Here is an 83,534-nt window from a genome sequence, read left to right as displayed (position 1 = left end):
ACCCGACGTAGTACCGGTCCCTGTTTTCACTATATATGATATAAGTCTGGTGCATGTTCTCTCTATAAAACAAAAAAGGCAGCTAAGTTTCCTTAACTGCCTTTTGAGCGGGAAACGAGATTTCCCGAATGCTCGGGACGACCTTCTCGTTGGCCTAAATTATTTCTTATTCTTCATTCCACTCGTTTGAATCTGAATCGATCAACGCTTCAATATAACTTCGACTTTTCTGTTTCTTGATATGCCGTTCCTTTGCTAAGGCTTCTGATTTACTCGCAAAAGTCTCCACATATTTAATCACCCACGGAATCCCCGATTTAGTGGATCGTGACCAGCCGACATTGTGGCGCTCTACTCTTTGGGCGACCCCAACTGAAGTCGACCCGACGTAGTACCGGTCCCTGTTTTCACTATATATGATATAAGTCTGGTGCATGTTCTCTCTATAAAACAAAAAAGGCAGCTAAGTTTCCTTAACTGCCTTTTTGAGCGGGAAACGAGATTCGAACTCGCGACCTTCTCGTTGGCAACGAGATGCTCTACCACTGAGCTATTCCCGCTTATATCAATAAATTTTTCTCTTCTCAGAGAGCACCAAATATAAGAGTGTTAGGAACTACAATTCAACCTTTTTTTAAATCAATGCTGAATTTTTTCGAATATCTGCGATTCAACGGTGATCTGTGTCACCTAAATAGAGATTTGCTTCACTGAATGCAACAAGCGTCCCAGAAATTTCTTTCCATATACTCGTTCCACATGCTGCATATCCGCTATGATGACCAATAACTCTTTGCTGCGGGAAAAAGCTACGTTCAGCAAACGGGGCACACTGAGCCCGTTTTTGGCTTCGTCAAACGGCCGCACGGAATAATGCCGCATGCTCCCATTCTGCCATTCACCGCTCATCACCGTATCAAATATTATGACTGACTTTTCCCTCCCCTGAAAGGTGTGAATAGTGCCCACTTCAATGTCTTTAAATCCGGATTCCCAAAGGTGATTCCGAACTTTATATACGCTGTTTCTGAATGGAACTATAACCCCGATGTTCTCCGGGGCATAATTTCGGGTAAGGCGCTTCAGGCTTTCTTCAATCAGTTTATGGTGAACTTCATTGATTGGCTTGAAGCCTCGTTCTCCGGTTTCCTGTTCCAGATACGGATTGTACTTTGCGGTATCTACCAACGCCACCGAACCGGTTGTATCCGGCAAGGATTTCATCTCTTCTTCAGTTGTATCCGACTTCAGCCGGCCCTCATAAAAAACAGAACTAATCACCCCTGCTAAATCGTCTTTCAGTCTATATTGAACATCGAAAAAGCAGGTGAATTCAGGGTTCTCATCGTGCCAATTAAACAACGCTTCCGTGGTATCTGATTTTGATACATAGGTAAAAATGTCCTGCTCCAGAAACTCACGGGCTTCCCCGTCGTTGGTAATCGCGATGGGTGGAAGCTGCATCGGGTCGCCGGCAATAATCAGGTGATTCTTACTTTTAGCAGCCATCAACAACAGATATGGAATCCCTGCCATCGAACCTTCATCAACAACAACGGCATCGTAGCTGATACCATAAAACAACTCAGAGGTACACACTTTGGCCATCGTGGTTGCCACCAGCTGCTTCTTTTTCAGCTCATAGCGCTCATTCAGGTTCATAAGCCGGTCAATTTTGTCTTCCAGCTCTTCTACTCCCCCGTGTTCATCTATCTTGTTACCAGCCAGCTGACACTCTAAATCCAGTTTTTCCGGAACCTCTTCCCCGTTGCGCATCATGTCGTCAATCTTTTCCTGTAGCGACTGATACTTACTGAGCGTATTACTCAGCTGAACGGCATCGGCTTTTCGACTGTCCAGTTTTGTTTTTACCTGATGTTCAAACAGGATGTCTTCCAGCCGGGGATCATCCAGTGCGGCTTCCCCGAATCGGGTCGTATTTTGTAGACTAAACCCCGGATCAATTTCATAGAGGGCGTCAATCACGCTTAACAACCCTACATCCACTGCCCGGTTAGTGTTAGAGACAAAAAGCACCCGTTTCCCCTCCTTCAATAAATTGGCTATGATGAAGCCCAATGTTGCTGTTTTCCCTGTTCCGGGTGGGCCCCACACATACAGAATATTGTTCTTGAGCGATTTTTCTATAGCTTCTTTTTGAGAAGGGTTGCGAAGGTCATCAAAAACCGGCTCCGGGCTTTCCGTGTTTTCTTTGAAATTCTTTTCCGGTTTTAGGAGCGCTCTAAGCTGAGGGATTTCTTTTGATTTTTCCTGCAGGGTAAACAGGTGCTCCTGCATTTTTTTGAGCACGTAATCATTCTCCCACTCCAGATACACCTCATCAACTTTTGACCCTTTATTTTCGGGGAACTCAAGTCGCACTTTTTTGTCTTTAAATTCTACGGCGTGAACCTTGAATTCTTTCCCATCCATTTTGGCCCGGATTTCTTCAGCGAACTTAAGCCCCTGGTTTTGAGACTCAAACGTATAGATATACTCTCCTGAAATCTTTTCGAGTTCGCCGTTCATCAGCACATCGGTAGATGGGGTTTCCCGAACGGCTTCAATTTCTTTGGCAATGGCTTCCAGAGCCTGTGTAATAACTTTTTTTATCAATGTAATGATGAATGTTAAATGCTAAATGTTGAATTAGTACCACATGTAATTCAACATTTAGCATTTCAAATTTAAAATTTCCTATTGATCCCAGAGTTCAGCCCGAATCATTTCGGAGCTTTTTTCAGACAACAAATATTCGAGCCGCAACCGGCTTCGCTCCGGCACTTTCTGTTCCACCAGCCGGGCACTTTCAGGGGTGTATAAGATAAGGTCTGATTCGCGAACAAAAAGCGGTAAAGATTTTCCATAGATGGTTCCTGCGACAAACGAGCCTTCAAAATGAATCGACCGTTTCAGTTCATCAATAATCTTGGGTATGGTCTCCTCGCTGCCCGTCACCAAGCCGATCGTTGCAATTGCCGCACGGTCAACCATGGAGAGTAAAATATCAGGGTCATAATCATACACAATGGGGATTATGAGCAGGCTTTCCCGGAGACTTCTGAAATTGCTCATCAGGTGAATGGGCACAAATAAAGCATCATATTTTGCCGCACTCTCATATTCATCCACATCAATAACCTGACTTTTAACGCCTACCTGTTTTTTGATTGCGTCCGAAAGCATTTTACCCAGCTCATGGTTCTCTCCCACACTTGCACAGGTTTGAATGCGATCGGGCCATTCCATAAAACCCAGCTGTTCCTGGAAAAGTAATTCTATCTCTGATTCATCCAGTCCATATCCCACAAGCTCCTCTACCAGAGCCTGAATCTTTTCTCCCCCTACTTCCAGCCGTGCAGATTTATCCAGCAGGGTTGTTTGATTTTTTACGGTGAATCCGCGTCCCTGCTCTCCCAGTATCAGCCCTTCTTCTTCAAGTATGTGATAGGCCTTTCTTACGGTATGAAAACTGGCTTCCAGCTGTTGCCCGAGTTCCCGGGTTGAAGGTAGCATTTCTCCCACCTGAAACTGCTTGGTGGCAATCATCAACCGGATACGATCGGCGATATGTTTGGCAGAGGTTTTCAAATTGCAGAATTACACCATGGGGTACGTTCAGGCATAATCCTCCATAATCTCTAAATACGCCTTCACGGTTTTTTCCAACCCCCAATAAACGGATTTACTGATCAGTGCGTGACCAATGCTTACATCATGCAAATGCGGTACCGTTTCCAGTAAATCAGGTAGGTTGTCAAGGTTCAAGCCATGTCCGGCGTTTACTTTCATTCCTAACTCGTTTATCAGCTTGGCACCTTTTCTCAACCTTGTAAGTTCGTGCCTGCGTTTTTGAGGATCCGCATTGGCAAAAGTTCCGGTATGTAATTCGATGGCATCAGCTCCCAGTTCTGCTGCCAATTCAATATCCTCGGGATTGGGATCCAGAAAAAGGCTGATTTCAATGTTCGTTTCTTTCAGCTTTGGGAATACCCGGTTTTTGTAATCATCGAATACCGATTTCATTTTCAATCCGCCTTCGGTAGTCAGCTCTTCCCTTCCTTCCGGCACAAGAGTACATAAATGAGGTGCAATGTCAGTGCAGATATCAATCATTTCATCTGAGGCAGCCATTTCAAAATCCAGGGTGCCGCGAACTGATTCTTTCAACCGGTAAACATCTTCATCCCGAATATGGCGTCGGTCTCCCCTTAAATGAAATACGATGCCCGAAGCGCCTGCTTTTTCACAAACCTCTGCTGCTTCAATAGGGTCGGGATATCCTTCACCCCGCGCATTCCGAAGAGTAGCTACATGATCAATATTGACTAATAGATTCATTGTGTTGTGATTGGTTTTCTGAAAATCAGAATTCGATATTTAAAAGTAAGCATATCCCATTATATTTACAGACGAGAATAAAAATCATCCGGCTATGACAAAGGGTACACTTATTGGTTTGGCTTTATTTCTGTTTGCGGGTTGTGGAACGGTAGAAAGGGGCACTATTCCTTGGGAAGAGAACTCACCAAAAAATCCATCGGCTTCCTCTCCTTCTGACGCTGACGAAAATGACACAAGATCCGGTAAAGAGTCCGGCACCTTTGTTGAATCTTCCATGCCGCCCTCCGTTCAGGAGAAGCAGGAATTTTTAGAGCTCGCCTACAACGACTGGAAAGGAACCCCATATCTGTTAGGAGGTTCAGGCTACGATGGAATCGATTGCTCTGCTTTCATGCAGGTAGTGTTTGAAGATTATTTTGGGATGCAGATACCCCGAACCACCCGCGAGCAATTGCAGGCCGGCAAAGAAGTGAAAAAATCACAGGTTCTAACGGGGGATTTGGTCTTTTTCAAAACCGGGAGAACAACCTATCACGTAGGAGTAATGATTAACCGGGATGAATTTCTGCATGCATCAACAACGAATGGGGTGAAAGTTTCCGGGTTGGATCATCCTTACTGGAGGGAAACTTATATAACTACGAAAAGGATTTTTTAAAAGCCTCTCCTAAAAGATTGCTCTCCGAAACAATAAATCTTTTCTGATTAAACCCACGCCGATGTAATAAATTAACTTTCGTTTACATCATATCAGCTGCGCTATCCCCATTAAATTATTATTATGATTTTTAGACCTGATTTCACATTTTAAATCAGATAAAATTATAAAGCCATAGCCCTCATAAGGTTACAGATCAAGCATGTTAGGAAGGAAAAAGTTTGAACTCTTTTTTGAGCAATATTTCGATGATATTGTTTCCTTCTTATCATATTACACATCGTGCCCAAGAGAGTTGGAAGACTGGACCCAGGAAGTTTTTCTTAAAATCTGGGAAGCCCGGGATAATATCGACCCCGACCACCCGTCGGTAAAGGGATACATCATAAAAACGGCACGAAACCACGCCCTTAAGCAGCTGCGAAATCAGAAGAAATACGACAGCTGGCTTCAGAATCACATCCTTGATTTGACCAAAACCCATCCGCCCAAAGAGCCCGTAATCAATCCTCCCAATTTTGATGACGCCTACCAAACTGCACTCTCCAAAATACCTGAACGTGCTCAACAAGCCTATTTACTCAGCCGAGAGGAAGGGCTGAACTATAAGGAGATTGCCAAGACGATGAATATTTCCCCTAAAACAGTGGAAGGGCAGATCAGTCATGCGCTCAAAATTCTCCGGGAAGAACTGAAAGATTTCCGGTACCTGTAAAAATATTCCCGCCACAACGCGCTCAAGAGGCCCTTTTATTAGAATATAAATTTTAAATAAGGGTAGCCCCTGATTTTTGGATATTAGTAATAAAGGCAACAATTAAATCCTATGAGAAAAGCACCGGAAGATCAGTTATTAGTGAATTACCTTTTGGGGATATGTACTCCAAAAGAGCTTGATTTCGTTGAGCAATGGTTGGCCCAGTCTCCCGGTAATGTTGAGGTTTTAGAGCAGGTTTTAGAAAAACTAAACAAAGCCAGCCATACTCCGATCAATAAAGAGCAATCCAAGAAAAAATTATTTCGGCAAGTTGAATCAGATTTAATAGCTGCCCGTTATTTTTCCAAATCAGCCCCTACTAAAGTAAAAGAACAGCAGGAGACTACTTCTACCAGCTTTCAAAAAACATCTTTGGTTGTTAAGAGTCTTGCGTTGGTTGCTGTGGTATCCATCGCCCTCGTTTTCACATTTCAGATAAGTAAGTCCTCCAATTCCTCCAAAGCATCCCACTTTGCAGAATTACATGAACGGCAGCTATCTTATGGGCAAACCTCCACTTTCCGGTTTAATGACGGCTCGGTAATTACATTGAATGGCGGCAGCACCCTCCGCTACCCTGAACAGTTTAGCCCGCAAACAAGAGAGGTTTACCTGGAAGGAGAAGCCTTTTTTGATATCGCCCCGGACAAAAACCGCCCTTTCATCGTGCATGTGGGAAATACCACAACACGGGTTTTAGGCACGTCTTTTAACATTAAGGCCTACAGTAACGATGAGAAAATTCAAGTCACTGTAATTGAAGGTAAGGTGGGGGTTTCCGGCAAGCCAAATGAAAATGAAGGTAGTGCACCCGAACAACCCATTATTCTTGGGGAAAACCAGTGGGCCACCTATCACCAAAGCGGAGAATTTTTTGAACAAGGTGAAGGAAATATCTGGGAACAGATTGCCTGGAAAGACCAGGTTTTGATTTTTAATGATAAGCCTTTTTCTGAAGTAGCTAAAATGCTGGAGAGGTGGTACGGAGTAGATATAATTTTACAAGGCGAACAGCTTCAGGATGCTAAGCTCAAAGGAGAACATAAGAATATGAGCCTTGAACGAGTATTACAGTCTATTCAATTTATTTTAGGAATAGAATACACCATTGAAGAGCAGGTTGTGACGATACAAGCTGCCGAGTAGGATTTATACAAAAAAAGGCCCGAATTAATCACTCATGTTCGCGCATCGGATTAAAACGGACCTCTAATTTTAACAGGCATCTTATGCCCATTAACATTGGTAATCTATGAAAATAATAACCTTCAGAACAATCCTTTATATGTCTTTCTGTACTATTTGGGGATTTATATTCAGTTTCATAACCGCAACAGCATTGATGGCCGGAACAACTTCGGCTCAAAGTGTTAGTGAAGTAGATGTAACCGTTGAATTTGAGCGGGCAACGATTCAGCAAGTTTTTAAAGAAATAGAGCAGCAAACAGCTTTTAAATTTCTTTATGAAACGACTGTAATTGAGTCGAGCAACAAACGCATAACCGTTCCGAGAATGACGGCAACGGTAGAAGAAGTTCTAATGACTGTAACCAGGCAAACAGGATTACGGTTTCGGCAAACCGACAACACCCTGGCTGTACAGTTGCCTGAGGAGGAACGGTCAGCTGACCAAAGCCCCTTACCGGAAACCATCTCGGGTACGGTAACAGATGCAGAAACCAATGAACCTTTGCCGGGTGTAAACATCCGGGTTAAGGGAACAACCATTGGTACTTCCACCGGCCCCAATGGGAATTATGAGCTCGATGCCCCTTCCCTGCAAGACACCCTTCTTTTTTCATTTGTAGGATATGAAACGCAGGAAGTACCCATTAATGGAAATACACAAATCGATGTGACACTGGTGGTGGTTCCTTTAAGTCAGGATCTATTAGTAACTGCACTTGGCATTAACCGCTCCGAACGTTCTATAGGTTATGCCACCCAGCAGGTGAATGGAGAAGACCTGACCTACTCCAATGAGAATAATGTTATCGGATCTCTTGCAGGTAAAATAGCTGGTGTGCAGGTAACGGGATCATCCGGAGCCAGCCTTGGCGGAACGCAGTCAATTAAAATACGCGGAGTGAACTCAATAAATGGTGAAGGACAGCCACTTATCGTAATTGACGGCACGCCTATTTCGAACGCCAATTTTGCCGGAAGTGCCGGTGAAGATTATGGTAACATTGCTCAGGATATCAACCCGGACGACATACAGTCCGTGAATGTGTTAAAAGGCCCGGCTGCCTCTTCTTTGTATGGAATCAGAGGGCAGTATGGAGTCATCATGATTACAACCAATAAGGGTAATGAAGCCGGAGGTATTGAGGTTCAGATCAACTCAAACCTTTCTTTCCAGCAAGCCGGCAACTTTATGCGTTACCAGAACAAGTATGGTGGCGGCTCGTCTCAAACATGGAGAACATTGCCTAATGGCGACAAGTATGTTCAGGTTAATGTGGATGAGAGCTGGGGACCAAAAATGGATGGGACTCTGGTTCGTGAATATTTCAGTTTCTATCCACAGGATCCGCAATACGGACAGCTTACCCCTTTCGATGCTCACCCCAATAACATTCAAAACTTTTTTGAAACCGGTTATACCGCCGACAATGGCGTTACCATTTCCGGTGGAGAAGAGCGCACAAATTTCAGGCTCAGCTTCAACGATACCAAGATCACCGGTGTCTATCCCAATACGTATTTAAACAGAAATAACCTGGGGTTAAGCGCCAATATTGAGGCCAGCGACAAATGGGATTTTTCTGCAAATATCAACTACGCTACCAACGAAGCCCGCCGGCCTCCACAGGGCTCTCAGTTTGGGTCTCGGTACTTCCGGCAATGGTTTCAAAGAAACCTTGATATGGGAAGGCTGAAAGATTACAGATATCCCGATGGAACGGTTATGCACTGGAATATGAGATCTCCAAGTTCTTCGACCGGAGAAATCACCAATAAATCCCCTTTATACTGGGCCAATCCATACTTCGAAGCTTATGAAAATACAAGCACCGATAGCCGCGACCGGGTATTTGGTAATGTAGGCGCTCACTTTGAAGCCATGCCCAATCTCGTTGTAAGTGCTAACATCCGGGGAGATATTTATATCCAGAATATTGAAGGAAAAACCGATTTTGGTGGCACTTCTACCCCCGGATATTCGGTTGGTAAGTACGAAAACAAGGAGATGAATTACGAGTTATCGGCTCAGTACCAAAAAAGCTGGGCAAATGTATCCCTGGATGCCACGCTTGGAACCAACTTATACGATCGTAATTACTCTTACATCTCCCAATCAACAGTGGGTGGACTTACGTCACCGGGTTATTTTAACATCAACGCTTCGGTTGATCGACCGAATGTGTTTAATTACCTGGAGCAAAAGAAAATTGTAAGTGCCTACGGCTTGGTTTCGCTCGGCTTCTCAGATACCTATTTCCTTGATTTAAGTCTGAGATCCGACAAATCTTCAACCCTTCCTAAAGACAACAATTCATACCTGTACCCTTCCGTCTCAGGTAGTTTTGTATTTAGTGAGTTATTAGACCTGGAGGCACTTTCATTTGGAAAACTCCGTGCCAGCTTTGCACAAGCCGGTTCCGATTTAAGTCCTTATCTGACAACCCCCGTCTATAATGTGGGCAGTGTTTATGATGGACAGAATACCTTGGATGTACCGTCTAATATTAATAATCCGGACATAAAACCGTCGTTCTCTACATCGTACGAGGCAGGTTTCGACATCCGGTTCTTTGATCGTGTAGGAATGAACTTTACCTATTACCTGCAACAGAACAAGAACCAAATTATCCCACTTAACATATCTGGAACAACCGGGTATGGATCGGCTATTATCAACGCCGGACTTATCGAGAATAAAGGGATTGAGGTCAGCTTAAACGGTACTCCCATTCAGCAAAGAGATTTTGTCTGGAATTCCACCTTTAACCTGAGCCGCAATACCAATGAAGTTGTGAAATTACACCCCGACATCGATTTATATAATCATGGTTCCACGGTGTACTCTTCAACAGCCAGTTACCTGAATTCCTATGAAGGCAAAACCTACGGAAGCCTGGTTGGGCGTGCCTACCAGCGTGATTCTGAAACGGGAATGATCCTTCTTGATGATGATAACCTCCCACTCTGGACAGATGCTACCCACAATTTTGGGTCTGTACTGCCTGATTTTACCGGTGGGTTTCAGAATTTATTCTTCTACAAAAACTTTAGTCTGTCCACTATGATCAGTTTCCAGGTAGGCGGACAATTTTTCAGCCGGTCAGAAATGCTTGCAACCCGAACAGGTTTACACAGCCAGACTGCAGCTAAAAACGATAAAGGAAACAACGTGCGTGATCCCGTCAGTGAAGGTGGCGGCGTGAAAGTACAAGGTATCTCTGCTTCAACAGGACAGGAAGTTACAGCCTATGTAGATGCCCACGACTACTTCGACCTTATTGGTGATGAAGTATATGAGGACTGGGTAATTGACGCTTCCTACATCAAGCTAAGCGAGGTTAAACTCGGTTATTCATTTGGGGACAAGGTTATGTCCAGAATCCCTGTGAAATCGATTAATGTAGCCGTGTTTGCAAATAACCCGCTTATGATTTGGCAAAAAGCACCTCAGGGTCTCGATCCTTCAGAGTTGTCATCAGGCAGCCAGGACATTACCTGGTACGAATCCGGACAGTTAAATACCGTCCGTTCTTATGGCTTGAATGTAAAACTAACCTTTTAAATCAGAGAACCATGAAAAAATTATTCATACCTATTACACTGATTGCATTTGCGATTTTCAGCAGTTGCGATCTCGTCGAATTCAACAACATAAATAATAATCCAAACCAGCCCAGTGATGCGGCAGCACCTCAGCTTATAGCAAACGCAATGCTCTCGCTGCCGGGTTTGAGTTCATCACCCAACGCGCAATACATGGCCCAGTATTTGGCCGAAACGCAATATGTGGACGCATCTTTATATCCTGAAGGCGGAACCAGCTTTTACGGATGGTACCAAGGGCCACTGGTTAACCTTAAAACCGCAGAAGAGGTAGCTACCACCGAAAACCAAAAAGCCGTTGCCAGAATCCTGAAAGCTTACATTTTCTGGAACGTAACTGACCGCTGGGGAGATATTCCCTATTCTGAGGCCTTGCAGGGTACCGAAGAATTCACCCCCGTTTATGACACTCAGGAATCCATCTATGAAGATCTGTTTGCTGAACTTAAAGCAGCAGCCGATCAAATTGATGAATCCGGAAGCCTGAGCAATGACATCATTTACGAAGGTGATATGGGGAAATGGGTGAAATTCAGCAATTCCCTGCGCTTGCTGATGGCCCTGCGGCTATCAGAGGTTAACGCATCATTAGCAGAAACTGAATTTAATGATGCGTTGAATGATGGTGTTTTCACCTCCAATGAGGACAACTTTCTGTTTCAGCATTTAGCTGATGCGAATAATCAAAACTACTGGTATGGACAGATTGTAGATCCTCCGATCCGGGAGTGGTGGGCTTTAACAGTTAGCCTTGTTGATTTAATGAATCCTTATAATGACCCCCGCCTGCCTGTTTACGGTAATGAAGTGAGAAATGGAGGCGGATATGCAGGGCTTCAGTTTGGAGAAGAAGATAGCATTGGAACTGAAGACTTTTCTCTGTTAGGCTCTGACATTTATGCTCAGGATGCACCCGTTTACTTGGTAACCTATGCGGAAGTTCTATTTGCACGCGCAGAGGCTGCAGCCTTAAACTGGACTACCGAAGACCCCGCAACCAACTATAACGATGCCATCGAAAACTCAATCGCCCAATGGACCGGAGATGCCAGCCAGGCCACAGCCTATTTGGCTCAACCCGATATTACCTTTGATCCGGGCAACGCTGTTGAACAAATTTCAACCCAGCGGTACATTCATTTGTTTATGCATGGATATCAGGCCTGGGCTGAATGGCGTCGAACCGGTTACCCGGACAACCTGGTGCAACCAAATGGTAACGCCGTCCCCTTAAGGCAGAGTTACACCTCTGATGAAGCCCTCAACAACACCGAGAATTATGAAGAGGCTATCCAGCGTCAGTTTGGTGGAGAGAATTCTATCTATGGCAGGCTATGGTGGGATCAAGATTAATGCAAAATTCGTCAACAAAATCTATGAAATACTTAGTACATCCATTAAAACTGGCTTTGGTTTTAATTCTGTTGTTGGGAGCTTGTAGCGGGCCCCGGCAACAGACCCTCCGGGGATTAATAGACCAGGTGGAAAATTCATTTGTTCCTGATTCAAGAGTGGATCAATTTAATGTGCAGGCTTCAGGAGCAAGTCCCTTTCTCCTGACCGGAGAAACGACAAATGCTGAAGCTAAGCAAGCACTGCTCGATTCCCTTGCAAAAGCTAACATCTCCTATATAGACAGCATTAAAGTATTGCCTTCTGCTGAATTGGGGGATAAAATTTATGGCATAGTCAATAATTCTGTGTCTAATATAAGATCCGAACCGAGACATTCAGCTCAGCTTGCTACGCAGGCTTTACTGGGAATGCCCCTTCAGGTTCTGAAAAAAGATGGCGGATGGTATTACGTTCGCACACCGGAAGATTATTTATCCTGGATAGACAGTGGCGGTATGCATAGAATGAATAAGTCCGAGTATCTTGAATGGAAATCAGCTGAAAAGCTCATTTACGTGGATACCTATGGATTTGCTTACTCCTCCCCCTCTAAAAGTTCGGAGAAAATAAGTGACCTGGCTGCCGGAAACATTCTGAAGCTGGAAAGTTCAAATGGAAGTTATTATCGAATTTCATACCCCGATGGACGTGAGGGCTTTATCCCGAAAAGTGAAGCCACTCCATTCTCTGAGTGGACCGAAGATCTGGAAGCTACCCGAGAGTCGTTAGTTCAAACTGCCAGAAGTATGATGGGCATCCCGTATCTGTGGGGAGGAACCTCCACTAAAGGCGTGGATTGTAGTGGTTTTACTAAAACTATATACCTCATGAATGGCATGATTATTCCACGAGACGCCTCTCAGCAGGTACACGCAGGAGTGAAAGTAGACGAAGAGAAAAACTGGGACCAACTGCAGCCAGGCGATTTATTGTTTTTTGGCAGCCCTGCTACCGAAAACAGAAGCCGCAGAGTAGTACATGTTGGGATGTGGATTGGCGACAATCAGTTTATACATTCCTCAAGGCAGGTGCGAATCAGCAGTGTGGATTCTACCGCCTCCAACTATGATGCCTACAATACCGGCCGATACCTCGAATCCCGCCGATATCTTGGAAATATGGAAGGAAACATCATCCGGACCAAAGCCATGTATGATGAAATAAACCTGCCATAGTTAGCGGGAAGTAAATATATGCTTCATCATCCGCTTGTAGTCGTCGGTTAGTTCAACATCGCGACGTTTCATCATGGCCTGCATCACTTCGATTGCCTTTTCAAACCGATAAATAGCAGGCCCCCTTGGACCAAGCCAGGTAAATGAGTCAATTACTTTTGGGGAAAGTTCATCAATAAACACATTTGAACTTACCCCACAAATGGTCCCCGTATTAAGCATAGTATTAATGGCTGTTTTGGAATGATCAGCCATCACCGTTCCAAGAAACTGCCGGCCCGTTTGGATAAGATCCTTCGTAATCCAGTCGGTTACATCGATGTTTTTATAGTCGTTCTTAAGATTTGAGGTAATGGTATTAGCTCCGAGGTTCACCCATTGCCCGAATATGGAATTCCCGGCAAATCCATCATGGGCTTTGTTTGAGTAAGAATGAAAAATACATCCGGCGACTTCTCCTCCCACTTTGCAGACCGGACCAATAGTGGTTCCATCATAAATTCGCGCTGCCATTTTTACCGTTGCTCCTTCACCAACTACAACGGGTCCTCTGAGAATACTGCCGGCTTCTATAGTAGCGCCATCACGAATGACTACCGGCCCTTTTTCAGCTATAAAAATACATCCCGGTTCTATATGGACATCTTTTCCTATAAATGTATTTTTGGGATGATAAACGGATTCAGGAACCTCCTCTTTCTCTTCTGAAATTGACTTCAACCCCAAAAGCTGAATGTCTTTTTCAATTTCATAAGAATTCAGCGAGAGTAAATCCCACAAATGCTCGAGGTGAATAACTTCTTTTACCTCAATAGTATCCAAGCCAGCGTCGTTAAAGCTGTTTTCACTAAACATTTTCGCCGAGGACTTAGCATCCACCTTAGCAGCAACCGTTACTCCTTTGAACACCAGTTTTTGTCCTTCTTGAAGAGCCTTCAACGCACCGAGGAAACTTTGGGAGGGCAACATTCTTGAGTTGAGCCAGAGTACCTCCTCATTCCCTTCTACCTTTCCTCTTTCAAAAACGCCATTCAAATAATCCGGCAATAACCGACTAAACTCACTGTTTTCGAGCGACTTAATCCATTTCTTCCGAATTGTAAGTATGCCCACCCTCAGGTCATCCATTGGCCGTGTTAAGGTGAGTGGCTGGAACCTTTTAACCTGATCATCATTAAAAAAACAAATCCCCATATATAAAAGCAGTGTTTATTGGTAAGAAATTATAATCGTCATTCTTTAAACTTCGCATTATATTTAAGGATTAAATAAGCCAAAAAAAATTTTTAATAGTTAAAACTGTATGTGTGGAATTGTAGGGTACATTGGCGATCAACAAGCCAGCAAAATTATTATCGACGGGCTCAAGAGACTCGAATACAGGGGATATGACTCTGCCGGATTAGCCATCATAAACGGAGAGCTGAAGATCAAAAAAGGGAAAGGGAAAGTTGCTTCTCTTGAGAAAATGATCACCTCATCGGAGAATGGAACCGTAGGAATTGGCCATACCCGGTGGGCTACCCATGGCGAACCTAATGATATCAATTCACACCCTCATACCGGGCAAAACGGCAAGCTGGCTCTTGTTCATAACGGCATCATCGAGAATTATAACACCCTGAAAAAGAAATTAAGCGATCAGGGATACACCTTTTATTCGGAAACTGATACCGAAGTACTTACCAAGTTGATCGAAAGCTTTCTCGAAAAAGATGCTTCGGATCTGAAGAAGGCTGTTCAATTAGCACTACATCAGGTGAATGGTACGTATGGAATCGCCCTTGTTCATTCAGATTTCCCGGATCAAATAGTAGTGGCACGTAAGGGCTCCCCACTCTTACTTGGTGTTGGGGAAGGTGAAATGTTAATCGCGTCCGATGCATCCGCCGTAGCTGCTTATACCGATAAGGTTATTTACCTGGATGACGGTGAAATCGCAGTCATCAGGAAGGATGACTACACAGTAGAATCCGCCGACCAGATAGAGCTTTCCAAGGAAATTCACGAACTCGCTTTAAGTCTTGAAGAAATTGAGAAAGGCGGGTATGACCATTTCATGCTCAAGGAAATTTTTGAGCAACCCAAAGCACTTTCCGATTGCCTGAGAGGTAGAATTAATGCTGAAGAAGGTACAGTCACCCTCGGCGGCATCGAAGGAATTATGGATCAGCTGGTAAACGCCAGAAGAATTATTATTGCAGCTTGTGGTACCAGCTGGCATTCTGGATTAGTGGGCGAGTATTTGTTTGAATATCTGGCCAAAGTTCCGGTGGAAGTAGAATATGCTTCCGAGTTTCGATACAAAGAACAGCTTATTGGGGAAGGCGATGTAATGATCGTAATTTCCCAAAGTGGTGAAACTGCCGATACTCTTGCCGCACTGCGGGAGGCAAAATCACGAGGGGCATTGGTTCTGGGTGTGGTTAATGTTGTTGGATCTACCATAGCCAGGGAAACCGATGCCGGCGTGTATATTCATGCAGGACCTGAGATTGGGGTTGCATCCACTAAGGCATTCACTGCACAGGTTACAGTTCTCACCATGATGGCAATTAAACTGGGACTGTATAAAAAGACCATTAACAAAAAAGAAGCTAAAAAACTGATTGGCGAGTTAGCACAGATCCCCGCCAAAATAGAAGAGATTTTAGAATCTACCGATGAGATCAAGGAAATTTCGAATCTCTTTTCATATGCTCCCAATTTCTTGTACTTAGGTCGTTCTTACAGCTTCCCTGTTGCCCTTGAAGGTGCATTAAAGCTCAAGGAGATCTCATACATTCACGCTGAAGGATACCCGGCTGCCGAAATGAAGCACGGCCCCATTGCGCTGATTGATGAAATGATGCCGGTGGTGGTGATCGCTGCAACCCAACACACCAACGACAAAATGATCAGCAACATTGAGGAAGTGAGAGCGCGAAAGGGAAGAATAATTGCTATCACAAATCCCGGAAATGAAGAAGTAGAAAAACTTGCCGAGTTTAAATCCATAGTTCCTGAAACCATGGATGTGCTTTCTCCATTATTGACGGTGATCCCTCTTCAGTTGCTTTCTTACTACATCGCCGTTAATCGTGGGTGTAATGTAGATCAGCCCAGAAATCTGGCCAAAAGTGTAACTGTTGAGTAAAGCACTGGTCTTGTGGATAACTCAATCGTTGAATTATCCACATACAAAAAATCACATAATTTGCAGCCTGAAATAAATATTTCTTAAAAATTTTTATTTAAGCAGCTGTGGATAACTTGACTTTTACCGTATAATTGCTTTCAATCCATTTCCTCTTTGGTTAGTAATTATTCTAAAATGAGAAACTGGAAGGCTTTTATATTTAAAATCGTGGTGCTTGTGCTGGTGGGCATTGTAATATTTACAGGCTGATCCACCTTTACATTTATTCTCTTCTTCACTTTATAAGGCATGGATATTCTGTGTTTCCAGGAACCTCTTCCAGAAAAATATTACCCATATTTGAATACTTTATTTATAAAAAGTTACCTACATTTGTTTCATAAAGTTTAAAGGACTATTGGTTTATGGGGAAAATTGATCTGAGTTATTTGGAGAATATTACCGGGGGCGACAACGAGGTGATGGTGGAAATGATAGACCTCATGTTATCAGAGACTCCCAAACATATTGATAAGATCAAGAAAGCACACCAAGAAGAACACTGGAAGGAATTGGGGGCTGAATCGCACAAATTGAAACCTATGTTTTTGTATGTAGGTCTTACCGCTTTAAACGAAATAGCCCAGGATTTAGAAAAGTTTGGTAAAGAGACAATCAACCTTAAATCAATTCCGGGTTTAATCGATCAACTTGAGCAAGGATATCTGGAAGTTGTAGATGATCTTAAAAATAAAAAGCAAGAGCTAAGCTAATACCATCTGCAGGTGGTCGATCTCATCTACCACATATACTTCTCCTTCTGCCTTAAAGCCAAAGCCATTATAGTATTTTTCTAAAGCTGCCTGAGCTTCAATCCGAATCGGTTTTTTGTCGCATAGCTCAATTCCCTTTTTGATAAGCCTTTCGCCTAAACCAGTACCTCTGAACTCCGGGTCAACGACTATCCGACCCATATTAGCTTCATTTTTATACTTTACTCCATAGGGAAAAATCCGCAGGTAAGCCGCCAGCTTTTCTTCATCGTAGATCAACAGGTGTTCTGCTTTGGCATCAGCTCCATCAATATCCTCATAGAAACATTGCTGCTCTATGATAAATACGTTTTGCCTGAGCCTGAAAATATCCTGCAGCTGAACGGAGCTGAGTTCTTCAAATGATTTATGTATCGTTTCCATCCAATCAATTTTTAGTTAAATGTAACCATTTTGCAGTCGGGTTCGTACAGAAAGGCCACTTTTAACAAAATTCCACCATTATGATTTGGGCCTGGTTATTAAACAGTATTTCCATCTATGCCACTGCAAGCTTACTTAAAGGAGTCGAAATTAAGAATTTTTGGAGTGCTGTTTTTGTAGCCGCTCTGCTCGCGATTATAAATGTATTTGTGAAACCGATTCTATTAATCCTGAGCTTACCAATTACTATTCTCACATTCGGCCTCTTTGTGTGGGTGATTAACGCCGGCCTTATTATGCTGGTGGATGCCATGGTAGAAGGATTCAAAGTTAAAAGCTTTGGCTGGGCGCTGGCTTTCGGGCTGGTGATGTCTATTATCAGCTGGGCTTTGTTTAAGCTCTTTGGATAGACCAAATCCTACCAACAACCTGATATAAAAAAGGCTGCCTACTGGCAGCCTTTTCTTGTGTACTGTATTTAAACGTTCATCAAATATTGTCGCACACAGCCTGAGTGAATGTCGAAGTAGTACCTTCACCTCCAATATCCGGCGTGCAATACACCTTCTTCTCTACAAGTGTTTTATAAACTGCTTTTCGAATGTTTTCAGCAATCTGCTTTTGATCAATATGCTCCAGCATCATTAATGAAGAAAACAAAAGCGCCATTGGGTTGGCCACGTTCTTCCCAACAATATCGGGAGCGGAACCGTGAACAGCTTCAAACATCGCAGCATCATCACCGATATTAGCAGCTCCGGTAACTCCAAGTCCACCCACCAGTCCCGATGCCAGGTCAGATAGAATATCTCCAAACAGATTGGTGGTAACTACCACATCAAACTGCTGGGGACGAAGAACCATTTGCATGGCCATGTTATCAACAATCAGATCCTGAAACTCGATGTCTTTATATTCTTTAGCAATCTTTCTGCCAACCTCAAGGAATAGACCCGTTGTCAGTTTTAAAATATTAGCTTTGTGAACCAGCGTCACTTTCTTTCGCTCATTCTTAACGGCATACTCAAAAGCCGCACGGATAATTTTCTCACTGGCTTCTTCTGTTACAACCGCAATAGCTTCAGCATGCTTTTTGTTATCTGCTTCTTCTATCCATTCCTCTTTGCCGATATATAAACCCTGAGTGTTTTCCCGGAAGAGCACCATATCCACTCCCCGGAATGGGCTGTCGATACTTGGCAGTGTACGAGCCGGCCGGATGTTGCTATACAAATTGAATTTTTGCCGAAGTGCCACATTCACCGACCTGAATCCTGATCCAACGGGCGTAGTCAGGGGTCCTTTCAGTGATATCCGATGCTCATCCAGAGCTTCGATAGTTTCTTCAGGAAGGGGATTTCCGGTTTCTTCGTAGGCTTTCAGTCCTGCCGAGCACTCAATCCAATTGATCTCAGCTCCTGCTTCTTTCAGAATAGTAGTTACGGAATTAGTGATCTCCGCCCCGATTCCATCACCGGGGATTAGCACAACATTTTTCATTTATTGATCGGTCTTTATCTTGAAATTTTTCGAACCATAAATATACCGATATATACTCCCAAATGTGAGTCCTGCTTATTTTTTGGAATGAAAGACGTTCGCTTCAGCTTTTACTAATCAAAAAGGATATGAAGAGATCTCTTATTTGGTTTAGAAATGATCTTCGTTTGCACGATAACGAAGCATTGGCTAAAGCTTCACAAGCCGAGGAAATTTTACCCGTATATATTTTCGATCCCCGGCATTTTGAGACGACCTCCTTTGGCTTTTCAAAAACCGGTGCGCATCGGGCAAGGTTTTTACTGGAATCGCTGGAGAATCTTAAATCGAATCTCCAAAAACATTCCCTTGATTTAATTTTCATAATGGGCAAGCCTGAAGAGATTTTACCACAGCTAGTAAAAGAACATAGGGTTGATCTGGCTTTTACCCACAAAGAAATTACCCGAGAGGAAATTGATGTTGAAGAAGGCATCAAAAATGAAATTGGCGATAAACTGAATTTTGTTTGGGGAAGCACGCTGTTTCATATTAATGATATCCCTTTCTCAAAAAATGAAATCCCGGATGTATTCACTCAATTCCGAAAGAAAACGGAAAACCAATCGGAAGTAAGAAAAGAACTCGAATTTCGCAGTGAAGTAAAGCAGATTCCGGGTGTTGACTCAGCCCCGTTACCTTCGCTAAAGGATTTAGGTCTTAAAGCCATCCCAGAGGATGACCGGGCCGTATTGGATTTCAAAGGTGGTGAGGATGAAGCTCTAAAACGACTGCAAGAATATTTCTGGGAAAAGGACCAGTTGAAGAACTATAAATACACCCGAAACGGCCTTTTGGGAACTGATTATTCCTCAAAGTTCTCCCCCTGGCTTGCTAACGGATGCCTTTCACCCCGCAGAATTTATGGGCAGGTAAAGAAATATGAGGACGAGCGTACAAGCAATGTTTCCACCTACTGGATGATATTTGAATTGATCTGGAGAGATTACTTTCGGTTTTCGGCCTGGAAATACGGCGATAAACTGTTTTGGCAATCAGGGATTCAGTCCAAAGAAAGAACGTGGAGAACCGATCGTAAAGATTTTAAAAAATGGGCTGAAGGTAACACCGGAATTCCTTTTATTGATGCTAACATGCGTGAATTGAACGCTACCGGCTACATGAGTAACCGTGGCCGGCAGAATGTAGCGAGTTTCCTTGCCCAGAATCTGAATATAGATTGGAGGATGGGAGCCGAGTATTTCGAATCGCTGTTATTGGATTACGATCCGTGCAGCAATTATGGAAATTGGGCTTACAACTCAACGGTAGGTCACGACCCGAGGAACCGATATTTCAACATTATCAATCAGGCTGAGAAATACGATAAAAAAGGTGATTACATACGGCACTGGATACCGGAGCTTGAAAAAGTCCCTAAAGAATTTATTCATGAGCCGCATAAAATGAATCCCGAACAACAAACGTTACATTCCGTAGAGATTGGAGATTCATATCCAAAGCCGATGATAAACCTTGAGGAAAGTTATGAAGAAATCAAAGCAAGAGAATAGAAGTCGTATCCTTCCGATGAAGAGAAATCGAGGTCAGGATGATTCCGTATCACCGACAGAGGTGACTAAGAACTTATTTACCGATGTATGGAAAGATCATGTTGACGAAGTACGAACAATGGCAGGAGAGCTGCAAAGTGAAAAGCTGGCAAGCATCACCCGAAAAGCAAAAGCCGTTGTTCTGAATCAAACTAAAAAGTCCGCCCGATTATCCCTTGTCAAAAGCGATGACTAAGATGAGAAAGAAATCGGACTTACCTGAGAAGATTTGTCCGGTTTGTAACCGCCCTTTTAAATGGCGAAAGAAATGGGAAGATGACTGGGAGAATGTAAAATACTGCAGCGAGCGCTGTCGCAGAAATAAAAATTAAAGTCGATCCCACACCCATTCGGGTACCAATTTGGCAACCCAGGCCAACAGCTGCCAGCGCTTGGTTACATATACATAATTTTTCTTCTTTTCTATACCGGTCACCATTTGGCTTACAGCTTTTTCTACCGGTGCCACCCAAAACATCCCCTTCGCCCGCTCTGTCATCTCCGTCCACACGTAGCCGGGACGAATTTCCGTGATCGTTATTTCGGCATTCATCCGCTTCGCTTTTTGCCGGTACCCTTTCATATAATTTGAAATGAAATGCTTGGAAGCGGTATAGGCAGCTGCCCGGTGATGAGCCAGTAAGGCTGCCATTGATGACATCCCCACAATATGACCGCTTTCCCGATTTCTGAAATAATCCATTGCAAAATGGCAACCGTGGGCAAAGGCCAAGGCATTTACCTCAATCAGTTTTGATTCTGCTTCCCAGGGCGGCAGCATCTGAATGCGCCCGATGCCTGCATTCAAAATCATGACATCCATTCCGCCCATTTCATCGATGAGGCTATTATATACCTCTTCCGCTTTTTCGTGATCGGTTACGTCCAGGGTTCTGATGAATGCGAGGTCTCCGATTTCATCTTTGAGCTCTTGCAGCCGCTCCGTTCGCCTTCCCATTAAGCCGACCTTATGCCCTTTTGAAGTTAGTTGAAGGGCCAGTTCTTTGCCGATTCCGGAAGTAGCGCCGGTAATTAGGATATTCATTCTATGAGCATTAAGTCTTCTGACAGGTAATTAGTTAGCGGACTCTTAGCGAGTGCATCATAAGTATAAAGAAAATCGACAAACTGTGATAATACCCGAAACCTCGATTTCAAAATTACTTCGTCCAGTTTAGCAATGCCTTCCTGTAAATCCAGGATGGTGAGGGGATCAAAATCTTCGCTATTGGCCAGGTTGTTTTGCATGGCTTTCAAATTCAGCTCATCCACCTTTTTAAGCATAAGCCGGTGCTGGGCAATTAAATTCTTTAAGTGCTGGTACTCCCTGATTTTATTGATTGAGTCGCGATGCTGCTCAAATTCGAGCTCTCCTTCCAGTTCTAACTCATCCAGCTTTCTTTCCGCAATTTGTGGCTTGTTATCTTTAAAAATCGGAAGCGTAACCCCTACCGAGAACCCATAATTGGATTTTCGGTTAGTGAACGGAAAATACTCGAGCTGAGCATACCCGATGTCAAAATCTGCTTTCTCCACCCTGCCCTCCTGCCGGGCAACTTCCGCCTGTTGGGATATCAGATCCAGCTCTACCGATGGGTTTGATTGAGTTGCGATATCTCCGGCAAGCTCTTCAATGGTTTCTACCTTTATAAGTGAAAAATTGATCCAATTTAAGTCACCGGTATCAAGAATAAGTTCTATTTCGACCTGTATCCGGTTTAACTCAACCAATGATTCTTCAAGCTTATCAATGGCCTCCACCTGATCCAGTTTTGCTTCGGAATAATCCTTTCCATCAAAAAGTTCACTTTGCAGGTTCTCTTCCATGATGTTGGCTTTGCGGGAAATAATATCCAAGCTTTCCTCTATCATTGCAGCCAACTCCCGGTTATGGAAATATTCTAAAGCCAACTCATAACGCATCATTAAATTCTCTTTGTATTCCCGCCTTTTCTGAAGCTCTAACTCTTTTCGGGTGGCGTTAAAAAACGCATTATTCCGTCGGATTCTCCATGGATTCCCCGGTCTCACTCGTAATGCATACTGCAGGTCTTCGTACGTTTGTTCGTCGTTTCCCATACGCAGTTCAACTTCTTCCAGGATGGGATAACGATAATTGCGGGGCTTTAGAAATGCCCTTTGAGCGTCAAAATGAGATGTATTTCGGTCTTCAAATGCGGTGAGCAGAAAATCCGATACGGTATGCTGTGCTGTTGCTTTGAACGGGTTGGATAACACAAGAAAGATTAATACGGTAGGAAAGAGGAAAGCAGTTCTCATCTTATGATAATTTTCTCTCCAACAGGCAGGTCGTTTTTCTCCGGGATTTCAATAAAAACTTCCAGGCCAAACGTTTGAATGGTGGTTGTTTTCTGAAGGACTTCGGGCAATAAAACTACCGAACCAAAACCGATAATAGATCCTGTAGTTTGCAGTTCGGGGTGCTCCATTGAGCGCACCGTTACCGTTTGCCCCAATTGCTGGCTGCGATCTTTTTTGCCAACCAGATACCCTACCACAGAAGTAGGATTAACCGGGTTAATCGAGATCAGTGATGTAAATTCCTGAACCTGTTCGTTGGGTTTTATATATACACTCTCAATAACTCCGGGAAAAGTAGCATACTTATTCAGGTTGCGATCTTCCTGCATCTTCCAGTTTAATTCCTGCCGGGCCAGTTCAATTTTAGCCTCCAGCTGAGACTGATCAAAAGTATGATCCTGCTCCAAATCGGCAATACGGATGTTTACTGCCTCCAACTCGAGTTCGCCTTTCTGGCGAATGGACTTAATTTGAAGCTGAAGAGTTCCTAACGAATCATCCTCAGCATTAGAAGTTCTGTTAGCTAAAATGGAATCCGTCAGCGACCGGTTTAATTGGATGCGACGCTGCAATAATTCAACTTCATTTTCAATTTCATTGCGGATTATCCTTTTCTGAGACTCCAAAAGCTCCAGTTCTGATTCCAGTAGCTTTTGTTGCTCTATCTTCTGCGATTCATAAATCTCCAGCTCTTTTCTAAGCTTTTGTATTTCCAGGTTAAGCTGTGGACTCTCTAACTCCACCAGAATCTCGCCCGGCTCTACCGTTTGCCCCGGAACCACATGCACATTTTTAACAACCGCCGGCTTCTCAATGTTGATATTATAAATTTTGGAATACGTGACCCCAACAAACGATTTACTTCCTTTAAAGTATTGAGAATTTACCGCAAAAAGTCCGGCAAAGAGGAGTGCTATAAACAGGTAAAAGGAATTTATTTTTTTGAGCATCATTCCTCCACGTTAATTGTTTTCCTGGAAATCTTTAAAAGTAATACGGACCCGCAGCGTATGTTCAATGGCCCTCATTTCTTCCAAAAACTTTCGGTTGTCACCTTCGTGCATAAACTCAATCTGGTACTCATAGTCGTACCGGCCGTTATTTCTGGCGGTGATTTCAACATCGTCGTAATCGGTGCAGTATTTATCTAGAATAGCCAGCACCTGATCATGGCCCTTTCCGTCCTGAAGGCGAAAAGTAAGCGTTCCCCGTATTCCATCCTTAGTGCTAAACGGACTTAAATGAAGCACCAGTGCCATGGTGCAAAAAAGGATGGTTCCCACAAAAGCGATAGTGTAACCAAAAACCCCGATGGCCAAACCCACACTTAGAGAAGCAAAAATAAACAGGATATTGCGGACGTCCTGAATCCGGGTTCGGAAACGAATCATAGCCAATGCACCAAAAGCTCCTAAACCCCGAGCCAAGCTGTCTCCAATGGCCATCATCACCATAGCAGCAACAATGGAACCCAGCGCCAGTCCCTGGAAAAAATTCTTTGGGTATTGGTGACCTGAAAACGTCACCTTATGGGTAATCGCAATCAAGGAAGAAAGAGCAAAAGCCCAAACCAATGAATAGAATACATTCAGTAAGGTTGGGTAATCATAAACCGGCTGGTCCGGGAATAATTCGAACATAGTATAATTTACTGTCTCTGAATGCTCAGAGGCTGATCAAAATTTTTATGGATCAATTATACCGTTCTTATCGGCCCCGAAAAAATGAAATTAAATTAACCTTCAGGCTTTCTGGAAAGCAGGAGTTTTGGTTTTCGCATATTCAAAGGCTCCAAACATTACACCAGAGTAAAACAAGTCACCGATTACGGTGTAATGGAAAAATGGGATGCCGGCTGTGTAGCTCATCAACAAGCCTTCAATACCCTGTGGATACATGGGATTACCTAACCAAGCTCCAAAATTGGTAACCAGGAAAAAGATAACAGAAGCACTTAAACTTCCGGCAATAACCGTTGTCGTGTTCACCTTCTTCAGAATAAAAATACCGGCAACTACGATTAGGGCTATGGCGCCGTACATCCAGTAAAACCCGGGCGTGAAGAGCGTGAAACCGCCATAAAAGTTTGCATACAACAGGTTGTTAACCAGCAGATCACTGATAAACATAGCAAAAAGGGGCACCAGAAAAGAAAATTTCTTATCCGTGAAATAGGCTGCCCCAAAAATAGACATAGCTCCTATAGGAGCGAAGTTATAAGGATGCGGGATAATACGTGAGAGTGCCGCAATTATTATAAAGCCGGATAAAACTATAAAACGTTTCTTATTCATTGATCTGATTGATGCTTGGTATGAACCCCTAAAATAAAAAAAGCATCGCCTCAAATGAAACGATGCTTTCGAAATATCCGGTATTTCTTAATTTATTTTGTGGAACCGTTGCCTTTTTTGCTGTTTAGCTCAAGGTTAAGGTCAACAGTTACTTCATCACCGATTACCGCATCAGAAGCCCAGTCGCCGGTTCCTACAGTATAGTCGGTTCGGTCAACGGTTGTAGAGGCTGTGATACCTGCCACAATAGTATTTTCTTTCATCGGATTGTCTTTCATACCCAGTAATGTAAATGGCAGTGCAATTTCTTTGGATACATCTTTAATCGTGAGCGTACCGTTTGCTACAAACTTGTTGTCTCCGGTTTTCTCAATGTTGGAGCTTTTAAAAGTGATGTATGGCCATTTTTCAGCGTTGAAAAAATCCGCTGTTTTCAGGTGACCGTCTCTTCTCTCGTTGTCTGTATCAATGCTGTTCACCATAATTTTAACATCGATCATGCTTTCTTCAAGATTATTAGGATCGAAGTTAACAGTAGCTTCGTAGTTATTGAATTCACCATTTACCGGTGTAAAGAAGTGAGTTACTTCAAAATTTACTGCACTGTGGGCTTTATCAATCGTCCAGCTAGTGGCGGCATATTTTGTTAAAGCTAAAGATGAAAGTGCGAAAATAGTTAATGCTAATACGGATGTTATTTTATTTAATGTTCTCATGGTTGTGTAATAATGATTGATTTTAGATTTATGCTAATGCCTCAACACAGCCAATCGGGAAATAATTTCCTTTAATGTTAAATCATTATTAAGCCTCAATCCCTTTTATAAAAGAAATAGCCGGTTTTACACCCCCGGCTAATGTTAGAAGGTGTAAAAACATGGAGAACGGAGAACATTTATTTCGGCCAATGGTTTGCATTAGTAGAATAGTTACCGTTAGTTATTCATTAATAATTCAATACTTAAACAAAATACCTTTTATGAAAAAATTAGTGCGTTATTCATTTGTTATAATTTTGGGTGCAGTTCTTAGCACAGCTACTGCTTTCGCTCAACAACAGCAAATGCCGCCTCAACCTGAACCTTTAAGCCCTGAAGAAGTTACTGATGAGCAACTCGAAATGGTTGTTAATGTATCTGAAGCTGTTCAAGGTTTGCAGAAAGAGGCTGACATGCAGATGAGAGAAGTTATTGCAGAAGAAGAGATGGAGTATAGCCGTTTTCAACAGATTATGATGGCTCAGCAAAATCCACAAATGGCCGGACAGGTAAATGTAACTGAAGATGAAAAGCAAACCCTTCAGAAAGTACAGCCTGAACTACAGGAAATAACTATGAAAGTTCAACAGGGTTATATGACTGCTATTCAGGACGAAGGACTTTCTCCTCAGAAATTTCAGCAGATTGCACAAGCTATTCAGGCACACCCTGAGGTGGCAAAACGATTTGAAGAGATTAAGAGTGAATCGGCTCAGCAAAGTGGGTCCAATGACGGAAGTGATGGTTAATCCTTACCTCTGTTAACATTGATTTCAAAACCCGGTGCATTTGCATCGGGTTTTTTTATTTACTGATCCATTTTGATCCTTTCACCGTAAAACGCCATGGCAGTTCGGCATCTTCCCCGGCGTAATCCACTCCTATTCTGGGACTCGCCTCTATCTCCTTTTCCGCGAATTTAATCCCACGATCTTCAATCCAGATTATATCTCCAAGAAGATCACTCTGATTATTCGAAGTAGTAATTCCCATTGCCTGGGACAACTTGCCCGGACCATTCGTAATAACTGGCTGTAGTTTATCCCTCCCTCTTCTCTGAACCATAATGTCCTCACCTTCAATAGGTTGAATAGCCCGAATCAGGATAGCATCAGCCAGACCTTCCCTATTCGTTACAACATTAAACAGGTGATGAATTCCATAGCATAAATACACGTAAGCATAGCCCGGAGGACCATAAATGGTTTCTGTGCGAGCCGTTCGAACATCCGGATAAGCATGGCAGGCCCGATCTGTTCGTCCGTTATAAGCCTCGGTCTCTACAATAATTCCGGCCGTTTGTACCCCATCAAAATTCGTGCAAATCACCTTCCCGATTAATTCCTTGCTGATTTGCACCACCTCATCTCGTTCATAAAAAGACCGCGATAGTTTTGAAGGCATCAGGAAATAGCTGTGTATGGATTTTCTTCAATGGCGGGGCGGTTTCCTAAAAACACATCCTTGTAGGCCCTCGCCATAATTGCGCTGATCACAAACAAGAGAGCTGTATAGAACGTCCAAACGCCCAACAGAATAAGAATGGTGTATCCCTGATAAAAGTACCGGTATGTTGAAAAGGCATATTCCAGGTAGGCACTTAAGCCGAATTTTGCGATCTCGAACAGCAAGGTATAGGTTAAAGCTGCCATCAGGGCTACTTTTGGCTTAATCTTGCGCTCGCTCACAAACCGGAACACCACATACAAGATCATAAAGGCAAGAATAATGGGCAGTACGATATTCAGGAAGTCATAAATCCAGGGAAGCTCAATAACCATATCGGTAAAGGGAATTTGGATTCGGCTGAGGTTAAAAAGAGAGATCGTGGAAATGGCGAGGCTGAAAAACAGGAATACAGTTCCAATCAAACTGAAGCCAAAGAAATTATAAACCACATCCATAATGGGGTGCTTGCGCTCTTTAATGTCGAAGGTATCGAAGAGAACGTGCTTCAGGCTGTGCAGCAATCCTTGGGTAAAAAACATCAACACGATGATACCAATGATCCCAAAAATCTGGCGGGCTCCCACCAACGGACGAAGCAGCGACTCTATCGTCACCGCTCCCTGAAATACATCGTTATTCTGTGTTTCGTAGGTGAAGCTGGGGAAAAACTCCCGGCCGTATCGTACAATTTCGTTAAAGGCCTCATCCACCGAGAGTACATACCCGATAATAGAAATCAGGATTAAGACGAATGGTATTGCACAAATAAATAAATTGAAGGTGATGGCTGAAGCATTAAAAAAGATATCTTTTTTGCCTGCCAGCTTTAAAACCCGTTTCCAAAATTCTTTGTGTTTCTCCAAAAGATGTATACAATTTGATGAAGGGTAAAATTCGCAGGATGCTGAGTTAATTCCAAACAAACATTTCACACATAGTTTTTCAGGTAATACATTGGTAAGTTCCACACCTTAATTCAGCAATCTATCAGCATAAAAACAGGTATTTCGAGCGCATGAGTGCTAAGAAAAAGCAGACTCCGCTGATGCGGCAGTATTTTAAGATTAAAGATGAACATCCCGGTACTATTCTACTATTTCGGGTTGGAGATTTTTATGAGACTTTTGCTGATGATGCCCAGCTTGTTAGTAAAGAATTGGGGATTACGCTCACCAAGCGAAATAATGGCGGAGATCAAACTCCCCTTGCCGGCTTTCCCTACCATGCCCTGGACAATTACCTGCCCAAACTGGTTAAAAAGGGGTATAAAGTAGCGGTTTGTGATCAAACCGAAGATCCCGAAGAAGCCAAGAAAGCCGGGCGTAAAATTGTAGAACGGGAAGTAACCGAGATTACCACACCCGGCGTTACCATGTCGGAAAAGCTGCTGGATCACAAACGAAATAATTATATCGCCTCCCTCCATTGGGATGGCTCAACAGTCGGGGTTGCCTTCTCTGATATATCTACCGGGGAGTTTGCCCTCAGTCATGTAGATGAAAAGAACCTGGACAGCCTGCTTGCCGCCATCCAGCCATCAGAAATTCTGGTTCAGCAAAAAAAGAAGAACAAGCTGGACGAAAAGCTCACCCACCATAACATAAGTTATATCGAGGATTGGGTATATGATGGGGATTACGGATATAACCTGCTCACCGAACATTTTGAGACCCACTCCCTTAAAGGTTTTGGTGTTGAGAACCTGAAAGTGGCTCATGTTGCCGCCGGCTCTCTGATGCATTACATGCAGGAAACGCAGAAAGCTTATTTACGTCACTTGCGCCGGCTGTACGCTTATGAAAGCAGTGAATTTATGAGCCTGGATGCCGCCACCAAACGGAACCTGGAATTGACCGCAAGTATTCAGGAAGGTGGAACGGACGGTACGTTAATTTCCATACTTGATGACACCTGCACAGCTATGGGCGGGCGTTTGCTGCGCCGCTGGATTATGCGTCCGTTAAAAAGACTGAAGCCCGTTCAGCAGCGACTGGATGCGGTCGAAAAGCTCTACAAGAATACCGACATCCGGCAAACACTACGTGAAGAGCTGGAGCAGGTTGGCGATATGGAACGCCTTATCTCCCGGATTGCGGTTGGCCGTACTAACGCACGCGATGTCGTTCAACTGAAACTTTCGCTGGCTCAAATTCCGAGATTGAAATCCCAGTTTTCAGGTATTGATGATCCGTTGCTCGAGAATATTTCGAGCCGGCTTAAATTGCTGATTGAAGTTCAGGAACGAATTAATACTGCCCTTAAAGACGATCCTCCGGCTAGTGTGCGAGACGGTGGCATGATTGAAGACGGGTTTAATGATGAGCTGGATGAACTTCGTGATATCGCCAAGAACGGAAAGAAATATATAGCCAAGATTAAAGACGACCTGGCGAAAGAGCATAATATTCCCTCCCTTAAAATCGGCTATAACAAAGTGTTTGGCTACTACATTGAAGTAACCAACACGCATAAAGACAAAGTGCCGGAAAGTTTTATCCGAAAGCAGACGCTGGTGAATTCCGAGCGCTACATCACCCCGGAACTGAAAGAGGTTGAGGAGAAAGTACTATCGGCTGAGGAACGCAGCAAAACCCTGGAGTATGAATTGTTTGAAGAACTGAGGCTGTATGTAGCCGAGTTTGCCGATGACGTTCAGCAGGTTTCTCACGCCATTGCAGAGCTGGATTGCCTTCAGGGTTTTGCCGAAATCGCCTTCCGGAATAATTATGCCAAACCGGAAGTGGGTGATCATGAAGAAATTGACATCAAAAAAGGTCGGCACCCGGTAGTTGAAAAGTCGCTGCCTATGGGCGAGCCGTTTATACCCAACGACATTAAGCTGGATAATGACGAACAGCAGATTCTGATTATTACCGGGCCCAATATGGCCGGTAAAAGTATCATTCTGCGCCAAACCGGACTCATTGTGTTGCTGGCCCAGGTGGGGAGTTTTGTTCCTGCCAAAGAAGCCAAGATCGGCCTGGTAGATAAAATCTTTACCCGCGTAGGTGCTTCGGATAACCTGGCTGCAGGGGAAAGTACGTTCCTGGTTGAGATGAACGAAGCAGCCAACATTCTCAACAATGCCACTCCACGGTCGTTGATTTTATTGGATGAAGTGGGTCGCGGAACTTCTACTTTTGACGGATTGAGTATTGCCTGGTCGCTGGCTGAGTATTTACATAACCACGCCCCTGTGGCTGCAAAAACCCTCTTCGCGACCCATTACCATGAGCTGAATGAACTGGAGCAGATGTATGAGCGAACCAAAAATTTCAACGTTCAGGTAAAAGAGCATGACGGCAAAGTAGTGTTTCTGCGGAAGCTCATCCCGGGCGGGGCCGATCACAGTTATGGAATTCAGGTAGCCGACATGGCCGGACTCCCACAGGTTGTAATTGAACGGGCCAAAGAGATCCTGAAGAACCTGGAAAGTCACAGCCTCGACATCACCAACAAAAACGGGACTATTGAGAATGAGGCTTCATCGAAAAAAGAAGCGACCAAGAATCTCTCTGAGAAAGTAGAAAAACAGCCCGAAACCTCTCAGATGACGATGTTCCAAACACACGTAGATCCCCGAATTGAAACCGTGCTGAATAAACTGGAAGCCACAGATCCGAACCGAATGACACCCATTGAAGCGCTAATGCTGATTACCGAATTAAAACGCCTGGTTGATTAAGAATGTGTCACCGTATTAAAGTGTTTACGTGTATAACTCTAAACACACACTTTAACACGTTAGCACGTCAACACATTAATACGTAAAAAAATGGAAGACAAACCACACAAATCCGGATATGTAGCTATTATCGGGAAGCCGAATGCCGGTAAATCTACCCTGATGAATTATATTCTGGGCGCCAAGATTTCCATCACTACCCACAAGGCGCAGACGACGCGCCATCAGATTGTGGGAATATTTTCGGATGAGGATACACAGATCGTTTTTCTGGATACTCCCGGTGTTATTTCACCAAGGTATGAGCTTCAAAAAGCGATGATGAAAACCGTGGAGCGTGCCCGCAGTGATGCCGATGTGATCCTCTTCATCCATGACCCGATGGATAAACACCCCACAGATGATGTAATTGAACTTATAAAGTCCATCAACAAACCGGTATTCCTGGTTGTTAATAAAATGGATGCCGCAAATGATGAAAAAGCGCGCAAATCGGCCGAACAAATTCAAGAGAAACTGAAGATTCGCTCCACACATTATATCTCAGCTACTGCCGGATCCGGCGTGCAAGAATTGATGGAAGATATTCGTGGATGTTTATTGCCCGGACCTCCCTTCTATCCCAAAGAAGACCTAAGCGAGCATCCGGTCCGTTTCTTTGTTTCAGAGCTGATTCGTGAACAGATTTTCCTTCAATTTCACCAGGAAATCCCGTATTCCTGTACGGTAGAAGTAGTTTCTTATGATGCCGATGTGGACATTGACCGCATCCATGCCGACATCATCGTGAACCAGAAATCCCAAAAAGGCATGCTGATTGGAAAAGGCGGAACAGCCATCAAAGAACTGGGTATTGAAGCCCGGAAATCGGTTGAAGAATTCATTGGCAAACAGGTGTACCTGGAGCTTCATGTGAAAGTCAGGGAAAAGTGGAGAGAAAAAGAAGGCTGGGTTCGTAATTTGGGGTATTAATGGAACGCAGATGACGCAGATACGACAGATTCCCAAATGACTTCATGTATTTTCACATTGCGATTTTGATGTAAAGTCTTCTCATTTCAGAAATTTTATAACGATCTTAAATTGATTACACGCATACATTTAAGATCAGTGAACATCTGTTCAATCCGTGTCGTTTGTGTTCCCTCAAAAAAATTATTTGCGCCTTCCGAATTCTACTCTTAACATTGGTGCAATGAAATTTTTCCGACAAAATATTATCAGCTCTTGTGCAACGATGTGTTGCATGTGTATGTGCATGGCGCAGACATAAGGGCTGAGATATACGTAAATAATTTACACAAGCCCTTTTGAATGCAACTCAGAAGGGCTTTTTTGTTGGATTATATTTTAATCGTTCTTTTACAACAGTTGCATTCTCATTAAGAAAGGTGGAGGGATCAGGTCCTTTGAAGCCTTGGCAACCGTCCCGACAATTTATTTGTCAGGAAAAGGTGCTACGTCCTGTCTGTCACATAAAATTTATGTGATGGAAAAGATGAGTTCGAACAGATATTGGTTTTGACATAAAGCCTCTTTCGGATTCATCTCTGAAAGAGGCTTTTTTCGTTTTAAGGAGCCTCATCAGAGAGATGCAAAATCTTAAAAGCTAAATAAATCAACAAATAACACACTCACTTATAACCAATATATCATGAGCAACAACAAGGAAAAACGCGACTATAAATTTGAAACCCTGCAGCTGCATGCAGGTCAGGAACCGGATCCCGCAACAGGATCGAGAGCGGTGCCGATTTATCAAACCACTTCGTACAACTTTGATAATACCGAGCACGCTGCCAACCTATTTGCCCTCCGTGAATTCGGCAATATCTATACCCGGATTATGAACCCGACCAATGATGTTTTTGAAAACCGGGTGGCTGCCCTCGAAGGTGGAGTGGCAGCATTGGCAACAGCCTCGGGACAGGCTGCCCAGTTTTTGGCTATTTCCAATCTGGCCCAGGCCGGCGATAACATCGTTTCAACTCAATACCTGTATGGCGGAACCTATAACCAGTTCAAAGTAGCCCTGCCCCGGTTAGGGATCGATGTACGCTTTGCGGAAGAAGATACCATCGAAGCATATGCCAAACATATCGATGAAAACACCAAAGCCATTTACGTGGAGTCCATCGGAAACCCGCGCGGTAACGTGGCCGACTTTGAAGGACTTTCGGCATTGGCCAAAGAAAACAACATCCCGCTTGTGGTAGATAATACATTCGGCGCCGGCGGTGCACTTGTTCAGCCTCTTAAACACGGAGCCAATGTCGTAACCGCATCAGCTACCAAGTGGATTGGCGGACACGGGACGTCTATCGGTGGGGTGATTGTAGATGGTGGTAATTTCAACTGGGGCAATGGAAAATTTCCCGCATTCAGTGAACCCTCTCCTTCCTATCACGGACTTAATTTCTGGGAAGTATTCGGTGAAGACGGCCCTTTCGGCAACATCGCTTTTGCCATTCGTGCCCGGGTTGAAGGGCTGCGTGATTTCGGTCCGGCTCAGTCTCCATTTAACAGTTTTCTGCTGTTGCAGGGGCTGGAAACGCTGTCTTTACGGGTTGAAAGGCACAATGAAAATGCTCTGAAATTGGCCCACTGGCTGAAAGATCATGACGCCATTGAGTGGATCAGCTTTACCGGCTTGTCCGAGCATGATTATCACGAGCGCGCCAAAAAATATCTGAAAGAAGGTCACTTTGGGTCGGTATTCACCTTTGGCGTGAAAGGCGGATATGATGCCGCGCGAGAATTCATCGAAAACGTACAGCTGTCCAGTCACCTTGCCAATGTGGGAGATGCCAAAACCCTGGTTATCCATCCTGCCTCAACCACTCACCAGCAGCTTACAGAAACTGAGCAGCAGTCGAGCGGTGTGAAAGGCGACCTGATTCGGGTGTCCGTTGGAATCGAACATATCGATGATATCATCGAAGACTTCGAGAAAGCATTCGCAAAAATTAAAGTACCCGTGTAACCCCGATTAGTACTCCTTTGCAGGCTCGGTGGAAATCCGGGCCTGTTTTTAAAAACTGAATTAAAAAAAATCCTTTTTAGAAACCCCAAGGGGATGCGCAAAACTGAAGAAATATGAACAAAGACATCAAAATTACAACCCTGAACAAAAGCTGGACGACTGAATCCGGCTATAGTTTTAGTCAGGTAGATATTGCCTGGAAAAGTTGGGGAACTCTCAATGAGAACAGAGATAATGTAATCCTGATTTGTCATGCCCTGACCGGTCATGCCGCCGCCGATGAATGGTTCAATGGGTTGTTCGACAAAGGGGGCATTCTCAATCCTGAAAAGCATTTCATTCTGTGCATTAATATACCGGGTAGCTGCTATGGTTCTACCGGCCCTGCTTCCATCAACCCAGAAACCGGAAAGCCCTGGCAGGCAGACTTCCCCGACATCACCATTCGGGATATCGTCGCTTTCCAACAGCTATTGCTGGATCACTGGGATATTCAGGGCATTGAATTAGTGATTGGCGGATCTTTAGGAGGAATGACGGCGCTCGAGTTTGCGATCATGGATGACCGGATTAAATCGGCTGCTTTGTTTGCAATGGGAAAAGCTCACTCGCCCTGGGCCATCGGTATTAGCCAGGCGCAGCGAATGGCTATTTATGCTGATGAGCGCTGGAATAACGGTTTCTATGACCCCAAAAATCCACCGACCAAAGGGCTCACCGCTGCCCGCGCCATGGCGATGCTCACCTATCGCACCCCGGAGAATTACGCCCAGAAATTTGGTCGAGAAGTTCACCCTGAAAAAGAAATATACCAGGTTGAATCGTATCTCAATTACCAGGGAGAAAAGCTGGCAGGCCGGTTTGATGCAAACTCTTACATCACCCTGACAAAAGCGATGGATTCCCACGATGTATCCAGAGGCCGGGGGAGTTTTGAAGAAGTGCTGGGAGGTGTGCATCAACCAGTATTAGTTGTAGGCTTTGAAAGTGACAAATTGTATCCACTCAGCGAACAACAAGAACTGGCAAAACTGATCCCCAACAGCCGGCTTGCTGAGCTGCAATCTCCCTTTGGTCACGATGCTTTTTTGATCGAATTTGATCAATTGAACACTCAATTACACTCATTTTATCACTCACTCACCGAAGTAAAACCATGACACTCACACTTAAGAAAACAACTACCGACACTCATCAAGAGCTTTCTCTACAAAGAAAGAATATAAACCTTTTCATTGCCGGGATAGGCGCAGTGGGAGGTACCCTAACTAAACTCATCCGGCAGTTGGATCACTCACTTTATGAGCTGAATGTGATCGGCGTTTGCAACAGCAAATTCACCCAATGGAACCCGGATATGGAGCAGGTAATCAGTAAAAGCCGGCTGACCGATGGCGAGCCTACTGACTGGAACAGCATCCCCGATAAACTGGTAAACAGAAGCGAAGGCAACCTGATTTTTATCGATGCCACCGGAAGCGAAGTCGTTGCCCAACAATTTCAATACCTGTTGGACAACGGCGTACATATCGCCACGCCCAGCAAGCGAGCTAATTCATTTAGTCAGGATTATTTTGATGGGCTGATCAATGCGAACAATTCAGGCCGGGCACAATACCGGTATGAAACAGCGGTAGGTGCCGGACTTCCTGTAATCAGCACCCTCAAAACCTTGTTAAACAGTGGAGATGAAATCACAAAAATCACCGGAGTGGCTTCCGGAACCATGACTTACCTGTTCACCCAATTACAAAACGCTGTTCCATTCAGTGAAGCGGTTAAAAAGGCTAAGGATGGCGGTTATTCGGAACCGGACCCAAGAGATGACCTTTCCGGCGAAGATGTGGCCCGTAAATTCCTGATCCTTGCGCGAACCAGTGGCTATAAATTTGAACGGAATCAAATTCAGGTGGATACACTCGTTCCGGAAAAGCTGATTTCACTGTCTACGGAAGAATTTCTGCAACAATTACCCGAATATGATGGCCATTGGAAAAGTCGTAATGCACAGGCTATGGTCAACAACCGGAAGCTAAGATATGTGGGCACGTTTACACCGGATGGCATCAGCGTTGGCATTGAAGAGGTAAAGGGCGACTCTCCCCTTGGCGGATTGCAAGGAACAGATAACCTCATTCAGATTTACACCAAACGATATAGCACCTCTCCCATTATTGTGCAGGGACCGGGAGCCGGACGAGAAGTAACCGCAGCCGGTGTATTAGGGGATATTATTGATATTGCGGAGGTTTTGTAATCATGAGCTGAAGTACTCGTCGGTCTTCCAATTTTCGGGATTCCGCTTTATATAGTTTGAGATTGTTTCAAATGATTTCCTATCTCTAATTATGTGATCGTAATATTTGGGTTGCCATTTAAAACCCGCATCAATTTTTCTGGCACCTTTAGTGACTCCAATTTTGAACCCCCGGATAATTGAAGGCAGGTTCCTGGATTGAGGTCCGAATTTGTTTAGTGATTTTTGACGGCTCCGGGTCTTATAGACTCGGTTTTGTGTATCCACGTTATTTCGGCTATCATTTTCTTTATTAATAATAATGATTCCATGAACATGATTGGGCATAATGACAAATTCACCCAATTTTACGAATGGAAAATGTTCTGGTATTGTCCGCCAACAAGATTCGGCAATTTTACCTATTTCTGATAATTGCAGAATGTTTTGATTTGAACGTAGATGCACAAGATTTTGTGTCTCTACGTTATGGACAATGTCACCGAAATAGTTCAATCGATTATGCGTGCAAATGGTTACAAAATAGACCCCGTTCCAACCATAATCCCATGATTTTAACCTTACAGTTTCTGTCCGATACCTACCCCGTCTTTTACTCATCTTCTCTTTCCCCTTTTTGCAAATCTGTCATTTTGAAACGACATTCCTTTAAAATAGAAAAATATTAATCAGCTGAAATCCTGATGAGATCGATACCTTATATATTGTTCATTTTATTATTCACTTTTAATAGCGGCTTCTCACAGGATCGTCAACGCCCCCGCGACCTTGGGATTAAACCGGGTATTTTAACTCCGGGTCCGTTGAATGCCATAACCGATGTGGAAGGCGTTCAGGTTGGGCATAAAACGATCATTGAGGGTGAAAACATCCGAACCGGGGTAACCATGATTTTGCCCCATGATGGAGGTCTGTTCAAAAGCCGGGTTCCGGCAGCTGTTTATGTTGGCAATGGCTTCGGAAAAGCATTAGGCTTTACACAAATCAGGGAACTGGGCGAAATTGAAACTCCCATCGGGCTTACTAATACGCTTAGTATTCATACAGTAGCAAACGGTATAACAGATTACATTTTACGTCAGCCAGGGAATGAAAATGTACGTTCAGTAAACCCGGTGGTTGGAGAAACCAATGATGGATGGCTGAATGATATCCGCGGGCGGCATGTGACTATGCAGGATGTTTTTGAAGCCATTAAAAATGCCCGGTCAGGTTCGGTTGAAGAAGGAAGTGTAGGTGCCGGAACCGGAACTTCGGCATTGGGATTTAAAGGCGGAATCGGAACCTCATCCCGTCAGCTGCCTGCCAAGGTTGGTGGATATACGGTTGGGGTATTGGTTCAGTCAAATTTTGGCGGAGTGTTAACCATAGATGGTGCACCGGTTGGGGAAGAGCTTGAGAATCATTATCTGTCCAGCGAAGTGCCATATGATGTGGATGGTTCTGTAATGATTATCGTCGCTACTGATGCCCCTCTGCTTTCCAGAAACCTGGAGCGGCTGGCTAAGCGAGCATTTCTTGGAATATCCCGGGTGGGTGGCTTTGCCTCTAATGGAAGTGGAGATTATGTGATTGCTTTTTCAACCCATGAAGATGTACGTATTGAAGGGGCAACCTCCGGCTCAACCCAAACCTATACGGAACTTAAAAACTCGGCTACCACCCCTCTTTTTCTTGCAGCTGTAGAAGCAACCGAAGAAGCCATCCTGAATTCCCTGTTTATGGCTACCACGGTAACCGGAGACCTCGGCCACACCCAACAGGCTCTTCCCATACCGGAGGTATTGGAGATCATGGAAAAGTATAACCTGCTGGAACCGTAGCATACGTTCTGATGTATTGATAGGTGATCATTGTTTTAGGCAATGTCTTAAAGTACATTCTACCTTTTACTCTTATAAACATTTTGAAATGCCCAGCTTTCTCAAGAAAAATATAATCGCCTGTGTTGTCCTGCCTGCGGTTCTGTTATTTGTGGCATTTCCCTTTGTATCTGTTATCGGGCAGTCTTCAAAATCCATCACAATACAGGGACGGGTTTTAGATAAAGAGAATGGCTCGCCGCTGGTTTCCGCTCATGTTTACATTTCACAAACCAAAGTAGGCACGGCCACCGATCGTAATGGAGAGTTTAGCTTCACCACAAAGATGAGTGGTGAAAAAACCCTGGTTGTTAGTTTTTTGGGATTTAAAACCAATGCTAAATTGATTGACCTTGATGAAGAGAATACGTCGCTGACTTTTGTTTTTGAGATGGAGCCCAATCAATTTGATCTGGACCAGGTGAATGTATCAACCTCAAATAAAGAGTGGCTGAATAACTTCGGGAAGTTCAGAAGATATTTTATCGGTGATGATGCCCTGGCTCAGCAAACATCCATTGAGAATCCGTGGAGCATAAGTTTTGAAACAGATAAAAATGATAATCTGGTGGCCACTGCCTCCCAGCCTTTGATTGTCAAAAACGATGCTCTTGGATACGAAATTGAAATTGACCTGGTGAATTTCACCTTGTTTAAAAATGAAGATGCCAGTGCTTACACTTACTATTCCAGTTTTACAGAAATGCCGCCGGAAAAAAATTCGGACATCAATAGCTGGAATACCAATCGGGAACGAGCATACAGAGGCTCCTTCGAGCATTTCCTGATTAGTTTGTATAACGACAACCTGCGAGTCAATGATTTTGAGGTGGTGTACCTGGGCAGTTTTGATCCGTTTACCATTAATGAGTTTATAAAAACCACCCCCGAGGAAAACATCACAAATGAGCAGGGTGTAAAAGTGTATCGTCTTGAAGACCCCGTTGACGTTTTATACGGAGATAAAAATAACAACTTTCATCAGAGAGAACGCTCCCGGATTACTCCCCTCACAGAGGTAGGTGTATTTATAGTTACTGAAGATGGGAAACTGAAAAACCCAAAGTCATTACGACTCGATGGAGTTTGGGCTTCGCACCTGATAGCTAATCTTTTACCTATAGAGTATTATAAGAATTAGGTTTTCTCGGCTGTTTATTCCTTTATATATACTCGATTGAAAGGCCGCTCTTAAATAGTCTTCCACACTCTCCCACAACCCAAAAATTACCCCTCATTTTCCGCACTGAATAATCTTCAATCCGGTATAGAAGGCATTCACCCTATATATATACAAGATATGTTTGGCTTTTAAAAAAGTTGCTTCAATAGGCAAAAAACCCACACCGGCATTGATTTAACTTTCTGAGGGAAAGCTCTTGACACAAAGTGGTACTTTAGGGTACATTGTGGGGTGAAGTGGGAGATAGTGGGGACTGCTCTCCTTTTGATCTAATTTAAGCAATCTAAAACACGCAGGGATATCGTGCCAAGTTTTAAAGGACAATACGAGCATAGTATAGATGCCAAAGGCCGCGTAGCCTTCCCTGCCAAGTTACGCAAATCTTTAAGCCCCGCCGCACAAGAACGCTTCACTATTGTACGCGGACAGGAACCCTGTCTTTATTTATATCCCGAAGACGAGTGGTCGAATGTTGAAGAGAAACTGTCGCGCATAAATAACTTCACAAAAAAAGGCCGCCTGGCTAAACGAAACTTCCTGCGCTACGCGGAAGATGTGTCCCTTGATAAGCAAAACCGGATAGCCCTGCCCTCTGACCTCACTGAATACGCAAAGATTAATGGAAAAGCCGTATTCCTCGGAATGGGCGAGTATATAGAGGTATGGGATCCTGAGAAATTGGCCGAGGTTGATGAAGCGCTGGACGACGATGCGTTCGAAGAGATTTTTGAACAAGTGATGGGAGATGAACCGGAAACCGATGGTGCTTGAGATGACGACATACCACCAACATATCCCGGTTTTGCTCGATGAATCGGTAGAAGGACTTATCACCGACAAGGATGGCCTGTATATAGATGGTACACTTGGCGGAGGTGGCCATTCCAAAGAAATTTTAAAACACCTTGGTGAAAACGGACGGCTATACGGCATCGATCAGGACGATGAGGCGCTTGAAGCTGCTTCATCCAATATTGGCGATGACCCCCGTTTTACCCCCATAAAAGGTAATTTTGGCTACCTGTCCACCCTTCTACCTCCCCAAACCCACGGACAGGTAGCCGGAATCCTTTTGGATTTAGGAGTTTCAACCCACCAGATTAAAGAAGCAGAACGGGGATTCAGCTTTCAGGAAGACGGACCGCTTGATATGAGAATGGGAAATCTTTCCGGTGTATCTGCTTACCAGGTGGTTAATGAATATGAATACGAAAAGCTGCGCGATGTCATCTTCCACTATGGAGAAGAAAAGCAGAGCCGGCAAATTGCCCGGGCCATCATCGAAAAACGCCCAATCGAAACTACCGGCGAACTTCGTGATGTAGTTTCATCCGTTGTAAACAAACGATTTGAAGTGAAATCACTGGCGCGGGTATTTCAGGGTATTCGCATTGAGGTTAACCGCGAGCTTGATATGCTTAAGCGAGTAATGGAAGAATCACTGGAAGTTCTGAAGCCCGGCGGACGTATTGTAGCTATTTCGTACCACTCTCTCGAAGACCGTATCGTAAAACGTTTTTTCAAAGCCGGTAACTTCGAAGGTAAAGTGGAAAAAGACTTTTATGGAAACCCGATATCCCCCATAAAGCCTGTAAACAAGCAGGTTATTACCCCCAAAAAAGAAGAGGTTTCCGTAAACCCGGCCTCCCGAAGCGCTAAACTTCGGATAGCCGAGAAGATAGAAGGAGGCGACTCATGATCGTGCAATCCCCACTTAAAAAGCATGACATTCGTCCCAACCTTCGCAAAGTATCTCTGCCCGACAATAAATCTTCCTCCCCAAAACAAAGTCGGACAAAGCATACTGCAAAAGCGAACTCCAAAATTGGCCTCCCCAAGGTCAAACCCTGGAAGGTGATTGTAGGAAGTATCATCATCGGGGCACTGGGTTTGCTCTATCTTACCCATGTATTCTCAACCCAGCGGCTGTTAGATGAAGTTCAGACGCTGGAGGCGGAATACAATCGGGCACGGGCTCAGTACGATGAGCTCAAACTTCGCTACGACCGAATGATCGGTCCGGCCGAGATATACCGAAAAGCCGAAGAACAGGGTTTCGTAAACGGCGGTCCGGCAGATAAAGTCATCATCATAAAAAAGGATTAGTACTGATGGATGAACGCACTGCCATATTAAGCCGAATGTTTATCGTTCTAGGGTTGATACTCCTCATCCCCTGCGCCTTGGGTTTCCAGCTCATTCGCATTAATTATGTGGAAGGAGAAGAATTGCGCGAACTCTGGAGCAAGCAAGCCGTGGATCAGATCCCGATACCTGCCCAGCGCGGCAACATCTATGATGCCAATGGCACCCTGCTGGCAACCAATGCCGTGGACTACAAACTGGCTTTTGACCCTAAAGTAACGGTAAACGGGAAAGCCGGCGTACCCAAAGAGCAGGTTGAGCAGCTGATCACCAAACTATCCGCTTTAACCAAAAAGAGTGACTCTTTTTATAGAACAAAAATAAATTCAGCACCTGCCCGCTCCCGCTACATCGTTCTTGAAACCAACTTGTCGGTATTAGCCAAAGATCAGATCAAAGCTCTGGATATTGATGGCGTTATCCTGGAAGAAAACTACCGGCGTAAATATACCTTCGGAACGCTTGCGGCCCACACCTTAGGGTTTGTAAACCATGAAACCAACGGGCGAATTGGACTGGAGGCCTATTATAATGAGGAATTAAAAGGAGAAGATGGTGTCCGCCAGGTACGCCGCGATCCGTTCAACCGAATTTTCGAATATGTAGGGGCACCCAAAAAACTTCCCCGCAACGGATACTCATTACATACCACCATCGATGCCTACCTGCAGGCCATCCTCGAAGATGAGCTAAAGGCCGGCGTGGATAAGCATCTTGCCAATTACGGGACGGGCATCATCCTGGACCCTAAAACCGGAGCCATTAAAGCCCTGGCAAATTATCCCACTTTCGATCCCAACTATCCCGGGAGTAACAATGAAGAAAACCGCCGGAACTTCGCTATTTCTGACATGATCGAGCCCGGTTCTACCTTCAAACTGGTTACAGCCATTGCTGCTGTAGAACAAGGTGTGGTTGATTTTAATGAAGTTTTTGAGACACCCGATGACGGTGAAGTTGTAATCCATGACCTTGTACTAAGAGATCATGATCCGCTGGGCGACCTTACCTTTAAAGAGGTTATCCAGAAATCATCCAACGTAGCAACGGCAGAAATTGCCATGCGGATGGACAAGGAAGTCTTTTACCAGTATGCCCGAAATATGGGTTTTGGCTCCAGCACCAACATCGACCTGATTGGTGAAGTGGAGGGAAGGCTTGCAAAACCTTACGAATGGAGTTTGGTAACGCTGCCCTGGATGTCGCACGGATATGAAATCCAAACCACTCCGCTGCAAATCGCACAGGCTTATGCGGCTTTTGCGAACAACGGAAAGATGATGCGGCCTTACCTGGTGGAGCGAATTGAGGACAAAAACGGGGACGTTGTTTCTGAACACGAACCGGTAGAAATCCGCCGAATCGCCAAAAAATCTACTTTAGACAAACTGTATCCCATTTTTGAAAGTGTAGTTGCTGATGCCGGAACGGGTGACCTCGCCCAGGTGAACGGGCTGAGAATAGCCGGAAAAACCGGAACCGCCAAGAAAGTGGTTAACGGCCGGTACACCAATAATTATCGGGGCTCATTCGTAGGCTTCTTCCCGGTTGAAGATCCCCAATATGTATGCCTGATTCTTTTGGATGAACCCCGAACAAGTGGTTATGGAGGGTTTACCGCCGCACCGATTTTTCAAAATGTGGCTAAGCGAATTGCGGGACTGGATAACAACATTCAGCAGAATATGAAAGTTGGTGAAGAGCAGAATCCGGATTTTGTGCAGGTTCCGTATTTGAAAGGACTTAAAAAGAAACAAGCTATTGAATTACTCGCCGGGTTGAACATTCCTTATGAAGTAAATGGTAAAGCCGGCTATATCACGAAGCAAACTCCTGAAGCAGGCACTCAAATAAACATTGGACAAGAAATTTCTTTAACGCTTTCGGAAACTTATGCGCCTTCTGACAGTGCAAAAGTGAAAGACGGATATGCTGAGATTCCTGACCTGATTGGCATGAACATGCGTCAGGCCACCAACCTGCTTACCGAGCGTGGACTCGAAACCGAGATTATTGGTTCAGGAACCGTATTTGCGCAGTATCCCAAAAAAGGGGAACACCTTCGGAAAGGATATAGCGTAACGATTCGCGGTAAAGCGAAATCACTGGAATTACTCACTCAAACTGAAAAGCGATAATTGACGATAGATAAACTCATAGAAATTTGTAACCCGCTGCACGTCACAAACAAAGATTTTGATGGTGAGATAACTACGTTCGCCATCGATTCTCGTGAGGTGAAGGAAGGTACTGTCTTTATCGCCATTCGCGGCACACAGGTTGACGGGCACATGTTTTTAGAAGATGCCATCGGTCGTGGTGCCAAAGTTATTATCTGTGAGGAATCCTACTATACTGAAGCTGATGTATGTGTGATTGAAGTTGAAAACACACAGAAACTGGCCGGACCTATTGCCCAGGCTTTTGCGGGGAACCCGGCAGAACAGCTCAAAGTGATTGGCATTACCGGAACCAACGGTAAGACCACTACCGCAACCCTGGTGTACCAGGTTTTACGCGCCTGTGGTGAGAAAGCCTCGCTCCTTGGAACGGTAAGTAAACGAATTTTAGAAGAAGTACTCGACAGCAAGCTTACCACTTCCGACCCTATTGAACTTGCCAATGACATGAAAACAATGGTAGAAGCCGGTTCTGATTACCTGGTTATGGAAGTTTCATCTCATGCTTTAGATCAGGACCGGGTGGCCGGAATTGATTTTGATGTTGCTGCTTTCACGAATCTCAGCCAGGATCATCTTGACTATCATGAAAACCTGGATCAATACGCAAAGGCCAAAAAGATTTTATTCGACAATCTCCCCGAATCCTCAACCGCTGTAATAAACGCTGATGATGTGCAGGGTGAGTTTATGCTGAAGGATTGCAAAGCCGGGAAATCATTGCTCAGCTTTGATAATGAATCGGCGCATATCCTGAAGAATTCTTCTGATGGAATTACCATCGTCGTGAATGAGGAAAAAATTGAGAGTCCTCTTATAGGAACCTTTAACGCCTATAATGTAGGTGAAGCATTTCTTATTTGCCGGGCACTGGGTCTGGAAGCCAAAGATATTACAGCCGCATTAAGTAATGCCAAAGGGGCGCCCGGACGCATGGAACCGGTTACTGTTGAAGGGGATAACCTCCCTAAAGTAATTGTGGATTATGCACACACCCCGAACGCCCTTGAAAACGTTTGCTCTACCCTTTCTTCTGTGAAAGAAGCTAATCAAACACTTACCGTTATTTTTGGTGCCGGTGGAGATCGTGACTCAAGCAAGCGACCGAAAATGGCCAAAGCAGCAGCTGAGTTTGCTGACAAAATTATTGTAACCAGTGACAATCCCCGTACAGAAAATCCTGATTTAATTATCGCAGATATACTGGACGGATTTGAAGTGCTTGATAACGTGAAAAGCATTACCGATCGAAAACAAGCGATTCAACAAGCGATTGCAGATGCAAACGGAAATGAAATCATCCTGATTGCCGGTAAAGGCCATGAGGATTATCAGGAAGTAGATGGCAAGCGCCATCACTTTGACGACCGGGAAATTGCCCGCGAATCTTTAACCCAAAAAGCCGGGGGAGGAGACTGATGCTGCACGAACTTTTCACCTGGCTTGATGCTACTTATGACGTTCCCGGTACCGGAGCCGTCGCTTTCATTTCTACCCGAACAGCGCTGGCTGCCGTTACTTCCTTGCTGATCAGCCTTTTTGTTGGTAAGAAAATCATTCACTGGCTGAGTAAACTTCAGCTGCGGGAAGTGATTCGGGACGACATTGGATTAGACAGCCACCTCGCCAAAGGCGAAACACCAACCATGGGCGGTGTGATTATTATCCTGGCAATCGTTATCCCTGCTCTTTTGTGGATGAAGATGGAAAGCATCTACAGCTGGCTTATTGTATTCGTAGTTCTGGCCTTGGGAATCGTTGGCTTTATTGATGATTACATCAAAGTGGTGAAAAAGGATAAAAGCGGACTCGCCGGATGGTTTAAAATTGCCGGTCAGGTAATTGTTGGTCTGGTTGTGGGTGCCGTACTGTACTTCCATCCTGATTTTGAGACCTTTAATTCCCTTTCAACGGTTCCTTTTCTAAAGAATGTAAACATTGATTACGCCTATTTCGGTGAGACTTTAGGCTGGATGATTTATCTCGGAGTGGCTGTTTTTGTGATTACAGCCGTGAGCAACGCAACCAACTTAACGGATGGTTTAGACGGACTTGCTGCCGGAACATCCGCTATTTGTGGGATTGTATTCGCCATTTTTGCCTACGTGTCCGGCCGGGTTGACTTCTCCGGATTCCTCGACATTATGTACCTGCCGGGAGCCGGTGAGCTCACCATTTTTGCGGCTTCACTGATTGGGGCCTGTATCGGTTTTCTGTGGTATAACACGAATCCCGCCTCGGTTTTTATGGGAGATACCGGTTCACTCGCACTGGGCGGCGCATTTGGAGCCGTGGCTTTGATGCTGCATAAAGAACTTCTGCTCCCCTTCATTTGTGGAATCTTTTTTATTGAAACGCTTTCGGTGATCATTCAAACTACATGGTTCAAATACACCAAAAGAAAGTATGGTGAAGGCCGGCGTGTCTTCCTAATGACGCCCATCCACCATCATTATGAAAAGAAAGGGTGGCCTGAACAGAAAATCGTAGTCCGATTCTGGATCATCACTGTTTTATTGGGAATTCTAAGCCTGTTAACGCTCAAAATCCGATGAGAGAAGTTAAAGACCAACATATCGTTGTGATTGGTGCTGCCCGAAGTGGTATGGCAGCTGCTCTCCTCCTTCATAAAAAGGGAGCGGATATTTTTGTGTCTGATTACGGGGCTATCTCTGAAGATGCGAAGAAGAAGTTGGAGTCGGCGGGAATTCCTTTTGAAGAAAACGGACACACGGACAAAGCAAAGCAAGGTGATTTTGCCGTTGTAAGTCCGGGCGTGCCTACTGAAGCTCCAATTGTTCAGTATTACCTGAATGATGGCAAGGACGTGTTTTCTGAAATTGAAGTTGCCGGGTGGTTCACTGATCAAAACATCATTGCCGTAACCGGAAGTAATGGAAAAACGACAGTTGCTAACTGGCTTGATCATGTATGGAAGACCGCCAAGCGGAAACACGCCCTCGCCGGAAACATCGGTTTGGCCTTTTCAGATGAAATTGACAGGAATAAAGGTGATTTCCTTCTGGAAGTGAGCAGCTTTCAGCTCGATCATATTAAAGATTTTAAACCGGCGGTGAGCTTGATTCTAAACATCACCCCTGATCACCTGAACCGCTACCAGCACAGCCTTGAGGCCTATGCTGCTGCAAAATTCAGAATTACAGAAAATCAGACGGGGGATGACCGGTTCATCTTCAATTACGATGACCCCATCATCCAAAAACATGTTGAACAGCTAAAGCAAAAACAATCGGCTCCACAATTATGGGCGTTCTCCAACAAACGGGAAGTACCTGAAGGAGCCTTTGTTCGCGACAATCAAATCATCTTCAAATTCAACAACAAAGAAGAATCCCTTATGTCAGTAGAAGAAATAGGACTACGTGGCAAGCACAATTTAAGTAATGGACTTGCCACCGCATTGGCAGCTCGTGCGGCTGAAATTAAAAATGAGGCGATACGCGAGAGCCTGAAAAGCTTCACCGGTGTGGAGCATCGCCTGGAACTGGCCCGCGAAGTTGATGGCGTGAAGTATATAAATGATAGTAAAGCGACTAATGTAAATGCGGTTTGGTTTGCATTAGACAGTTTTCACGTTCCGGTTACACTGATTTTAGGCGGTCGCGACAAAGGAAATGACTATAGCGAGCTGGAAGCTCAAATCCGCGAAAAGGTTCACACCATCATTGCAATTGGGGAATCCAAAGACCGGGTTGAGGAACAGCTTGGGAAAGTAGCTCCCAACTTTGTTCGGGTTGAAACCATGGGCGGTGCTGTAAGGGCTGCAAAGAAAGTAGCCAAACGGGGTGAAGTCGTGCTTTTAAGTCCGGCCTGCGCCTCTTTTGATATGTTTGACAGCTACGAACACCGCGGTAAAATTTTCAAAGAAGAAGTAAACAAATTGTGAATGGATGCAAAGTAACTCTGTCACTGAAGAACTTTGTCACTTAAATCAAATATGATATACACGAGTCCACATAGCAATATTTCCAACATCATCGGCACTTCTGCTGAGGATATCGATACGCGCAAGCAAGGCAGCGATCGGTACCTGTTGATGTCGGTTGTGATCCTGATGACGTTCGGGATGCTGGCGGTGTATTCGTCTATCGCATTTTTTGCGGAAACCAAATCTACCACGGCCGGAACATTGATTGTTGGCCACCTGGTGAAGCTTGGGATCGCATTCTTTGTAATGCTGATTGCCTCAAAGATGAATTATCACACCATTGCCAAATTCAGCCGGGTCGGTATGGTTATAAGTTTACTTCTTTTACTGGCTGTGCTTGCATTTGGAACCGAACAGTTTGGCGCCAAGCGCTGGCTAAATGTAGGCGGATTTTCTTTCCAGCCATCGATGGTTGCCACCGTGGCCCTGATGATTCACGTTTGTGTGCTGCTAAGTGAGAAGCAGGAATACATCAAGGATTTCAAAAAGACCTTCCTCCCCATCATGTTTTGGGTGATTCTGACCTGCGGGCTTATTGGTATCGAAGATTTCAGTAGTGCAGCCATCCTGATGGGAATTTGCCTGGTCATTATGTTTGTAGGCAGAGTAAGCGTAATTCAACTGGGCTCCCTGGTTGCCATTGGGATTTTGGGTGGAGCCTTACTGCTTGGCCAATCCACAAACCGACAGGATAGAATTGAACAGTACCTGAACCAGATTAAAGAGATTCCAAGCGAGCACATCATACAAGGTAGCGGATACCAGGCACAACAGGCTCATATCGCCATTGCCAAAGGTGAACTTATGGGCGTTGGTATTGGGAAAAGCTCACAACGCGACTTCCTCCCTGCCCCATACAACGATTTTATTTTTGCGATTATCGCCGAGGAATATGGACTGATCGGTGCGATGTCACTCATTTTCATTTTCACACTGATTTTATTCCGGGGCATCGTATTTATCGCCCGGAATGCGGAAGACCATCTGGGATCATTATTGGCTGTGGCCTGTACGCTGACTATCGTTTTTTATGGATTCGTAAACGCCGGGGTAGCAAGTGGCATCCTTCCGGTAACGGGACTTCCCATGCCTTTTGTAAGCTATGGCGGAACCAGCATGCTTTTTGCCGGCCTGATGGTAGGAATCCTCCTCAATATCTCGAAACATAACCGGGACCGGAGGACCTTATTCTATGGATAAGAATCCCCGCATTTTATTGGCAGCCGGCGGAACAGGCGGACATGTATATCCGGCTATTGCTATTGCAGATGCCCTGAAGAAAGAGCAAGCTGAAACGGAAATCCTGTTTGTGGGAACCAGGGACCATATGGAATGGCAGGCTGTTCCCAAAGCAGGGTACGATATCAGAAATGTATGGATCAGTGGTTTCCACCGCCGGTTCACCCTGAAAAATTTACTATTCCCGGTGAAGCTGATGACCAGCCTGGTGCAAAGCATGAGAATTTTATCGGGCTATAAACCACATGTTGTGGTTTCCTGTGGAGGATATGTAGCCGGTCCGGTTGGATGGGTAGCCGGCAAAAAAGGTATTTCGATTGTGATTCAGGAGCAGAACAGCTTTCCCGGAGTCACTAACCGGCTGCTGGCCAAATTCGCAACTAAGATATTTACGGCCTTTAAAGAGGCGGATCGATATCTCCCCGAGGATAAAACGGAGATTACTGGAAACCCAACCCGTGCCACTTTAACCGGAGCTGACAGATCAAAAGCATTACAGTCTTTTGGGTTTGATGAGAGCAAGCCGGTGTTATTGGTTATGGGTGGAAGTGGTGGAGCTAGAACCATTAACGAGGCGATGAAAGCCAATATCGAGCACCTTCATGACAAAGCCGGATTACAGGTTATCTGGCAATGCGGAGCCCGGTATTATGACGAGCTCTCTACCGAAATCAACGAAAAGAAATTAGAAAACCTGCGGCTCACGGCCTTCCTCGATAATATGGCGGAAGCGTACGCAGCTGCAGATTTGGTAATAAGCCGTGCGGGTGCAAGTTCCTGCTCGGAGTTAATGCTAACGGGAAAACCAAGTGTATTGGTCCCCTCTCCTAATGTTGCAGGAGATCACCAGACACAAAACGCTAAAGCAATGGTGGATGCAGGTGCATCTAAACTGTTGGAGGATACTGCTATGAAAGAGACCATGACAGAACTGGTGGAGCAATTAATCTTTGATCAGGAAAACCTGAAACGCATGAATCAGGCTGCATTGAATTTAGCAAAACCCGATGCCGCCAAGCTGATTGCCAAGGAAATATTAGAAATCGCAAAATCGAAGTTATAAGAACGCAGTAGTGGAAAAACGCATCGAAACACAACCCGTATTTGGCCGCACAAAACATATCCACATGGTGGGTATAGGTGGCATTGGTATGAGCGGGATGGCCGAAATATTGTTGCAGCGCGGATATAAAGTAACCGGCTCGGACGGTGCGGTAACCGAGACCACCAAGCGCCTGCAGGAACTCGGCGCTACGGTTCACAAAGGTCATAAGGCTGAATATATTGAAGGGGCTGACGTGGTTGTTTACACCAGTGCCGTTAAAGCCGATGAGAATGTAGAAACCAAAGCGGCTATTGAAGAGCGTATCCCGACCATCAAACGAGCAGAAATGCTGGCCGAGCTAATGAAAATGAAGTTCGGTATTGGCGTAGCCGGCACCCATGGCAAAACTACAACCACCACTATGGTGGGCCATGTAACCCAGGATGGAAATTACGACCCGACCATTATTGTAGGCGGCAAAGTACACAGTTTCGACAAAACCAACGCTGTGGTAGGTAAAGGAGATTTGATTGTCGTGGAGGCTGATGAGTTTGACCGCACCTTCCTACGCCTCTCTCCTTCTCTGGCCATTATCACGAATATTGAAGCCGAACACCTTGACATCTACGATGATCTTGAAGATGTGAAACAGGCGTTCATCGATTACGCCAACAAGGTGCCCTTTTACGGAGCGGTTATCGTCTGTTTGGATGATCCTAACGTCCGAAGCATTTTGCCGGAATTAGAGAAGCGGGTGATCACCTATGGGCTAACACCCCAAGCTCAGCTTCGTGCCACCGATATTCGTTCTGATGCTTTTACCAGTACGTTTTCTGTGATCTGGGAAGATGATAAACTTGGAGTGGTCACACTGAAAGCTCCCGGCGAGCATAATGTGAAAAATGCCCTTGCTGCTATCGCAACAGGTTTAGAGCTCGATATTGATTTTAAGCTGATTAAGAAAGGATTGGAGCGATATGAAGGTGTATTCCGTCGCTTCCAACTGAAGTATGATAACGGCTGTATGGTGATTGATGATTATGCTCATCACCCGACCGAAGTTCATGCGACCTTACAGGCGGCAAACAAAGGCTGGCCCGATCGCCGGGTAGTTGCTGTTTTTCAGCCGCACTTGTACTCACGTACCCAGGATTTATACAAGGAATTTGGACTCTCGTTTTTTGATGCGGAGATGCTGATTGTGACCGATGTGTATCCCTCCCGCGAACAGCCTATTGAAGGTGTAACCGGGAAATTGATTGCGGATACCGCTGAACAGTATGGCCACAAGAATGTAATGTACGTCGAGAATAAAGAGGACGTCACCAAAACTCTGAAAGAAATTGCAGAACCCGGCGACATCATCATCACGATGGGTGCCGGAGATATTTATCGCTTTGGCGAAGAGTTCGTGGAAGCATTGAAATCAGGGAAATTCAAACCAAAAGCCAAGTAGTTGAGCAACCAAGGATCAAATAAAAGCCTGCTCCCCTGGATTACCACCGTATTGATGGTAACGGGAATTGCTGTGCTTGCTGCGCTCTACTGGAACAGGAATGTGACCGTGCAGGATGTGCAGGTAAACAGCTTGTACTACACCGGCTATGAGCAGGTGAAGCAAGCTGCGGATATTCCAATGGGCATTAAGCCGGACAGTTTGAACCTGGATGTAGTTGTTCAGCGGGTAGAAAAATTGGATTACGTACGATCGGTGAAACCCTATATCGAACCAAGCGGTGATTTGCGGCTCACTGTAGCAGAACGACAGCCCATTGCCCTATTGGTGAATGGATCCGACCGAATGTATGTGGATGCCGAGGGCGTACGTTTACCCATACTGGATGGAAAAACGCAGGATGTTCCGCTTTTGTATGGATACAGCACAACATCTGGTGATACAATCAAGACAGAAGACTTTGCACAGGTACGAGATTTTTTGATGCGAGCCAAAATAGATGGCTTTGGATGGACTACCATCAGCGAAGTGGTATATGATGAAACCGACGGCGTGGTAGCTTTAAGTCATGAAAATGGAGTGAAGCTGCTGTTTGGCCGAAATGACTTTCAAACCAAACTGGAGAACTGGAAAGCCTTTTATACGGATGTAATTAAGGTGAAAGGCATTCAATCGATGCGACAAGTTGATCTCCGGTTTACAAATCAGGTGGTGACCCGTGAAATTTGATTTCAATCACATATCGTTCGCCGATGTTCAGGGATATTCTATGCTGAAAGAAGAATCGTCTAATCGTTCCGACGCAGAGCATACGGAACGAGGTGGAAGAACGGAACAAGCAGAGCGGGCGGAACGGATAAAGCAGGCAGGGAGTCTTTTGAATACTCTGCTAACGGAACCGGACAAAGGATTACGGAAGAAAGATTCTGTCTCAGACTTTTACTCTGACTTGGCTTCGCCATCAACCCAGAAAAGAAAATTAGCAATCAACAAAAACACAGCGGATCGTCATGGAAGAACATGAAAACATCATGGTAGGTCTCGATATCGGGACCACCAAAATTTGCGCAATCGTAGCTTCAATCGATGAACAAGAACGGATTCACATCCTCGGGGTGGGCAAAGCTCAAAGTGATGGCCTGAACCGTGGCGTGGTGGTGAACATCGATAAAACCGTAAATGCCATCAAAGATGCCATTGCCCAGGCAGAACTGGCTTCCGGTATACAGGTAAACTCGGTGAATGTGGGTATTGCCGGCGATCATATCCGCAGTATGCGCAGCAAAGGCGTAATCACCATCAACAACAAAGACAACGAAATTACAGCTAAAGATGTAGAGCGCCTTCTTGAAGACTGCCAGCGCATCATGCTTCCGACTGACCAGCAGATTCTGCACGTAATTCCACAGGAGTTTGTAGTGGACGGGCAGGATGGAATCAGTGATCCGGTAGGAATGAGCGGTATGCGTATGGAAGCCGAAGTTCACATCATAACCGGACTGGTATCTGCGGCCAAAAACATTTATCGCTGTGTGGAACGCGCCGGATACCAGGTTGCCGACATCATTTTAGAACCCCTGGCTTCCTCCTACTCCGTGTTGGACGAAGAGGAAAAAGAAGCCGGTGTGGTGCTGGTGGATATCGGAGGAGGAACTACCGACGTGGCCATCTTCCAGGATAACACGATCCGCCATACGGCCGTAATTGCCATCGCCGGACAAAAAGTAACCGACGACATTCGTCTCGGGCTCAGCGTGCTTGACGATCAGGCCGAAACCCTGAAACGCAAGCACGGCGAAAGTTATGCTGATCTGATCGAAGAGGATGAAGTCATAACGGTACCCGGCATTGCGGGACGTCCTCCAAAGGAAATCACAAAGAGTATTCTCGCCAAGATTGTTCAGGCTCGGATGGAAGAGATCCTGGAAATCGTGGGAATTGAAATTAAGCGCAGCGGATATGCTGACTCGATGAGTGCCGGCGTCGTTATTACCGGCGGCGGATCGCTTGTGAAGAATGTATGTCCCCTTGCAAACGAAATATTAGGACTGGATGCCAAAGTGGGAATCCCATTAGGTATCACAGGTGGACTGAAGGAAGAAGTAAACAGCCCGATTTACGCCACCGGTGTAGGATTGGTGATGCACGCTCTTCGTTCAGGTACTGCGAACAATCAAACGATGATGCCATCATCATCGAAAGGAACCAACGTGGAACAAGTGATGCAGAAAATCACCGACCGCATGAAAAGTTGGTTCAAAGAGCTTTAGAAGTAAAATCAGCAATCAAAGCGCTATGGAAACAGAAGTAAATAAAGATTGTCATTGCGAGGAGCCAACTCTGTATAAAGTTAGGCTTGAAAGCCTTGCGACGACGCAATCTCCCTTTAAAAAATCCCCAAGTGGGTCAAGGAGATTGCTTCGGCATTCGCAAAGCTCATTTCTCGCAATGACGACTCGTTTCCTGCAGCAATCATCTACAATAATAACAATCCAGTAAAATACAACAACTCAAATAGGAGTTAACAATGGCTAACAATTCACGTTTCTTTTTTGACGAACAGAGCCAGGAAAACGCCAAGATCAAAGTGATCGGCGTTGGCGGCGGTGGCGGTAACGCCATAAACAATATGATAAACATGGGCCTTGAAAGTGTGGAGTATATCGCTCTGAACACCGACGCACAGGCCCTGAAGAACAGCATGGCAGATATCAAGGTTCAGGTAGGCTCGGCACTTACCAATGGGCTTGGAGCCGGAGCACGTCCCGAAATCGGACGTGAAGCGGTAGAAGAAAACCGCCATGAAATCGAAGAATCTATCGAAAATGCCGACATGGTATTTGTAACGGCCGGAATGGGCGGTGGAACCGGAACCGGGGGAGCTCCCGTGGTTGCCGGAATCGCCAAGCGCCGTGGCATACTTACCGTGGGTATTGTAACCACCCCTTTTGAATGTGAGGGTAAAGTTCGGAAAAAATATGCCTTGGAAGGCATCACCGAACTGAAGAAAAATTGCGATACGGTAATAGTGATTCCGAATGAGCGACTACTCGATATCGCCGACGAAAACACATCTCTTATGGATGCATTCGCAATGGCAAATGAGGTTCTCTACAACGCAACGCGGGGTATCAGTGATCTTATCCTGATGCCGGGTCTGATTAACCTTGACTTTGCCGACGTTCGCACAACCATGAGCGACGGTGGAGCTGCCATTATGGGATCAGCAACAGCTGAAGGTGCCGACCGTGCCGAGAAAGCCGCTCGTGCTGCTATTAACTCTCCGCTGTTGGACGGAGTAAGCATTCGCGGAGCCCGCAACGTGTTGGTGAATATTTCCGCCGGTTCCAACCTTGGAATGCGCGAAACCACCACGGCTACCAACATCATCCATGATGAAGCCGGTGAAAATGCCGAAATCATCCTGGGTACGGTACTGGATGAGAACTTTGGCGAAGACATCCGTGTGACCGTTATTGCCACCGGTTTTGATCTAGCCGAAGACCGAACCACTGCTAAAGTAGCCGGCAATGATAAAGGCTCGCTGAACAAAGCAGCTGAAAATGCACAGGCTAACATGCAAACCAGCAGCAAGAAACCCGATGTGCCTAACCGCTTTCAGCGTGGTACCGGTGATTATTACAAGGGTGAAAACAACCTTAAAAAATTAGACACTCCGTCTTACCTGCGCCGCGATTTAAACGTGCGCAAGCAAGAAGACAGCATTGAGGTCCCTGAAGAAGAGGAGCAAAAAAGTGAGGCGCAGGATAACATCGCGCCATTCCAGAGCCGCACGGAACGCATCCGCAAGGATGACACCGACCAGCCGGCTTTCCTCCGCAAAATCATGGACTAAGGAGTTGCCATTGAACCGGTTCGCCCCCGATGCCATGGGAATGGTATCTCCGTGAACCACTGAATTTTACTGGAATATAGCTTCATTCAAGCTATAGATTGCTAACAACAGAAGAAGCCTCTTGATCGGGGCTTCTTTTTTTAATCGCATTTTTTTGGATTACACAGACTGCAACTGCATGTCTCACTCTGAAACACTATAATGGCATCCAGTTACCAACAAAATGATTCAATAATGAAACAACTACCTATCAGTTTATCGGGCTTATTTGTATTTATATTAATCGCTTTTTTGAGCAGCTGCTCACAGATCAATCCCCAGCAAGAAAAAGCAGCTTTGACTGAGCTATTGGATGAGTTCCTGACAAATGTAGATGATCCCGACATGCACGACCGGCTTTGGGCCGAAGACCTGATATATACAGGATCGGCAGGCACCCGCCACGGGAAAGATGTGATTATGGATGGGATGATGGATTCCGAATCGGATACCGCAGAATCAGCAGGCCCTGCTTATTCTTTTGATAACCTCCAGGTGAAAATTTTCGATAATACGGCAGCTCTCACTTTCCGGTTAATAGCCGAAACCCCTTCCGAATCGGGTGTGGACACAAGCTACTACCTCAACAGCGGATTCTTTGAGAAGCGCAACGGTCAATGGAAAGCAGTTGTCTGGCAGGCTACCCGGATGGCGGAGTCTTCGGAGAATTAGTGGAGAAGTGTGATCACATCTTTCACTTTTCTACTCCAATTCCCCCAATTCATCTGACTTTTATATCGGGCATAAGCTTGCTCAGATAAGTTACTGTATCTCTGCTCATCCTTTCGGACAGCCATAATCCAATCAGCCACTTCATCCGGGGTGTGTGAAGACCTGCAAATTAGCCCGGTTTCATGATCCGAAACGGCTTCGGGAACGCCTCCGGTTTCAGAACCAATTGCCGGTAATGCGTACGAGGCGGCTTCTATAAACGACATCCCCACACACTCGGCTTGGGTGGGCATGATAAAAAATGTGGCTTCTTTATAGAGCTGATCCAAACGTGTTCTACCCTCTTCTGTCTCCTTATCCACGAACCCGATCATGTTTATCCCCTCAGGTTTGTTGGGGATATCAGGTTCACAGCCTACAATGTTCAATTCGGCGTTCATTCCTTTTTCTAACAGTGAGCGCAACACTTTCACTACAAAAGAACCTCCTTTTTCTTCCCAGCGAATACCTACAAAGAGCAACTTTACTTTTGATGATTGCCGGCGGTGTTGAAGTAGCTGCTCCACTTCATCTTCTGAAATTTCAGTATCCAGATTAGCTCCGTAGGGTATCACTTCTATTTTGGATGATGGAACCCCAAAGTCTTTCATCGCAGAATCGGCCAGCCATTGGAGGGGAAGTATAAGTTTAGCGGCTTTCTCAAACGCTTTTTTTTCGAGATGGATGGCTTCTTTAATGCTTAATGGATGAAGGTTGGAATGACTGCCATACACTTCATTCAACAAAACGGAGGTGGCGTCTGAAGTTAGGTAAAAGGGCACATCCGATTTCACATACGCCATCTCCGGATTCATCAACGAGGCCAATAGCGCATCGGGCTGATGTTCCGTAATTTTTTGATCAATGATGGAAGCCATACGTTTGGCCAGCCCGATATCATACTGGTATTTGTACACCTTACCCGTCAGTAATCGAAGCAATCGGCCTTTTGCCTTCGGGATGATTTTATAGTTGGAATCAACCGGGCCGAATGGAACTACCTCTTCAAAGCTTTTCCCCAGCGCCTTTAACATATAATAATGCGTTCCGGAATATGCTTTCCGGTTTAAAGGATTCTGTTTTGTGATGTAGCCTATTTTCATTTATATCTCTTTATGATTCCGAATATAGCTACAGAATTCCCCAAATCAACCGGCCGGCCATGGCCACGGCAAGTACTGCAAATCCCCATTGCAGGTATGTACGGTTTATTTTGTGATTCAGGAAAGCGCCACCAAATCCACCGGCTAATCCTCCCAGAGAAAGAGGTAATGCCGCCCCGAAATCCACATAACCCACAGAGAATTCCGTTATCCCTGAAATGGCTCCGGGCTCAAAAGCCAGCTGCAACCAACCGGAGGTCACCATAATAATCATCGCTAAATGAGAAACGCTTACTGCTTTGCGAAAAGGTTGTTTGTAAAACAGGTTCATGATGGGAACCATAATCCCGCCGCCGCCAACACCGGCTAAAGCAGCTACAAATCCGCCTAACCCCCCGGTAATTGATGTTTCTTTAAATCCCATGCGGGTGTACTCCCGGTCGTACTCATTCTCTTTATCGCTGCCACGGCGGAACATCATAAAGGCCACATAAATCAGCATACAGCTGAAAAATATCACGAATTCGGTGCGACTGTAATATGGTGAAGTGATCAGCAGCTTCCCAATGTACACACCCACGGCTCCCAGTGCTCCAAGCTTAATTCCCTCCAGCCAAAAAACATGTTTCTGAACATATTGCCGAATAGTGCTTCCGGAAGCAGCCACAAACGTGCAGAACAAGCCGGATGCCACCGTCCAAAGTACCGGATTTTCCACCCCTTCGGCTTCAAATAAAAAGAAAAGCACCGGGGTGAAAATGATTCCCCCTCCAATACCTAAAAGTCCGGCCAGCACTCCCGCAGCCAGTCCCAATGCCAATAGAATCAAAATCTCAACCAAGGAAAATCTCCCCTTTCAGATAGGTTACCGCCTGTCCTAAAATATCAACCCGGTCCCCTTTGAGCCGACAAGTCAGGTCACCCCCTCTTTCTGAAATCTGTCGGGCTTTCATCACCGTTTTTCCCAGTTCACGACTCCAGTACGGTGTTGTTTTGGTATGAGCCGAACCGGTTACGGGGTCTTCATCAATGCCAGACTGGGGGGCAAAAAACCGGGAGACGAAATCTGCATCATCTCCGGGAGCCGTCACGATAATCCCCCGGGCATCAACTTCGTTAAGCATGCGAAAATCGGGCTGAAGATTGGTCACTTCTTCTTCAGAATCCAGCACAATCATGTAGTCATCCGACTTATAAACGTTTGAAGTCCGCTCAATACCCAGCGCCTGAAACAGGATAGCCGGGCCTTCGGCTTGTTCCGGTTCCACGGCAGGAAAGTTCATCGACAGGTGGCCGTTCTCTTTCTTTACAGTCAGCAGTCCACTGCGCGTTTTGAATATGATTTCGTCTTTATCATATCCCAGCTCCTCAAATAGTATATGAGCCGTCGCCAGTGTGGCATGTCCGCATAAATCAACCTCAACAGCCGGAGTGAACCACCTCAGGCGATATCCATCACCCTCTTCAACAAAAAAGGCGGTTTCTGAAAGGTTATTTTCCGCGGCAATCTGCTGCATTAGATCGTCTGAGAGCCACTCCGTTAGCGGGACAATCGCTGCCGGATTTCCATTAAAAAGTTTGTTCGTAAAGGCATCAACCTGATATAGCGGTAACTTCATAGTCTTAGTCTTTAGTTTCCATTAATGTAGGGGCAATCATGGAGTAAGTAAACCATTGGTTTCGCAGATCGAACTCACGAAATTATAAATTAAATGTCTTTCTGATTCGTCTTTACAGATGCTCCTTTATTATCTTTGAACGTTTTCCTGAGGACCCCAAAATACTATTCAATTAAATAGACCTATGAGAATCTTAATCGCTATTGTTCTTTCATTTCTAATAACCTGTCCGGCTATTGGGCAGCTAACCGCTGAACTTGACTCCATTGACGTAACGGCCTCACGCATCACAACCACCATATCCGAAAGTGGGAAAAGTGTTGCCGTCATCACACAAACTGATATTCAGAATATGCCGGTGCAGTCGGTAGATGATCTTTTACGCAGCCTTCCAGGTATCAATATTAATGCACGTGCCGGCTTTGGAGTACAAGCCGATGTGGGCGTGAGAGGAAGCACCTTTTCCCAAGTGCTTTTTATGCTTGACAACGTACCCCTTAACGACCCTTTGACCGCTCATTTCAACACCAATATTCCGGTGGCTTTATCTGAAATCGGACAAATTGAGCTGATTCGCGGACCAGCCAGCACCTCTTTCGGTGCCGATGCTGTTGGCGGAGTGGTTCATATTAAGACCAAAGCCTACTTAATGAAAGATTCGGAAGCCCCGGAGAGCCTGCAAACCCGCACAAACGTGGACGTGGCAGCCGGTGAACACAACCTGCAAATCCTGGATGCAAGCGTTGGCGTAGCCAGGAAAAACTGGAGGTTCAGTACTTCCTTCCGAACAGCACAATCGGACGGAGAGTCTTTCCGGAATCCCGGCTTTGATGAGGGTGTATCCTCTGCCGAAACTTTTAATTCCTATTTCGACATCACCAATCTTTCGTCGGCTATGTCGGTGAAGCTGAATGATAACTGGACCTGGTACACCCGTGGAGGTGTGGAGAATCGGGATTTCAATGCTCGTTATTTTTATACCCGCAGTATTTACGATGAATCGGAAGAGCAAATTGAAAGCCGATGGGCCCTTACCGAACTGACTTATGAAAATGGTGTTCATCGGTCCGAGTTTACAGCTTCCTATCGCGATGTTGAGGATGTATTCGACTTTAATTCCGCATTGTCTCCAGCCAACGTACATCAGACCGGGGCTTTTTATGTAAACGGTTCACACCAATACGAATTAAATACCAATCAACTGAATACTCTTTCTTCTTCTCTGAGATACATGCGGTTTATGGCCGGTGCTCAAGTGCTGAATAAAGAAATCGAGAGTACCGACAGAGGTAACCACGGAAATACATCTTGGGGAGTGTATGGCATCCACACCATGAACTTTGATTTCGGCCTCAGCATGACCTCCAGCCTGCGGTTACAGTTCAACCCTATCAGTGATTTGAGCTTTCTTCCTCAGGTTAGTGCTTCATTTGATCTGGGCTCTATTGTACTGCGTTCGTCTGTAGGACGGGCCATCCGGGAAGGTGATTTCACCGAGCGATATATTTCTCACCAAATTCCAAACCTGACTCCCGGAAGAAATGTCGGAAACCCGGATTTACTCCCTGAAGAATCCACTTCTTTTGATATTGGCTTTGACTGGACTCCGATTGCCCAGCTCCGGTTTTCTCCCACTTTCTTTTACCGCAGTTCCTCTAACCTGATTGATTACAGCCTGACTAACTCAAATCAGATAGATAATGCCGATAACCTGATGGCAGATGCCGAATACTTTTATGCATCCAATATCTCTGAAAGTGATGTAACCGGAGTAGAACTGCTTTCAGCATTCACTCAAAAGTTTGCATCCAATAGCACCCTTCGCTCGCAGGTTAGCTATACCTACATCAATACCACCAGTGATCAAAATACGGTATCAAGATATATTGCCAATCACCCCGAGCACCAGGCAAGCCTGGACCTGAGCCTTCAGGCAGGACCTTTATCCATTAACTCCCAGTCTTCCTTTAATGTCCGCTCTGAGGAGTCAGCAGAACTGATTAATGCAGAAGTACCGGATAAATATTTTATCACGAATCTGAATGTGGGATATACCCTTTTCGGAGATCGCTTTAAAGTATATATGGAAGTTCTGAACCTGACCGATACTCAATATCAGGAAATCCTGGGAGCCCCCATGCCTGGCCGCTGGGTACTCGGTGGTATAAAGTACTCTATGTAAATTCAACTTAATCAGTGTAACGCCTACCCAATCTCTCTTCCCAAGGCTTTACTCGTCCCCAAACTCCAGCTTGGGGACGAAAATGGGAAGCTCCGGCTTCCACATTCGCTATCCCTCAATTTTCCTTCGTAATCTATAGACGAGCTATATTTGAGAATAACATGCAAATATATTAGGGCTAAAAGATTAATATTATTTAATCTGTTTAACTAATTATATAAATTATTTATTATCTGCCAATTAATAACAATGTCATAGCTATATATGAAATACATACTCATCTTTATACTTGTACTTTTTACTTCTTGCAAAACAGAAAACTCAGAAACCACTTCTATAGATCCACCTACTTATAAGCAGGAATTAGTAGAAAAAGGTCAGAAGATGGCAAACGAGCTAAAGTACATGTTGGATGAACGTGGAGTAGATACGGGGAATATTCCATCAATTAGCGTCAGGAATGAACCTTACCTTATCTTTTATAATCCCACAAATAATGAAGTCGTTGTTCCTTGGTTTGAAGATCTGCCAGTTGAAATGAAAACCGTTATGCTTGATTTTGCAAATGCTGCAGATATGGAGGGAAGAGAATTTTTTCAAACCTTCTTTAACACTTTTTTCTACTACCATGAGTTTGCACATTGGGGCCAATATCAGATGGATGGAGAAATCAACTCCGATAGGTATTTTAGTGAAAATGAAGCCAATGAAATTACTGTGGCGTATCTTCAAAGTTCTGAGGAAGGGCAAAATTTTCTTGATACAATAGAACCAAAAGTAAATGCACTGGTTAATTTCCTTGAAAACCCGGCACCGGATGGAGTTTCAGAGGAAGAATATTTCAATGAAAATTACGCTCAGTTAGGGATGAATGCTTATCACTACGGATATTATCAATTTAAATTCGTAAAGAATGCTTTAGATCAAAGAAATTCTATAACGTTAGATGAAATTGTGGAACGCCGATCCAAAAATTAATTATTGAACAACAATTCCCTCGTCCCCAAGCCCCTGCTTGGGGACGAAAATTGGAAGCTCCGGCTTCCAACTCCATGTCTTATCTCTCTCATTAGTAACAGAGACCTATCCCACCTCTTATTCTCTTCCTCAATTCAACGTCGATATACAACCATATTCCCCTTATCTTTGTTAGGCTAATTAAAGGCAACTAAACTCCTGAATGAAACTTTACCCTGACTCCCTTTTAGAAAAGCTCGGTTTCGACCAAATCCGGCAGGCAACCCTCGAATTAACCCAATCGGTGCGTTCGGAGGAGCTGATGGAGGCTCTTTCTCCCACATCCAACCCCCGGCGGGTGGAACTGCTGACCGAACAAACTAAAGAGATGTTGGAAGTGATTGCCTCAGCCGACCCCTTCCCTTTAGGGGAATTTCCCGAAGTCCGGGATTACCTCGGTGCCGCAAAGGCTGAAGGAAGTATTATCCCCCTCCCTGCTTTTGTGGATATTCTGAAAATATCGTCCATGTCGCGACAGGTAAAAAGCTTTTTTAAAGCTCGTTCCGAACAACTACCCCGAATGGCCAAACTTTCCGAAGGCCTTATCCCAATGAAGGAGCTCGAAAAAAGTATAAAGGAAAAAGTTACAGAACACGGTGAACTGCGTGATAATGCCAGCCCGGAATTACGAGCCATTCGAAAGAAATTAAACAAGCGGAAGTCAGATTTACGGACCACCATCAACCGATCGATGAAAGATGCCAGCAAGGATGGCATGGCATCGGATGAAGGACCAACAATCCGTAATGGACGTATGGTAATTCCAATTCAGGCTGAATTTAAGCGAAAGATCCAGGGCTTTGTGCATGATGTTTCGGCCAGCGGTCAAACGGTTTACATTGAACCGGTAGAAGCACTGAACCTGAATAATGAAATCCGGCAGTTTGAGGCTGAAGAACAGCGTGAAATTGAGCGCATCCTGAAAGAGCTGACCCGTCACGTGAATAATAACTCGGATTACATTAATCAGAACCTCTCTTTCCTGGCCGAAATTGATGTGGTTTTTGCCAAAGCTAAACTCACTCAAAAGCTGGACGGGCAAATTCCCATCATCGCCAAAAATCAGTATTTGAGCGTTAAGGAAGCTTACAATCCTATTCTTCGGCTCAAGAATCTGAGTGCAAAAAAGAAAGAAGACAAGGAAACCATCATCCCGCTTTTTCTGCGCCTTGAGGAAGACGAGCAGTGCCTGATGATTACCGGTCCTAATGCCGGGGGTAAATCCGTAGCCATGAAAACCGTGGGCCTGCTGGCGCTGATGATTCAATCCGGTTATGGAGTGCCTGCCGATCCCACATCCGAAATCCCCATTTTCTCCGGACTTTTTGTGGATCTGGGAGATGATCAATCCATAGAGAATGATCTGAGTACCTTCTCATCCCGCTTAAAATGGATGCGGGAAACTTTAGAAGAATTTGAACCCGGAAGCCTGGTGCTTATTGATGAAGCGGCTGCAGGAACTGACCCCGAAGAAGGCGGAGCCTTGTTTCAGTCGTTTATTGAGAAGCTGCTGGATCGAAATGGCAAGATCATTGTAACGACGCATCACGGCTCGCTGAAGGTATTTGCCCACGAGCATCCCAAAGCCGTGAATGGCTCCATGGAGTTTGATCAGGCTACCCTTTCCCCCACCTATAAATTCAAGAAAGGAATTCCCGGCAGCAGTTATGCTTTTGAAATAGCCGAACGGATGAACCTGGATAAGAAAGTGCTGGAGCGATCGCGCGTGCTGCTGGGAGAAGCCAAAGACAAGATGGAATCTTTGATCACCGAGCTGGAAACCAAATCTCAGCAGGCTGCCGACTTGAAAGAGAAGTACTCGAGGTTGCAGGATAAAGCGGAATCAGAGCGCAAAAAGTATGAGAATAAAATTCAGGCTATCGAGAAAGACAAAGAGAAAATCCGGGAGAAGGCCCTGAAAGAAGCCAAGTCGATTATGGATTCTGCCAACCAACGTGTGGAGCAGGCAGTTCAGAAGATCGTTGAGCAAAACAAGGCCGATAAGGATGAGATCAAGGAAATCCGCAAAGAAGTAGATCAGGAGAAAGAGGATATAAATCGTTCTCTGGAAGAAATAGAAGACCGGAAAGAGGAGCGCGAACAAGTAACCGACGATCCGCCCCAAAAAGGAGATCATGTTCGGTTCAAAGATGGAAATACGACCGGTGAGTTGGTGGAGATTAATGGTAACAACGCGGTGGTTCAGGCAGGCGGACTCCGACTCAAAACCAAATACAAAAACCTGGTTAAGGTAGAAAAACAGAAAAAGAAGAAATCCAAAGCCCGTTCTTCAATCATGGTGGGCGATAATAGCCTGACTACCGAAATGGTGAAGCCATCTATCGAAGTGCGGGGAATGCGAACAGAGGATGCCTTACACGAAGTGACTCAATATATCGACCGCGCCGTGTACCGAAATATGAATCAGGTGGAAATCATCCATGGAAAAGGTGATGGAATTTTACGCAGCCAAATACAGAGCTACCTCAACACCCGTAGTGATGTCAAGAATGTGGAAACGGCACCTATTGAGCGTGGCGGGTCTGGTTGTACGATCGTGGAGTTGAAGTAGGGCTCCGGTTTGTTACCGCTCTTCTAAATCTCGGCTAATTCTTCCGGTCCGGCTTATATTCAAAAACAGTGTATACATCTCCATTCGCATCCACCTTTCGAACACGGGGAATAATTACATCATCCTCCCAAAACTCCCACCACTTCGAAGTTCCAAACGTTGACTCCAGTACATACACCTCCCCGTTAAAAACATCTACTCCATGGGGTGACCACGGCCCTTCCGATTCCAGAAATACAGATACCTCCCCCGCCGGATTCACCTTCAACACTCTCCTGTTTCCATAATAGGCCAGGTACACATTTCCGGTTTCGTCTACTGTAAAATCGAACAGTATATTTGCTCCGGAGAACGGGATATTTTCGGGATTATCATCCTTTAAACCAGTAGCTAAAACCGAAACAGATCCGTCTTCTTCCATGACCTTGATGCTTTTCCTGTCCAGAATGTACAGCTTGTTACTCAATCCCCAAGCGAGGTCATCAATGCGGTCAATGTCTGATGGTATTTCAATTTCGGTTACCTCTCCACCATCACTCCGCTCGAACAGCCGGTTCTCCCGAGCAAAGTAACCCATTCCATCTTCAGCTACGGCATAAGCCTGAATGAAAAAAACATCTTCATTCGTAGTAGGATTAATGAAGAGTTCATTACCTGAACCATTAACCTTCCATAGCCTTGCCTGAAAACCACCCGCGGCATTATTTCTTTCTGCACCATAAATCACCCGATCCGGGCTTCGCGAAAGGATGATGTCGCTGGGAGAATGAGAAGATTCCAGCACTTGCTTCAGGTTCTGCTGATCATCTATTTGCCAGACACAGGCGTAGTGATCGTCATCTACGAAAGGATAAATAAAGGTGAAGTAAATATTACCCTGTTGATCGATAACCAATCCGCCCCAGGGATGTGCAGTGGCAATTCTTATATTTGACAACATCAGAAAAAGAAGTGGCACTAAATAAAGAAATTTCTTCATGAACCCGTTATTTTTTTTGTTCTCAGAGTTCATTGTAAAACGATTAGTTGTGAGCCAGGTTACATGAGATCAGCTAATAAATCGATACGCAATAATATTTTACACTCATCCTGTCATTCTCAAGCTCTTTTAAATCCTGCCTTTCACAATAAAAGACCGGGCTTTCACCCGGTCTTTTCCTGTAATTTTCTAAAGGATTTATGGAGTTAGTTCGCAGAATACATCATGATTTTACCATTGGTCAATACATACAAATGACTAAAATCAGGAGACACTTGTACCCCCCGACGGTTGCCATTGCCAAGGGTTCCCAGTAACATTTCATTCTGAAGGTCAACCAAATGATAGGCGTCATCTACCGGATACTTTGCATCACCATAATTTGGTTTGGGTTGAATGAGCACCAAACCCTGACTTTCATGTATGTTCATAATGCCACCGCTTGGAGTTGGGATGGAAGCCTTTTCGGAACCGTCTGACAGATCAAAACTTCCAAAACCTTTGCTTCCCGATACCAGTAATGCGTTTCCTTTTTTATCCATATCGTTGAGATCTCCCAATCCAATATCCGAAGTTGAGAGCTTATAAATCGGTTCTCCATTATCTGTGTTTAGCGAAACTATATTCCCGAAGCCTGCGGCAATAACAGTTCCATTTGCTTTTTCCATCTTAAACTGAATGCCATGTTTTCCAAAGCCGGTATATTGCCATACTTCCTCCCCAGTCGAGAGATCAAAAGCGATGATACCTTCTGAGGCGGTAGTTGAAGCAATCAAATGATCTCCTTCCACGACCATATCATTAACCGGGTCGTTGCGGGTAATCTTATCCGTTTTCCAAAGCAGATTACCGGAATCATAATCATAGGCTTCGATCACGACATCAACCCCGCCAAGACTGGTATTCTCATGTGTTACGCGATATAATTTCCCGTCCTCAATCTCCGGAAACGCAAACAAATTCATGACTTGCATTTCGGGGGCTACCATATCCAGAAGTTTGTCATTTCCTGTTGTTGTCTGCCAGTGTTTTTCACCAGTCTCAAAATCATAGACCTCCACATTCAGAAAATTGATCATGATGTTTCCATCCTTTAACCGGATATCCGTCCTACGGTCTGCCCAAACTCCTACCCCATCCAGTTTTTCACGGATATTACCATCGTATGAGTTTTCCCAAATTGTTTGTCCCGTACTTGCATCAATGCGCATCAGTTGTTTATTAAACTGAAGCCCTTTCACTGCAAATGCATCATCATCTCTATTAACGGCAACCAGACTATTACTTGGTTTATCATAAATAATCTCCACCAAGCCCCCATCAAATTTATTATTAGTCCATATTACACTTCCATCTTTTAAACTAATAAGCTTAAGGCCATCCAGTGTTTTAAAAATAAAAGCATCCAGTTCCGGTATTATCCGGGTCAGGTTTCCTACAAACCGTTCCGGTAACATTACTTCAGCTGCAGCACCAGTTGCTAACTGCCCGCCAAAGTTTAATCCTTTAGATAAGGAACGTGCAAATGCCTGATACCTTTCAAGACTCCATTTCAGGTCATCAGCCATCCATTTTACATTCTTATTTTCCAGATCAATGTAGCTTACGGATTCTGAGAAGCTGGCATAATTAAACTCCAGCAATGCATGCCGGTGAGGAATGTAAATGTAAGTAACCTTATCAGTCAGGCGATCAAGGCCGGTGTTTTCATTCAGAAAAGTTGTGTAGAAATCTGCTCTTTTTTCTTCTGCTATTGTTTCACCTTCAACATTTACAGCCTGCACCCCACCCGGTGAGATTACAGTCACGGCCGAACCATCATCAGTCATGTACATTTGGGAAAATGATTTATCTTCTTCAGAATCGAATATTCGTTCTTTTTCCCATTTTTTCGTCATAGTTGTTTCTATGGTGGTTCCACAACCCGTCAACAGGATGGCCAGTGATATGCTCAGAACTGGTAATTTCTTTAACATCGTTATCATTTATATAGTTTTTGTCTTTTAATTATTTCATGCACAATAGCCCTACGTAACTGCTTTATAAAACAGCTCAGATTTGCCTATTAAAATCGCAGGTAATTATAGACTGAATATCGTCATTGATATCAGGAGTCCACCAAATTCTTGTTCAGTAACTGACAGGATTTAAAGAAAAAAGAGAAGGCAAATATTTTGAAATCCGGTAAAGTGAATGGTTCTAAGCCTTTTTAAAGAACCTGTTTGCCAAGCACACACGAAGTGATGGTATTTCCACATTAATGCCTTAATGAACAGGTTTTAGGTAATTACTCTCCCAATGCCTTTGTAAACAGGCTTTATATAGATCAGCTAATTATTCGATTCACAATAATTTTTCACAGCGTCCATATCTTTCTCAAGCGCTTTTTTCATCATGCCTTTCATAAAAGGGTTGATAATTTTTGACATGAGTTTATACGCTTTGGTATCCATGATCAGCGTGAGCTCCGTTCCGTCTTCTTTCTTTTCGACGGTGAATAGCGAATCCCAAATCGTGCCCATGGTATCAGATACTATTCGAATGTGAGCGTTTTCGACCAGTTCAGTCACCTCAAGTTCTGTAGAGGCCTTCCGCCCGTTCATATCACGGGTTTCCCTGAATTTGGTTCCCACTCCATAATCCTGTTCTGTCAAAAACTCTACGTTTGTAATATCAGGAACCGCTTTGGAAAAGTTCTTTATATCCGAAACCGTTTTAAAAACGAGTTCCTTGGGAGCATGTATCCGTTTGGTGACTGTGATGGTGCTCATAGCCTTATCCGGTTTGTGAATGGATAAAGCTAAGTTAATAGAATGGAAATTAAGTGCAAGAGGGAACCCGTTTCCAGTAATCTGTTAATCAGATTTTATCTCTGAAATCGTCTCCTCAAAAGCCGTCAATATAAAGCTGATATCGTCTGTTGTCAGCGAATTAGCCAGAAAGAAAGCCTCAAAGGGAGACGGAGGCAAGTGAACACCCCGCTTCAGCATGCCATGAAAGATCCTACCAAACAGTTCCTTATCGGTGTGGTTGGCGTCGTCGAAAGTCTCAACCGGACCTTCACAGTAAAACACCCCGATCATGGAGCCTACCCGGTTCATCGCGTGAGGGATGTCATACTCTTGAAGTATTTTAGTTATGCCGGTAGCCAGTACTTGTGATTTCTTCTCCAGCTCGTCATACACTTCGGGGTGATCTTTCAGCTTCTTCAGAAGAGTAAATCCTGCCGCCATAGCCAGCGGGTTTCCGGACAAGGTCCCCGCCTGATAAACCGGGCCTGTCGGTGCCACATAATCCATGATTTCTTCTTTTCCGCCATAGGCTCCCACCGGCAATCCGGCACCTATGATTTTACCATAGGTTACCATATCGGCCGTAACCCCGTACACTTTCTGGGCACCCCGGAAATCCACACGAAAACCGGTCATCACTTCATCAAAAATGAGTACGATATTTTGTTCATCACAAAGTGCTCGCAATCCTTCCAAGAATCCTTCATTAGGAGGAATACATCCCATATTTCCGGCAATGGGTTCCAGGATGATCGCAGCCATGTCATCCTTATTGGCCTCCACCAATTTCTTCACGGAATCCAGGTTGTTGTACTCGGCGTTCAGTGTGTCTTTGGCTGTTCCTTCCGTAACACCGGGACTGCTTGGCTCGCCCATGGTGAGGGCACCGCTTCCGGCTTCAATCAAAAAGGAATCGCCATGGCCGTGATAATTTCCTTTAAACTTAATGATCTTGTTCTTCCCGGTATATCCACGAGCAACACGGATGGCACTCATGGTAGCTTCGGTTCCTGAATTCACCATCCGGATTTTATCCACTCCCGGAACAGAGCTGCAAATCAGCTCGGCCATCTCCACTTCCAGTCGGGTCGGTGCTCCAAATGAAGTCGAGTTTTCTGCGGTTTGCTGAACTGCTTTAATAACATCCGGCTCCGCATGACCCAACAGCATTGGTCCCCACGAACTGATGAGATCGATATATCGATTGCCTTCTTCGTCCCAGAGATACGATCCCTGAGCGCGGGTGATAAACAAGGGTGTTCCCCCCACACTGTTAAAAGCCCGTACCGGAGAATTTACTCCGCCGGGAATCACTTTTGATGCTCGTTCGTAAAGTTCTTTGCTCTTTGGGTAATCCATATCTCTGTTTATCAATTAAAAATTTCTTTCGTGCCTTAATGAATTTCCATCACCCTAGGATGCTTTTTCTTCTCGTTGCGAAGCTCCTGCTTCGCAACAACTGTCCGGAAGCTCCAGCTTCCCCTTAGAATCAAGAAAAATTCACGATCACCATTTATGAATAATACGGGCAGCAGCCTTCGCAAAATAAGTGGCAATTAAATCAGCGCCGGCTCTTTTGAATCCTAACAGTGCTTCCATCATGGCCTCTTCTTCATTGAGCCAGCCTTTTTCAGCAGCTGCTTTAATCATGGCATATTCACCGGAGACGTTATAAACCGAAACCGGAATGTTGAAGTTCTGCTTTACGGCCCGCACCACATCCAGATAAGGCATTCCCGGCTTTACCATTACAATATCGGCTCCTTCCTGAATGTCCAGCTCCACTTCACGCAGGGCTTCGTCCACATTAGCCGGATTCATCTGGTAGCTTTTTTTGTCCCCAAATCCCGGAGCAGAATCCAGGGCATCACGAAATGGACCGTAGTAAGAAGAAGCATATTTTGCACTGTACGCCATGATGCTGGTATTCTCAAATCCGGCTTCATCCAATGCTACACGCATGGCTCCAATCCGGCCATCCATCATGTCGGACGGCGCCACCATATCAGCTCCGGCCTTGGCATGACTCACAGCCATCTGTGCAAGCACCTCCACCGAAGGGTCATTCACAATTTCGCCATCTTCCACAATGCCATCATGTCCGTATGAGGAATATGGATCCATCGCCACATCGGTCATAACCAGCAAATCCGGGTAATCCTTTTTGATAAACCTAACGGATTCTTGCATCAGTCCGTCATCGTTTAAAGCCTCGGTGCCTTTATTGTCTTTCTTTTCGTCCGGAACCTTTACAAATAACAATACCGACTGAATCCCAACTTCAACCAATTCATCCAGTTCATCCTTCAGCAAATCTAACGAGTACCGAAAATACTCCGGCATGCTGGGGATTTCCTCTTTCTTGTTCTCTCCCTCCATGATGAAAATGGGAGCTATAAAATCGGATGGATGTAAACGGTTCTCCTGCACCATCTCACGGATGGCATCTGATTGCCGGTTTCGTCGTAATCGGGTTGTTGGGTATTTCATATTTCTTTGCTTGTGAAAAGTGAAAAGGCAAAAGTGAAAATTACGTTTGCCTTTTCACTTTTCCCCTTTCACTTAGCTATAATTAATCCAATCAATGGGTTTCAGGTGGTCGACCAGCTCGGCTTCGGGGCTGCCCGGTTCCGGATGATGATCGTACACCCACTGCACTTTCGGTGGCAGGCTCATCAAAATAGATTCAATCCGGCCCTTGGTCTTCAGCCCGAATAAAGTACCGCGATCGTGAATTAAATTAAATTCCACATAACGGCCACGGCGGATTTCCTGCCAGTCCCGGTGTTCCTGGCTAAACTCATCATCCTTCCGCTTTTTTATGATAGGAACGTAGGCATCGGTGAAGGCAAACCCGGCCGCCTTACAAAACTCGAATAAGTCATCTGCAGAACGGTTCTTATCCGGGCGCTGATAATCAAAAAACAGCCCTCCGATTCCACGAGCTTCCTCCCGGTGATGATTGTAGAAATAGGCATCACACTCGGCTTTAAAATCAGGATAATAATCCGGGTTGAACCGGTCACATACTTCTTTATGAACCTGGTGAAAATGATTAGCATCTTCCGCGAACAGGTAATAGGGCGTCATGTCGGCCCCGCCGCCAAACCACTGATCTTTCAGCTCTCCGGTGTCTTTATCATACAGTTCAAAATACCGGTAATTGGCGTGAACCGTGGGTACAAACGGATTTTGGGGATGTATGACCAGTGAGACACCCGTGGCAAAAAACTCTGATTCCGGTACTTCAAATTTCTTCTGCATTGCCTCGGGCAGAGGTCCGCCAACGGCCGACACATTTACCCCACCTTTTTCTATCACATTGCCACCGGCAATTATGCGCGTGCTGCCTCCTCCAAATCCTTCCCGCTCCCAATCCTCAATACGGAATTTTTGGGTTCCATCCACAGCCTCTAATTCATCGCAAATATGCTGTTGCACATTCTTGACGAACCGGCTGAATTCTTCTTTTTTGGATGTTAGTTTTGTATCCATGATTGATCAAGAAAAAATTGGCAACCACATGTAGAGACACAAGATTTTGTGTCTCTACATGGGTTCTAATTAATATCGATAATTTTTAACCGTATCAACGAATCGTTTGGCATTTTCGACCGGGACGTTTGGCAGAATGCCATGCCCCAGATTTGCAATGTAATTTCCTTTTCCGAACCTTTTCATCATCTCTGTAGCTTCGGCTTCAATCTTATCCGGGCTCATCAATAATTTGGACGGATCAAAATTTCCCTGAACTACCTTATCACCGGCAAATTCACGGGCATGTTCGGGGGTGCATCCCCAACCAATTCCAAAACCCGATACTTTGGTATTAGCAAAAAACGGATAACTCCATTCCGCATCCTTGCAAAACATAATTAACGGTACGCCATAATCTTCTTCAGCAATACGCTGCAAGTGCGGCAGGGCTAATTTCCGGAAATCATCCGGGCCCAGTGCCGCCGCCCACGATTCAAACACCTGAAGCACTTGTGCCCCCGCTTTCACCTGATGATGCAAGTATTGAATGGTTTGGTCCGTCATCACTTCCAGCAGCTTTTGAGCAGCCTCCGGTTGTGAGAATAAAAAGGATTTTGCTGTAGAGAAGGTTTTTGAACCCTGCCCTTCAACCAAATAACAGAAGAGCGTCCACGGGGCGCCGGCGAAACCGATTAAGGGAACGCGGCCGTCCAGTGTTTTTCGGGTGAGCGACAGTGCATCGTACACATAGCTCAGTTGTTCCTCTGCCGGAATGATGTTCAGGTTTTCCACTTGCTCCACCGTTCGGATTGGGTCCGGCAGGTAAGGGCCAAAACCCGGTTTCAGTTGCACTTCCACATCCAGGCATTCAATCAAAACCAGGATATCAGAAAAAAGGATGGCTGCATCTGTGCCTACAATATCGATGGGCTGAATGGTGATTTCACAAGCCAGCTCCGGGGTTTTAACCCGCTCAAAAAAGCCGTACTTCTTTTTAATCTCCATGTATTCCGGAAGGTATCGCCCGGCCTGACGCATCATCCATACCGGTGGACGTTCAGTTTCATTGCCTTCAAGTACATCCAGCAGCAATCGATTTTTTAGTTCAGGAAAATTCATGATCAGTTAAAATAATTTTGAATGGATTCAGTCAGGTCGTCCAGCGTGGAATACTCCGGAGTGATACAGTTTTCGAAGCCCACCTCTGTAGCTGCGGCCTCTGTGGTAGGGCCAATACAAAAAACTTTAGCCGTTCCGTTTATCTCATTCCGTTCAGAAAATGACTCCACCGCGCTTGGACTCATAAAAACAATGCCGTCGTAATTGGAAATATTTAAGGTATGAGGAGCCAGTTTAGTTCGGTAAACTTCCACGGAAGTAAGATTTACATCCTCACCCAGCAGTTTATTTAAGTCTCCGGCTTTTAAATTTCCGCAGAAATGAGTCACGTTTTTTAGTTCAAGCTCTTTCATCTTTTTAGCGAGAGCGACAACATTGTACTCGTCCGGAATGGTAACTTCAAGATTCAGTTCCTCCAGCATCCCGGCCGTTTTAGAACCTACGGCAAAAATGTGGTCGGGTACTTCCAGGTCTTTAAAGGCCGGTTTGATAGCCTTTACTGCTTTCTTACTGGTGAATATCCAGGCATCAGTTTGGTCGGGAAGCTGGCTAATCCACATAGCCGGAATTACATATTCGAAAGTAATAAAGGGCACGCTTTCCACTAAAAACCCGGACGATTGTAAGGCTGCCAACCTTTGCTTTTTAAGCCGTGTGGTGAATAAAATTCTGGGTTTGCTTTGATTAATCATTGGAATTTCGGTGGGTTAATAATTCAACCGCTCCGTCTTTCTTCAGTAAATCAGCCCATTGATGTCCTTTTTCAGCTGTAGCTTCTGAGACCGGAATCTCCCGTTCTACATCCATTCGTCGTGAACCATCCAGAGCTAAAACCGCTCCTGTAAAATAAAGCACATCTTTTTTGATGTAGGCATGAGCCCCAACCGGTGAAGAACACCCCGCTTCCAATTCATTCAAAAAAGCCCGTTCAATATCTACACAAATCCGGGTTTCGTTGTGATTCAGCTTGTTAAATAATGCACGATGAGCGGTATCTTTTCTTGCTACTACTCCTACGGCTCCCTGCGATGGCGCCGGGATCATCCAATCCAATACCTCGCTGATCCTGTTTTCAAAACCAATACGCTCCAAACCGGCATAGGCAAATACCGCTCCGTACCAATCGTTGTCATCCACTTTTTGTAGGCGGGTCGGTACATTTCCTCTCAGGCCAACTACTTCATCTCCCGGAAAACGATTTTTCCAGAAGGCGGTCCGGCGTATGCTCCCGGTTGCGATTGTTCGTTGGATATTTTCTTTTTCCTCTTTGGGCTTTACCAGTACATCCCGGGGATTGCCTCTTTCCAATACCGAAACCAAATCGAGGTCATTCAGCAATACAGTGGGTACATCTTTCAGAGAATGTACGGCAAGATCTACCTCTTCTTTGATGAGTGCATCATCAAGTGCTTTGGTAAAAACCCCTTTATCGCCCAGTTTGTGAATGGGGATATCTTGCTCTTTGTCGCCAAACGACTCAATTTCCACCAGCTGTGTTTGCACACCAAGGTCGTTCAGCTTTTTGCTAACTAATTCTGCCTGCCAAAGAGCGAGCGTACTTTTACGGGTACCGATTTTAAGCTTCATTTTGTGCCTTCTCGAATTCTTTGTCGATTCGATCTATGTGAATGGCCATGATTTTCTTTTTGATGCGCCGGGTCACTTCTTCCATCTTCGCATAAGAATCATCATCCATCTTATGTTTTACGCGGTCCAGTTCCGAATCGGTAATATCACTTAAGCGGTGATCAATTTCTTTGATGCGGGGTAACAGATACCTGGAGCGTTTCACACCTTTGAGAAAATCTGATTTTTCTTCCTCTATGATTTCCTTGATTTTTGGAATGGCATTCTCTCTCTTTTCCAGCGCTTTTTGGTTGTCTTCATGAATGGAATCCATATCAACCAGTGTAACCTGCTCTAATTCACCCACGGCCGGATCTACATTCCGTGGAACGCTTAAATCAAGTACCAGCTGGGACTTTTCAACCCCCTCAAAATGCTTGGGGAGCAAGATGGGTTTATTAGCGCCGGTAGCGGCAATGATGAGGTCCGCTTTTTTGATTTCTTCATCCAGCTCTGAAAATGCATGAGCTTTTATGTCGAATGTGGAAGCCAGCTCTTTGGCCCTGTCGATGGTTCGGTTCACCACAGAAATGTGTTCTGCGCCATTGGAAACAAGGTTTTTACAGGACACCTTACCCATTTTCCCGGCTCCCACCAACAGGATGTTGATAGTGCTCAGGTCCTTAAAGTGATCAAGGGCATGCTGGGTGGCGGCAAAACCCACAGAAGCCGTACCTCGGCCGAAATCGGTTTCAGTACGGCTTCTTTTGTGTGCTCGGAAAACGGATTGTACCAGCTGGTGAAACTCACCGGAAAGCTGGTCTTTTGATTTTTTGTAGGCCTGCTTTACCTGCTGGATAATTTGCACATCTCCCAAAACCTGGGAATCGAGCCCCGTGCCTACTTTATACAAGTGATTGTAGGCATCCTCCTCTTCATAAACATAACCGTGCTCCTTAAAAAACTCGCGATCGGTATTGGTTGATTTGCAAAGAGCAGAAATCAACACCTCCGCATCACAAAAAGCATATAGCTCTGTCCGGTTACAGGTATCCAGCATCATCACACCTCCGGGGATATCTTTGGTGTGAAAATCCAAAAGCTCCCTGCGATGATTGTCTAAATAAAATAATTCACGAATAGAGACCTCACTTTTCCAGTGAGAAATTCCTATTGCACTAAACCTCATAAATAGCTTCTAAAAAATTTCCGGCACATTGAATGACAAAGTAGTTTCCGAATGTGAAGATTATGTGAAGAAAATGATTCACATAACTTTAAAAACGCTCCTGAATAGATGTATAAGCTGAATTTGATCTTCACATTTCATGAAAGCGTGCCAAAGATAAGCCTCTTTCTGTTTAGAATTAATTCAAATTCTTTATTTATCTGATAAGCAATAGTTTCTGCCCCTCCACCAAAACCCTATCTCTGTCTCTTTCCCTTTGGGAGGGAAAGAGGACGCTTTGGTGAGAGTGGTTTTGGGATCTGATTTCTGTTTCTATGACTGGAATCTGTGAACACTCTTTTTAGAAGTCTCCTTCCTTGGCGTGCTTGTAGGTTAGGGAAGGAACAAGGATGGGTTAGTATGGTGATTAATTATTGCCAAAAATTATACCTGCTTCCAGTAGACTTAAACGTAGAACTAATTTTTTTGGGCATTTTGTTCGTAAAATGGAATTTTGCCAACTCTACCAGAACCCTATCTCTGTCTCTTTCCCTTTTTGGGAAGGGAAAGAGGACGCCTTGGTGGGATTGGTTTTGGGATCTGGTTTCTGTTTGTATGGTTGGAATCTGTGAACACTCTTTTTTAAATACTTTTTCCTGATAGTCTGATGGATGTCCGTGATGGTTGGTGCAGCTAATATCTAAACATCAACATCCCAACTCGATGTTAAATAGCTCAATGACTATATTCTCTATTCTTCAAAAATATTAAATAAGCGTTTTTTATGGATCTTCAGTTAACAGGAAAAGTCACACAAATATTAGATGAGCAATCAGGTCAGGGGAAAAACGGTCCATGGAGAAAAAGAGATTTTATTCTTGAAACCAAAGGGCAGTACCCCAAGCAGGTGTGCATAACGCAGTGGGGTGATAACATTGATCAACAGGCGGTCAATAAAGGAGATGAAGTCACTGTTTCCATTGACATCCAAAGCCGGGAATATAAAGGGAATTGGTACACCGACGTGAAGGCCTGGAAAGTTGAAAAAGCTCAGGGTGATGTGCAGGCACCGCCAAGTGCCCCCGGTTTAACCCGCGAAGGCAATCAGGAAATGGACCTCGACGACGACCTGCCGTTTTAGACGGAAAGGAAAGTTACTTGCCAAACATAAAAAACCACCGCCCTCACAAGCGGTGGCTATTGGATCAACCTTTGAAAGCTACTTTCAGAATTGATACCCATAACTCAATACACTTTTAAATAAAGATATTACGATCTCTTTTTCACCGCATATCTGTGTGGTATTTGAGATATAGCTATTGCCCAAACAATTGAAGGGCTTCCTGCTCTAATACCGGACCTTTTACTTCTATCTTATGATCTGCTTTCGTAAGAATATCCCGACTTTCGATATCAATTTGCTGGACACCGAAATTCTTCAGAGCGGAAATTGAAGCACCGAAAACAACTTTTTCAATTCCCGACCATACAATTGCTGAAGCACACATCGGGCAGGGCTCTGCACTACTGTATAACGTACAGCCCTTTAGCTTTCCTTTCCCTCTGTTATACTCCGCCTGTTGAATGGCATTTATCTCAGCATGGTATGTCACTGAATTCTCAGAGTTGGTGGTGTTGCCTGCTCTGGCAATGATGTTACCGGTCTCATCAGTAATCAGCGCTCCATAGGCACCATCGCCAAGATCTTTGGCTTCCTGAGCCAGTCGCAGACAGTGGCGAATCAGTTCTTCATCTTTCATCCGGAGGTATTACGTGATTAAAGTTAATCTAATTCCGTCTCCAGTCGATGTCTTCCTTGGGCTTGTTGTCCAGGATTTCCTCAATCTTGGCCATCACTTCCTCATCTACCTTATCGAGGATGTCCATGGTTTTCATATTTTGCTCTACCTGTTCCACATTGGAAGCCCCGGTAATTACGGTGCTGACATTCTCATTGTTCAGGCACCAAGCCAGTGCAAGCTGTGGCATCGGAACGCCTATTTCATCAGATATAGCTGCAAGATTTGCCACTTTTCTAAGCTTGGCTTTTCCCTCTTCGCTTTCAAGCAGCTTTTTTCGGAGCCAGCTGTATTTCTCCAGGTCCAGCCGGGAACCTTCAGGGATTCCATCATTATACTTTCCGGTGAGCAAACCGCTGGCAAGCGGACTCCAAATGGTGGTTCCCAAGCCGATATCTTCATACAGGGCGGAAAACTCTTTTTCCACCTTATTTCGTCTAAACATATTGTATTCCGGTTGCTCCATCAGTGGTGGACGTAAATGATTCTCCCGGGCAAAATCATAAGCTTTGCGGATTTGATCAGCACTCCACTCACTGGTTCCCCAGTATAAAGCCTTGCCTTCATTGATCATTTGGTTCATACCCCATACGGTCTCTTCTATAGGAGTATATATATCCGGACGGTGGCAGAATAGGAGATCCACATACTCTGTCTGCATTCTTTGCAATGCTGCTTCCGTACCCTCCTTAATATGCTTAAACGAAAGCCCCTGATCATTTACACCTTCACCACCCCAGAATATTTTTGTTGATAAAACGAGGTCTGAACGCTTCCATTCGGCCTTCTTAATTACCTGTCCCATAATTTCTTCCGATTTACCCATCTCATAACCTTCGGCATTATCAAAGAAATTCACGCCGGCATCATAAGCCGCTTTCATTTGATTGTAGGCGAGATCCGTGTCCACCTGCTCGCCAAAAGTAACCCACGATCCAAATGACAGCGCTGATACTTTAAGTCCTGACCTTCCTAAAAACCTGTATTCCATAATCTGTAGCTCCGATTTAATCTTTTCTTTATCCGTAGTTCAATGTGTTAACAGCTCATACCTTTAATGCGTTCTGCATATCCCGAAAAAGTAGTAAAGAACAAGATAGCGAGTTCGGATTAAAATCATCTGCCGAAATCTATATAAAGAGCATCATATTACCCACATTTCATTCATCATAAATATATTATTACCTGTTATTACTTACCTATAAGAAAACATTGCATAGCAAAAGTAAAACAGATTTGGTCAGCCGGGCACCTCTGCCGTATATTGATCGTAGTTACTTGAAACAAAAGCCCACCTACAAGTAATTCCACCTTTTCCCCCTCAATTTTTCCTTCTGCGTTGATGAGATAAACAGGTCTGGTTTATACCGGTGAAAGCAAAACCCGGTCATCGCGAGGAGTAGTATTAGGTGATTCAGGATAACCTTGCCTGGCGACGACGCGATCTCCTTAAGCCACTTAGGATGTCGGTTCAGGGAGATTGCCGCGTCGGTATGCATCCAAGCCCTGCATTCGGATTTACGGGCTCCTCGCAATGACGCACGGGACGTTAATGAGTAGTAAAAAACCCGTCATCGCGAGGAGTAGAGTGTGGTGAAGCAGGACACCCCTGCCTGGCGACGACGCGATCTCCTTGATATACTTAGGATGTCGGTTCAGGGAGATTGCCTGCCTTTGCCGGCAGGCAGGCTCCGGCGTTATAAACCCCCAAACCAATATTCTACATCCCTGCCTCCACGCAATGACTCCCTCACTCAAACAAATTGATAAACAACACTCAATTATTTGCAAGTTGTTGCAAACAAGTTGTAACTTTGCTGCCCTTTCAAAAAAGAGATCGGGCCCGTAGCTCAGTTGGTTAGAGCAGTCGACTCATAAGGCGGAAAGTACGAAGCTTATCTTGTGTGTTTTTAAAGTACTGAAAACGCCAAAATGTGCCTCTTAAGTTAAAAAAAAGCCCCTTTTCTTACAGTTAGTAAGCGAACAAAAAGGAACGAAAAGGAACACTTTTATTCCCTTCCATTCCCACAATTTTGGTTCGTTTTGGGGTACATTTTTGGAGACTTATCATGGCATATCTCAAGAAACGAAACCGCTATTACTATGTCCGATATCATAGTTCCGTAAAAGGCGTTTCTCAAACCATTACTAAATCGCTTAAAACCCGGCATAAGGATGTAGCACTCAAGATGATCTCTAAGCTGGAGCGCCTGGAGAGTCTCGGCAAAATTGATCCTTTCCATCCCAGCTTTGACCCAATTGCAGCTTTAAAGGAAGTAGAGAATCCCTACAACTGCCGAACGGTTCGTGAGGCGATAGATATGTTTTATGAATCCAAGAAACATTTATCACCTGCGACTATTGCTGCATATAAAAGAGTTTTAGAATATTTTGTGGAATTAAATGATCTTGAAAAAATTGATCCACGCAGGATACACCTCAAGCATTTTGAAAGGGTCATTCTCAGAAAAGAGATTAAAACAGCCACTATGGGATTTTATTTCAAACATCTAAAAACCTGGTGGTATTATTTAAAAAAACGGAAGATTGTGACTAAAGATCTGATCGATCAGATAAGGGAAGAATTACCCAAAGTCCGATCCAGTATTCGACCAAAAATGATTTCTGAAGAAGAACTCATGTCGGTTTTTGAAAAATTTGACGAAGAACTAGAGCGAAAAAAGAAACTTCCGGAATTTGACCCCAGAAAAGTTCAGCACTGGTTTAAGCCTATTCTGGCTCTTTATTACTATGCCGGATTGCGTAAACATGAAGTTGGTCATACACCTGAATTACAATACTCGGGACTAAAAGGGCAAAATCTTGAATATGTAGATGATGAACTCACCTTTATCTATCTGGGCCCGACAAAAGGAAGAAAAGAGCGATTTATTCCAATTTGCAAAGAACTTCGTGGGTATTTGGAAGATTATTTAAAAATTCGGGGTTCTGTAAAAAATGATGATTTCATATTTATCTATCAGGGAGGACCAACCAAAGGCAAAGCTGTACGTGGTGATCGGGTGTATTACGAATTCAAGCGCTATGCGAAGTTAGCCGGAGTACCTACAACCAGAACCCTTCACGGAATGAGACATCAGGCCATCACTACCTGGATTGAGGATGGTTTTCATACTGCAGAGGCTTCCTTAATGGCCGGACATTCCAGCCAGCAGGTTACCGAGAAGTACACGCACCTTTCGGTAAAGAACCTCAAAAGAAAAATGGATAAGATAGAAAAGCGAAAAGCTGAAGAAGCTAAGGAAGAGCAAAAGAAGCCAGCGACTCAGATTGATACAGTCAACTATTTCTTCAGTGAAACGAGTTATTCTGCTTAACTCATAGCTATGATTACCTACTTTTTATGGAAATAAACAGTAGATAATCAGCTGTTAACCCCAGTGTTTTTAGAAAAAATTGATTCGGATAGTCAGTATTCAAAAAAGTTTAAACAAATCCAGGGCTTTTTCTGCTAAACTGCTAAGATTGACCCAAAATCTATCAAAACACCCATTAAATCATCGTTTATTTACAAATAACTAACTGCTAAGGTCTGCTAACAGGTGCTAAAAGCTGCTAAAATCTCTAGCACACTTTAGCAGTTCTTAGCATTTTCTTTAAATCTTTGCTAAAACCAATATCCCTTCTTTTATATAAACCGGACCATCTTTTAAAAAACTTAGCAGTGTTTAGCAGCTTAGCATAGGTTTTTCTTTATTTATTTGAAAGAAATAGACATTCGGGTTTCGGTATCTAGTCATTATTGAATGATTCCTTATAACAAATCACTTGAATTAGGCCACATTTAGGCTAATAACTTTCGTTAACTAATACTTACTGTCAATTTCTTTGAAAGATGTGAGGGATATTAGAAATAATTCGTGATTTGAAACTTATAAATTACTGTTTAATTGAGCCTTTTTGAGATTCGTTTAAAAAAATTGAGCTATTTTCGCCTTTGGGGAGTCTTTTTTTAAATACCGAGCTGCATTAAATGCTGTTTTATTCCAGTTTACTCATATAACTCCGCAGAATTCCAGGAAAGCTTTTAAACGTCCAAAACCCCATCAACCTCCTGCATCAATCGATCTGTCTCCATAAGGGCCACGATGATTTTTTGGTAGTGACGAATTTCATCAATAGAGAGTTCGCGATCTCGTCGGTCTTTGAGCCATTTTTCGGCGGGTTGGTAGCCGCCGATGTAGAATTCCCAGGCTTTTTTTGGAACCTTGCCGAAATACTGTTCTTCGTTTATCCACACTTTCCCGGTGGTTTCATCATCGTCTTCCGGAATAAAACCAGGATCGGTTTTTGTAAGCCGGTTGGAAATCACATTGCTCCCTGCAATGGGATAGGTGGTTATAAATTTTTCTACAACCGGATGCTCCAGCAAGTGAATTTGGCGTAGCTCTCCACCAAGTTCTACGAGTTCCCAAAAAAGCTCAGGATCTTCGGGGTAAGGCACTCTTGGAAAGTCGATCTTAAGAAACTCTTTGTATTTCTCCCGGTAGCTTGGGGAGTGCAATACCGCATAAATGTAATCGAGTAGATCAATAGGGGCAAAGGTACCTTCGGTTTCTTCCTTCTCCGGTATAAACTTCAGCCCCAGTTTCTTCGCTATTTCCTGAACGATCTTCTTATCTAAATTGGGTGTTCGCTCTGGTTTGCCATCTAGGGTTTTTTGGGTGGATTTTTCAGGATATAAATAAAGTGGTAGTATGTACCCTCTTTCTCTCGATTTATTAGAAACAAAGGAATCATCTGTTAATCTATTTGTGACAAAAATATGTTGGTAGGAATCAGATATAAGCTGTCTACAAATGTCAAGAGCCACATTTTTTCCACTAATTAAGTGGTGCATGTAATTCTCACGTCCCCAATCAACCATTTCAGGACTATAATAAATTTTTCTGGTATCAAATGGGCGATAAGAGTAATTCAAAGTAATTTTATCGTGTTCTTTACCTCTGATTTTCTCTCTTGTTTCATTTAGTTTCCACCCACGAGTATCACCTGCGGGATACTTGCCTGCTGTTCTATTTCCAAAAAATCTATCTCTTATTTGCTGATCAGAATAGCTGTCATCTGTAAATACTTCAATTCTTTCAATAAGATCATTTTTGTCAAAATCAATAACCAAATGATCTCTTGCTGTTAGGACTCCTGTAACTGACTCATTGAAAAGTTCATTTACATTAAACCCACTTAAATATTCATCTTTAATAGAATAATCTTTCTCGACAAAGAAGTAGTATGGACTTTCATTTTTAATTAAACTGAAATCAATTTCTTTAAGGCTATTTTGGTTAAGAAAATCATATTTCATATTTCTTGGGCCAATTAAATTTGCTTTATAGATATCAGCAAGACCTTTTTTAGAAGTAGACTTTTTGACAAATATGTTAATTGAAACACCTTGCTGAATATCAAATACGTTTTTGTCCCTTTCACCATTTTCCGCCTTTAACCCTCTTTTTGAACTACCGTGAAGATCCAGTATGTAAATCTCGTCAAATGTATTCATAAGATTCCAACGCATACCACGAAAAGTTGGATTATCGATAAAACTATGATTGTTTACATATGCTAAAATACCTTCGCCGTTCTTCTCTACAAAATGCTGACCATATCGAATAAACTTCACATAATCATCGTGAAGCCAATGTTTTCGCTCCCCAAAATGTTCACCATCTACATATTTATAATCTTCAATAAGTTCAGATATCCATTTGCCCATATTTGAGGAAATGCCACTGTATGGCGGATTACCCAATACTACCATCACAGGGGTATCGCGCTTAATGTGGTTGGCCTCATTGGCCTCTTCACTCAACCAACCAGCAAAAAGGGTTCCGGTATCGGGGTGATGTTCTTCCAGGGAGTTAGTGAGATACACCCGAAAGCGTTCACTGCCACTTGGCTCTACACCAGTTTCCCTTAACAGCAGGTCCAGTTTCAGGTGTGCCATTGCATAACTGGCCATCAAGATCTCAAATCCATTCAGGCGTGGGATCAAGTGTTCTTCCACATAGGTAGCCCAGATACCTTGCTGTCCTTCAAACTTGGAATGAATCTGTTTGATCACTTCGGCTAAGAAGGTTCCAGTCCCAGCAGCCGGGTCTAAAATCTGCACTTTATGAACTTCCCGTTCTTCCTCTACCATGCCGCCTTTGTGGCGCTTATCGTGCGTGGGTACTTTTAC

The 83,534-nt window shown here is 44.5% G+C and carries 71 protein-coding genes, 1 tRNA gene and 1 riboswitch (1 of these 73 running past the window's edge); of the genes, 40 read left to right on the top strand and 32 right to left on the bottom strand.

Translation table 11 applies throughout. The annotated features are described in order from the left end of the window. Nucleotides 1-166: 166 nt before the first annotated feature. The 5 genes from JJ941_RS13130 to JJ941_RS13110 form a co-directional block, all read right to left on the bottom strand. Complete coding sequence (locus JJ941_RS13130) at nucleotides 167-436, bottom strand: GIY-YIG nuclease family protein (protein WP_290966067.1); 270 nt, start codon at nucleotides 434-436, stop codon at nucleotides 167-169. A 52-nt stretch (nucleotides 437-488) separates the two neighbouring features. Beyond that, nucleotides 489-560, bottom strand: a tRNA-Gly gene (locus JJ941_RS13125). A 130-nt stretch (nucleotides 561-690) separates the two neighbouring features. Next, nucleotides 691-2,616 (bottom strand): AAA domain-containing protein, encoded by a 1,926-nt coding sequence (locus JJ941_RS13120; protein WP_290966065.1) that lies wholly within the window; start codon nucleotides 2,614-2,616, stop codon nucleotides 691-693. A gap of 81 nt (nucleotides 2,617-2,697) precedes the next feature. Further along, a complete protein-coding gene (locus JJ941_RS13115; protein WP_290966062.1) occupies nucleotides 2,698-3,591 on the bottom strand; it encodes a GntR family transcriptional regulator in 894 nt (297 codons plus the stop codon). 27 nt (nucleotides 3,592-3,618) lie between these two features. Then, nucleotides 3,619-4,341, bottom strand: coding sequence for a pyridoxine 5'-phosphate synthase (locus JJ941_RS13110; RefSeq protein ID WP_290966060.1), 723 nt, complete (start codon nucleotides 4,339-4,341; stop codon nucleotides 3,619-3,621). Between the two features lie 94 nt (nucleotides 4,342-4,435). Between JJ941_RS13110 and JJ941_RS13105 the strand changes: the two genes are divergently transcribed. The 6 genes from JJ941_RS13105 to JJ941_RS13080 all read left to right on the top strand — a co-directional run bounded on the left by JJ941_RS13105 (nucleotide 4,436) and on the right by JJ941_RS13080 (nucleotide 13,120). Next, complete coding sequence (locus JJ941_RS13105; protein WP_290966056.1) at nucleotides 4,436-5,002, top strand: NlpC/P60 family protein; 567 nt, start codon at nucleotides 4,436-4,438, stop codon at nucleotides 5,000-5,002. A gap of 202 nt (nucleotides 5,003-5,204) precedes the next feature. Then, nucleotides 5,205-5,717 (top strand): sigma-70 family RNA polymerase sigma factor, encoded by a 513-nt coding sequence (locus JJ941_RS13100; RefSeq protein WP_255135274.1) that lies wholly within the window; start codon nucleotides 5,205-5,207, stop codon nucleotides 5,715-5,717. A 111-nt stretch (nucleotides 5,718-5,828) separates the two neighbouring features. Continuing rightward, nucleotides 5,829-6,905 (top strand): FecR domain-containing protein, encoded by a 1,077-nt coding sequence (locus JJ941_RS13095; protein ID WP_290966052.1) that lies wholly within the window; start codon nucleotides 5,829-5,831, stop codon nucleotides 6,903-6,905. 139 nt (nucleotides 6,906-7,044) lie between these two features. Continuing rightward, on the top strand, nucleotides 7,045-10,509 hold the full coding sequence (locus JJ941_RS13090; protein ID WP_290966049.1) for a SusC/RagA family TonB-linked outer membrane protein: 3,465 nt from the start codon (nucleotides 7,045-7,047) through the stop codon (nucleotides 10,507-10,509). Between the two features lie 11 nt (nucleotides 10,510-10,520). Continuing rightward, entirely contained in the window at nucleotides 10,521-11,903 is a 1,383-nt protein-coding gene (locus JJ941_RS13085; protein ID WP_290966046.1) for a SusD/RagB family nutrient-binding outer membrane lipoprotein, read from the top strand. A 23-nt stretch (nucleotides 11,904-11,926) separates the two neighbouring features. Next, on the top strand, nucleotides 11,927-13,120 hold the full coding sequence (locus JJ941_RS13080; protein ID WP_290966044.1) for an NlpC/P60 family protein: 1,194 nt from the start codon (nucleotides 11,927-11,929) through the stop codon (nucleotides 13,118-13,120). On the opposite strand, the gene JJ941_RS13075 is transcribed toward JJ941_RS13080, so the two are convergent. Beyond that, on the bottom strand, nucleotides 13,121-14,314 hold the full coding sequence (locus JJ941_RS13075) for a putative sugar nucleotidyl transferase (protein ID WP_290966042.1): 1,194 nt from the start codon (nucleotides 14,312-14,314) through the stop codon (nucleotides 13,121-13,123). Nucleotides 14,315-14,423: 109 nt separating this feature from the next. Here JJ941_RS13075 and glmS point away from each other — a divergent pair, with 109 nt between their 5' ends. Beyond that, the gene (glmS, locus tag JJ941_RS13070; RefSeq protein WP_290966039.1) at nucleotides 14,424-16,256 is read left to right on the top strand and encodes a glutamine--fructose-6-phosphate transaminase (isomerizing); all 1,833 of its coding nucleotides are present in this window, start codon (nucleotides 14,424-14,426) and stop codon (nucleotides 16,254-16,256) included. Nucleotides 16,257-16,663: 407 nt separating this feature from the next. After that, nucleotides 16,664-17,011, top strand: a complete 348-nt coding sequence (locus JJ941_RS13065; protein WP_290966036.1) for an Hpt domain-containing protein — start codon at nucleotides 16,664-16,666, stop codon at nucleotides 17,009-17,011. On the opposite strand, the gene JJ941_RS13060 is transcribed toward JJ941_RS13065, so the two are convergent. Beyond that, nucleotides 17,003-17,434, bottom strand: coding sequence for a GNAT family N-acetyltransferase (locus JJ941_RS13060; protein ID WP_290966034.1), 432 nt, complete (start codon nucleotides 17,432-17,434; stop codon nucleotides 17,003-17,005). The genes JJ941_RS13065 and JJ941_RS13060 overlap by 9 nt on opposite strands. Nucleotides 17,435-17,514: 80 nt before the next feature. Between JJ941_RS13060 and JJ941_RS13055 the strand changes: the two genes are divergently transcribed. Then, nucleotides 17,515-17,844 carry a phage holin family protein gene (locus JJ941_RS13055; RefSeq protein ID WP_290966031.1) on the top strand — a complete coding sequence of 110 codons (330 nt, stop codon included), beginning with the start codon at nucleotides 17,515-17,517 and terminating at the stop codon, nucleotides 17,842-17,844. Nucleotides 17,845-17,923: 79 nt separating this feature from the next. Here JJ941_RS13055 and JJ941_RS13050 read toward each other — a convergent pair whose 3' ends face one another. Next, nucleotides 17,924-18,934 (bottom strand): isocitrate/isopropylmalate dehydrogenase family protein, encoded by a 1,011-nt coding sequence (locus JJ941_RS13050; protein WP_290966030.1) that lies wholly within the window; start codon nucleotides 18,932-18,934, stop codon nucleotides 17,924-17,926. Between the two features lie 128 nt (nucleotides 18,935-19,062). On the opposite strand from JJ941_RS13050, the gene JJ941_RS13045 reads away from it, so the two are divergent. The 3 genes from JJ941_RS13045 to JJ941_RS15345 are packed head-to-tail and all read left to right on the top strand — an operon-like array spanning nucleotide 19,063 to nucleotide 20,858. Next, nucleotides 19,063-20,487 carry a DASH family cryptochrome gene (locus tag JJ941_RS13045; RefSeq protein WP_290966026.1) on the top strand — a complete coding sequence of 475 codons (1,425 nt, stop codon included), beginning with the start codon at nucleotides 19,063-19,065 and terminating at the stop codon, nucleotides 20,485-20,487. Beyond that, the gene (locus tag JJ941_RS13040) at nucleotides 20,462-20,722 is read left to right on the top strand and encodes a DUF3253 domain-containing protein (RefSeq protein WP_290966022.1); all 261 of its coding nucleotides are present in this window, start codon (nucleotides 20,462-20,464) and stop codon (nucleotides 20,720-20,722) included. Before JJ941_RS13045 ends, JJ941_RS13040 begins: the two co-directional genes overlap by 26 nt. Next, on the top strand, nucleotides 20,715-20,858 hold the full coding sequence (locus JJ941_RS15345) for a DUF2256 domain-containing protein (protein WP_366069268.1): 144 nt from the start codon (nucleotides 20,715-20,717) through the stop codon (nucleotides 20,856-20,858). The genes JJ941_RS13040 and JJ941_RS15345 overlap by 8 nt, the downstream gene beginning before the upstream one ends. On the opposite strand, the gene JJ941_RS13035 is transcribed toward JJ941_RS15345, so the two are convergent. The 6 genes from JJ941_RS13035 to JJ941_RS13010 form a co-directional block, all read right to left on the bottom strand. Further along, nucleotides 20,855-21,571 (bottom strand): SDR family NAD(P)-dependent oxidoreductase, encoded by a 717-nt coding sequence (locus JJ941_RS13035; protein WP_290966019.1) that lies wholly within the window; start codon nucleotides 21,569-21,571, stop codon nucleotides 20,855-20,857. The genes JJ941_RS15345 and JJ941_RS13035 overlap by 4 nt on opposite strands. Continuing rightward, nucleotides 21,568-22,806 (bottom strand): hypothetical protein, encoded by a 1,239-nt coding sequence (locus tag JJ941_RS13030; protein ID WP_290966016.1) that lies wholly within the window; start codon nucleotides 22,804-22,806, stop codon nucleotides 21,568-21,570. Before JJ941_RS13030 ends, JJ941_RS13035 begins: the two co-directional genes overlap by 4 nt. Further along, nucleotides 22,803-23,801 (bottom strand): biotin/lipoyl-binding protein, encoded by a 999-nt coding sequence (locus tag JJ941_RS13025; RefSeq protein WP_290966013.1) that lies wholly within the window; start codon nucleotides 23,799-23,801, stop codon nucleotides 22,803-22,805. Before JJ941_RS13025 ends, JJ941_RS13030 begins: the two co-directional genes overlap by 4 nt. A 9-nt stretch (nucleotides 23,802-23,810) precedes the next feature. Then, nucleotides 23,811-24,488: a DUF4956 domain-containing protein gene (locus tag JJ941_RS13020; protein WP_290966011.1), complete on the bottom strand. Its 678-nt coding sequence runs from the start codon at nucleotides 24,486-24,488 to the stop codon at nucleotides 23,811-23,813. A gap of 102 nt (nucleotides 24,489-24,590) precedes the next feature. Continuing rightward, nucleotides 24,591-25,142 (bottom strand): DUF6580 family putative transport protein, encoded by a 552-nt coding sequence (locus JJ941_RS13015; RefSeq protein ID WP_290966009.1) that lies wholly within the window; start codon nucleotides 25,140-25,142, stop codon nucleotides 24,591-24,593. Between the two features lie 92 nt (nucleotides 25,143-25,234). Beyond that, complete coding sequence (locus tag JJ941_RS13010) at nucleotides 25,235-25,858, bottom strand: YceI family protein (RefSeq protein WP_290966006.1); 624 nt, start codon at nucleotides 25,856-25,858, stop codon at nucleotides 25,235-25,237. Nucleotides 25,859-26,121: 263 nt separating this feature from the next. Between JJ941_RS13010 and JJ941_RS13005 the strand changes: the two genes are divergently transcribed. Beyond that, nucleotides 26,122-26,649, top strand: coding sequence for a DUF4168 domain-containing protein (locus tag JJ941_RS13005; protein WP_290966003.1), 528 nt, complete (start codon nucleotides 26,122-26,124; stop codon nucleotides 26,647-26,649). A gap of 55 nt (nucleotides 26,650-26,704) precedes the next feature. Here the strand turns inward: JJ941_RS13005 and JJ941_RS13000 are convergent, their stop codons facing one another. Next, on the bottom strand, nucleotides 26,705-27,304 hold the full coding sequence (locus JJ941_RS13000; RefSeq protein WP_290966001.1) for a DNA-3-methyladenine glycosylase: 600 nt from the start codon (nucleotides 27,302-27,304) through the stop codon (nucleotides 26,705-26,707). Further along, nucleotides 27,304-28,212 (bottom strand): YihY/virulence factor BrkB family protein, encoded by a 909-nt coding sequence (locus JJ941_RS12995; protein ID WP_290965998.1) that lies wholly within the window; start codon nucleotides 28,210-28,212, stop codon nucleotides 27,304-27,306. Before JJ941_RS12995 ends, JJ941_RS13000 begins: the two co-directional genes overlap by 1 nt. A 152-nt stretch (nucleotides 28,213-28,364) precedes the next feature. On the opposite strand from JJ941_RS12995, the gene mutS reads away from it, so the two are divergent. From mutS to JJ941_RS12885, 22 genes are all read left to right on the top strand, one after another. Continuing rightward, nucleotides 28,365-31,034, top strand: coding sequence for a DNA mismatch repair protein MutS (mutS, locus tag JJ941_RS12990; RefSeq protein WP_290965996.1), 2,670 nt, complete (start codon nucleotides 28,365-28,367; stop codon nucleotides 31,032-31,034). 90 nt (nucleotides 31,035-31,124) lie between these two features. After that, nucleotides 31,125-32,006, top strand: coding sequence for a GTPase Era (gene era / locus JJ941_RS12985; RefSeq protein ID WP_290965994.1), 882 nt, complete (start codon nucleotides 31,125-31,127; stop codon nucleotides 32,004-32,006). Nucleotides 32,007-32,410: 404 nt separating this feature from the next. Then, a riboswitch (SAM riboswitch) is annotated at nucleotides 32,411-32,539 on the top strand. A 149-nt stretch (nucleotides 32,540-32,688) separates the two neighbouring features. After that, nucleotides 32,689-34,017, top strand: coding sequence for an O-acetylhomoserine aminocarboxypropyltransferase/cysteine synthase (locus tag JJ941_RS12980; RefSeq protein WP_290965992.1), 1,329 nt, complete (start codon nucleotides 32,689-32,691; stop codon nucleotides 34,015-34,017). 113 nt (nucleotides 34,018-34,130) lie between these two features. After that, on the top strand, nucleotides 34,131-35,177 hold the full coding sequence (gene metX / locus JJ941_RS12975) for a homoserine O-acetyltransferase (RefSeq protein WP_290965989.1): 1,047 nt from the start codon (nucleotides 34,131-34,133) through the stop codon (nucleotides 35,175-35,177). Beyond that, the gene (locus JJ941_RS12970) at nucleotides 35,174-36,274 is read left to right on the top strand and encodes a hypothetical protein (RefSeq protein WP_290965987.1); all 1,101 of its coding nucleotides are present in this window, start codon (nucleotides 35,174-35,176) and stop codon (nucleotides 36,272-36,274) included. The genes metX and JJ941_RS12970 overlap by 4 nt, the downstream gene beginning before the upstream one ends. 683 nt (nucleotides 36,275-36,957) lie before the next feature. After that, nucleotides 36,958-38,097, top strand: a complete 1,140-nt coding sequence (locus JJ941_RS12965; RefSeq protein WP_290965984.1) for a P1 family peptidase — start codon at nucleotides 36,958-36,960, stop codon at nucleotides 38,095-38,097. A gap of 88 nt (nucleotides 38,098-38,185) precedes the next feature. After that, the gene (locus JJ941_RS12960; protein WP_290965981.1) at nucleotides 38,186-39,277 is read left to right on the top strand and encodes a carboxypeptidase-like regulatory domain-containing protein; all 1,092 of its coding nucleotides are present in this window, start codon (nucleotides 38,186-38,188) and stop codon (nucleotides 39,275-39,277) included. A gap of 345 nt (nucleotides 39,278-39,622) precedes the next feature. Next, nucleotides 39,623-40,090, top strand: a complete 468-nt coding sequence (gene mraZ / locus JJ941_RS12955) for a division/cell wall cluster transcriptional repressor MraZ (protein WP_290965979.1) — start codon at nucleotides 39,623-39,625, stop codon at nucleotides 40,088-40,090. Further along, nucleotides 40,080-41,018, top strand: coding sequence for a 16S rRNA (cytosine(1402)-N(4))-methyltransferase RsmH (rsmH, locus tag JJ941_RS12950; RefSeq protein ID WP_366069384.1), 939 nt, complete (start codon nucleotides 40,080-40,082; stop codon nucleotides 41,016-41,018). Before mraZ ends, rsmH begins: the two co-directional genes overlap by 11 nt. After that, the gene (locus JJ941_RS12945; protein WP_290965975.1) at nucleotides 41,015-41,425 is read left to right on the top strand and encodes a hypothetical protein; all 411 of its coding nucleotides are present in this window, start codon (nucleotides 41,015-41,017) and stop codon (nucleotides 41,423-41,425) included. Before rsmH ends, JJ941_RS12945 begins: the two co-directional genes overlap by 4 nt. A 5-nt stretch (nucleotides 41,426-41,430) precedes the next feature. Next, the gene (locus JJ941_RS12940) at nucleotides 41,431-43,602 is read left to right on the top strand and encodes a penicillin-binding transpeptidase domain-containing protein (protein ID WP_290965972.1); all 2,172 of its coding nucleotides are present in this window, start codon (nucleotides 41,431-41,433) and stop codon (nucleotides 43,600-43,602) included. Continuing rightward, a complete protein-coding gene (locus JJ941_RS12935) occupies nucleotides 43,603-45,063 on the top strand; it encodes a UDP-N-acetylmuramoyl-L-alanyl-D-glutamate--2,6-diaminopimelate ligase (protein ID WP_290965970.1) in 1,461 nt (486 codons plus the stop codon). It abuts the gene before it with no gap. Continuing rightward, nucleotides 45,063-46,199: a phospho-N-acetylmuramoyl-pentapeptide-transferase gene (mraY, locus tag JJ941_RS12930; RefSeq protein ID WP_290965968.1), complete on the top strand. Its 1,137-nt coding sequence runs from the start codon at nucleotides 45,063-45,065 to the stop codon at nucleotides 46,197-46,199. The genes JJ941_RS12935 and mraY overlap by 1 nt, the downstream gene beginning before the upstream one ends. Further along, the gene (gene murD, locus JJ941_RS12925) at nucleotides 46,196-47,551 is read left to right on the top strand and encodes a UDP-N-acetylmuramoyl-L-alanine--D-glutamate ligase (protein WP_290965966.1); all 1,356 of its coding nucleotides are present in this window, start codon (nucleotides 46,196-46,198) and stop codon (nucleotides 47,549-47,551) included. The genes mraY and murD overlap by 4 nt, the downstream gene beginning before the upstream one ends. Before the next feature lie 51 nt (nucleotides 47,552-47,602). Further along, the gene (locus tag JJ941_RS12920) at nucleotides 47,603-48,793 is read left to right on the top strand and encodes a putative peptidoglycan glycosyltransferase FtsW (protein WP_255135312.1); all 1,191 of its coding nucleotides are present in this window, start codon (nucleotides 47,603-47,605) and stop codon (nucleotides 48,791-48,793) included. Further along, nucleotides 48,786-49,895: an undecaprenyldiphospho-muramoylpentapeptide beta-N-acetylglucosaminyltransferase gene (murG, locus tag JJ941_RS12915; protein WP_290965964.1), complete on the top strand. Its 1,110-nt coding sequence runs from the start codon at nucleotides 48,786-48,788 to the stop codon at nucleotides 49,893-49,895. Before JJ941_RS12920 ends, murG begins: the two co-directional genes overlap by 8 nt. 64 nt (nucleotides 49,896-49,959) lie before the next feature. Further along, nucleotides 49,960-51,333, top strand: a complete 1,374-nt coding sequence (gene murC / locus JJ941_RS12910) for a UDP-N-acetylmuramate--L-alanine ligase (RefSeq protein WP_366069382.1) — start codon at nucleotides 49,960-49,962, stop codon at nucleotides 51,331-51,333. After that, nucleotides 51,334-52,062, top strand: a complete 729-nt coding sequence (locus JJ941_RS12905; protein WP_290965959.1) for a cell division protein FtsQ/DivIB — start codon at nucleotides 51,334-51,336, stop codon at nucleotides 52,060-52,062. It abuts the gene before it with no gap. Then, nucleotides 52,052-52,357: a hypothetical protein gene (locus JJ941_RS12900; RefSeq protein ID WP_290965956.1), complete on the top strand. Its 306-nt coding sequence runs from the start codon at nucleotides 52,052-52,054 to the stop codon at nucleotides 52,355-52,357. The genes JJ941_RS12905 and JJ941_RS12900 overlap by 11 nt, the downstream gene beginning before the upstream one ends. Further along, a complete protein-coding gene (gene ftsA / locus JJ941_RS12895; protein WP_255135317.1) occupies nucleotides 52,344-53,603 on the top strand; it encodes a cell division protein FtsA in 1,260 nt (419 codons plus the stop codon). Before JJ941_RS12900 ends, ftsA begins: the two co-directional genes overlap by 14 nt. A 257-nt stretch (nucleotides 53,604-53,860) precedes the next feature. Next, nucleotides 53,861-55,189 (top strand): cell division protein FtsZ, encoded by a 1,329-nt coding sequence (ftsZ, locus tag JJ941_RS12890; protein WP_290965952.1) that lies wholly within the window; start codon nucleotides 53,861-53,863, stop codon nucleotides 55,187-55,189. 234 nt (nucleotides 55,190-55,423) lie between these two features. Further along, nucleotides 55,424-55,900, top strand: coding sequence for a nuclear transport factor 2 family protein (locus tag JJ941_RS12885; protein WP_290965950.1), 477 nt, complete (start codon nucleotides 55,424-55,426; stop codon nucleotides 55,898-55,900). Here the strand turns inward: JJ941_RS12885 and JJ941_RS12880 are convergent. The 3 genes from JJ941_RS12880 to JJ941_RS12870 are packed head-to-tail and all read right to left on the bottom strand — an operon-like array spanning nucleotide 55,897 to nucleotide 58,661. Then, the gene (locus JJ941_RS12880) at nucleotides 55,897-57,042 is read right to left on the bottom strand and encodes a glycosyltransferase (protein WP_290965948.1); all 1,146 of its coding nucleotides are present in this window, start codon (nucleotides 57,040-57,042) and stop codon (nucleotides 55,897-55,899) included. The two genes, JJ941_RS12885 and JJ941_RS12880, sit on opposite strands and share 4 nt — an antisense overlap. Nucleotides 57,043-57,070: 28 nt before the next feature. Beyond that, nucleotides 57,071-57,883, bottom strand: coding sequence for a sulfite exporter TauE/SafE family protein (locus tag JJ941_RS12875; RefSeq protein ID WP_290965946.1), 813 nt, complete (start codon nucleotides 57,881-57,883; stop codon nucleotides 57,071-57,073). Continuing rightward, nucleotides 57,876-58,661, bottom strand: coding sequence for a PhzF family phenazine biosynthesis protein (locus JJ941_RS12870; protein WP_290965944.1), 786 nt, complete (start codon nucleotides 58,659-58,661; stop codon nucleotides 57,876-57,878). The genes JJ941_RS12875 and JJ941_RS12870 overlap by 8 nt, the downstream gene beginning before the upstream one ends. 184 nt (nucleotides 58,662-58,845) lie before the next feature. Here JJ941_RS12870 and JJ941_RS12865 point away from each other — a divergent pair, with 184 nt between their 5' ends. The 3 genes from JJ941_RS12865 (at nucleotide 58,846) to JJ941_RS12855 (ending at nucleotide 64,432) form a co-directional block, all read left to right on the top strand. Continuing rightward, nucleotides 58,846-60,843, top strand: a complete 1,998-nt coding sequence (locus tag JJ941_RS12865; RefSeq protein ID WP_290965942.1) for a TonB-dependent receptor plug domain-containing protein — start codon at nucleotides 58,846-58,848, stop codon at nucleotides 60,841-60,843. A gap of 264 nt (nucleotides 60,844-61,107) precedes the next feature. Beyond that, complete coding sequence (locus tag JJ941_RS12860) at nucleotides 61,108-61,821, top strand: hypothetical protein (RefSeq protein ID WP_290965940.1); 714 nt, start codon at nucleotides 61,108-61,110, stop codon at nucleotides 61,819-61,821. 202 nt (nucleotides 61,822-62,023) lie between these two features. After that, nucleotides 62,024-64,432, top strand: coding sequence for an endonuclease MutS2 (locus tag JJ941_RS12855; protein WP_290965938.1), 2,409 nt, complete (start codon nucleotides 62,024-62,026; stop codon nucleotides 64,430-64,432). Between the two features lie 34 nt (nucleotides 64,433-64,466). On the opposite strand, the gene JJ941_RS12850 is transcribed toward JJ941_RS12855, so the two are convergent. From JJ941_RS12850 to hemA, 10 genes are all read right to left on the bottom strand, one after another. Beyond that, entirely contained in the window at nucleotides 64,467-65,411 is a 945-nt protein-coding gene (locus JJ941_RS12850; RefSeq protein ID WP_290965936.1) for a hypothetical protein, read from the bottom strand. Nucleotides 65,412-65,617: 206 nt separating this feature from the next. After that, entirely contained in the window at nucleotides 65,618-67,387 is a 1,770-nt protein-coding gene (locus JJ941_RS12845) for a PQQ-binding-like beta-propeller repeat protein (RefSeq protein ID WP_290965934.1), read from the bottom strand. Nucleotides 67,388-67,741: 354 nt separating this feature from the next. Continuing rightward, nucleotides 67,742-68,182 carry an SRPBCC family protein gene (locus JJ941_RS12840; protein WP_290965931.1) on the bottom strand — a complete coding sequence of 147 codons (441 nt, stop codon included), beginning with the start codon at nucleotides 68,180-68,182 and terminating at the stop codon, nucleotides 67,742-67,744. Nucleotides 68,183-68,266: 84 nt separating this feature from the next. Further along, nucleotides 68,267-69,562, bottom strand: coding sequence for a glutamate-1-semialdehyde 2,1-aminomutase (gene hemL / locus JJ941_RS12835; RefSeq protein ID WP_290965928.1), 1,296 nt, complete (start codon nucleotides 69,560-69,562; stop codon nucleotides 68,267-68,269). A 147-nt stretch (nucleotides 69,563-69,709) separates the two neighbouring features. Then, nucleotides 69,710-70,693 carry a porphobilinogen synthase gene (hemB, locus tag JJ941_RS12830; protein WP_290965925.1) on the bottom strand — a complete coding sequence of 328 codons (984 nt, stop codon included), beginning with the start codon at nucleotides 70,691-70,693 and terminating at the stop codon, nucleotides 69,710-69,712. 72 nt (nucleotides 70,694-70,765) lie between these two features. Then, nucleotides 70,766-71,698: an oxygen-dependent coproporphyrinogen oxidase gene (hemF, locus tag JJ941_RS12825; protein WP_290965922.1), complete on the bottom strand. Its 933-nt coding sequence runs from the start codon at nucleotides 71,696-71,698 to the stop codon at nucleotides 70,766-70,768. A 69-nt stretch (nucleotides 71,699-71,767) separates the two neighbouring features. After that, nucleotides 71,768-72,799: a uroporphyrinogen decarboxylase gene (hemE, locus tag JJ941_RS12820; protein ID WP_290965919.1), complete on the bottom strand. Its 1,032-nt coding sequence runs from the start codon at nucleotides 72,797-72,799 to the stop codon at nucleotides 71,768-71,770. Between the two features lie 2 nt (nucleotides 72,800-72,801). Next, a complete protein-coding gene (locus JJ941_RS12815) occupies nucleotides 72,802-73,491 on the bottom strand; it encodes a uroporphyrinogen-III synthase (protein ID WP_290965917.1) in 690 nt (229 codons plus the stop codon). Next, a complete protein-coding gene (gene hemC, locus JJ941_RS12810; RefSeq protein WP_290965916.1) occupies nucleotides 73,484-74,386 on the bottom strand; it encodes a hydroxymethylbilane synthase in 903 nt (300 codons plus the stop codon). The genes JJ941_RS12815 and hemC overlap by 8 nt, the downstream gene beginning before the upstream one ends. Next, nucleotides 74,376-75,554 carry a glutamyl-tRNA reductase gene (gene hemA / locus JJ941_RS12805; RefSeq protein WP_290965913.1) on the bottom strand — a complete coding sequence of 393 codons (1,179 nt, stop codon included), beginning with the start codon at nucleotides 75,552-75,554 and terminating at the stop codon, nucleotides 74,376-74,378. Before hemA ends, hemC begins: the two co-directional genes overlap by 11 nt. A gap of 763 nt (nucleotides 75,555-76,317) precedes the next feature. Between hemA and JJ941_RS12800 the strand changes: the two genes are divergently transcribed. After that, nucleotides 76,318-76,674: a DUF3127 domain-containing protein gene (locus JJ941_RS12800; protein ID WP_255135337.1), complete on the top strand. Its 357-nt coding sequence runs from the start codon at nucleotides 76,318-76,320 to the stop codon at nucleotides 76,672-76,674. Between the two features lie 175 nt (nucleotides 76,675-76,849). On the opposite strand, the gene JJ941_RS12795 is transcribed toward JJ941_RS12800, so the two are convergent. Both JJ941_RS12795 and JJ941_RS12790 read right to left on the bottom strand, forming a co-directional pair. Then, on the bottom strand, nucleotides 76,850-77,293 hold the full coding sequence (locus JJ941_RS12795) for a nucleoside deaminase (protein WP_290965910.1): 444 nt from the start codon (nucleotides 77,291-77,293) through the stop codon (nucleotides 76,850-76,852). A gap of 28 nt (nucleotides 77,294-77,321) precedes the next feature. Further along, on the bottom strand, nucleotides 77,322-78,323 hold the full coding sequence (locus JJ941_RS12790; protein ID WP_290965907.1) for an aldo/keto reductase: 1,002 nt from the start codon (nucleotides 78,321-78,323) through the stop codon (nucleotides 77,322-77,324). A 1,078-nt stretch (nucleotides 78,324-79,401) separates the two neighbouring features. On the opposite strand from JJ941_RS12790, the gene JJ941_RS12785 reads away from it, so the two are divergent. Continuing rightward, nucleotides 79,402-80,670 carry a tyrosine-type recombinase/integrase gene (locus JJ941_RS12785; protein ID WP_157470983.1) on the top strand — a complete coding sequence of 423 codons (1,269 nt, stop codon included), beginning with the start codon at nucleotides 79,402-79,404 and terminating at the stop codon, nucleotides 80,668-80,670. Between the two features lie 710 nt (nucleotides 80,671-81,380). Here the strand turns inward: JJ941_RS12785 and JJ941_RS12780 are convergent. Further along, nucleotides 81,381-83,534 carry the 3' portion of a type ISP restriction/modification enzyme gene (locus tag JJ941_RS12780; RefSeq protein ID WP_290965901.1) on the bottom strand. 1,095 nt of this gene lie beyond the right edge of the window, so only the last 2,154 of its 3,249 coding nucleotides appear in the window; the start codon falls outside the window, past its right edge; its stop codon occupies nucleotides 81,381-81,383.

The sequence above is a fragment of the Gracilimonas sp. genome (assembly GCF_017641085.1).
Taxonomy (GTDB): Bacteria; Bacteroidota; Rhodothermia; order Balneolales; family Balneolaceae; genus Gracilimonas.
The sequence above is the reverse complement of the archived record's forward strand: the minus strand, read 5'-3'. Positions and strand labels throughout refer to the sequence as shown.

Excerpts from the sequence above, each read along its gene's own strand:
- JJ941_RS13130 (WP_290966067.1), bottom strand. The coding sequence starts at position 436 with ATGCACCAGACTTATATCATATATAGTGAAAACAGGGACCGGTACTAC.
- JJ941_RS13110 (WP_290966060.1), bottom strand. The coding sequence starts at position 4,341 with ATGAATCTATTAGTCAATATTGATCATGTAGCTACTCTTCGGAATGCG.
- JJ941_RS13105 (WP_290966056.1), top strand. The coding sequence starts at position 4,436 with ATGACAAAGGGTACACTTATTGGTTTGGCTTTATTTCTGTTTGCGGGT.
- JJ941_RS13100 (WP_255135274.1), top strand. The coding sequence starts at position 5,205 with ATGTTAGGAAGGAAAAAGTTTGAACTCTTTTTTGAGCAATATTTCGAT.
- JJ941_RS13095 (WP_290966052.1), top strand. The coding sequence starts at position 5,829 with ATGAGAAAAGCACCGGAAGATCAGTTATTAGTGAATTACCTTTTGGGG.
- JJ941_RS13090 (WP_290966049.1), top strand. The coding sequence starts at position 7,045 with ATGTCTTTCTGTACTATTTGGGGATTTATATTCAGTTTCATAACCGCA.
- JJ941_RS13085 (WP_290966046.1), top strand. The coding sequence starts at position 10,521 with ATGAAAAAATTATTCATACCTATTACACTGATTGCATTTGCGATTTTC.
- JJ941_RS13080 (WP_290966044.1), top strand. The coding sequence starts at position 11,927 with ATGAAATACTTAGTACATCCATTAAAACTGGCTTTGGTTTTAATTCTG.
- JJ941_RS13075 (WP_290966042.1), bottom strand. The coding sequence starts at position 14,314 with ATGGGGATTTGTTTTTTTAATGATGATCAGGTTAAAAGGTTCCAGCCA.
- glmS (WP_290966039.1), top strand. The coding sequence starts at position 14,424 with ATGTGTGGAATTGTAGGGTACATTGGCGATCAACAAGCCAGCAAAATT.
- JJ941_RS13065 (WP_290966036.1), top strand. The coding sequence starts at position 16,664 with ATGGGGAAAATTGATCTGAGTTATTTGGAGAATATTACCGGGGGCGAC.
- JJ941_RS13060 (WP_290966034.1), bottom strand. The coding sequence starts at position 17,434 with ATGGAAACGATACATAAATCATTTGAAGAACTCAGCTCCGTTCAGCTG.
- JJ941_RS13055 (WP_290966031.1), top strand. The coding sequence starts at position 17,515 with ATGATTTGGGCCTGGTTATTAAACAGTATTTCCATCTATGCCACTGCA.
- JJ941_RS13050 (WP_290966030.1), bottom strand. The coding sequence starts at position 18,934 with ATGAAAAATGTTGTGCTAATCCCCGGTGATGGAATCGGGGCGGAGATC.
- JJ941_RS13045 (WP_290966026.1), top strand. The coding sequence starts at position 19,063 with ATGAAGAGATCTCTTATTTGGTTTAGAAATGATCTTCGTTTGCACGAT.
- JJ941_RS13040 (WP_290966022.1), top strand. The coding sequence starts at position 20,462 with ATGAAGAAATCAAAGCAAGAGAATAGAAGTCGTATCCTTCCGATGAAG.
- JJ941_RS15345 (WP_366069268.1), top strand. The coding sequence starts at position 20,715 with ATGACTAAGATGAGAAAGAAATCGGACTTACCTGAGAAGATTTGTCCG.
- JJ941_RS13035 (WP_290966019.1), bottom strand. The coding sequence starts at position 21,571 with ATGAATATCCTAATTACCGGCGCTACTTCCGGAATCGGCAAAGAACTG.
- JJ941_RS13030 (WP_290966016.1), bottom strand. The coding sequence starts at position 22,806 with ATGAGAACTGCTTTCCTCTTTCCTACCGTATTAATCTTTCTTGTGTTA.
- JJ941_RS13025 (WP_290966013.1), bottom strand. The coding sequence starts at position 23,801 with ATGATGCTCAAAAAAATAAATTCCTTTTACCTGTTTATAGCACTCCTC.
- JJ941_RS13020 (WP_290966011.1), bottom strand. The coding sequence starts at position 24,488 with ATGTTCGAATTATTCCCGGACCAGCCGGTTTATGATTACCCAACCTTA.
- JJ941_RS13015 (WP_290966009.1), bottom strand. The coding sequence starts at position 25,142 with ATGAATAAGAAACGTTTTATAGTTTTATCCGGCTTTATAATAATTGCG.
- JJ941_RS13010 (WP_290966006.1), bottom strand. The coding sequence starts at position 25,858 with ATGAGAACATTAAATAAAATAACATCCGTATTAGCATTAACTATTTTC.
- JJ941_RS13005 (WP_290966003.1), top strand. The coding sequence starts at position 26,122 with ATGAAAAAATTAGTGCGTTATTCATTTGTTATAATTTTGGGTGCAGTT.
- JJ941_RS13000 (WP_290966001.1), bottom strand. The coding sequence starts at position 27,304 with ATGCCTTCAAAACTATCGCGGTCTTTTTATGAACGAGATGAGGTGGTG.
- mutS (WP_290965996.1), top strand. The coding sequence starts at position 28,365 with ATGAGTGCTAAGAAAAAGCAGACTCCGCTGATGCGGCAGTATTTTAAG.
- era (WP_290965994.1), top strand. The coding sequence starts at position 31,125 with ATGGAAGACAAACCACACAAATCCGGATATGTAGCTATTATCGGGAAG.
- JJ941_RS12980 (WP_290965992.1), top strand. The coding sequence starts at position 32,689 with ATGAGCAACAACAAGGAAAAACGCGACTATAAATTTGAAACCCTGCAG.
- metX (WP_290965989.1), top strand. The coding sequence starts at position 34,131 with ATGAACAAAGACATCAAAATTACAACCCTGAACAAAAGCTGGACGACT.
- JJ941_RS12970 (WP_290965987.1), top strand. The coding sequence starts at position 35,174 with ATGACACTCACACTTAAGAAAACAACTACCGACACTCATCAAGAGCTT.
- JJ941_RS12965 (WP_290965984.1), top strand. The coding sequence starts at position 36,958 with ATGAGATCGATACCTTATATATTGTTCATTTTATTATTCACTTTTAAT.
- JJ941_RS12960 (WP_290965981.1), top strand. The coding sequence starts at position 38,186 with ATGCCCAGCTTTCTCAAGAAAAATATAATCGCCTGTGTTGTCCTGCCT.
- rsmH (WP_366069384.1), top strand. The coding sequence starts at position 40,080 with ATGGTGCTTGAGATGACGACATACCACCAACATATCCCGGTTTTGCTC.
- JJ941_RS12945 (WP_290965975.1), top strand. The coding sequence starts at position 41,015 with ATGATCGTGCAATCCCCACTTAAAAAGCATGACATTCGTCCCAACCTT.
- JJ941_RS12940 (WP_290965972.1), top strand. The coding sequence starts at position 41,431 with ATGGATGAACGCACTGCCATATTAAGCCGAATGTTTATCGTTCTAGGG.
- mraY (WP_290965968.1), top strand. The coding sequence starts at position 45,063 with ATGCTGCACGAACTTTTCACCTGGCTTGATGCTACTTATGACGTTCCC.
- murD (WP_290965966.1), top strand. The coding sequence starts at position 46,196 with ATGAGAGAAGTTAAAGACCAACATATCGTTGTGATTGGTGCTGCCCGA.
- JJ941_RS12920 (WP_255135312.1), top strand. The coding sequence starts at position 47,603 with ATGATATACACGAGTCCACATAGCAATATTTCCAACATCATCGGCACT.
- murG (WP_290965964.1), top strand. The coding sequence starts at position 48,786 with ATGGATAAGAATCCCCGCATTTTATTGGCAGCCGGCGGAACAGGCGGA.
- murC (WP_366069382.1), top strand. The coding sequence starts at position 49,960 with ATGGTGGGTATAGGTGGCATTGGTATGAGCGGGATGGCCGAAATATTG.
- ftsA (WP_255135317.1), top strand. The coding sequence starts at position 52,344 with ATGGAAGAACATGAAAACATCATGGTAGGTCTCGATATCGGGACCACC.
- ftsZ (WP_290965952.1), top strand. The coding sequence starts at position 53,861 with ATGGCTAACAATTCACGTTTCTTTTTTGACGAACAGAGCCAGGAAAAC.
- JJ941_RS12885 (WP_290965950.1), top strand. The coding sequence starts at position 55,424 with ATGAAACAACTACCTATCAGTTTATCGGGCTTATTTGTATTTATATTA.
- JJ941_RS12880 (WP_290965948.1), bottom strand. The coding sequence starts at position 57,042 with ATGAAAATAGGCTACATCACAAAACAGAATCCTTTAAACCGGAAAGCA.
- JJ941_RS12870 (WP_290965944.1), bottom strand. The coding sequence starts at position 58,661 with ATGAAGTTACCGCTATATCAGGTTGATGCCTTTACGAACAAACTTTTT.
- JJ941_RS12865 (WP_290965942.1), top strand. The coding sequence starts at position 58,846 with ATGAGAATCTTAATCGCTATTGTTCTTTCATTTCTAATAACCTGTCCG.
- JJ941_RS12860 (WP_290965940.1), top strand. The coding sequence starts at position 61,108 with ATGAAATACATACTCATCTTTATACTTGTACTTTTTACTTCTTGCAAA.
- JJ941_RS12855 (WP_290965938.1), top strand. The coding sequence starts at position 62,024 with ATGAAACTTTACCCTGACTCCCTTTTAGAAAAGCTCGGTTTCGACCAA.
- JJ941_RS12850 (WP_290965936.1), bottom strand. The coding sequence starts at position 65,411 with ATGAAGAAATTTCTTTATTTAGTGCCACTTCTTTTTCTGATGTTGTCA.
- JJ941_RS12845 (WP_290965934.1), bottom strand. The coding sequence starts at position 67,387 with ATGTTAAAGAAATTACCAGTTCTGAGCATATCACTGGCCATCCTGTTG.
- JJ941_RS12840 (WP_290965931.1), bottom strand. The coding sequence starts at position 68,182 with ATGAGCACCATCACAGTCACCAAACGGATACATGCTCCCAAGGAACTC.
- hemL (WP_290965928.1), bottom strand. The coding sequence starts at position 69,562 with ATGGATTACCCAAAGAGCAAAGAACTTTACGAACGAGCATCAAAAGTG.
- hemB (WP_290965925.1), bottom strand. The coding sequence starts at position 70,693 with ATGAAATACCCAACAACCCGATTACGACGAAACCGGCAATCAGATGCC.
- hemF (WP_290965922.1), bottom strand. The coding sequence starts at position 71,698 with ATGGATACAAAACTAACATCCAAAAAAGAAGAATTCAGCCGGTTCGTC.
- hemE (WP_290965919.1), bottom strand. The coding sequence starts at position 72,799 with ATGAATTTTCCTGAACTAAAAAATCGATTGCTGCTGGATGTACTTGAA.
- JJ941_RS12815 (WP_290965917.1), bottom strand. The coding sequence starts at position 73,491 with ATGATTAATCAAAGCAAACCCAGAATTTTATTCACCACACGGCTTAAA.
- hemC (WP_290965916.1), bottom strand. The coding sequence starts at position 74,386 with ATGAAGCTTAAAATCGGTACCCGTAAAAGTACGCTCGCTCTTTGGCAG.
- hemA (WP_290965913.1), bottom strand. The coding sequence starts at position 75,554 with ATGAGGTTTAGTGCAATAGGAATTTCTCACTGGAAAAGTGAGGTCTCT.
- JJ941_RS12800 (WP_255135337.1), top strand. The coding sequence starts at position 76,318 with ATGGATCTTCAGTTAACAGGAAAAGTCACACAAATATTAGATGAGCAA.
- JJ941_RS12795 (WP_290965910.1), bottom strand. The coding sequence starts at position 77,293 with ATGAAAGATGAAGAACTGATTCGCCACTGTCTGCGACTGGCTCAGGAA.
- JJ941_RS12790 (WP_290965907.1), bottom strand. The coding sequence starts at position 78,323 with ATGGAATACAGGTTTTTAGGAAGGTCAGGACTTAAAGTATCAGCGCTG.
- JJ941_RS12785 (WP_157470983.1), top strand. The coding sequence starts at position 79,402 with ATGGCATATCTCAAGAAACGAAACCGCTATTACTATGTCCGATATCAT.